Origin of the sequence: Paenibacillus sp. MER TA 81-3, from assembly GCF_023713585.1 — a bacterium.
Lineage (GTDB): Bacteria > Bacillota > Bacilli > Paenibacillales > Paenibacillaceae > Paenibacillus_B > Paenibacillus_B profundus.
In genome coordinates this window covers 230,019-337,233 of the sequence record NZ_JAMAWB010000006.1, presented here as the reverse complement: position 1 = coordinate 337,233, position 107,215 = coordinate 230,019, and the positions used below count along the sequence as shown (strand labels likewise).

The 107,215-nt window shown below is 49.8% G+C and carries 96 protein-coding genes, 1 tRNA gene, 1 rRNA gene, 1 pseudogene, 1 riboswitch and 2 other annotated features (1 of these 102 running past the window's edge); of the genes and pseudogenes, 19 read left to right on the top strand and 80 right to left on the bottom strand.

Annotation, left to right across the window (positions count from 1 at the left end; genetic code table 11):
• From M3650_RS11090 to M3650_RS11055, 8 genes are all read right to left on the bottom strand, one after another.
• A 16S ribosomal RNA gene (locus M3650_RS11090) occupies positions 1-315 on the bottom strand; the annotation flags it as partial.
• Positions 316-681: 366 nt separating this feature from the next.
• On the bottom strand, positions 682-2,199 hold the full coding sequence (locus tag M3650_RS11085; protein WP_251574667.1) for a LysM peptidoglycan-binding domain-containing protein: 1,518 nt from the start codon (positions 2,197-2,199) through the stop codon (positions 682-684).
• Between the two features lie 177 nt (positions 2,200-2,376).
• On the bottom strand, positions 2,377-3,255 hold the full coding sequence (ilvE, locus tag M3650_RS11080; RefSeq protein WP_251574665.1) for a branched-chain-amino-acid transaminase: 879 nt from the start codon (positions 3,253-3,255) through the stop codon (positions 2,377-2,379).
• Positions 3,256-3,280: 25 nt separating this feature from the next.
• The gene (gene pheA / locus M3650_RS11075; protein ID WP_251574662.1) at positions 3,281-4,141 is read right to left on the bottom strand and encodes a prephenate dehydratase; all 861 of its coding nucleotides are present in this window, start codon (positions 4,139-4,141) and stop codon (positions 3,281-3,283) included.
• A 22-nt stretch (positions 4,142-4,163) separates the two neighbouring features.
• Positions 4,164-5,123 (bottom strand): homoserine kinase, encoded by a 960-nt coding sequence (gene thrB, locus M3650_RS11070; RefSeq protein WP_251574660.1) that lies wholly within the window; start codon positions 5,121-5,123, stop codon positions 4,164-4,166.
• Complete coding sequence (gene thrC / locus M3650_RS11065) at positions 5,123-6,190, bottom strand: threonine synthase (RefSeq protein ID WP_019422351.1); 1,068 nt, start codon at positions 6,188-6,190, stop codon at positions 5,123-5,125. The genes thrB and thrC overlap by 1 nt, the downstream gene beginning before the upstream one ends.
• A gap of 64 nt (positions 6,191-6,254) precedes the next feature.
• On the bottom strand, positions 6,255-7,541 hold the full coding sequence (locus M3650_RS11060) for a homoserine dehydrogenase (protein WP_251574653.1): 1,287 nt from the start codon (positions 7,539-7,541) through the stop codon (positions 6,255-6,257).
• 50 nt (positions 7,542-7,591) lie between these two features.
• Positions 7,592-8,029 carry an ACT domain-containing protein gene (locus M3650_RS11055; RefSeq protein ID WP_233697028.1) on the bottom strand — a complete coding sequence of 146 codons (438 nt, stop codon included), beginning with the start codon at positions 8,027-8,029 and terminating at the stop codon, positions 7,592-7,594.
• Between the two features lie 420 nt (positions 8,030-8,449).
• On the opposite strand from M3650_RS11055, the gene M3650_RS11050 reads away from it, so the two are divergent.
• Entirely contained in the window at positions 8,450-9,316 is an 867-nt protein-coding gene (locus tag M3650_RS11050; RefSeq protein ID WP_251574652.1) for an aldo/keto reductase, read from the top strand.
• A 60-nt stretch (positions 9,317-9,376) separates the two neighbouring features.
• On the opposite strand, the gene obgE is transcribed toward M3650_RS11050, so the two are convergent.
• From obgE to M3650_RS10970, 16 genes are all read right to left on the bottom strand, one after another.
• Positions 9,377-10,696 (bottom strand): GTPase ObgE, encoded by a 1,320-nt coding sequence (gene obgE, locus M3650_RS11045; RefSeq protein WP_019422356.1) that lies wholly within the window; start codon positions 10,694-10,696, stop codon positions 9,377-9,379.
• Between the two features lie 12 nt (positions 10,697-10,708).
• Positions 10,709-11,431 carry a Spo0B domain-containing protein gene (locus M3650_RS11040; protein WP_019422357.1) on the bottom strand — a complete coding sequence of 241 codons (723 nt, stop codon included), beginning with the start codon at positions 11,429-11,431 and terminating at the stop codon, positions 10,709-10,711.
• Between the two features lie 227 nt (positions 11,432-11,658).
• Positions 11,659-11,970 carry a 50S ribosomal protein L27 gene (gene rpmA, locus M3650_RS11035; RefSeq protein ID WP_019422358.1) on the bottom strand — a complete coding sequence of 104 codons (312 nt, stop codon included), beginning with the start codon at positions 11,968-11,970 and terminating at the stop codon, positions 11,659-11,661.
• A gap of 5 nt (positions 11,971-11,975) precedes the next feature.
• A complete protein-coding gene (locus tag M3650_RS11030) occupies positions 11,976-12,320 on the bottom strand; it encodes a ribosomal-processing cysteine protease Prp (protein ID WP_019422359.1) in 345 nt (114 codons plus the stop codon).
• An 11-nt stretch (positions 12,321-12,331) separates the two neighbouring features.
• Entirely contained in the window at positions 12,332-12,643 is a 312-nt protein-coding gene (gene rplU, locus M3650_RS11025) for a 50S ribosomal protein L21 (RefSeq protein WP_019422360.1), read from the bottom strand.
• A 12-nt stretch (positions 12,644-12,655) separates the two neighbouring features.
• Positions 12,656-12,743, bottom strand: a sequence feature (ribosomal protein L21 leader region).
• Between the two features lie 56 nt (positions 12,744-12,799).
• On the bottom strand, positions 12,800-14,065 hold the full coding sequence (locus M3650_RS11020) for an Rne/Rng family ribonuclease (protein WP_019422361.1): 1,266 nt from the start codon (positions 14,063-14,065) through the stop codon (positions 12,800-12,802).
• Positions 14,066-14,167: 102 nt separating this feature from the next.
• Positions 14,168-15,043, bottom strand: coding sequence for a M50 family metallopeptidase (locus M3650_RS11015; RefSeq protein WP_019422362.1), 876 nt, complete (start codon positions 15,041-15,043; stop codon positions 14,168-14,170).
• Complete coding sequence (locus M3650_RS11010) at positions 15,036-15,959, bottom strand: M23 family metallopeptidase (RefSeq protein WP_251574650.1); 924 nt, start codon at positions 15,957-15,959, stop codon at positions 15,036-15,038. The genes M3650_RS11015 and M3650_RS11010 overlap by 8 nt, the downstream gene beginning before the upstream one ends.
• Positions 15,960-16,196: 237 nt before the next feature.
• The gene (locus M3650_RS11005) at positions 16,197-17,348 is read right to left on the bottom strand and encodes an FtsW/RodA/SpoVE family cell cycle protein (RefSeq protein ID WP_019422364.1); all 1,152 of its coding nucleotides are present in this window, start codon (positions 17,346-17,348) and stop codon (positions 16,197-16,199) included.
• A 7-nt stretch (positions 17,349-17,355) separates the two neighbouring features.
• Positions 17,356-18,150, bottom strand: coding sequence for a septum site-determining protein MinD (minD, locus tag M3650_RS11000; protein ID WP_019422365.1), 795 nt, complete (start codon positions 18,148-18,150; stop codon positions 17,356-17,358).
• 4 nt (positions 18,151-18,154) lie between these two features.
• Positions 18,155-18,811 (bottom strand): septum site-determining protein MinC, encoded by a 657-nt coding sequence (locus M3650_RS10995; RefSeq protein WP_251574649.1) that lies wholly within the window; start codon positions 18,809-18,811, stop codon positions 18,155-18,157.
• Positions 18,812-18,931: 120 nt separating this feature from the next.
• Positions 18,932-19,459: a rod shape-determining protein MreD gene (mreD, locus tag M3650_RS10990; RefSeq protein ID WP_019422367.1), complete on the bottom strand. Its 528-nt coding sequence runs from the start codon at positions 19,457-19,459 to the stop codon at positions 18,932-18,934.
• Complete coding sequence (gene mreC, locus M3650_RS10985; RefSeq protein ID WP_026011152.1) at positions 19,459-20,358, bottom strand: rod shape-determining protein MreC; 900 nt, start codon at positions 20,356-20,358, stop codon at positions 19,459-19,461. Before mreC ends, mreD begins: the two co-directional genes overlap by 1 nt.
• A 98-nt stretch (positions 20,359-20,456) precedes the next feature.
• Positions 20,457-21,491, bottom strand: a complete 1,035-nt coding sequence (locus tag M3650_RS10980; protein ID WP_251574648.1) for a rod shape-determining protein — start codon at positions 21,489-21,491, stop codon at positions 20,457-20,459.
• Between the two features lie 43 nt (positions 21,492-21,534).
• Positions 21,535-22,221, bottom strand: coding sequence for a RadC family protein (gene radC, locus M3650_RS10975; RefSeq protein WP_019422370.1), 687 nt, complete (start codon positions 22,219-22,221; stop codon positions 21,535-21,537).
• Positions 22,222-22,286: 65 nt separating this feature from the next.
• Positions 22,287-22,901 carry a Maf family protein gene (locus M3650_RS10970; RefSeq protein ID WP_251574647.1) on the bottom strand — a complete coding sequence of 205 codons (615 nt, stop codon included), beginning with the start codon at positions 22,899-22,901 and terminating at the stop codon, positions 22,287-22,289.
• Between the two features lie 335 nt (positions 22,902-23,236).
• Between M3650_RS10970 and M3650_RS10965 the strand changes: the two genes are divergently transcribed.
• Positions 23,237-24,184, top strand: coding sequence for an aldo/keto reductase family protein (locus tag M3650_RS10965; protein ID WP_251574646.1), 948 nt, complete (start codon positions 23,237-23,239; stop codon positions 24,182-24,184).
• Positions 24,185-24,518: 334 nt separating this feature from the next.
• Here the strand turns inward: M3650_RS10965 and M3650_RS10960 are convergent, their stop codons facing one another.
• A complete protein-coding gene (locus M3650_RS10960; protein WP_251574645.1) occupies positions 24,519-25,832 on the bottom strand; it encodes an SPOR domain-containing protein in 1,314 nt (437 codons plus the stop codon).
• A gap of 181 nt (positions 25,833-26,013) precedes the next feature.
• On the opposite strand from M3650_RS10960, the gene M3650_RS10955 reads away from it, so the two are divergent.
• Positions 26,014-26,238, top strand: a complete 225-nt coding sequence (locus M3650_RS10955; RefSeq protein ID WP_251574644.1) for an acetyl-CoA acetyltransferase — start codon at positions 26,014-26,016, stop codon at positions 26,236-26,238.
• A gap of 173 nt (positions 26,239-26,411) precedes the next feature.
• Here the strand turns inward: M3650_RS10955 and murC are convergent, their stop codons facing one another.
• The 3 genes from murC to M3650_RS10940 form a co-directional block, all read right to left on the bottom strand.
• On the bottom strand, positions 26,412-27,791 hold the full coding sequence (gene murC, locus M3650_RS10950; protein WP_251574643.1) for a UDP-N-acetylmuramate--L-alanine ligase: 1,380 nt from the start codon (positions 27,789-27,791) through the stop codon (positions 26,412-26,414).
• A gap of 4 nt (positions 27,792-27,795) precedes the next feature.
• Positions 27,796-29,184, bottom strand: a complete 1,389-nt coding sequence (locus M3650_RS10945) for a bifunctional folylpolyglutamate synthase/dihydrofolate synthase (RefSeq protein ID WP_251574640.1) — start codon at positions 29,182-29,184, stop codon at positions 27,796-27,798.
• Between the two features lie 92 nt (positions 29,185-29,276).
• Positions 29,277-31,919, bottom strand: a complete 2,643-nt coding sequence (locus tag M3650_RS10940; protein ID WP_285848409.1) for a valine--tRNA ligase — start codon at positions 31,917-31,919, stop codon at positions 29,277-29,279.
• Positions 31,920-32,068: 149 nt separating this feature from the next.
• Positions 32,069-32,364: a binding site (T-box leader), on the bottom strand.
• A 215-nt stretch (positions 32,365-32,579) separates the two neighbouring features.
• Here M3650_RS10940 and M3650_RS10935 point away from each other — a divergent pair.
• Positions 32,580-32,744 carry a hypothetical protein gene (locus tag M3650_RS10935; protein ID WP_019422378.1) on the top strand — a complete coding sequence of 55 codons (165 nt, stop codon included), beginning with the start codon at positions 32,580-32,582 and terminating at the stop codon, positions 32,742-32,744.
• Between the two features lie 91 nt (positions 32,745-32,835).
• Here M3650_RS10935 and M3650_RS10930 read toward each other — a convergent pair whose 3' ends face one another.
• The 3 genes from M3650_RS10930 to hemL form a co-directional block, all read right to left on the bottom strand.
• On the bottom strand, positions 32,836-34,401 hold the full coding sequence (locus M3650_RS10930) for a LysM peptidoglycan-binding domain-containing protein (protein WP_251574639.1): 1,566 nt from the start codon (positions 34,399-34,401) through the stop codon (positions 32,836-32,838).
• A gap of 72 nt (positions 34,402-34,473) precedes the next feature.
• A complete protein-coding gene (locus M3650_RS10925) occupies positions 34,474-35,361 on the bottom strand; it encodes an RluA family pseudouridine synthase (RefSeq protein ID WP_251574635.1) in 888 nt (295 codons plus the stop codon).
• A gap of 613 nt (positions 35,362-35,974) precedes the next feature.
• A complete protein-coding gene (gene hemL / locus M3650_RS10920; RefSeq protein WP_251574634.1) occupies positions 35,975-37,276 on the bottom strand; it encodes a glutamate-1-semialdehyde 2,1-aminomutase in 1,302 nt (433 codons plus the stop codon).
• Positions 37,277-37,358: 82 nt separating this feature from the next.
• On the opposite strand from hemL, the gene M3650_RS10915 reads away from it, so the two are divergent.
• Positions 37,359-38,039 carry a Crp/Fnr family transcriptional regulator gene (locus tag M3650_RS10915; RefSeq protein WP_019422382.1) on the top strand — a complete coding sequence of 227 codons (681 nt, stop codon included), beginning with the start codon at positions 37,359-37,361 and terminating at the stop codon, positions 38,037-38,039.
• 73 nt (positions 38,040-38,112) lie between these two features.
• On the opposite strand, the gene hemB is transcribed toward M3650_RS10915, so the two are convergent.
• The 13 genes from hemB to M3650_RS10850 form a co-directional block, all read right to left on the bottom strand.
• A complete protein-coding gene (hemB, locus tag M3650_RS10910; RefSeq protein WP_251574632.1) occupies positions 38,113-39,117 on the bottom strand; it encodes a porphobilinogen synthase in 1,005 nt (334 codons plus the stop codon).
• Between the two features lies 1 nt (position 39,118).
• Entirely contained in the window at positions 39,119-40,696 is a 1,578-nt protein-coding gene (gene cobA, locus M3650_RS10905) for a uroporphyrinogen-III C-methyltransferase (RefSeq protein WP_251574682.1), read from the bottom strand.
• Positions 40,697-40,901: 205 nt separating this feature from the next.
• Positions 40,902-41,825 carry a hydroxymethylbilane synthase gene (gene hemC, locus M3650_RS10900; protein ID WP_251574629.1) on the bottom strand — a complete coding sequence of 308 codons (924 nt, stop codon included), beginning with the start codon at positions 41,823-41,825 and terminating at the stop codon, positions 40,902-40,904.
• A 17-nt stretch (positions 41,826-41,842) separates the two neighbouring features.
• Complete coding sequence (locus M3650_RS10895; RefSeq protein ID WP_251574626.1) at positions 41,843-42,487, bottom strand: precorrin-2 dehydrogenase/sirohydrochlorin ferrochelatase family protein; 645 nt, start codon at positions 42,485-42,487, stop codon at positions 41,843-41,845.
• Positions 42,488-42,490: 3 nt separating this feature from the next.
• The gene (ccsA, locus tag M3650_RS10890) at positions 42,491-43,318 is read right to left on the bottom strand and encodes a cytochrome c biogenesis protein CcsA (RefSeq protein ID WP_251574625.1); all 828 of its coding nucleotides are present in this window, start codon (positions 43,316-43,318) and stop codon (positions 42,491-42,493) included.
• A 30-nt stretch (positions 43,319-43,348) separates the two neighbouring features.
• Positions 43,349-44,740 carry a glutamyl-tRNA reductase gene (hemA, locus tag M3650_RS10885; RefSeq protein ID WP_251574680.1) on the bottom strand — a complete coding sequence of 464 codons (1,392 nt, stop codon included), beginning with the start codon at positions 44,738-44,740 and terminating at the stop codon, positions 43,349-43,351.
• A 200-nt stretch (positions 44,741-44,940) separates the two neighbouring features.
• Positions 44,941-45,477 carry an S-adenosylmethionine decarboxylase gene (locus tag M3650_RS10880; protein WP_251574623.1) on the bottom strand — a complete coding sequence of 179 codons (537 nt, stop codon included), beginning with the start codon at positions 45,475-45,477 and terminating at the stop codon, positions 44,941-44,943.
• 219 nt (positions 45,478-45,696) lie between these two features.
• Positions 45,697-46,095, bottom strand: coding sequence for an adenosylmethionine decarboxylase (gene speD / locus M3650_RS10875; RefSeq protein WP_019422390.1), 399 nt, complete (start codon positions 46,093-46,095; stop codon positions 45,697-45,699).
• 520 nt (positions 46,096-46,615) lie between these two features.
• Positions 46,616-47,203, bottom strand: coding sequence for a hypothetical protein (locus M3650_RS10870; RefSeq protein ID WP_019422391.1), 588 nt, complete (start codon positions 47,201-47,203; stop codon positions 46,616-46,618).
• 236 nt (positions 47,204-47,439) lie between these two features.
• Positions 47,440-48,069 carry a ribosome biogenesis GTP-binding protein YihA/YsxC gene (gene yihA, locus M3650_RS10865; RefSeq protein ID WP_251574622.1) on the bottom strand — a complete coding sequence of 210 codons (630 nt, stop codon included), beginning with the start codon at positions 48,067-48,069 and terminating at the stop codon, positions 47,440-47,442.
• Between the two features lie 603 nt (positions 48,070-48,672).
• The gene (lon, locus tag M3650_RS10860; protein WP_019422394.1) at positions 48,673-51,012 is read right to left on the bottom strand and encodes an endopeptidase La; all 2,340 of its coding nucleotides are present in this window, start codon (positions 51,010-51,012) and stop codon (positions 48,673-48,675) included.
• A gap of 88 nt (positions 51,013-51,100) precedes the next feature.
• Positions 51,101-52,834: an ATP-dependent protease LonB gene (gene lonB, locus M3650_RS10855; RefSeq protein WP_019422395.1), complete on the bottom strand. Its 1,734-nt coding sequence runs from the start codon at positions 52,832-52,834 to the stop codon at positions 51,101-51,103.
• A gap of 99 nt (positions 52,835-52,933) precedes the next feature.
• Positions 52,934-54,352 carry an alanine/glycine:cation symporter family protein gene (locus M3650_RS10850; protein ID WP_019422396.1) on the bottom strand — a complete coding sequence of 473 codons (1,419 nt, stop codon included), beginning with the start codon at positions 54,350-54,352 and terminating at the stop codon, positions 52,934-52,936.
• A 290-nt stretch (positions 54,353-54,642) separates the two neighbouring features.
• On the opposite strand from M3650_RS10850, the gene M3650_RS31935 reads away from it, so the two are divergent.
• Both M3650_RS31935 and M3650_RS10840 read left to right on the top strand, forming a co-directional pair.
• Positions 54,643-55,683 (top strand): M23 family metallopeptidase, encoded by a 1,041-nt coding sequence (locus tag M3650_RS31935; RefSeq protein ID WP_019422397.1) that lies wholly within the window; start codon positions 54,643-54,645, stop codon positions 55,681-55,683.
• 39 nt (positions 55,684-55,722) lie between these two features.
• A complete protein-coding gene (locus M3650_RS10840) occupies positions 55,723-56,148 on the top strand; it encodes a bactofilin family protein (protein ID WP_233697006.1) in 426 nt (141 codons plus the stop codon).
• Between the two features lie 90 nt (positions 56,149-56,238).
• On the opposite strand, the gene ispG is transcribed toward M3650_RS10840, so the two are convergent.
• From ispG to M3650_RS10815, 5 genes are all read right to left on the bottom strand, one after another.
• On the bottom strand, positions 56,239-57,336 hold the full coding sequence (gene ispG, locus M3650_RS10835) for a flavodoxin-dependent (E)-4-hydroxy-3-methylbut-2-enyl-diphosphate synthase (protein WP_019422399.1): 1,098 nt from the start codon (positions 57,334-57,336) through the stop codon (positions 56,239-56,241).
• A 43-nt stretch (positions 57,337-57,379) separates the two neighbouring features.
• Positions 57,380-58,627: an ATP-dependent protease ATP-binding subunit ClpX gene (clpX, locus tag M3650_RS10830; protein WP_019422400.1), complete on the bottom strand. Its 1,248-nt coding sequence runs from the start codon at positions 58,625-58,627 to the stop codon at positions 57,380-57,382.
• Between the two features lie 13 nt (positions 58,628-58,640).
• Positions 58,641-59,237: an ATP-dependent Clp endopeptidase proteolytic subunit ClpP gene (gene clpP / locus M3650_RS10825; protein ID WP_019422401.1), complete on the bottom strand. Its 597-nt coding sequence runs from the start codon at positions 59,235-59,237 to the stop codon at positions 58,641-58,643.
• Positions 59,238-59,569: 332 nt separating this feature from the next.
• Positions 59,570-60,856 carry a trigger factor gene (tig, locus tag M3650_RS10820; RefSeq protein ID WP_233697005.1) on the bottom strand — a complete coding sequence of 429 codons (1,287 nt, stop codon included), beginning with the start codon at positions 60,854-60,856 and terminating at the stop codon, positions 59,570-59,572.
• 181 nt (positions 60,857-61,037) lie between these two features.
• The gene (locus M3650_RS10815) at positions 61,038-61,976 is read right to left on the bottom strand and encodes a hypothetical protein (protein WP_251574620.1); all 939 of its coding nucleotides are present in this window, start codon (positions 61,974-61,976) and stop codon (positions 61,038-61,040) included.
• Between the two features lie 301 nt (positions 61,977-62,277).
• Between M3650_RS10815 and M3650_RS10810 the strand changes: the two genes are divergently transcribed.
• Both M3650_RS10810 and M3650_RS10805 read left to right on the top strand, forming a co-directional pair.
• Positions 62,278-62,354, top strand: a tRNA-Arg gene (locus tag M3650_RS10810).
• 297 nt (positions 62,355-62,651) lie between these two features.
• Entirely contained in the window at positions 62,652-62,954 is a 303-nt protein-coding gene (locus M3650_RS10805) for a magnetosome magnetite crystal formation protein family (protein ID WP_251574619.1), read from the top strand.
• Between the two features lie 92 nt (positions 62,955-63,046).
• On the opposite strand, the gene M3650_RS31930 is transcribed toward M3650_RS10805, so the two are convergent.
• From M3650_RS31930 to M3650_RS10795, 3 genes are read right to left on the bottom strand one after another with little or no spacing between them, the layout of a single operon-like run.
• On the bottom strand, positions 63,047-63,175 hold the full coding sequence (locus tag M3650_RS31930) for a hypothetical protein (RefSeq protein ID WP_019422405.1): 129 nt from the start codon (positions 63,173-63,175) through the stop codon (positions 63,047-63,049).
• A 50-nt stretch (positions 63,176-63,225) separates the two neighbouring features.
• Entirely contained in the window at positions 63,226-63,576 is a 351-nt protein-coding gene (locus tag M3650_RS10800; RefSeq protein ID WP_019422406.1) for a hypothetical protein, read from the bottom strand.
• A 38-nt stretch (positions 63,577-63,614) separates the two neighbouring features.
• Positions 63,615-63,926: a hypothetical protein gene (locus M3650_RS10795; RefSeq protein ID WP_019422407.1), complete on the bottom strand. Its 312-nt coding sequence runs from the start codon at positions 63,924-63,926 to the stop codon at positions 63,615-63,617.
• Between the two features lie 268 nt (positions 63,927-64,194).
• Here M3650_RS10795 and asnB point away from each other — a divergent pair, with 268 nt between their 5' ends.
• Positions 64,195-66,042 (top strand): asparagine synthase (glutamine-hydrolyzing), encoded by a 1,848-nt coding sequence (gene asnB / locus M3650_RS10790; RefSeq protein WP_251574617.1) that lies wholly within the window; start codon positions 64,195-64,197, stop codon positions 66,040-66,042.
• A gap of 227 nt (positions 66,043-66,269) precedes the next feature.
• Here asnB and M3650_RS10785 read toward each other — a convergent pair whose 3' ends face one another.
• From M3650_RS10785 to M3650_RS10770, 4 genes are all read right to left on the bottom strand, one after another.
• Positions 66,270-67,568: a homocysteine synthase gene (locus M3650_RS10785; RefSeq protein WP_251574613.1), complete on the bottom strand. Its 1,299-nt coding sequence runs from the start codon at positions 67,566-67,568 to the stop codon at positions 66,270-66,272.
• A 149-nt stretch (positions 67,569-67,717) separates the two neighbouring features.
• Positions 67,718-68,359, bottom strand: a complete 642-nt coding sequence (locus M3650_RS10780) for an XTP/dITP diphosphatase (protein WP_019422410.1) — start codon at positions 68,357-68,359, stop codon at positions 67,718-67,720.
• Positions 68,343-69,128 (bottom strand): ribonuclease PH, encoded by a 786-nt coding sequence (gene rph, locus M3650_RS10775; protein WP_019422411.1) that lies wholly within the window; start codon positions 69,126-69,128, stop codon positions 68,343-68,345. Before rph ends, M3650_RS10780 begins: the two co-directional genes overlap by 17 nt.
• Positions 69,129-69,204: 76 nt before the next feature.
• Positions 69,205-70,275: a GerMN domain-containing protein gene (locus M3650_RS10770; protein ID WP_251574611.1), complete on the bottom strand. Its 1,071-nt coding sequence runs from the start codon at positions 70,273-70,275 to the stop codon at positions 69,205-69,207.
• Between the two features lie 279 nt (positions 70,276-70,554).
• Between M3650_RS10770 and M3650_RS10765 the strand changes: the two genes are divergently transcribed.
• The 3 genes from M3650_RS10765 (at position 70,555) to M3650_RS10755 (ending at position 77,385) form a co-directional block, all read left to right on the top strand.
• The gene (locus tag M3650_RS10765; RefSeq protein ID WP_251574605.1) at positions 70,555-71,127 is read left to right on the top strand and encodes a phosphatidylglycerophosphatase A family protein; all 573 of its coding nucleotides are present in this window, start codon (positions 70,555-70,557) and stop codon (positions 71,125-71,127) included.
• A 309-nt stretch (positions 71,128-71,436) separates the two neighbouring features.
• On the top strand, positions 71,437-75,816 hold the full coding sequence (locus M3650_RS10760) for an SdrD B-like domain-containing protein (protein ID WP_251574604.1): 4,380 nt from the start codon (positions 71,437-71,439) through the stop codon (positions 75,814-75,816).
• Positions 75,817-75,923: 107 nt separating this feature from the next.
• A riboswitch (cyclic di-GMP riboswitch) is annotated at positions 75,924-76,015 on the top strand.
• Positions 76,016-76,296: 281 nt separating this feature from the next.
• Entirely contained in the window at positions 76,297-77,385 is a 1,089-nt protein-coding gene (locus tag M3650_RS10755; RefSeq protein WP_251574597.1) for a CAP domain-containing protein, read from the top strand.
• Positions 77,386-77,499: 114 nt separating this feature from the next.
• Here the strand turns inward: M3650_RS10755 and M3650_RS10750 are convergent, their stop codons facing one another.
• The 10 genes from M3650_RS10750 to M3650_RS10705 form a co-directional block, all read right to left on the bottom strand.
• Positions 77,500-78,168, bottom strand: coding sequence for a class D sortase (locus M3650_RS10750; protein WP_251574595.1), 669 nt, complete (start codon positions 78,166-78,168; stop codon positions 77,500-77,502).
• Positions 78,169-78,294: 126 nt separating this feature from the next.
• Complete coding sequence (locus M3650_RS10745) at positions 78,295-79,284, bottom strand: MBL fold metallo-hydrolase (protein ID WP_251574594.1); 990 nt, start codon at positions 79,282-79,284, stop codon at positions 78,295-78,297.
• Positions 79,285-79,321: 37 nt separating this feature from the next.
• Positions 79,322-80,056, bottom strand: coding sequence for a class I SAM-dependent methyltransferase (locus tag M3650_RS10740; RefSeq protein ID WP_019422418.1), 735 nt, complete (start codon positions 80,054-80,056; stop codon positions 79,322-79,324).
• A gap of 249 nt (positions 80,057-80,305) precedes the next feature.
• Positions 80,306-81,604: a uracil/xanthine transporter gene (locus M3650_RS10735; protein WP_251574592.1), complete on the bottom strand. Its 1,299-nt coding sequence runs from the start codon at positions 81,602-81,604 to the stop codon at positions 80,306-80,308.
• A gap of 232 nt (positions 81,605-81,836) precedes the next feature.
• Positions 81,837-82,685, bottom strand: a complete 849-nt coding sequence (locus tag M3650_RS10730) for a carbohydrate ABC transporter permease (RefSeq protein ID WP_251574590.1) — start codon at positions 82,683-82,685, stop codon at positions 81,837-81,839.
• A 13-nt stretch (positions 82,686-82,698) separates the two neighbouring features.
• The gene (locus tag M3650_RS10725) at positions 82,699-83,709 is read right to left on the bottom strand and encodes an extracellular solute-binding protein (RefSeq protein WP_251574589.1); all 1,011 of its coding nucleotides are present in this window, start codon (positions 83,707-83,709) and stop codon (positions 82,699-82,701) included.
• A gap of 266 nt (positions 83,710-83,975) precedes the next feature.
• Positions 83,976-84,698, bottom strand: coding sequence for a ThuA domain-containing protein (locus M3650_RS10720; RefSeq protein WP_019422423.1), 723 nt, complete (start codon positions 84,696-84,698; stop codon positions 83,976-83,978).
• Between the two features lie 99 nt (positions 84,699-84,797).
• Complete coding sequence (locus M3650_RS10715) at positions 84,798-85,766, bottom strand: sugar phosphate isomerase/epimerase family protein (RefSeq protein ID WP_251574588.1); 969 nt, start codon at positions 85,764-85,766, stop codon at positions 84,798-84,800.
• Positions 85,767-85,826: 60 nt separating this feature from the next.
• The gene (locus M3650_RS10710) at positions 85,827-86,909 is read right to left on the bottom strand and encodes a Gfo/Idh/MocA family protein (protein ID WP_019422425.1); all 1,083 of its coding nucleotides are present in this window, start codon (positions 86,907-86,909) and stop codon (positions 85,827-85,829) included.
• A 107-nt stretch (positions 86,910-87,016) separates the two neighbouring features.
• Positions 87,017-87,775, bottom strand: a complete 759-nt coding sequence (locus M3650_RS10705; protein ID WP_251574587.1) for a sugar phosphate isomerase/epimerase family protein — start codon at positions 87,773-87,775, stop codon at positions 87,017-87,019.
• A 199-nt stretch (positions 87,776-87,974) separates the two neighbouring features.
• Here M3650_RS10705 and M3650_RS10700 point away from each other — a divergent pair, with 199 nt between their 5' ends.
• The 4 genes from M3650_RS10700 to nagA all read left to right on the top strand — a co-directional run bounded on the left by M3650_RS10700 (position 87,975) and on the right by nagA (position 91,770).
• The gene (locus tag M3650_RS10700; protein ID WP_233696987.1) at positions 87,975-88,826 is read left to right on the top strand and encodes a helix-turn-helix transcriptional regulator; all 852 of its coding nucleotides are present in this window, start codon (positions 87,975-87,977) and stop codon (positions 88,824-88,826) included.
• Between the two features lie 179 nt (positions 88,827-89,005).
• Positions 89,006-89,863, top strand: a complete 858-nt coding sequence (locus tag M3650_RS10695) for a MurR/RpiR family transcriptional regulator (RefSeq protein WP_019422428.1) — start codon at positions 89,006-89,008, stop codon at positions 89,861-89,863.
• Positions 89,864-89,870: 7 nt separating this feature from the next.
• Positions 89,871-90,599: a glucosamine-6-phosphate deaminase gene (gene nagB / locus M3650_RS10690; RefSeq protein WP_251574585.1), complete on the top strand. Its 729-nt coding sequence runs from the start codon at positions 89,871-89,873 to the stop codon at positions 90,597-90,599.
• Positions 90,592-91,770, top strand: coding sequence for an N-acetylglucosamine-6-phosphate deacetylase (gene nagA / locus M3650_RS10685; protein WP_251574583.1), 1,179 nt, complete (start codon positions 90,592-90,594; stop codon positions 91,768-91,770). Before nagB ends, nagA begins: the two co-directional genes overlap by 8 nt.
• A gap of 221 nt (positions 91,771-91,991) precedes the next feature.
• Here the strand turns inward: nagA and M3650_RS10680 are convergent, their stop codons facing one another.
• Both M3650_RS10680 and M3650_RS10675 read right to left on the bottom strand, forming a co-directional pair.
• The gene (locus tag M3650_RS10680) at positions 91,992-92,216 is read right to left on the bottom strand and encodes a helix-turn-helix domain-containing protein (protein WP_019422432.1); all 225 of its coding nucleotides are present in this window, start codon (positions 92,214-92,216) and stop codon (positions 91,992-91,994) included.
• 282 nt (positions 92,217-92,498) lie between these two features.
• Entirely contained in the window at positions 92,499-93,527 is a 1,029-nt protein-coding gene (locus M3650_RS10675) for a YhcN/YlaJ family sporulation lipoprotein (RefSeq protein WP_251574581.1), read from the bottom strand.
• Between the two features lie 267 nt (positions 93,528-93,794).
• Here M3650_RS10675 and M3650_RS10670 point away from each other — a divergent pair, with 267 nt between their 5' ends.
• Both M3650_RS10670 and M3650_RS10665 read left to right on the top strand, forming a co-directional pair.
• Positions 93,795-94,793, top strand: a complete 999-nt coding sequence (locus M3650_RS10670; protein WP_251574579.1) for a ketoacyl-ACP synthase III — start codon at positions 93,795-93,797, stop codon at positions 94,791-94,793.
• Positions 94,794-95,186: 393 nt separating this feature from the next.
• Positions 95,187-95,435 (top strand): annotated as a pseudogene (locus M3650_RS10665) (nuclear transport factor 2 family protein); the annotation flags it as partial.
• Between the two features lie 90 nt (positions 95,436-95,525).
• On the opposite strand, the gene M3650_RS10660 reads toward M3650_RS10665, so the two are convergent.
• The 12 genes from M3650_RS10660 to M3650_RS10605 form a co-directional block, all read right to left on the bottom strand.
• On the bottom strand, positions 95,526-96,569 hold the full coding sequence (locus tag M3650_RS10660) for a DUF4340 domain-containing protein (RefSeq protein ID WP_251574577.1): 1,044 nt from the start codon (positions 96,567-96,569) through the stop codon (positions 95,526-95,528).
• Positions 96,569-97,951, bottom strand: a complete 1,383-nt coding sequence (locus tag M3650_RS10655) for a GldG family protein (protein WP_251574575.1) — start codon at positions 97,949-97,951, stop codon at positions 96,569-96,571. Before M3650_RS10655 ends, M3650_RS10660 begins: the two co-directional genes overlap by 1 nt.
• Positions 97,952-97,957: 6 nt before the next feature.
• On the bottom strand, positions 97,958-98,674 hold the full coding sequence (locus tag M3650_RS10650; RefSeq protein WP_251574573.1) for an ABC transporter permease subunit: 717 nt from the start codon (positions 98,672-98,674) through the stop codon (positions 97,958-97,960).
• Positions 98,667-99,785 carry an ABC transporter ATP-binding protein gene (locus M3650_RS10645; protein WP_251574571.1) on the bottom strand — a complete coding sequence of 373 codons (1,119 nt, stop codon included), beginning with the start codon at positions 99,783-99,785 and terminating at the stop codon, positions 98,667-98,669. The genes M3650_RS10650 and M3650_RS10645 overlap by 8 nt, the downstream gene beginning before the upstream one ends.
• 175 nt (positions 99,786-99,960) lie before the next feature.
• Positions 99,961-100,881 carry an NAD-dependent epimerase/dehydratase family protein gene (locus M3650_RS10640; protein WP_251574569.1) on the bottom strand — a complete coding sequence of 307 codons (921 nt, stop codon included), beginning with the start codon at positions 100,879-100,881 and terminating at the stop codon, positions 99,961-99,963.
• Between the two features lie 59 nt (positions 100,882-100,940).
• Positions 100,941-101,309, bottom strand: a complete 369-nt coding sequence (locus M3650_RS10635) for a hypothetical protein (protein ID WP_251574567.1) — start codon at positions 101,307-101,309, stop codon at positions 100,941-100,943.
• A 178-nt stretch (positions 101,310-101,487) separates the two neighbouring features.
• On the bottom strand, positions 101,488-102,216 hold the full coding sequence (locus M3650_RS10630; RefSeq protein WP_251574565.1) for a glycosyltransferase: 729 nt from the start codon (positions 102,214-102,216) through the stop codon (positions 101,488-101,490).
• A complete protein-coding gene (locus tag M3650_RS10625) occupies positions 102,213-103,127 on the bottom strand; it encodes an NAD-dependent epimerase/dehydratase family protein (protein ID WP_251574563.1) in 915 nt (304 codons plus the stop codon). Before M3650_RS10625 ends, M3650_RS10630 begins: the two co-directional genes overlap by 4 nt.
• Positions 103,124-103,951 carry a dTDP-4-dehydrorhamnose reductase family protein gene (locus tag M3650_RS10620; protein ID WP_251574561.1) on the bottom strand — a complete coding sequence of 276 codons (828 nt, stop codon included), beginning with the start codon at positions 103,949-103,951 and terminating at the stop codon, positions 103,124-103,126. Before M3650_RS10620 ends, M3650_RS10625 begins: the two co-directional genes overlap by 4 nt.
• Positions 103,948-104,934, bottom strand: a complete 987-nt coding sequence (locus M3650_RS10615) for a polysaccharide biosynthesis protein (protein WP_251574559.1) — start codon at positions 104,932-104,934, stop codon at positions 103,948-103,950. The genes M3650_RS10620 and M3650_RS10615 overlap by 4 nt, the downstream gene beginning before the upstream one ends.
• Positions 104,927-106,015 (bottom strand): non-hydrolyzing UDP-N-acetylglucosamine 2-epimerase, encoded by a 1,089-nt coding sequence (wecB, locus tag M3650_RS10610; protein ID WP_251574558.1) that lies wholly within the window; start codon positions 106,013-106,015, stop codon positions 104,927-104,929. Before wecB ends, M3650_RS10615 begins: the two co-directional genes overlap by 8 nt.
• A gap of 63 nt (positions 106,016-106,078) precedes the next feature.
• Positions 106,079-107,215: the 3' portion of a glycosyltransferase family 4 protein gene (locus M3650_RS10605; RefSeq protein ID WP_251574556.1), read on the bottom strand. 432 nt of this gene lie beyond the right edge of the window; the window shows 1,137 of its 1,569 coding nt (coding positions 433-1,569); its start codon lies off the right edge, out of view — the gene reads right to left on this strand; its stop codon occupies positions 106,079-106,081.

The following is a 107,215-nucleotide window of genomic DNA, read 5'->3' as shown; positions in this document are numbered from 1 at the left end:
CACCCTCTCAGGTCGGCTACGCATCGTCGCCTTGGTGAGCCGTTACCCCACCAACTAGCTAATGCGCCGCAGGTCCATCTGCAAGTGACAGATTGCTCCGTCTTTCCCATCTCCCTCAGGCGAGGAAAATGTCTATCCGGTATTAGCTACCGTTTCCGGTAGTTATCCCAGTCTCACAGGCAGGTTACCTACGTGTTACTCACCCGTCCGCCGCTAAGCATCAGGAGTGCAAGCACTCCATCAACTCCGCTCGACTTGCATGTATTAGGCACGCCGCCAGCGTTCGTCCTGAGCCAGGATCAAACTCTCCGTTAAAGTTAGTTTGACTTGCTCATGTATTGCTGACGAGGTTGTTAACCTCTATTACACAAACGTTTCACTCGTTGTTCAGTTTTCAAAGAACAATCTTCATTTTGTTACCGTTGTTGCATTCGACATTACTCAACATCATTTGCAACAGGATTTTATCTTAACACATCTTCCAACTCTATGTCAACATCTTTTTTTCAAAAGCTGATTGACTGTTGTTTCGTTGTGTTCCGCCGTTTCTTGCGGCCGGATTTATAATATAGCATGGCTTGTCCCACTATAGCAACAGGTAATATCAACCATATTCACTCTCTCTATTATATAGAGTGATAGTGTTGATATTACCTTCAGATCCGGATTGCCATTTCTATCTTATCCGTTAATCCATGGCAGGCTTTGCATATGTTCCTTTTTTGGCGGAGCAGCAAGTTTCTTTTTTCGTAGAGTTGCTTTTCTCTCGCTGTTGCTTGAGCTGTGTGCTTCACCGCGAACCGTAGCTTTCTTCTCTTTACTATCATTGCTTTTATTAACGGCCTTGTCTTCTGCATCAGAAGAATCTGTATCGAAAACAGCTTGGAATTCTTCTTCCTGTCTTTCTCCATGACATGCGCAGTCACAAGATTTCGAAGGCATCGATGACTCATATGCGTCCACTGGCATGTTCGACGCCGAAGAATAGGCTGCGGGATTATACCATCCGGCTTCAGGCGAAACGTAGGAGGATGGATATGGATCATTTTCATACCCTTGATAGCCTTGCCGATCATAGCAGTTCGACGGTGCGGTAAACATCTGAGCCTGATGAACGGGCGCAATACTCTCCTCGCAGCCGCATGGCATGGCATGGGTATACGGCATGGCGGCATAAGGCTGAATCATTGGTTCCCATATGCCAGACGGCACTGCCCACGGAATAGAGGAAGGAACAGCAGCTGGCACAGAAGACGGCATCATACTTGGCACACCGGATGACACTGCACCGTACATCGGCGGTACAGGAGGGTACATCACGCTCGGCATAGCCGGAAAAGCGTCGAAACATTCAGCTTGCGGATGATACATCGGCATAGATGCGCATGGAGCACAGTTAGAATAAGCATGTGGCATTGGCATCGGGGCCATCATTTCGGCAGCAGGCATGGCGAATTGCGCGAACAAATGATGATGAGGCTTTTCACAATCGCATGGCTTCATCTCAGGACATGGCGCCATCGGAACATACGGCATAGGTGCAATCGGCATTTCATAGTTTGGTGGTGGAAGAACAGGTATTGACGGCATGTTCGGCTGTTGGACTTGGGTCGCAGGAGCAACGTAAGTCGGCATGGGAGGTGCTGTAGGCGGAGCCGGCACTTCAGGTGTTGGCGGAACATACGATTCTACTGGCTTTACGTTTTCGACCTTTTCAATTTCATAAATGCACTCAGCTTTCTTCTCAGGTACTGTAATCGGCTTAGTAAGCTCAGCTTTGGGCTGGGTGTTTTCCGTTTTCGGTTTTGTAAGCTCAGCTTTGGGCTTTGTCATTTCTGCATTACTATTTGGCTGCGCTGTCTCAGCAGGCATTGCCATTCCGGTGTGAACCTTTGGAATATTGATGACTTGACCGATAGCCAAGACATTCGGATTTTTCAGCTGCGGATTGGCGTTGATCATCGTCTCCAGCGGGATGCCCCAAGCTTTAGACAATTTCCACAGCGTATCCCCCTCCTTAACAACATGCTTATGAATAATTTCATGCCCGCTCGACGGATACTTTGAAGACGGAACCTTGATCTTCATGCCGACATCCAATTGGTTCGGGTCCTTCAATTGTGGATTCATGGCAATCAACTCTTCAAGGGATACATCGTACTTTTTGGACAACGAGTACAACGAATCGCCTTTTTTCACGATGTGAATTTTCACCTGTTGTAACCTCCCAACCGTTCATCATCCTCTTCACCTCGGGACAATCGCCCGGAAATTCAATTAATACATCCTATGCAGGTGTTAGGCATTTGACATCCCTCAACACAAAAAAATCCTCCCTAACTTAGGGAGGACTGGCCATTTGATATGAAACAGCGGCTAATCGTATACTTTAACGCCGTCTTCTGTGACGATTTTACGGAAATTTTCCAACAGGCTCAATGTAACCGGTCCGGCTTGACCAGAACCAATAATACGACCGTCCACTTCGCGTACGGCAATAACCTCTGCTGCCGTGCCTGTAAAGAACACTTCGTCGGCAACATAAATGTCATGCAGCGAAAACGGTTCTTCTTTTAAAGTCAGTCCAAGCTTCTGGCACAGCTCCATAATAGCTCCGCGCGTAATGCCTTCCAGTGCGCCCAAGTAGCACGGAGGCGTGTAGACAACTCCTCTTTTCACAAGAAAAATGTTGTCGCCCGATCCTTCCGTTACATACCCTTGCGCATTCAGCATAATCGCTTCACCGACATCAGCCAAGTTCGCTTTAATTTTGACCAAAATGTTATTCAAATAGTTGAGCGACTTAATCTTCGGATTCAAAGCGTCCGGGATGTTGCGGCGTTCGGCTACCGACACCGTGCGCAATCCATTGCGGTACGCCTCTTCCGAATAGATCGCCAATTGCTCTACAATAATGATGACGCTCGCTTTCGGACAGCGGAGTGGATCCAATCCCAGATTACCGGGACCACGGGAGACAATCAGACGGATATATCCGTCCTGCAGCTCGTTTTTGCGAATGGTTTCGACCAATACGCCCTGCATTTCCTCAATGGGTAATGGAATATTCAGCATAATCGACTTTGCCGAATCATATAGGCGCTCCAAATGCTCTTTACATTTAAAAATGTTGCCGCCGTATATGCGAATCCCCTCAAAAATACCATCACCGTACAAAAAGCCGTGATCATACACCGAAACTTTCGCATTTTCTTTTGTTACAAACTCACCGTCTAAATAAATCCACTGTGTCATCGTGCAGCACCTCCAAATGGTAGCATTATTCTGTCATAGCATGTTGAAAAGTATAACTCGGATAAGAGCCTAATATGCGAACTTGGCAACCGATAGCTTCAATCTCCTCCATTGCGGCGGGAAGTAGCACCGTATCCAGCGCCATTTCGACATCAATGTAAAAATAATAGTTTCCAAGCCGGCGCTTCGTCGGCCGGGATTCGATCCGGGAAAGGTTAATTCGACGCCACGCGAACGCAGAGAGCACCTGATGGAGCGCACCTGGGAAATCTTCCGGCAAGGTGACGAGAATCGTCGTCTTCCTAGCAGACGATTCCGGCAACGACATCGGTTCTTTCCCGATAAGAACAAATCGAGTGAAATTGTTCTGATGATCAGTCACTTGCGGAGCCAATACGTCCAAGCCGTGCGTGCGCGCGCCCAGAGCCGTTCCGATGGCAACCCACCCTTGACCCGGATTCTCCTTTACACGGTGAACAGCCTCGGACGTGCTATTGACATGTTCCAATTCCGCATGTGGAAGCTGGGCCCGAATGAACTGCATGCACTGCGCCATCGCCACAGGATGCGACATCACTTTGCACACCCGGGACCAGTCACCTTGCACTTCTTCACGTCGGCCAATTACATTTTGAATCGATGGGTACACCCATTCCGCCTGAAAAGGGAGATCTACCTCATGGACAATCCAGTCCATATGTAAATTGACAGAGCCTTCGATCGTATTCTCGATCGGAATGACACTATAATCCGTATCCCCGCGTACCGTCGATAAAAACACATCCGAAATCAGCTTATGGTGCATAAAGCAATTCTCTTCACCGACTAAATATACCGCAGCTTCATGTGATACTGAGCCTTCTGGTAATAATGCTATTCGCGCCATAAGCGTTTTACTCCTTCGCTGACTAATAATTTATACGTGCCGCTAGAATGGAGGACATGTTGTCCCACGTACCGCAGCACACAGCACCCTCCCGACTAATTCCCATCTCCATGACTTTCGCTTCCACACCGTGTGCAAGAAACGTTTTTTTCATATAAGAGACAAGCAAAGCGCTCGATTGACGCTTGTCCGTAAACGCAAGCAGTGTAGGTCCGGCACCGCTAAGCGCAACGCCTAGCGCACCATGCTCTGTCGCCTCGTCCAATATACGCGACATTCCGGGAATCAATGGTGCCCGATAGGGCTGATGCAGACGATCACGCATCGCCGTCTCAATCACATGGAATTGCCCGCTGCATAGCGCGGCGACCAGCAAGGAAGAGCGGCTAATATTAAACACTGCATCCGCCACGCTTACTTGCTTGGGCAGAACATTGCGCGCCAGCTTCGTTTCCAATTGGAACTGCGGAATGGCCACAACCGTGCTTAAGTTACAATGAGGCTCAATCCGGATATGTTCCGTTCGTTCTCCATCCCAAGCAGCTGCAATTATGCCGCCGAACAGCGAAGCCCCGACATTGTCCGGGTGACGTTCGATTAAGGTTGCCATGTTGAACAGTTGCTCTTGGGTCAATGGATAGCCGATCAGTGCATTGGCGGCATAGAGTCCGCCGATGATAGCCGATGCGCTGCTGCCGAGACCGCGTGTCAAAGGAATGTCACTATACACATCCATTTCAAGCGGACGACCTTCTACTCCAGCTGCACTGAACACCGAATGAGCAATCCGATAGATTAGATTGCTCTCGTCGGTAGGTATGCCCGCCAACTCGCTGCCATGAAGCCGGATGACCGTTGCCTCTGCCGGCTTCATGGCAATCCATAAATGCAAATTGAGTGCCATGCCAAGCGTGTCAAAGCCTGGACCGAGATTCGCGGTACTGGCCGGCACACGCACGAGCACGCCGTCTTGTTGCCACATTATTGCTCACCCTCTAATTGCCGAATCGCATCCATAACCGCCTCTTCCGAGTCTTTCACAACGAGCGGTTCGGTTGCTGCCGTCTTAATAGCGATGTTCGGGTCCTTCAATCCGTGGCCCGTAAGCACGCATACGACCGATTCACCGCCAGAGAAATAACCTTCCTTATGGAGCTTGATGACGCCTGCAACCGATGCGGCTGAAGCTGGCTCGCAAAATACGCCTTCACGCGCCGCCAATAGTTGGTATGCTTCAAGAATCTGTTCGTCGGTAACATAGTTGATCTGGCCGTTCGATTGATCAGCCGCTTCTACCGCCGTCTTCCAGCTTGCTGGATTGCCGATCCGAATCGCCGTTGCGATCGTTTCGGGTTCGCGAATCGGTTCTCCCTTGACGATAGCCATTGCGCCTTCCGCTTCGAAGCCGATCATCTTCGGCAGCTGGTTGCTCTTGCCTGCAGCATGGTACTCTTTGAAGCCTTTCCAATACGCCGAAATATTCCCTGCGTTGCCGACCGGAATCGCGAGCACATCGGGAGCTTTGCCCAATTGGTCGCATACTTCGAAGGCAGCCGTCTTCTGTCCTTCGATGCGGTACGGATTAACCGAGTTCACAAGCGTAATCGGATGCTTCGCCGTAATTTCTCGCACGATTTCAAGCGCGCGATCGAAGTTGCCTTCGATCGCAATAACTTTTGCACCGTAAATCATCGCCTGCGCAAGCTTGCCAAGCGCAATATTGTTGTTCGGAATCAGCACGATGCAGTTCACCCCGCCGCGTGCAGCATATGCAGCCGCTGCCGCAGACGTATTGCCCGTCGAAGCGCACATTATCGTGCGGCTGCCTTCTTCCATCGCTTTCGCAACAGCCATTACCATCCCCCGGTCCTTGAACGAACCCGTAGGGTTTAAGCCTTCGTATTTCAAATATAAATCCAAACCAAGCTCATTCGACAGACGTTCTGCCCGAACAAGCGGCGTGTTGCCTTCATGCAGTGTGAGCATCGGCGTGTTGTCGTTCACTGGTAAGTATGATTTATAGGTTTCGAGCAGTCCCATGTATCTCATCCACATATCCCCTCTTCAGATGTAAATTATATATTGTTAGCCCAAGCCTTTCTCGTTGCTCGGCCTAGCCTTCCACTCGATAAGCGCTCTTGATCGATTTGATAACGTCAAGATTGTCGAAGTGCTTATACACCTTCTTCATGCTCGCTTGGCTCGCCTGATGCGTAATAATGATAATTTCTGCATCCGGGTTGTGCGGATTCGGCTGCTGAACGACAGAATCCAAGCTCACTTCGTACTCCGCAAATACTTGCGTTATTTGAGCAAGCACACCTGCTTTATCTTCAACATGCAGCAAAATGAAGTTTTTGTACACGATTTGATCGTCGGTTTTCAGCTTTTTCTCTTTATATGGGGTAAGCGCACGCTGGCCGTTAACACCAAGCTTCATATTTTTGATGACAGCGACCAAGTCAGCAACGACTGATGTCGCCGTCGGCATTTCACCGGCGCCTGGTCCGTAGAACATTGTCTCGCCTACAGCCTCTCCGTATACATAAACAGCATTGAACACACCGTTCACCGCAGCGAGCGGATGCGAAGTGCTGACCATTGTCGGCTGTACAACGACACTGATCTGATCATCTTGGCGCTCTGCAATGCCGAGGAGCTTCATTTCGTAGCCGAGACGCTTCGCAAACGCGATGTCCTCCTTCTTAATCTGCGAAATGCCGCGCACATCCACATCTTCCAAAGCGACATCCGAATGAAAGCCGAGCGTAGCCAGAATCGCCATTTTACGTGCTGCGTCAAGACCTTCCACGTCTGAGGTCGGATCAGATTCCGCATAGCCAAGCGCTTGCGCTTCCTTCAATACTTCTTCATAGCCTGCCCCTTCTTGGCTCATCTTGGTCAGTATAAAATTCGTCGTACCATTCACGATACCCATTATTTTCTTAATCCGATCGGAAGAGAAGCCTTCCATCAACGTGCGAATGATAGGGATGCCTCCGGCAACACTTGCTTCATAAAATACATCGCAGCGCTTCTCCTTCGCCTTCGCCATAATCTCGCGTCCATGGAGCGCCATCAAGTCTTTGTTGGCCGTGACCACATGCTTGCCTTGCTCCAAAGCTTCCATAATATATTGCTTGGTAGGTTCAATGCCGCCCATCACTTCAACGACAACATCGATATCCGGGTTATGAATAATGTCACAGGCCTCTTCAGTAAGCATCTCTTCCGGAATAGACACGCTGCGCGCCTTTTGCAAATCCTTGACGAGCACCTTTTCAATTCGAATTGGCGATCCCACCTGGCTCGACAAGTCGTCCTGATGCCCCTCCACAATACGTACGACTCCAGTTCCTACCGTCCCCAACCCTAATAACCCAACTTTAATTGGCTTCATCGCTGTTTCTCCCCTTCTCTTCAACGGAATCTATCTGTAAAGCTCAACCATTATCCTTGTCCAATAACCGCAACCCGCTTCACGCCGGGAATATCGCGCAACGAGTCCAGCATCTCGCCGAACGGCTCCGCAATAAGCGACGTTTCTACGGAAATAACGACATTCGCCATCCCCTGCAGCGGAATCGTCTGATTGATGGTCAACACGTTGCCCTCAAAAGTTGCCACAGCACCAAGCACCTTGGACAAAATTCCTGAACGATGCTCCAAATCCATAGATATCGTTACGATTCGTTCCCGCTCCAGCTGATTCAAAGGAAAAATGCCGTCTTTATACTTATAAAAAGCACTGCGGCTTAATTCGACGCGCTCAGCCGCTTCATGCACTGTCTTCACTTCACCCGTAGCGAGCAATTGCTTCGCCTTCACAGTCTTGACAACCGCTTCCGGTAAAATGTCCTCTCGTACTAAGTAGTATCGTTCTGACATTGGTAGTCCTCCATAAAAAGACTTTTGTTTTCTTATAGAGGACATTATAGCGGATTTGTATGCGTATTGGCAATAGGCAATCCGATAAAAGTGCGTGATTCAAAGCGAGCTTTTTGCACAACCTCTACAAGTAGTTAAATTGGATCTATTATACACGATCGTGAACTTAACTAAAGCATTTTCCTAACAAGTTGCTTAAAAAATACGTGGACCATCCAGCAAGGGAAATTTTAGGTTGCTCCCACAAACCATTGGACAGAGTCCAATGAATGAATGAGTGCCACAAAAACAATAATCAATTCCCAGCAGCTGGAACTTTCACGCTTAGGACGCGTACAATGGAATAACGTCAAGCACAGTATAGGACTGTTCAATACTGGTTGAATTTACTTCATTTTTTTAGAAAGGGATGCTTTTATTATGCAGATGAAACCATTAGGGGGCACTTCGCTACATGTGTCTGCCCTCGGATTCGGTGGAGCTCCGCTATCCGTACAAGGAAGACCAGAACGTCCACAAGCGGAAGCTGCGATCCGGGCCGCTCTGGAGAGCGGCATCACATTCTTCGATACCGCTGATACATACAGTTTGGGCGAGCATGATCTTGGGCATAACGAGCGCTTGTTCTTGGATACAATTCCAGCTGGCCTGGGTTGCGTCCTTGCAACGAAGGGAGGGCTGGCGAGACCGAACGGAGAATGGACCTATTCCGGCCATCCGCAGGCGCTGCGGGCAGCATGTGAACGCAGCTTGACCCTATTGCAGAGAGAAGCCCATCCGCTATATTACCTGCATGCACCCGATCCTGAAGTCCCCTTTGAAGAATCTTTCGGAGAGCTGACGAGACTACAGGCGGAAGGCAAGATTGAACATCTTGGCCTGTCCAACGTCTCGATGGCTCAGTGTGAAAAGGCATTCCGCATGGCGAACGTCGCCGCCATACAGAATCGGTTCCATTTCTTTGACAGACGATCGCTGGATGTGCTGAATTATTGCGCCGAACACCACATCAGCTTTGTCGCATACAGTCCCAACGGCGGTCCTGGTCAAGCGGCCAAGCTGAAGGAGCATCCACTGCTGCAAGAGCTCTCCCAGCAATATGAGGTGAGCGTCCATCAGATCGTACTTGCATGGATGATGGCCCTGTCACCGCAGCTCATTCCGATACCGGGAGCGACAAGGCCAGAGTCAATCCGCGACAGCGCCAAGGCCGCACAACTATCGCTAGCGTCTGACGATCTGGCGAAGCTTAACGCCTGCAGCACCTCAGACGAAGTTCAGACATAACAGACAGAAGACCGCATGTCCATAATAGGACCTGCGGTCTTTCCTTTTGTTGTTTTTATGTCAATAGTAGCTGCTGCCTTCTACGAATTCAAATTCGAACTCCCCAATACGGATAATCGTTCCATCCGTTGCCCCGCGTTTGCGCAGCTCTTCGTCCACACCCATTTTGCGCAACGTGCGCGCAAACTTCAAAATGGCATCGTGCGAGTTCATTTGCAGTCGTTTCAGCATACCCTCAATCGCTTCGCTCTCTACGACAAACATCTCGTTCTCACGGCGAATCGTGAACTCCGACCGCGCCTCTGTCTTTTTGTTATACCGATAAATTTTCCGTTCCTCGACCTCAGCCACTTCTTCGACTTCAGGCGCATCCGGTAGCTGCTCCAGCATATTCATCGCCTTATAGAGCAGCTCTTGCACACCCATTTTCGTCAGGGAAGATATCGGAACGACTTCGATGTCCCGACCGGTCTTGTCGCGCACTTTCTCCTTAAAGATCGCCAACTGCTCTTCCGCCTCCGGCATATCCATCTTGTTCGCCGCCACGATCTGCGGGCGTTCCGCAAGCTTCTCGTTGTACAGTTCCAGCTCTTCGTTAATCTTCATCCAGTCATCGAACGGATCCCGTCCTTCTGTCCCGGCCATGTCCACAACATGGACAATAATCCGGGTGCGTTCCACGTGACGAAGGAATTCATGTCCTAGTCCGATGCCGGTATGAGCGCCTTCGATAAGACCCGGCAGATCAGCCATGACGAAGCTGCGGCCGTCTCCCACATCTACGACACCGAGATTCGGAGTAATCGTCGTGAAGTGGTAGGCGCCAATCTTCGGCTTGGCGGAAGAAACGACAGATAACAGCGTTGATTTACCGACGCTTGGAAAGCCGACAAGCCCGACATCAGCCATCACTTTCAGTTCAAGCACGACCCAGCGCTCTTCGCCTTCTTCCCCATGCTCCGCAAGTTCAGGCGCTGGGTTGGTAGCTGTGGCAAAGCGGATATTGCCGCGCCCTCCCCGGCCCCCCTTCGCAATGATGACTTCTTGATCTTGCCGCGTCAGATCGGCAACGATCTCCTGCGTATCGTCATCCACTACGACCGTCCCCGGCGGCACGCGGACGATCATATCTTCCGCGTTTGCTCCATGGCGGCTCTTGTTGCGGCCTTTTTCTCCTCGAGGAGCCTTAAAGTGCTTCTGATAACGGAAGTCCACCAACGTACGCAAACCTTCGTCAACACGAAAAATGACGTTGCCTCCCCTTCCGCCGTCGCCTCCGGCCGGCCCTCCCATTGGCACATATTTCTCACGGCGAAACGAGACAATACCGTCACCGCCATCGCCGCCTTTTACATAAATCTTCGTTTTATCTACAAACATGCTGTCACCTCATTACGCGCTGCATGGCACGACGATATGAAATGCATCGTGCTCATTATTTTGTTTCGCCGACAACTGCTCCAGCCGCACGCCGCGTTCCGATGCGATCCGACTAAGCTGTGCGGCCACTTCGCCCGGCCGAAGCAGTTTCCCTTCATATCGATAACGGATAACTAGACGGTTCGGTTCTCGCACGAATGCAAGCTGCAGCGGACTGAAGGTGTCCATTTGCGCCTTCGGCGCGAAGCGGAACGTCTGCACCGTCTCCATAATCACATCCGCTAAGCGGCTTGTGTCTACTTCCAAGTTCAATCGGTCGAGTTCTACTGGCTCGGGAATAATCACGTCGAGCGGCATTGTACCACCTGAAGTGCGTTGCTGCATTAGAAACATGACCAGTTCCGGTATGCCCAACTTCGCAATACGGCTTTCCTCTGCCATCCTTGCTTTTATTGTTTCCACACATTCCGGTAATTTATCGTACTTCTTCAAACGGACATAACCGTACAATAGCTGCAGATCATTCATCCAGTCGTGACGCTGATGATTCATCAACTCAATCGCCGACCATTGATATGACCGCAGCATGCGCTGCCGCTGTCTTGACTGCTCCTGCACAAGAATAGCGGCTCCGGAAATGAAGCTGACGGTTAAAAAGATGAGACATACAGCACGCCATACCCAGGTGAGATCCCTGCCGATGATGAACGCGGCGCTACCCAACGCTACTGCCACACAACATCCCAACCCTAAGCGTATCCTCTTCATGGTTTCGCTCCCCGTTAACGTTTCCATGTTTCCAAATTATGTGCAAACACCCCAAAGTTCAGTATATCATGCAGGTGATTCGCACGTCCAAGAAAAGTGAAACGATTCTGGTCTCGTCGAAGCCGTTTTGTCAAAAATCGAGCGTTATAGTTAAAAAAAACCCCCGGCTCAAGCCGAGGGTTCCTCATGTCGTCTTACTTCTCCACAGCTGCTGCAACTGGTGCAACATCAGCCGGGTAGACGCTCACTTTTTTGCGGTCGCGACCCCAACGTTCGAACTTCACGACGCCTTCCACTTTCGCAAACAGCGTGTCATCTTTACCGATGCCAACGTTGTTGCCCGGATGAACTTTCGTGCCGCGTTGACGCACCAGGATGCTGCCAGCCGTTACTGTTTGGCCGTCGGCACGTTTCACACCAAGACGTTTCGAGATACTATCTCGACCGTTCTTTGTGGAACCTACCCCTTTTTTCGATGCGAACAACTGAAGGTTCAGTTTTAACATATGGTCTACCTCCTTTGCTCAATCATTTGTTCTTCTATTTGAAGATACGAACCGTATGAAGCCTCGATCGTACGTAAACTGACGATCATCGACTCCAATAGCAGTTGAACTTTCGTTTCAATGTCTTTCTGCTCAATAAGCGGCACAAATCCGCTTAAGAAGCCATCCTTCATCTTGCACTTCAGTTCAACGCCAGTCAATGCTTCAACGGCGTTCACCGCGCCCACCGACACAGCGGAGACACCAGCACATACGGTGTCTTCCCCGTAGGGAGCGTAATTCGCATGCCCTTCAATCGAGAAGCTCTCAATTGAGCGGTCTGACTTTCGTCGAATGTTAATGCGAATCATCACGGCACCTCTTACGCCTTAATGTTCTCAATCGTCACTTTTGTATATGGTTGACGATGACCTTGTTTACGACGATAGTTCTTTTTCGCTTTGTACTTGTAGACGACAACTTTCTCGCCTTTTCCATGCTTTTCTACTTTCGCCGTTACAGCAGCGCCGGATACGACCGGAGTACCTGTGACCAAACCTTTGTCATTGGATACTGCCAATACACGGTCGAACGTCACGCTTTCGCCTTCAGCAGCGTTCAGCTTCTCGATGTACAATACATCGCCAGCTTGAACTTTGTACTGCTTGCCACCCGTCTCAATAATTGCGTACATTGTGTGCACCTCCTCATGTCTCAGACTCGCCTAAATCAGGTGGTAACGCTCAAAAAGAGCATTACGCTTGCCAACCCGTTCGGTGCGGTTACAGCATGTGTGCAGCAACTAGACTAGACACATACTTGTAGATTCTAACACATCCCTTACAATAAATCAACGCATAAGTTCCGTTTCACGATGTGGGACGACTGCCGACACCAAGCCAGCTCCATTACAAGTGGGACAAGTCTGAAATAGTCGATTCATCACTTGCTCGCGCACTTTTTTGCGTGTCAATTCCAGCAAGCCAAGCTTCGTCCATCCGACGACCAAACATTTTGTTCGATCCTTCTTCATCATTTGCTCTAGCCGCTCGACTACACGCTCACGATGTTCGTCCGTGTCCATGTCAATAAAATCAACAATGATGATGCCTCCGATATCTCGTAGACGGATAAGACGCGCAATTTCTTCCGCCGCTTCCATATTGGTTAAGTATACCGTCTCTTCAAGATCGCTTGTCCCCGTATATTTGCCCGTATTCACATCGATAACCGTCAACGCTTCGGTCTGATCCCAGACTAAATAGCCGCCGCTTTCCAGCCAAGTCTTGCGCTGAATCGCTTTGTCCAAATATTCGTCGATCCGATATCGTTTGAACAACGGTTCGGCATCCTTATAGATGTGAACCCGATGCTCCAAATCCGGTGCGAATGAACGAATAAACGAAAGTACTCGCTTCGCTTGCCGTACATCGTCAATAAGCAGCTGGTCAATATCACGGGAGAACGCATCACGAACCAACCGTTCCACCATGTTCAAATCGTGGTGCAGGAGAGCAGGCGCTTCCACCTGTTCCGCACGGCGTTCAATCTGCTTCCATGCTTCTCGCAAAGATTGAATATCGCCTTCCATCGTATCCAACGTTTCTCCTTGAGCAACTGTACGAATGATCATACCTTCCTCATTCTCGCGAAGCTCATCCGCCAACTGTTTCAAACGGGTGCGTTCCGCTTCCTGCTCAATCTTTTTGGACACTCCGATATAATCGGCAAAAGGCATATACACCGAATATCGACCAGGCAAAGAGTAATGCGTCGTAACGCGAGCTCCTTTGCCGCCTAACGGCTCCTTCATGACTTGCACGATAAGCTCTTGTCCGACGCGAAGCAAACTTGTAATCGGAGGTTTCTGTTTCGGTTGTTTCTCCAAATGCGGGTGCAAACAATCATCGACATAAAGAAATGCGTTCTTCTTCTGACCGATGTCCACAAATGCAGCCTGCATCCCCGGAAGTACATTCACAACACGGCCTTTGTAAAAGCTGCCTACAAGCGTTGTGCCAGTGGCACGTTCGACTGCAAATTCGACGAGCCGACCATGTTCCAATAACGCCATTTGCGTTACTTGTTCCTCACAGTGAACAATCATTTGATTCATGGTATCACCTCTGCTACAGCGCGTCATAGTCCATTGTAACATGAAGCAGGATGCGGTGAACATGTCGGTTTATGGAACGAGCAAAAAAATAACCCCATAGCTCTATTTCCGTCCGATATTCGTGCCGCCGGGCGTCGGAGCATCGAAGAACGCATCGATTAGCTGCTGCTCGGGGATGACGCGTTGAATGCGGCCGCTCTCGCCCATCACATAAATAAAATGATACGAATCCCGCCTAAATAGACGCACAACCATCGATAAAGATCGACCGGATTGAGCGACGATCGGCCGCCCTAGAGACACACGCTGCTCCCATTGCCTTAGCCGGATTGGCCGGTGCATCAGAAAGCGCACGAAGCGATAGGGAAGGTTGCGCTGCTCCACCCAATTGCTCCACAGCAAAAATAGGGAGAGCACAAACAAGTTCAAATTCATTCGTTCTCCTAACAGTAAAGGATAGACACTGAATAATGCCATCAACACGCTGCATCCAATGCTCATCCATGCGCCTAGCAGAAGTGTCCGATGATAGCTGAACCAGAGTGAGCATACTGCTTGCAGCATGCGTCCGCCATCCAGCGGCAAGATAGGCAGTAAATTAAATAAACCGATGAACGCGTTCGCTCGTACGAAGTCCTCCGTCCACTTATCATTCCACCATCCCATATGTTGAAAAAAAAGGGCAGCAGCGATCATGATGCCATTTTGCAGCGGACCCGCTATGGCTACAATCCATTCCTGCCATGCCGGAGCTAGCGATCCATCTTCCGTCTCCGCCACCCCCCCGAACGGGAGGAGCTTCACTTCCGTAATAGACCAGCCGAACATTCGGGCGGCGACCACATGTCCAAGCTCATGAACGAGCACAATTGCGAATAGCGTTAACAACTCGAATATATAACCGGTTAGAGCGGCCATGCCCAGCATGAGGACGAAAAGCGGGTGCAAACTGTAGACGGTGCCCCTCCATTTAATCAAACGAAATCACATCCGACGGATCGATGTACTGACCCTCTTTTTTGATAGAAAAATAAAGGGTATTCGGCTGCGTAGCTGAGGATGAGGATGAGGATGAGAAATCTGCCAGCGAGCCGATTGCTTCTCCCGCCTCTACCCAATCGTTCATCTGAACCGAGCTCGAGCTAAGACCGCCATACACCGTCTCCAAGCCTTCCGCATGCTGGACGATAACGGTTGTCCCTTTTTCAGGATGATGTGTAATATCTATTACCCGGCCGGTCGTTGCGCTGTGCACCTCTGCCACTCCGCCTTCAGACGAGTCGGCTGCGATACGCACCCCCTTCAGACTCATGGCGAACGGCTGCACCACCTGGCCTTTCAACGGGGGAATGAGCGATATTCGGGCCTGTGCCGGCTTCGTCGCATCCACGCCTTGCGCGAACTGCGGAATGAACGATGGCGCGCCGGAGAATGTACGATTATACCACGCAGCAATCGGCTTCATATCCATTTCCTCTGTCAATGCCTGCACGATCCATGCTCGGGCAGGAGCATTCCACTCGGCGGGATATCGCATCACTCCATAGGCAGCTGCTAACAGCAGCACCGACAACATCAGTCTTATGCGGATAGAACGCCACAATCCTCCGCCTGGCTCCTGATCCCAGCCATAGCGATCATGCCATTGCCTGCGTGAGGATTTCCACAACCGTTCCGGATCGCCGGAATATGCCGGAATGGATTCCGTGTCATTCCACGTCACATCTCCTCTAGTATCCGCTGCAAGCGGAAATTCATCTTCGTATGAAATGATGTACTTATCGTCCGTAATATTCTGCGGTTCCATGACAACCATCTTGGCTTCCCGCGGATTCTCCTTGTTTATAATTTCTCGTATGCGCTCCTGCCTACGCCGACGAATGTCCTCTATCATGCTTGCCTCATCCCTTCATCACCGATTTCAACATACAGCCGTGTTGAACTTGTGTATATATCATATGTATGACAAGCCCCAATCGGTTATGAACAAGCTCTCCTTTAGAGGTTGTTCATAAAGCCCATTTTTGAACATGTTCGATTAGTACGCATAAGTCATTCTCCACAAAAAAAGGCTCCGCATCAGATCCTTCTTGAAGAAGGTCAAAATACGGAACCTTTGGCAGCCGGGCAATTAAGGCTCCAGCTGATATTTTTCCTGATAAATACGTATGCTCATGACAAGACCGATACAAACCATATTCAAGATGAGAGACGTGCCGCCGTAACTGATAAACGGCAACGTAATCCCGGTAATCGGCATAAGACCTATCATCATTCCGATATTCTCAAAGATTTGGAATACAAACATGGAGACGATCCCGATTATCATGTACGAACCCCTCAAGTCATAGCATTGGAAGGCGATAAGTATCATCCTGTATATTAACAAGAAGTAGAACAGAAGCAGCAGTGAGGAACCTTGAAACCCGAACTCCTCTCCAATGACAACAAATATAGCATCAGAATAGGTATACGGAATGAAGCTGCGCCGCTTCAATTCCCCCTGCATGTAACCGTCCCCGCTCAAGCCTCCGGAGCCAATGGCGATCATTGCGTAATTCGACTGGTGCTTGGCATCGTTGGTCGCTTCTTCCGGATTAATCAACGTATCGATGCGCGTAAACCAATGCTCCTGCTTAATGACGTCTCTAAAAAAGCCTTGCAAATCGACTCGAAAAGTAGTGAAGGCAAAAAAGACGGCAGCGAACATAACGGCGGCCAGCAGGCTTGCCAGCAGAACATGGCGATATTTCATGCCGCCTATCCATAGCATCCCAATCAAGATCACGATGTAAATAATGGCGTTACCCAAATCGGGTTGCTTGACAACAAGCAAAAATGGAACCAAGGTCACAGCGATAATAGGCAGCAAATCTTTGGTAAAGGTTAACGGATCGCCGTCTCTTCTGCCGATCAGCTGCGCCAGTGCAAAGATAAGCGTAATTTTGGCCAACTCCGCAGGTTGGAATGACATTCCCCCGGGAAGCTTATACCAGCCGATCGCTCCGTTCAGATTTTGCCCAAAATAGAATACGCCTACAAGCAAAACTATCGTAATACCCATCGAGATCGGCCAGCTCTTAAGCAGCCAGCGGTAATCGAATAAAGCGACAGCGAACATCAGCAAAAAGCCGATAATGAAATAAACGACCGTCTTCATTGCTGTTCCTTCAAAAGTCGGATCACCATGCGTCGCACTGAGAATTACAAGCGGGCTGAACACAGAAAAGGCAAGCAAAATTCCAACAATAACCCAATCGATTCTTTTAAATTTGTTCAGCACTGCTCACTCATCCCATTCCCAAAAACTTCTTCATCCGGGTGAACACGCCCTTTTTCTGTTCAAGCGGCATAAGCGGCACCGTGTCTCCTAATATACGGCGAGCAATATTGCGGTAAGCCATTGCTGCGCGTGAATCCGGGTTCATTACCGTCGGCTCGCCTGCATTTGCAGCCTTTATTACCATTTCATCATCAGGAACTAGCCCCAACAAATCAATATTCAGCACCTGTAAAATATCGTCCAAATCAAGCATTTCACCGCTCTTCATCATATTGGCGCGAATGCGGTTCACCACTAACTTAGGCGATCCGATGCTTGCATTCTCGAGCAGTCCGATAATGCGATCCGCATCCCGTACGGCTGCATTTTCCGGTGTCGTAACGACGATGGCGTGATCCGCCCCGGCAATTGCGTTCTTGAAGCCCTGCTCAATGCCTGCCGGACAGTCGATTATGATATATTCGAACTCTTTCTTCAGCTCTAATATAATGTCTTTGACTTGCTCCGGCGACACAGCAAGCTTATCTTTCGTTTGCGCCGCAGGCAGCATGTACAATTCGTCAAATCGCTTGTCCTTGACGAGCGCTTGATTCAATCGGCAACGACCGTCTGCCACATCGCAAATATCATAGATGATGCGATTCTCAAGCCCCATCACGACGTCCAGGTTACGAAGGCCGATATCCGTATCGACCATGCACACTTTTTTGCCGAGTAAAGCAAGCGCTGTACCCAAATTGGCCGACGTCGTCGTCTTGCCAACGCCGCCTTTACCCGAAGTGACGACGATTGCCTCTCCCATTCTTCTACACTCCTTTGAACAAATTGATGTCCTTGCGAACACGATGAAGCTGCGAGATTTTATCGATCTGCATGATGCCGTCATGAACGTAAGCAAACTCCATATGCGCTTGTGTGACACCCCATTCATCCGGAGGACGGCTGATGACGTCCGCAATGCGGAGCTGTGTCGGAGCGAACAATGACGCTGCAATGACGGCGGACGAATCACCGTCCACCCCTGCATGCGCTGTGCCTCGAAGAGCGCCGAGCACAAAAATATCTCCACTGCTTATAATCATTCCGCCCGGATTGACATCGCCTAGAAATAATAAATGCTCGTCATGGCATAATATTTGTCCGGAGCGTATAATTCCAGTCATCGTATGAACGTGGTATCCTTTCGTTTCTGTCTTCGAGTCGGCATCGGATTCCAACGATCGAATGAGCAAATTCCCCCGTTGTCTTAAAATTTCCAGCACTTCTGCCTTCTGCTCGTCCGTGACGGAACGGGCCCCTAACTTGACATCGACATACACAATCGGTCCGTCGAAAAAATTCGGTGTATGGTCAAGCTTGTCACGCAATTCACGCAACAAGTCCTTAAATTCACACTCATCGTCAAGCAGGAACACAAGGCCGTCCTTCATGCCTTTAATGGTTACCAATGGCTTGGCCGTCATGAATGTTCCCTCCCCAAGGTTATCTTTTTCGTGACGGAAGAGGAAAGTTCCTGCATGAAAGTAACGAAACATTTAAAAATGGCATTAGCCGCCTGGAAATAAAAGTTTCCAAGACGGCTGTTAGCCTTGTTCATCTTCGGCAGATGCCTTTCCCGACAGACGGTCAAACCATGTCCGCATCGGAACATAAATCGCTAACGCGAACAATAGCTGCACGAACAAGCTCGGTATCATAAAATCAAACAAAGCATACTCGTACGTCATGCGATTGATGCCGAACAACGAATAAACAGCGAACAGAATCGTCTGGTTCGCAAAGCTTCCAAATACCGCAATCGCCATCATCGAAAATAAAGTGGCGTTGCGCGACGTGAATAGAAGTCCGACCAAATATCCTAATAACCCCATGCTAAAAGCATGCGGACCGATCATATGACCGTAATATACGATATCTTGAAGAAACCCGAATCCCAATCCCATCAGCAGTGAGGTGTGCCGATGCTGATATACAGCGTGGTAAAGTATGACCATGAACACGAACTGCGGGACGATGCGCCCTTGCCACGCATCCGGGATCAATACGGGCAGCACCGTTCCCTCCAGCAGGAAGAGAATGAACATGAATCCGATCATCCAGTTACGGTTCATCACTTGGCCTCTTTTCCCGTCTCGTTCGCATCCGGCGTAATGACGATGAACAGTTCGCGCCAATCGCGGTATGTCGCCGCCGGCTGCACCGTCGCCGTGCGAGTGAGACCGAATTCCCCGACATTGATGGAAATGACCGTCCCGAGAATAAGACCCTTCGGAAAGATGCCGCCTTCTCCTGACGAGACAACCGTATCCCCTTCAGCGATTTCGTCATCCTCTTCGATGCGTGTCATAGAAAAAGTGCCGCTGCTGTGATCGTATGATTCAATCATGCCAAATGATTTTTTCTCTTTGCCCATAATCGTCGCCGAAATGGGCCGGGAGCTCGGATCCTTGTCATCCAGATTGGTCAGCAGCTGTACAGTCGAAGAGAATTCGTACACGCGGCTAATCATGCCGACGACCCCTTCCACCGAGATGACGGGCATTCCTTGACGAACGCCGTTCTTGGAACCAAGATTGACATTGATCGTCTGGTTGAACGGATCAGCCACGTTAATGGACGTCACCTGAGCAATCCGGTATTCATAAGGAAGATTCAGTTTCTTCTGCCGTTCGGTGAACTTCAAGGCATCCATCAGCGATTCATTCTGCGCTTGAATGGCATTATAGTGAGCTTTATCACGCGTGTATTGAGCAACAGCGATCTTGAGGCGCTCGTTCTCTTCATGCACGTCTTTTAGATTGGACACATCTTTAATAAATCCAGAAACGTAGGATGCAGGCTTATAAAAAATCTGCTGCACGAACGTGACGGTATCATGCACAAATTTCTCCGGCCATGACAAATTCAAGCGTCCGCCAAGAGTGAAGCCCATCAGCGCAATAAATAATATAAGTCCGAACAACATAATAAATAATCGCTTGTTCCCCAACAGCTTAAACAGTGTCAACACCTTCTCATCGTAAAGCGATACTTGTTCCCCTACAAATCAGAGCCCGCGCCGTTAGACCGAACCGACGCGGGAATCTGTAACGCCATTATGACGCTCTATTATCGTCTGGAACGAAGAGCAGAGCTGCTGCGTCCCTTAAATAAATGAATATTGTCCAACGCGCGGCCTGTACCGATTGCAACGCAATCGAGCGGATTCTCTGCCACGATGACTGGCATTCCCGTCTCGCGTGCAAGCAGTTTGTCCAGATTACGCAGCAAGGCCCCTCCGCCCGTCAGTACGATACCCCGGTCCATAATGTCTGCCGCAAGCTCCGGTGGACATTTTTCCAACGTCACTTTCACAGCCTCTAAGATGGAGCTTACAGTATCCATCAACGCTTCCGTAATTTCTTGGGAAGAAATCGCAAGCGTCTTCGGAAGACCCGTCAAAAGGTCACGGCCGCGAATCTCCATCTTCTCCACTTCATCCAGCTTCATCGCCGAGCCGACATCCATCTTCAGCTGTTCCGCTGTACGCTCACCAATCATCAGATTGTATTGGCGCTTGATGTACTGAGTGATAGACTCATCCATCTCATCGCCCGCTACGCGGACGGAACGGCACGTTACAATGCCTCCGAGCGAGATGACAGCCACTTCGGTCGTACCGCCGCCAATATCGACGACCATACTGCCTGTCGGCTCCCATACGGGCAGGTCCGCGCCGATCGCAGCCGCGAACGGCTCTTCTATCGTATAGGCATCGCGGGCACCCGCTTGCTTCGTCGCATCCTCGACTGCGCGCTGCTCGACCGCTGTAATGCCGGAAGGCACGCATACCATCACGTTCGGATGGCGCGGGAACAACGAACGCTGCTTCTGCGCTTGTCGAATAAAGTATTTAATCATCGTCGCGGTCGTATCGAAATCTGCGATGACACCATCCTTCATTGGACGGATGGCACGGATGTTGCCCGGCGTGCGGCCAATCATCTTCTTCGCAGCTTCACCCACTGCTTCAATCGTCTTCGTATCTGTGCGAATGGCAACGACCGACGGCTCGCGCACGACAATGCCTTTTCCGCGAATATAAACTAATGTATTTGCAGTTCCCAAATCGATTCCTAAGTCTTTTGTAAAGCCACCTAACATGATGTCAATCTCCTTTTTATAACCTTCAATCTCAATCATTATATTACATGAGCCCGCGTTCCTTCAAACTCACATATTGGTTATCTCCGATAACCAGATGGTCAAGCACTTCGATTCCGACAATTTCCCCTGCTTCCATTAACCGTCTTGTCAGAGCCACATCTTCCGGGCTCGGTGTCGGATCGCCGCTTGGATGGTTGTGAACACAGATGATGGATGCAGTTCCGTGCTTCATTGCTGCACGGAATACTTCGCGTGGGTGGACAAGAGAAGCATCCAAAATGCCTATCGTAATCGTCTCTTGCGCCATAATGCGATTTTTCGTATTCAAAAAGAGGCAAACGAAGTGTTCCTTCTGGTAGTAACGCATCGATTCCATTAACAAATCTGCCGCATCCTGCGGACGTCGAATCGTAACGGCATCTTCTTGGCGCGCACGCGCCATACGCCGTCCTAGCTCTAAGCCTGCTTTCAGCTGAATCGCTTTCGCAAGACCGATCCCGCGGATATTCGTCAGCTCGGTAATCGACAAATCCTGCAGATGCCGCAAATGTCCCACCCGATTCAAGATGCGCTGCGCCAGCATGATCGCGGATTCATCCCGCGTTCCTGTACGCAGCAGAATGGCTAACAATTCAGAATGGCTTAACGCTTCCGCCCCATGCTGCATCATGCGCTCTCTCGGACGTTCATCGTGGGGAAGGTCGCGAAGAAGTGGACTTTTTGCCAATTCACAACCTCCTTAAATAATAAGGAAAATACGGCGTCTGTCAAAACGTTTGATTGCCTTTCCGATTACGGGATGATAATGTCAAACATCTTAAGCATATCCGTCAATAGCGATAACGGCAAGCCTACCACATTGAAGTAGCAACCTTCAATTCCAGTGACTAAGGTAGCGCCTATGCCTTGAATCGCATAGGATCCCGCTTTGTCCATCGGCTCTCCCGTTGCGATATAACGACGGATCTGTTCTTGTGTCCATTCGGTCATATGAACGGTCGTGACCCTATGGGACACTTCTTGGCGACCGTCAGCAGCACGGACGAGGGCAACGCCAGTATACACTTCATGCGATCGCCCTTGCAGCGAGGTTAACATTCGTTCCGCATCCGCTTCATCATGTGGTTTGCCTAATACCTCGCCATCAAGCACCACGATCGTGTCGGAGCCGATGACGATGCCGTCTTCACCGGACACGTGCCATTCCTGAGCTACCGCTTGTGCCTTACGCAGTGCGAGCGCCTCCACAATTCGGGAAGGAGCCCAGTCGGCAGGTACAGTCTCATCTGCATCGCTTGGCTGTACCACATGGGGCAATCCTAATGATGTGATAAGTTCTTGCCTCCGCGGTGAAGAAGACGCCAAGACGATAAGAGAGCGGTCGGATTGTTGAAAGTGCGTGTTCAATGTTCTAAATCGCTCCTCGCCATTTTTTGACACCTTTTTCTATTATACGCGGAATTTTCTTTTGAAACAAACGATTCCTTTCATGATACCGCCAATCAATAGAAGGGAATTAGTGGAAAAATATAAAACTGTTATCCATATTGGTTAGACGTCAGTCCTATGCCTAAAGTTACGGAGGGAAATTATGAAACTTCTCGGAGCCGAATATCTAGATAAAGTGCTTGCAGTCCTTTCCAAATGGCAGGTCGTCTTTTACAATTGAGAAGGGAACCTCATAGCAGCAGCACGTCCAGTGAGCAATGAGTTCAAATTGAACGATTCAGGAGGTAACGAAGATGCAGTATCGGAGATTAGGCAAGAGCGGTGTGAAGGTGAGTGAAATCAGCTTGGGCAGTTGGCTTACATACGGCGGTTATGTTGAACGAGAAAATGCCGTACAAGCGATACGGACCGCCTACGACTTGGGCATTAACTTTTTCGACACGGCCAACGTATACGAAAGAGGAGAAGCAGAGAAAGTGGTCGGTGAAACGCTTAAATCCTACCCTCGCGAGTCGTACGTCTTGGCAACTAAAGTATTCGGTGAAATGGGAGATGGTCCGAATGATCGCGGTCTGTCCCGCAAGCACATCATCGAGCAGTGTAATGCCAGTTTGCATCGATTAGGCCATGATTATATCGATCTTTATTACTGTCATCGCTTTGATGTACAGGTGCGCATGGAAGAAACGCTGCGCGCCTTGGACGATCTCATCCGTCAAGGGAAAGTGCTCTATGTTGGCGTAAGCATGTGGACAGCTTCCCAAATGGCGGATGCCCTTGCGATCGCAGATCGTTATTTGCTGGATCGCATCGTGGTCAACCAACCGGTGTATAATATGTTCCAGCGGCAGATTGAGCAAGAGGTCATTCCTTACGGTGAACAACACGGTATCGGCCAGGTCGTATACTCTCCGCTCGCGCAGGGACTGCTTACAGGAAAGTACAGTTCGGCAACGGACTTCCCGGCAGAGAGCCGCGCGGCGAAGCTCGAGTGGGTGCGCAAAGGCATTACGGAAGAGCGCATCGAACAGGTGAAGCAGTTAACCAGCATCGCGCAAGAGCTTGAGCTATCGGTTGGACAGTTAGCTATTGCATGGATTCTGCGGCAATCCAACGTCTCTAGTGCGCTTGTCGGCGCAAGTCGCCCAGAACAAATCGAGCAAAATGCCAAAGCTTCCGGCGTACAGCTGACCGACGAAGTGGTGGCACGTATCGAGTCCGTGCTGAACGCGGACGCATAAGCATCAACAGATTACAAACACCCCCTCGTACAAGCCTTTCGTTATAGGATTGCCTTGCAGAGGGGGCGTTTGATCAACGCAGCATCTACTTGATAACCACGTCGTTGAACTATGGTGTTAGTTTGTGACATTTCGAGTCTTTCCCCGTTACAGACGAATACTTTCGCTTTGGCTATCCCGTTTCAGATCTGCCGCATCCCATTTCAAGTTCGTCACTTACTCCTACCACAAAAGAAATTTTGCGGCTAAAACTTTGCAACTCTGCATTCCTCCCATGCATCCTAACTTTCTATCGAAAACCGAAGAGCCGCAGGCTCCTCTCGCAACCGCAGTGTTACGCCTTCATCGTGTCGAGCCAGTTGCTCTCCGCCGTACGATAAATCATGACCGCCTCCTGAACGCTCCACAAATGCGAAGCAGCAGGCTGCTTATTGTATTCATTTACCGCGCTTATCGCTGTATTCATCGCCTGAACGAGTTGCGTCCAAGCCTTGAGGGACTGCTCGGGCTGTCCCTTCTGCATCCCGTTCATCTGCTGCGTCCATTTTAAATGCTCCTGCCGCAGCTGCTCGGTTGCATCACCATCGAACCCTTTGACCTCACTCTTCTCCAAATAAGCGATAGATTGGGACATCAGCCAGTCGTTCACCTTATCGCTCTGGGCAATGAACTGCTCCACAGTAGCCGCACCGCCTTGAAAAGCCAGCTTCGCCAATGCGGGACGCGTCATTTCACGGACATATAAATCGACCTGATTGTTCTTCATCAGCTGGCTCAATCCCATGGCATCCTCTTTCGCCTGGGCAATGGCTGCATAGACGCGATGCTGACTCGATTGCTCCTCCATGGCTGCAAGCCCGAGTTCACGCAGCTCCGAAGCTGCCTTCTTCGCGCCTTCTGGCTGATCGAACACGCCATACTGCAGCATGTAGAACACTTTTTCCGGAATATTTACTTCGGTTACATATACTCCGCCTGCCGTTGTCGCTGCATATTGTGCAGCACCTTGGTCAGCTGCAGGCTGATTCGCAGCGGCGACCGTATTTTTCTTCCCTTCACCGCCATCCGCAGATGTAGATCCGGCCTTTACCGCAGCGCCTTGCGTGCTTGTCCCGTTCGATAGCGTCGGAATGGATGCTTCTGGATTAGGCATCGTCACTTCGCCTTTGAACAAAGAGAGAGCCAGAAATCCGAACACTGCTCCGGTCGCCACTGCCCCTGCGACAGAAGCGATCACTTTCCACAAGGAAGGTCTTCTCGTGCGCGTATGCACGCCCTGCCACAGCAGTTCTCCCTGATCGCTCAGCGATTCTCCAGCAGGATCCGCTACAGACGAGCTGAAGGAGTAGGACAGCGGCTTATGATCCGCCTCTCGTATCCATCGTTCAATTTGGTCGGTCTCCGAAATATTCCCGACTTGTGCTGCAATGCCATCATGCGAACATTCTTGTTCCGTATCTTCCGCTTGCAGAGATTCACGCGGCTCCGCCATCGTATTATCGTTAACCAGCGCCGCTTCGACAGAACGGTCAATGTATCGTGTAAAAGGGCTGTCGCTCTCTTCAACCGACTCCGTAGGCTGTATGAGCCCATCGCCTGGTTCAGTCTTCGGAAACCGAAACGTCATTTTTGGATTTAATCCGCTCATCTCTCGCACACCTCACCTTGTCCTCTTCGTTACTATCAGTTATATGATAGATTGCAAGACGATAGAACAAGTCTCCGAGTGATTTTTCGCAAAACATGCGAATGGCTTCATGCAGATGTCGTATCCGAATCTCGCAACTCATCATAGATTGTTGATAGAACGGGGTAAAGGAGGAGACGACATGCGTATCAACAACAATATGAGTGCGCGTGAAGTGCGGCGATTCGTCGAACGGAACATAGGCCGGCGGGTTGATGTAGACTTAATCGGAGGCGTGGATCTGGAAGGAGTCATTTTGTCGGCAGGCGTGACAACGTTCCGCTTGCGCATTCGCCGCAGGGGACGTAACATCGTGCGCCGGATAGCTTATGCCAGCGTCAGAGAAATCAGCCTGGACAGAGACTAACCGTTCAGGATATACCGTAATGCCTTCGCCGTCCTGTCAATAAACGCACCGTTGGGACAGAATGAAAGGGACAAGCAAACAGGTGACAGTTCCTGCTCTAGCATATTTACAAAAAGACCATTCCGGCTTATTTGCTTATTTGCGGAATGGTCTTTTTGCAGTTCTATGGCAGCTTACGCATGTTCTTTCAGTGCTTTCGTCAAACCATATGCCGTCTTCCAGATGTCGCCCGCACCCATCGTAATGACGATGTCTCCCGGCCGTACAAGTAATTTGAGGCGCTCCAGCGCGTCATCCTTGCTCGCGAAGTATTGTGCGTTCTTGTTGCTGTTCTCGCGAATGCACTCGACCAACTTCGAGGAATGCACGCCTTCTATCGGCATTTCACCGGCTGGAGAGTAGATATCGGTAAGAATCAACTCATCGGCATTACGAAACGCACGGCTAAATTGGTCAAACAAAAAGTACGTGCGCGAATATCGCTGTGGCTGAAATACAGCAATGATCCGCCGCTTGGTGGCTCTAGCAGCTACCAAGGTCGCTTCAATCTCTGTCGGATGGTGTGCATAATCATCGACGATAAGCACATCCTGCACTTCGCCAATGACTTGAAAACGGCGCTTGGCTCCGATAAAATCGCGAATGGCCTCTGCCGCCTCGGCAAACGGCACGCCAGCCTGCATGCAGACGATAAGCGTAGCCATCGCGTTCAACACATTGTGTTTCCCCGGAATGGACAAACGAACCGTGCCAAGCGGCTTATCTTGATGCTTCATCGTAAAGGCCATGCCGCGATCTTCGGCTGTAATATCTGCTGCAACGTAATCGGCAGGCGCTTCAATACCATACGTGACCACACCTTCACCTAATTGTGGCACCATGCCGCTTACGATAGGATCATCCGCGCAGAGCACGGCGTATCCGTTCTGATTACGCTGTGACAGAAACTGCACGTAAGCTGCTTTCAAGCGTTCAAAGTTCCCGTCGTAGTTTTCCAAGTGATCGGCTTCAATGTTCGTCACTACGGCGATGTACGGGTGATACGCTAGGAAGGAACCATCGCTCTCATCCGCTTCTGCCACGACGAACTCGCCGCTGCCCGCTTGCGCATTCGTACCCAGGTTCGTTACTTCCCCGCCGATAATATAGGTTGGGTTCACACCGCAGCGTTCTAGCACAAATGCGATCATTGAAGAGGTTGTCGTCTTCCCGTGTGCACCGGCAACTGCGATCCCCTTCTTCGCATTAAGCAGACGCGCCAGCATCTGCGAACGATGCAGCACGGGGACACCGCGTTCCTCAGCAGCAACCCGTTCAACGTTCTCTTTGGGACAAGCTGTAGAATATACGACGATGTCGGCATCCTGCACATACGCCGGATCGTGTCCGATATGCACCGTCGCGCCTTTCGCTCTCAATTTCTCCGTCAAATCCTGTTCGGCCACATCGGACCCCGTGACGGTGTACCCCATTTCCAGCATGACACGAGCGATGGCGCTCATTCCATAGCCCCCGATGCCGATAAAATGAATATGTTCCGTCGTCTTCAACACGAACTCACCAACCTTTTTCAGATTCGGTCCGATGCAGGACGTACGAGCGGACGTCCGCAATCAGATATAATGTGCCAGTGACTACCGCCAAATCGCCCGGTTCAGTCATCGCCTTGAGCCGCTCCAAGGACTCGCGCCAATTCGGCTCTACAATAATCTGTGGTCGGCGCGAGGCTGTTTCCAGCAATTGTTCTGCAATATGACTCAAGCTCTCCGCACTCATCTTCTTGCGGAAATCAGGTTCGGTAAAAATAATGGTATCCGCTAAAGGTAGTATATGACGCAGAACATCCTGATGATGCTTTGTTGACAGCATCCCCATCATGAAATGCAAACGCTCATAACGGTACGTGTCCCGCAATGCTTGTGCCAGCGTCTCTGCTCCTTCCGGATTGTGCGCCCCATCGAGCAGCATGCGCGGCTTCTCGCTTATTATTTCAAGCCGACCTGGCCATGCCGCACGGCGCATACCAGCACGCGTCTCCTCATCATCAAGCATGAAAGCCATATATTGCCGCAACACTTCCAACGCCATCAAAGCAGCGGCAGCGTTCTTCAACTGATGCGCCCCGTTTAACGTCAAGGTCATTTGCTCCATGCTGCGGAACGGCCCAGAGAACGTGAAGATTTGTTCATTTTCAACCGCATGCAGCAGTTCGACTGTGAATTGCTCGTTCATCGCGTACAATGTCGACTTCTGATCACCTGCCGTCTTGCGGATAATTTCGAGCGCCTCAGGCTGATCAACCGTAGTGACGATAGGCACGCCCGGCTTAATGATACCTGCTTTTTCCGCCGCAATCTGCTCGATGGAATCGCCTAAGATGTCCATATGATCGTGACCGATGTTCGTGATGATGGACACGATAGGCGTTACAATGTTCGTGACATCGAGTCTACCGCCTAGGCCGGTCTCCCATACGACGACATCTGGATAAGCCACGTTCGCATAATACAAAATGGCCAGTGCGGTGGACACTTCAAACATCGTCGGCGAACCGAGCGAAGTATTCGCAATGTCATCAACAAGCGGTCTAAGCTCATTCGCGAGGCGCAGCAGCGTCTCTTCCGGTATATCCTCATTGTTATATTTAAAACGGTTCGTAAATTTCTCAATATAAGGCGAAGTAAACGTACCAACATCATATCCGTTCGCAAGCAGTGCGCTCGTCAGCAAAGCACAAGTCGAGCCCTTGCCGTTCGTACCTGCGACGTGGATAAATTTCAAGCGCCGGTGAGGAGAGCCCAGCTTGTCCATTAGCGCTTCAATGCGTTCCAGACCGGGACGTATGCCAAAAGGAATCAATGAATTAATCCAATCAATCGCTTCTTCTACACGTGTAAAGGGAACCTCGGTTATATCCGTTTTGTTCGGATCGTTTATTTCCGACATGGCTACTCATCCTTTGTATGATGTCATCAAACGACCGAACCGTCATGAGAACAGCATCTCATCCGGTTCGGCCGCATATCCACATAAATTGATTAGGCTTCTTTCAGTTCGGCAATGCGGGCGATTACCTTATCGCGCTTCTCGCTGTAATCACGCTGCTTCGCACGTTCTTCTTCGACGACCTTCTCAGGCGCTTTCGCCATAAAGCCCTCGTTAGACAGCTTTTTGTCAACGCGCTCTACTTCTTTGGTCAGATGCTCCACTTCTTTTTCCAAGCGGGCGATTTCCTGACCGATGTCGATAAGACCTGCAAGCGGCAGAAACAGTTCAGCACCGGTTACAACGGCGGACATCGCCTTGTTCGGAGCAGATACCTGCTGGCTCACTTCCAGCTTAGACGTACCGCAGAATCGTTCTACATATTCTAGATTATTCGTAACATTCGTCTCGGTTCCTGCATCTGTCGGCTTCACGAGCAGCTCGATTTTCTTGCTCATCGGCACGTTCACTTCAGCGCGAATATTGCGTACCGCACGAATCATATCCATAAGAAGCGTCATCTCGCGCACCGCATCTGGCGCCTCGAACTGAGCATCGTATGTCGGCCAAGCGGCCAGCGTAATCGTCTCGCCGTCATGCGGCAGATGCTGCCATATTTCTTCCGAAATAAATGGCATGAACGGGTGAATCATGCGCAGCGTGCGGTCCAGCACATATGCCAAGACGGATTGCGTCTTCTTCTTAGCCGCTTCATCAGTGCCATATAGACTGATTTTGGCAAATTCAATATACCAATCGCACAGATCGTCCCAAATGAAGTTATACAGCACGCGTCCGGTTTCGCCGAACTCATACGCGTCCATTAGGCGGGTAATATCGCGCGCCGTTTCATTCAAGCGGTGCAATATCCAGCGATCCGCCGTTCCGAGCTTGCCGGAAATATCGATCTCCTCATAGTTGAAGCCTTCGAGGTTCATGAGGGCAAAGCGCGAAGCATTCCAAATCTTGTTCGCAAAGTTGCGCGCTTGCTCTACCCGCTCCCAACGGAAGCGTAAATCTTGTCCTGGCGTTCCGCTCGTTGAAATCATAAAGCGCATCGCGTCTGCGCCGTATTTTTCAATCACATCAAGCGGATCAACACCGTTGCCAAGCGACTTCGACATCTTTTTGCCTTCGGAGTCGCGTACCAAGCCATGCATAAGCACGTCTTTGAACGGAATATTGTCTGTGAACTCAAGTGCCGTAAAGATCATGCGCGCGACCCAGAAGTATATGATATCATAACCTGTTACGAGCACGCTTGTCGGATAGTACCGCTGCAGGTCATCCGTCTGTTCCGGCCAGCCTAGCGTGGAGAACGGCCACAGTGCGGAGCTGAACCACGTATCCAGCACATCTTCATCCTGCTTCAAGTTTGCGCATCCGCAAGAAGAGCACGCCGTCGCGTCTTCACTGGCAACATGGACATGGCCGCAGTCTTCGCAGTACCAAGCCGGAATGCGATGCCCCCACCAGAGCTGGCGGGAGATGCACCAGTCGCGCACGTTCTCGATCCAATTTAAATATATTTTTTCAAAGCGATCAGGTACGAAGTGAACGCCTTTTCCTGTCTTCTGCGCTTCAATCGCGCGTTCTGCGAGCGGCTTCATCTTGACGAACCACTGTGTCGATAAGTACGGCTCGACGACGGCACCGCTGCGTTCGCTGTGACCAACCTGATGCACGTGATCCTCAATCTGAATGAGCACGCCTTGCTCCTGCAAATCTTTCACAATTTGCTTGCGGCAGTCCGCACGGTCCAAACCTTGATATTGCGCAGCATGTTCGTTCATCTTGCCAGACTCATCCATCACTGTAATTTGCGGCAACTGGTGGCGCAGCCCGACTTCGAAGTCATTCGGATCATGAGCCGGCGTAATCTTAACGGCCCCGCTTCCGAATTCTTTTTCAACATATTCGTCAGCAATGACCGGAATTTCTCGACCGACGATCGGAAGCACCAGCATCTTGCCGATCATATGCTTATAGCGATCGTCTTCTGGATGAACCGCTACCGCTGTATCGCCTAACATCGTCTCTGGACGGGTTGTGGCCACCGTAATGGAGCCGCTGCCGTCTTGCAGAGGGTATTGCAAATGATAAAGATGGCCTTGCACCTCTTTATACTCAACCTCAATGTCGGACAGCGCCGTACGGGCAGCCGGGTCCCAGTTAATAATGTATTTTCCACGGTAAATTAAACCTTGCTCATACAGCTTCACGAATACACGGCGAACAGCCTTGGACAGCCCTTCATCGAGCGTGAACCGCTCACGGGAATAGTCAAGAGAAAGGCCCATCTTCGCCCATTGCTCGCGAATCGTATTCGCATAATACTCTTTCCAATCCCACACCTGCTCCAAGAACTTCTCCCGTCCCAAATCATAGCGGGAAACGCCTTCTTCACGCAGCTTCTGCTCCACCTTCGTCTGCGTCGCAATGCCCGCATGGTCAGAGCCGGGCAGCCACAGCGCATCGAATCCTTGCATCCGCTTCGAGCGGATTATAATATCTTGCAGCGTAAAGTCAAGCGCGTGACCGATATGAAGCATCCCGGTAACGTTCGGCGGCGGAATGACGATGGTGAATGGCTGTGCGTCTTTTTTATTGCCCGCTTTGAAATATCCGCCCTTCAACCAATATTCATACCACTTTTGTTCCGCTGCCTTCGGGTCGTACGTTGTCGGCATGGACATTTGTTCATGATTTTCTGACAATGGAATCCCTCCGTTTATCATCGTGCACGTCATATAGACAATGTGCTCCTTGCACAAGCAGAAACGACTGTCCGTCCGTTCTACAAGGACAATTCGCTTCAATGCGGCAAAATAAAAAACCTTACGCCTCAAAGGACGAAAGGTTTAGCTTCCGTGGTACCACCTTTATTCCGCCATTCAAATAAAGGGCATGTATGGCCCAATCAGCTGTGGCGGCTCTTGAACTGCAAGGTAACGGTTGCGACCGTCCCATCCTAGCGCAGCTGCGGAACATGATGAACGTAATGCTCATACACTACCGTGATGCGTTCAAACGGGCGACTCCCAGATGACTTCAGCGCGGGACTTCCTGCAGGCGTTGCACCTCATCGCTCTGCTCTCTGTAAGGGCCTTGACGCTTACTCCTCCTGATCAATGTCTTTGCTTCACATGTATCCATCGTTTACTGAAACATAAAAGGTTGAAACGTTTACGATATATTTTACCTTCGCGCCTTGCATGAGTCAATAGACGAGTTCCAATTCCTTATAGAGGTTGAAGAAAAAGAATAAAAGGCCTTCTTTTCTAACATCCGCTTATAGATTAGTCATATCCCGAATTTCCATTTTCATAACATGTACTATGGGGGGTGGTCCATGCATGGAACGTTGGTGGGTGCGTATTCGTTATTCGGTGAAAGGTGTCATTTTCCCTCTCATCTGCTTGCAATTCGTTCGAACCTTGCTTCTGCCAAGCGGACTCGATGTATTTTTGCTATTTGCGTTATTTCTGATTTACCTCGGCTTTTTGTTAGACGTATATTAATTCATGCATCACAACAATAGACCCGTCCGCTGGAAAGCCGGACGGGTCTATTGTTGATGAGCAGTTTTTCATTCCTCAGGTCGATATCGAATTATGATGAAATCGGGATATACAAGACCTGGCCTTCTGTTACACTAGGCTCGGCAAGCCGATTATACAGTGCAATTTCACGTGAGTTCATACGGTACCGGTCCGCGATCGTCTCGAGTGTATCCTCCCGCTGTACAATGCATAATCGTACCTTTTTGAATGCAGACTCATGATTGACTCGCTGCAAAAAGAGCGACTGCCACTTCACGTCGTCCCCTGTCGTGTCCTTCTGCGCCTCTACCAAAGCGGCTTCTTCCTCTGCCGCCACTCGTGCTTCCCGCTCCTTCTCCTTCGTCTGATAGCTCGATTGCAGCAGGGAACTGAAGCCGAGCTGCTGAGCCGCTTCCGGATCCGCAGGCTTCGCGCTGCCGATCGCAACCTTCATCGCCTGCTTCGGCTCAACCGTTGCAAGAACGGATTCTTCTTCAACGACGACAGCGTCGACCTGTTCCACCAGTTGCTCGCGGCCTGCATCTTCGTCCTGATTCGCTTCCGCATGATGCGATTCGGCAGGATTTGCTTCCGCATGATGCGATTTGGCTTCTGTCGCAGGAGGTGGATTCGCACCGGAACCGGTAGTTGCTGCCGGTTCGCGCTGCTCTGGCACTGGTGCTCCCGCAACCGTTTCCGCCTTCGCCTCGTCCGAGAGGCTGCCCGCCATTGAAGCATCAAACGCAACATCACTATCCGCTGCTTCATCCTCCGCTTGCCTCATCTGCAGCGCATCCGTGAACGTCTCCGCAGCCGGTTCCTTCTCACCCTGTGCAGTAGAGGACTCCGCGTTAACGGTTGCATTCGCCCAAGGGGATTGGCTCCACGTCCATGACATGGGCTCTTGCTCCACATTTTCAGTTCGTGGTGTCGTGGCAGGTTCATCATCAGCTTCCGGCGGCAACGGATCGGACTCCCTTTCCTCCGCATTTTGTTGAACGGAAGCTTGCCATACTTCACTCTGTCGTTCATTCTCCGCGGAAAAGGAAGATATCTCAGCCTTTTCCTCCGTGGCAGGTGATGTCTGAATAGGCTGGCCGTAATCCCGCAGCCACGAAGGTTCTTCCTCTTCCCGCTCGCCATCCGTCTGATGCACGACCGTGAATTGCTCAGGCTCCCATGCCGGCGGTTCGGCGGACTCCATTGCAATCCCGTTTAAAGATAAAATGCCTGTAATGTTCAACGTTCGAGTCGAGATCAAATCGACATCAAAATGTTCAATGTCTACTGAAATGTCATCCAAGCTTCGGATACGGTTCAGTGGAAGGGTAATCTCAACAGGAATCCAATGCTCCAGTGTCTGACTCGTCTCATCTCCTGACGTTCCTACATACGCACCTGCCAATAGCAAGCTGCCACGCACCGTCACTTGGTCTCCGGCTGGAATGACTTGAATATGCGGTGTCAATTCAACCTCTTCCAATTGGTCAATGCCGACGACATCGTCGGACAAATGTACGCGTTCATAAATATCAAATCTTAAACCATAAGATTCATCATACACAGACTGCTCCTCCTCCCGCAATTCATCTGTCATCCGCCCTTGTTCCCAGCCCTTATACGGTACAATGTGCATATCTTGCTGGCTGTTGCAAAGTCAGACTCGGTTCACTACTACATCTATATGGGAGTAAAGAGAGGAGCATGACTATATTTTTTGCCGCAAGCGACTCATATCTTCGGGCCAAGGCGCATCCACTTGCACCCATTCTCCCGAGAGCGGGTGCAAGAATCGGAGACTTTCTCCGTGTAGGGCTTGTCGCGGGAATCCGCTGTCATCTCCGCCATATAACGTGTCTCCCAGCAGCGGATGCCCTTTATAGCTCATATGAACACGAATTTGATGCGTTCTCCCTGTTTCTAGGGAAAGACGTACCAGCGACAGCTGCGGACCTGATTCCACAACCTCATAATGAGTGATGGCATGATCTCCGCTCGGGCTTACCCGCCTTCTTGACGGGTGGTGTCGATCCTTGCCGATAGGCGCATCAATCACACCACGCTTGGGATTGGGCTGTCCTTGGACAATTGCAGCATAATGGCGCTGAATTTCTTTTCTGCGCATCGCTTCATCCAGCACGGCGTGCGTAAAGGCTTGCTTCGCATACAACACCGGTCCTGACGTATCGACATCCAAACGGTGAATATGCCGAACCCGCACCTCTTGGCCTGTCCAAGCATAATGGCAAGCGACAGCATGAGCCAAGCTGTTCTTCTGTCTCTCCTGCTCGGGAGTCGTTGCATGTACGGGCATTCCGGCCGGTTTGAACGCGACCAGACACGCATCGTCCTCATACAATACGTCTACCGGCGCATCGGCTGCTTCTAACGAATCGGTATCCGGTGTAAATATTTTAAGCCGGAGACGATCGCCCGCCGCACGTATTTCCTCCCGCTGCAGCAACAATCTTAGCATCTTCTGAGGCATGCGGAGTGTGTCTGTAAGCCACGCGCTCATAGCTTGCTCCGATTCAATCACACTGCGCCCCGGCGTAAACTCCACCCACTCGCCCTGCCGTCTCCAATGTCGGTGCACGCTTCATTCCTCCTTATCACCATATCGGCACAAATCCTGCTTCTTTCCTCTTAAGTCACTATGTCGGCATAGGTACACTGCTTCTTCCTCTTCAAGTAACATGTCAGCATAGGTACACTGCTTCTTCCTCTTCAAGTAACTATGTCAGCACAAGGCCTGCATATTCGATAAGAGCCCCTCGTAGGTTCGCGTTGCATTGGAAAAGATCCAGCGGAATTGCCGGTTTCAGCAAAAATTCGCCGTTCTATTGGAAATTGTCCAATCAAATCCTGCACATTTCTGGTCCACAGCCGTTAAAGGGTCGAATCCATTGGACGTTTTCCAACCAAACATCTCGCATCGCCCCTAACCTCCCCAAACCATTGTATAGAATCCAATGGAATGAACAGGTACATTGGCTTTAATTCTTCTGCATAGATCCTTATGTATGGATTCCTACATGAGGCTTCTCTTGTATGGATTCTTCACGCAGCTTCATCATTCCCGTTGCCTGCAATGGAAAGCCCGGCCGCCGCATATCATCCTATGCAGCCCGCCGGGCCAGTCGCCGCCTCACAAACAGATGCGCGTGATTTCCGTTGCTTCTTATCAGTTGCTTTTTAGTAATTGCTTGTTACAGCTTTTTCAACGCTTCATAGTGTGCTTGAATCGTAAATTCCAAATCCTCATCTGTATGTACGGCCGATACGAACATGCCCTCGAATTGAGAAGGTGCAACGCTTACGCCTTCATCAAGCAGATGCTTGAAATAGCTGCGGAAGTGTTCCAAATCCGACGTGCGTGCCGAATCAAAATCGGTAACCTTCTGCTCCGTAAAGAATGGGCAGACCATCGAACCGACACGGTTGATCGTACATGGCACTCCAAGCTCGCGCGCATTGCGTGTAAAGCCTTCTTCAAGCTTCGCTCCCTTGCGTTCAAGCTCCTCATATACATCAGGCGTAAGGAGAGACAAGGTCGTATAGCCTGCTGCCATCGCAAGCGGATTGCCGCTTAGCGTACCCGCTTGGTAGATTGGGCCGCTTGGAGCAATTTGCTCCATGTATTCTCGTTTCCCGCCGTATGCACCGACTGGCAGACCGCCTCCGATCACTTTGCCGAAGCATGTAATATCCGGCGTCACGCCGAACCTGCCCTGCGCACTATTGTAATGCACACGGAACCCTGTCATCACTTCGTCAAAAATAAGCAAGCTGCCGTACTGCTCCGTAACCTCGCGCAGCCCTTCCAGAAATCCTGGCAGTGGAGGCACCACGCCCATGTTGCCTGCAATCGGTTCAACGATGACACAGGCCAGTTCCTCGCCATATCGTTCAAACGCGATTTTAACAGATTCCAAATCATTATAAGGGACCGTAATCGTGTTGCTTGCAACGCCTTCCGGAACCCCTGGGCTGTCCGGGAGACCAAGCGTGGCAACACCGGAACCCGCTTTAATGAGCAAGCTGTCAGCATGCCCGTGATAAGAGCCTTCGAACTTCAAAATTTTGCTGCGTTTCGTAATGCCTCGGGCGAGCCGCAAGGCGCTCATCGTCGCTTCCGTCCCGGAGTTGACCATCCGGACGATATCTACCGATGGCACTCGTTCGCACACCGTCTTCGCCATCAGCGTTTCGATTTCTGTCGGAGCGCCGAAGCTGGTTCCCTTGGCAGCCGTTTCTTGCACGGCCTGAATGACCGCGGGATGCGCATGCCCGAGAATAAGCGGGCCCCATGACCCCACATAATCAATGAACACATTGCCATCGATGTCATAAATTCGCGAACCTTCGCCTCGTTCGACATAGACCGGTGTAAGACCAACAGACTTAAATGCCCGCACCGGGCTATTTACTCCACCAGGTATGTATTTTTTCGCTTCTGCAAACGCTGCTTGGGAACGGCTGTCGCGGCGGATTGTTTTTTTTTCCGTCATGTTTAATCGCTCCTTCTATGTTTAATCATCATATCTATGATAAACTATTAAAAAATTGGAATGGACAAAAGAGGGAAAAGTCATGATTAATTTACTTAAACGTGTACCTTTGTTCGCTGATTTGACCGACGCGCAGCTTGAGATCGTATCTTCCATTACGTCCCGCCGCGAATATGATCCCCATACCATTTTGTTTCAACAAGGAGATCCGGGTCAAACCTTTTGCATCGTCGTTCGCGGCGCAGTGAAAGTGTATACTTCCAATAAGCAGGGCCAGCAGAAAATATTAGCGGTCTTCCAGGCTGGCGACAGCTTCGGCGAACTGGCGCTTATCGACGGCAAGCCGCGGTCCGCAACAGCAGAGACGTTGGAAGAGGATACGGTGCTGCTGACCGTTACATCGGAAAGCTTTCACCTATTGCTCCGCGCGCATTACGATATTGCGAAGCAAGTCATGGTTCAGCTGTGCAGCCGCCTTCGTGCAACGAACGGCCACGTGTACGACTTGACGTTTCTTGACGCGCCTAGCCGAGTCGTGAAATATATTGTTCGCATCGCTCAACAGCAGGGCGAACGGCGCGGTGACAGAATAATTATCCGCTCTGCCTTCGATCCGGACGCCATGTCCGGCCTGGCGGGTGTTCACCGCAACGTGCTCGAGCATGTCATACGTGATTTGGAACATCAACGCATCTTATTCTTGGGAGCGTCCGAATACTCACTCGACATCTCCAAGCTGTTCCAGAGTCCCTACATCAGTTAAAGGCAATCCGCTGAACGCAATTAGACAGCCTTCCTTCCCCAAAGCATCGTTATCGGGACAGGAAGGCTGTTATTTATTGTGTATCTGACAACCAGCGTGCGGCGTCCTTCGCAAAATACGTAATCACGATATCCGCTCCAGCTCGCTTCAATCCGACCAACAGTTCCATCGTTACAGCCTTCTCATCTATCCATCCGAGCTTGCTGGCTGCCTTGACCATGGAGTATTCACCGCTGACGTTGTACGCGACGATAGGAAGATCGAACTGATCCTTCAATACGCGGATGATGTCCATGTACGCCATCGCCGGCTTCACCATCAGCATATCCGCGCCCTCGATTACATCCTCCTCCGCTTCGCGCAGCGCTTCTCTTGCGTTGGCCGGATCCATTTGATATGTCTTGCGATCACCGAATTGCGGTGTCGAGTTCGCCGCGTCCCGGAACGGGCCATAAAATGCGGATGCGTATTTGACCGAATAAGACATAATCGGAATATCCGTGAAGCCCGCCTCGTCAAGCCCTGTACGAATGGCCTGCACAAAGCCGTCCATCATGTTCGAAGGCGCGATGATATCTGCTCCTGCTTGAGCTTGGGATACAGCGGTTTGAACCAAATATTGCAGCGACGCATCGTTGTCTACAACGCCCACCTGCTGACCGTTTACTTCGTGGACGTGAACCATGCCGCAATGGCCGTGATCTGTATACTGGCATAAGCATGTGTCAGCGATGACTAACAAATTAGGGTATTTCGCTTTAATTTGACGTGTCGCCTGCTGCACGATGCCATTCTCATCGAATGCAGAGCTGCCTACGGCGTCTTTCGTTGCCGGCACGCCGAACAGAACGACCGCAGGAATGCCTAGCGCAACGATCTCATCCACTTCGGCATCCAGATGATCGAGCGAGAAGTGGTATACCCCAGGCATCGAAGCGATCTCTTCCTTAATGTCAGTTCCAGTTGTTACGAATATTGGCATAATCAAATCGTGGACGGTTAATATCGTCTCCCGCACCATATTGCGCATTCCCGTCGAATTGCGCAAACGGCGCAAGCGTGTTGTTGGAAATTCCATGTTAGCACCCTCCCTGAACAGCTGTTGGCTCAAGCGCACAAATCGCTTCAACCAAGCCGTCTATCGTAGAATATTTCGCTACCGTATCCACTCGCAAGCCCGCTTCTCGAGCCGTACGCGCGGTCATCTCGCCAATGCAGGCCACTAGAGCATGATTCAGTCGTGCGACCGGATCCTGGACCCCCATATACCGAAGCGCAGCAAGCAGATTGGTTACGGTAGAGGAACTTGTAAACGTAATAATATGAATAGACTTCTCCTCGAGCATTTCCAGCAAATCAGGATCGTCCTGCTCGGGCAGCACCGTGACATACAGGTCGACCTCATCCACATGAAGCCCTTCCTCCTGCAGCGTTTCCTTCAACCAAGAACGTGACAGATCTCCCCGGGCAAGCAGCACGCGCTGTCCTGGATGTACAAGCGGCTTCAGCGCTTCCCATATACCTTCCTGGCTATACTGAGCGGCTGCAACATCCGGTTGAATGCCATATCCCTGCAGCGCCTCGGTCGTCTTCGGACCGACGGACACGATTCGTGTGCGGGCCCATTGCCGGATATCAGCCTGCTGCTCCTGCAAATGCTTGAACCAGTAATGTACGCCGTTCACACTCGTCAACACGAGCCAGTCGTACGTTTCTGCCTCCGCCATCGCACGGCGCAATGCTTGTCGCTGCGCCTCTGTCTCAGGCAGGCACGTCTCGATGACTGGGAACTCGTATGGCTCACCGCCCAAATCTTCGATGCGCCGCACGAGCTCGCTGGCTTGCGAACGGGCGCGTGTCACAAGAATACGGCGGCCGAACAGCGGACGTACTTCCGCCCATTGCAGTTGCTCACGTTCCCGTACAACGTCGCCGACGATGATGACCGCAGGAGCCTTGAAGCCCGCCCGCTCCACCTCATCGGCAATCGTGGCCAGCGTCCCTACTATCGTTGCTTGTTCCGCTCTTGTCCCCCAGCGTACAAGAGCTACCGGCGTATCCGGAGAGCGCCCATAGCGCAACAGTTGTTCCGTAATATAGCGCAGCTTCGCAACCCCCATCAAAAAGAGAAGCGTTCCTGCGGCCAGTGTAAGTTTATCCCATTCGATGAGTTCGTCCAGCTTATTCGGATTTTCATGTCCCGTTACGACGCAGAACGACGAAGCCCAATCCCGATGAGTAACGGGAATGCCCGCATAAGCCGGAACAGCGACAGCTGAAGTGACTCCCGGAACAATCTCGAACGATATGCCATGCGATCGAAGCAGTGCCGCTTCTTCGCCAACCCGCCCGAACACGCACGGGTCCCCGCCTTTCAACCGCGTGACAGTATACCCTTCCAATGCCAAGTCAACGAGCAGTTGATTGATGTCTTCCTGCTTCATCGCATGGCGATCCGGCAGCTTGCCGACGTATATCTTGCGTGCGCCTGCCTTTTTAAATTGCAGCAGGCGCGGTCCTGCGAGGCGATCATACACGATGACATCCGCCTCTTGTAAGCAGCGCATTCCCTTTACGGTAATGAGGCCTGCATCGCCTGGACCTGCGCCTACCAAGTATACTTTTCCCGTCTGACGAGGATGCTGCTCCACGGTCATCAACCTCTCTATAAGTGTGTGTTCAAAAAGTCACTTTTCAGCACCAAGATGTACAAGTTTTCGCAAGAAAACTACATTGGAAGCATCCTCGAAGGAGGTGTGGAGTTAAAAAGTTCGCGAAGCTCTTCGAGAATGAATGCATGATTCGTTGCCGAATCACATCTTGAGACGCTTCAGAATCAAAAGGGTCCTTTTTGAACTTCCTCTATAAGGATAACATCCGGTCTGCGCCCCGAGCGAGCAGCCGTTCCGCAACGGCTGTTCCGATTGCTTCGGGATGGTCGCCCTCCATCGTTTCTTTTATAATCTCGCCATCCTCTGCGGAACCGACCAGCCCTGTCAGCTGTATAGCTCCGCATATGCCTACGTTCGTCGCATAAGCGCCTATCGGCACTTGGCAGCCGCCGTTCAACCGGCCGAGAAATGCCCTTTCCGCACGCACGGTACGGGCAGTGTCCGCATCATGATATCGCTCAAGCAGTGAGCACACCTCTTCGTCGTCTTTGCGGCATTCAATGCCGAGAGCGCCCTGTCCAACCGCCGGGACACTTACTTCCTCGGGCAAATAAGAGCTAATGCGCTCCTGCCACCCCATGCGGTGAAGACCTGCTGCAGCTAGAACAATCGCATCGAATCCTTCCGTCTCCAGCTTCTTCAGTCGTGTATCGATGTTGCCGCGCAGCGGTTCAATCTGCAGATCGGGACGATACGCTTGAAGTTGGCAAGAACGCCGCAAGCTGCTCGTTCCCACCTTTGCTCCCAACGGCAAATCATCCAGCGTCTGGCCAGATTTCATAATTAAGCAATCCCGCGGATCTTCCCGTTTCGGAATCGCTCCTACCATCAAACCTTCCGGCTGTTCCCACGGCATATCTTTCATGCTATGTACGGCCATATCAATTTCTTTATCTAATAAAGCCTGCTCGATTTCCTTGACGAACAAGCCCTTGCCTCCAACTTTGGACAGGGTAACATCCAGAATCCGGTCACCTTTTGTTACAATTTTGCGTATTTCAAATTGGAACGGCAAGTTCGCCGTCTCGCATATGTCTTCCAAAGCCGCTATGACGTGTCCCGTCTGTGTCAAAGCAAGCGCGCTCTGCCTCGTTCCTACGATAATCGTGCGCATCTCCACTTCCTCCTCGCTTACCTATGTGAACTATTGAAATCTTGTATCCAAGTGCTCCACACTGGCAAAGGCTCCCCTAGTTCATGAGCATGCCAGCATCGATCCGCATACTGCCGCAGCACTTGATGGCGGGCTTTGGCATCGATGAAAGACGACTGTGCTTCGTGCCTTGCTTGCAGCAAATGTTCAGCAAGCTCTGCAAGGCCTTCGTCCATCAGAATGGACAGCTTGTGCATCAAAAGTCGGGTTAGCGTAGGACTGGCGCCGCCAGTCGAAACGGCAACCTGCACCGCTCCCTGTTGCAAAACGCCGGGATTGGCAAAATCGCTTAGTTCTGGCGCGTGCGACAAGTTCACAAGCGCGCCATCGCGTCGCGCGTCTGCAGCCACCCGCTCATTCACACCAGCGCAATCGGTAAGCGCAAAGACGAGCAATGCGCCTTCCGTATCCCCGCATGCATACTCCCGCTCCAGATGAACAACATTCCCTTCCTGCACCAAACGCCGAAGCTCGGGAGTCAACGTCGGACTGACTACCGTCACTTCGGCGCCGCTTGCAATTAAATAACGTATTTTCCGTGCTGCCACATTGCCTCCGCCGACGATTACACACCGCCGTCCTGCTAACGTGAGCATCATCGGGTAATAAGGCATATGTGTCATGACTTACACTCCCATCCAACGGTGAAACGTCGATAAGGAATTTAAGCTGAAGTTCAGCACCATAGCGGCATAACATCCTAAATTCCACAACGCAAGCCTAAATCCTGTCGACAATTCGCGCGAACGCGTCACAAAATAAAAACTGTATAATATTAGTGCAAACAGTGTCAGCCATATTTTCAAATCGAAGAGCAGCTCTGTCCGGTTGCCGAGCAGCACAGCGCCTATTGCCACGGACAAAGACATCAGAAACAGCGGAATGCCAATGACAGCTGCGCCGTACGATAACCGCTCCATTTTCTCGAGACTTGGCAGCCGACGGACCGCGTCAGACCATTGCTTCGCCTTCAACTTATGATGCAAAAATAAGTACATGCCCGCAAATACCGCTCCGACCGTCAGCGCGGCGAAGCCGCATGCCGCAAGCGCAATGTGGAACGAGAGCAGATTACGCATCATTTCCCATTCCTTCATGGCCGTCGGCATTGTCGGATCATTCAGCATATTGACGAGAAGCAAAGCGAACCCGATTAAGTTTACGAAAAATACTATGAATTCAATATGAAAAAAACGACTTATAATCAATGAGACCGTTACAAGCAGCCATGAAAACAAGAGCATGAATTCAAAGCTGCTAAATACAGGCACATCCTGATGCCTTACCATGCGCACGGCCATAAAAACCGTTTGCAACACCCAAACAAAAATAAGAAACCCTGTGCCCATCCGCTTCGCTTTCCGATTCATGCCTACGACATCGGAAAAATAAAACAGAAGGCTCAGGGCATATGTGTAAATAATCGCATCGTAAATCCAACTATTCGTCACCATGTGAGCCTGCCGCCTCCCGTCGTCCTCCGCTTACCATGTGACGGCTGCCCAAGATAACGCAGGCTTGGCCCGCTCCGGGTCAGATTCCGTCTCGCGCGATGCTTTGCCGGTAGTATGCTGCACTTTACGTGCCTCTGCGCTGGAAGGAGTACCTTCCGGCTCTTCCAATGCGAATATTTGCGAGAAGAAACGCAGCGCATCTTCCCCGTCCTTCTCTGCGGCCAGCTCTTTAATTTGTAATATCGGATCATGCATCATCTGATTCAGCATGCTCTTGGTCAAGCGGCGTATAAGCTTCTCTTCCCGCTCAGACATATCTGGCAGCTTGTTGAACAAGCTCTCAATCGTTTCTTGATGAATGCGCTCGGCTTTGCTTTGCAGCGCGCGAATGACCGGGGTGATACCTAGCATTTTGAGCCATTGATGGAAAGCTTCCAGTTCATCCGCAATAAGCGCCTCAATCTTAGCCGCTTCCTTGCGCCGGATCGCCAGATTGCTTTCGACAATCCCTTCCAAATCGTCGATGTCGTACAGGAAGACATTCGACACTTCCCCTATACTCGGATCCAGGTCCCGTGGCACCGCAATATCGATAAGAAAGAGCGGGCGTGATTTGCGATTCTTCATGACGTGCTCCACCTCGGCGGCAGATAAAATATATTCCTTGGCCCCGGTAGAACTGATGACGATATCCGCATCACGCAGGAGATGGCCCACGTTGTCGAGCGTTCCGGCTCGTCCGTTGAATTGCTTGGCCAACTGTTCTGCGCGCTCAAGCGTTCGATTCGCAACCATAACTTCAGCCGCTCCGTTGGCGTACAGATGCTTAACCGTCAATTCGCTCATTTTCCCGGCGCCCAAAATGAGCACCTTCTTCCCATGAAATGATCCGAAGATGCGCTTGCCGAGCTCTACGGCAGCATAGCTTACCGACACGGCATTGTCGTTAATGTTCGTCTCCGCATGGGCGCGCTTCGCAAGCGTAATCGCTTGCTTGAACAAGGTATTGAACCATGTTCCTGTAGTCCCTTGCTTCTGTGCGAACAAAAAAGCGCTCCTGATCTGGCCAAGAATTTGCGTTTCTCCAATTACCATGGAATCCAAGCCAGACGTGACTCGGAACAAATGCTCAACGGCCTGATCATTTTCAAATATATAAAGGTAAGGCGTAAATTGCTGTCTAGGAATGTCAAACCATTGTTCCATAAAGCTGCGGATGAAGTAACCGCACATATGCAGCCGATCCACTACGACATAGAGCTCCGTTCGGTTGCATGTAGACACCATGACGCACTCAAGCACGCTCTTCGTCTGTCTCAGTTGTAAAAGCGCCTCTTGCCAATCGCTTTCGGGAAGAGCGAACTTCTCCCGAATCTCCACAGGCGCCGTACGATAGTTCATGCCGACGACGACGATGTGCATTCGTTTCACCTGCTTTATCGAAATTTAGTACATTATCAGTTGATAATCATTATAACATGAATCGACACGATCACACGTTCGTTATTTGAAAATATTATGAAATGCATGTCAAAATTTAGTCTGTGCTTGAACAACGCACCTTATACTACCATTCCCATTCTTTAAAGTCATCTTAATTTTCTAAGATCAACCTATTTGAATTACGGCTTTAAATAACGATCCAAGGCCGAGATAAGCTGCTGCTCCACCGACTGCAGCTCGTCATTTTTCGATGAAATAATTTGTCCGCTTGCATTGAACAGATGGGCATAGCTCTCATACATCGTTGCAATGTGGTCCGCGGCGTTCCCCAATATTTCTTTCTCGGTATCCGTTAGCTGCCGTTCTCCGCTCATTTGCAGCACCGTCACGAATTCGACGAATTGACTCAATCCGGCTAATGACGTCAGCTTCTTCGCACCAACCGCTTTCACCAGCCTCTCATGGGTATACACGGTCGAATAGGCAACCAACTTCACTTTATTCAAAGGAGTGGCTGTATCGTAGCGCTTCGCTTCTTGCATCGATCCGTTCAACAGGTTCATTTGAAAATGGGCAACTTCATACAGCATAATCATCGGATTTTCTGTGCTAGAATGCGGCTGCAGCAGACCATACAACTGGTAGGCAGGCCATATTAGCAAAATAAACAGCAGCACCGGCAGGACTGCACCCGCACGAAATCGCTTCGGTCTCATCATATTCTCCTATCTAGAGATTTTTTAGAGGTAAACTCGCACTTATATATGCTATGGGGGAGCAGATGGACAAATAACCATGGATACGAGTATCCACGGTTATTACACAGTTATTGTACGATTTTGTGTCTACAGTACTGGTTGTATTAAGTTGCTGGATAAATAAAAAAAGCCCGCTCAACTGCTTCTTACAGCAGGTTGAGCGGGCTTGGCTGCCATTTATACCAACTCGGATACTTTCACATCCGGAGTAACTACTTGCAATTCACCTAATCCGCGCACTAATTTCTTAGCGAACGTTCTCTCCGGTTTCAATACAGAGACCAGGTAATCAATGGCCAGTTGCGGGTCTACCGTTTCTCCGCAAGTATAACAATCGATTGCTGCAAATCCACGTTCAGGATATGTGTGGATTGAAAGATGACTTTCAGACAACATGACAAGAACCGTTGCTCCTTGTGGTTCAAACTGTTTGGATTGAACGGACAAGACGGTTGCACCACACGCTTCAGCGGCTTCTACTAATTGCGTTTGAAGAAATTCAGCATTGTTCAACAAATCGAAGTCGACTCCCCACGTGTCAACAGCAACGTGTCTTCCGAAAGTTGAGTATTCCATCTTTCGGTTCCCCCTTCCTAGGAATAAAATGTTGGAAAAAAAATTTCATCCGCTAGGACCTACGTCATTCACTTCTCGAGGGAATAATCTCTCGCAACAGGCTATGTCCTGAGTGAATCCTGGTTCCTATATTGTTTTCAACGAGATTAAAAATAACATCTTATACTCATAAATGCAACCCTTTTTTGAAATTCATTCGTTTAATTAAATGCAGACCTCACTTTTAAACGCACAATACTATATGGCCTATGAGCTTGTTAGGTTCACCATATACAGAAGCCGCTTTGTAATCGATGCTTGCCGCGTCTTTCCCAGCTTAGGATTTCGTTTTGTTTCGGAGACTCATCCGACTGCAACCTCCTCAAATTGGATTCGTGTGCCTCAAGCTGGCTAATGGCAGGCGCTTGGCAGCCCCCATTCCTGACTTTTACCGCAGAGATGACGCCCATGCTGGGCGTACGAAAAAAAGCACCCAAAGCTTAAGCTTTGGGTGCTTTTATCCACGATTATGAATTAACGTTTAGGCTTCCAGCATAAACAATTGGTGAGCCATGCGGCTAAGTTCTGAATCGATATGATGGAGCGTTTCCGGCTTGCGCGACCGATTCCGTTCATCCAGCAGTACGTTGATGTGACTTTGAACGGAAGCAATACGCAGTTCTACGCTATCATTGCTGTACAGCTTCTGCAAGCTGCGAACCGTATCCTTATGTTCGAAAACAACACGAGACTGGCCTTGCTTATGCTCAACAATCTTACGTACAGCCCCGTCTTCATAATAATAAGTCATCGTAAATCCATAAAAAATCCGATTGACTACCGCTTCGCCACGGAAAGTGGCCACAAGTTTATGCATCACTTGCGTCAATTTCGGATGAACCAAGCGGCAAGACGTTACACAGACATACCGATTGCCTTGTTTCTCGAACAGGAAAGTAATCTCATCACCCTGACCGTCCTCAAGAACCACCTCTTGATTACCGTTTTCCAATACTTTTACTCGCCACACCGTACATTGTAGTGCGAGCGACTGCAAAAATCGGGTCAACTGAGCTTCTGTCAACTGTATACTGGCTTTCACATATTCTGTGGCTAACCGCCGAGCCATAAAAAATCTCCTCAATTCTTTTTTCATACCTGAATTCTTACTCATATTATACTACATGCAAAAAATGAATTCCTGTTCACCAGCCGCCAAATTATTGAGGATTTCTTAAAAAAACGGATTGAGGCCGAAGCAAGCGCATATTTTACAACGGATCCTCACTAAATAACCATTACATCCCCATCTCGCGCTAACATCTAACATTTTCTATAAAATTACAAATCACCCGAAATGCATAATTATGCATTTCCATCCGGTTCTTCGTCGATTTCATTGTTCTCATCGAGACGCGTATGCTTCACGATCATGTCCCACAATTCCTCTCTGCCTTGACCCGTCTCTGCCGAGAACAAGACACACGGAATGTCTGGTCTGAGACCAAGTGTGCTTCTCACTTGCTTGATGTGCTTTTGCCAATGATTTTTCGAAATCTTATCAGCCTTCGTCGCGACAACGCACACTGGCACGCCATAGTGCGTCAGCCAGTCATACATCGTACAATCGTCAGCCGTCGGCGGGTGGCGCAGATCAATGACGAGCAGAACAAGACGGAGCGTATCGCGATCTTGGAAATATGCTTCAATCATGCGTCCCCAAGCTGCGCGCTGCTGCTTAGATACACGGGCATACCCGTAACCTGGTACGTCGACAAAATAAATATCTTCATTAATACGATAATAATTGAGCTGCTGCGTTTTTCCTGGCTGCGAACTGGTTCGCGCCAAATTTTTCCGCATAATCATACGGTTGATTAACGATGATTTCCCTACATTGGACCGTCCGGCAAGACCGATCTCTGGAAGTCCGTCATCCGGATATTGAGCAGGACCAACAGCGCTAATAATAAATTCTGCATTCGTAATTTTCATGTTATTATAACCTCACCTTTACCCTCTTAACATCCATTGTACACGAAAACAGCGCCGAGTAGAAACCGGAATGCCATCGCCGACTGCTATGGATGCACTCATATTGGTTGAGCCTTCTGTCATTTTTGCTGGCTGGTATGAATCACTCATCTTGGATGCCTTTGCTCCACTCTCCCCTTGCATCAGAAACACCCTCCATCGTATCCCACTCCCAGCACATCCCCATTTGTCCTCAGCATAATAACCTGATCATGCGCTGATCGAAATTGCTACTCGTATCTGCTTTACATAATCGCTTTTACACAAACGGACCGTCTGAGTGGCTGCCATTGGAAAATGTACAGTCATATTCTATATTTCATACAAAAATCTTTGTTCCATTGGAAATCGTCCATTCAAATCATCGTTTTTCCGGTTCAGCAACCATTTACAACAGATTCTAGTGGAGATTTCCAATGAATCACCATGCTATCAGCTATAACAACGACGGTTCATTGGACAATATCCAATGGGCAGCCCATTTTTAAATTTTGCCGTCAAACCACTGCAAAAAAAAGAAGCGGACGCATTGCAACCGCGCCCGCTTCCGTAACAAACATATGCTTATTGCAGCGGCGGCTGCTCCAAAAGAGCATGCTGCAGCACTTCGTCCATATGAGATACCGGTATAAAGCTCAACTCTTCACGAACGCTTTCCGGTATATCATCCAAATCGCGTTCATTGTCTTGAGGAAAAATGACCGTCTTAATGCCTGCGCGCAGCGCAGCCAGCGACTTCTCCTTCAATCCGCCGATCGGCAGCACACGACCGCGCAGCGTAATCTCTCCGGTCATGGCCACATCCTTCGAGACATAACGGTTCGTCAAAGCAGAGACGAGCGCCGTGGCCATCGTAATGCCCGCGGAAGGACCATCCTTCGGTATTGCGCCTTCCGGTACGTGCACGTGTATGTCCGACTTCTCATGAAAACCCGGCTCCAACTGCCACTGCTCCGCCTTCGAGCGAATATAGCTGAACGCCGCCTGCGCAGACTCCTTCATGACATCACCAAGCTTGCCGGTCAACAGCAGCTTGCCGGAACCAGGCACGACGGTCACTTCGATATTCAGCGTGTCGCCGCCAACCTCCGTCCAGGCGAGACCGGTAACCGTCCCGACTTGATTATCGGTTTCCGCGAGACCATAGCGGTATCTTGCCACACCTAAATATTCGGATAACTCGTCTGAATGAATGATGACTTGTTCCAGCTGTTCGGAGACGATGCGCTTCGCCGCCTTACGGCACAGCGCAGCCAACTGCTGCTCCAGCTGACGGACGCCGGCTTCACGGGTATATTCGCGAATGACGCGCTCAATGCACGCTTCGTCTACCGACACCTGCTCCTCCGTAAGTCCGTGCTCCCGCTTCTGCTTCGGAAGCAAATGACGCTTGGCTATTTCCAGCTTCTCCAGCTCCGTGTACCCTGAAATGGACAACAGCTCCATCCGATCCAGGAGCGGGCGCGGAATGTTATGCACTGCATTGGCAGTCGTCACAAACATGACGCGAGATAGATCGACCGGCAGCTCAACGAAATGATCGCTGAACGTGTTGTTCTGCTCTGGATCCAGCACCTCCAAGAGAGCGGAGGCCGGATCCCCGCGAAAATCAGCTGCCATCTTATCGATTTCATCAAGCAGCATAACCGGATTCATCGTGCCTGCCGTCTTCAATGCTTGAACGATACGTCCCGGTAGTGCACCGACGTACGTGCGGCGATGACCGCGAATTTCCGCTTCGTCCCGCACACCGCCAAGCGAAATACGAACAAATTGGCGCCCCAATGATTTCGCTATAGAACGGGCGAGCGACGTCTTCCCGACACCCGGCGGTCCGACTAAACATAGAATAGGCCCCTTCATCCGCTTAACTAGCTGCTGAACGGCCAAATATTCAAGTACACGTTCCTTCGGCTTATCCAGTCCATAATGGTCCGCTTCCAATATAGACTCCGCCTTATGCAAGTCCAAATCATCTTCCGTCAGCTTGGACCATGGAATCATGAATAGCCAATCGATATAGTTGCGGATGACCGCACCTTCCGCCGATGTAGGCGGCATCTTCTCCAAACGATCGATTTCTTTTTTGATTCTTTCACGTACTTTATCCGAAGCTTCCAGCTCTTTCAGTTGCGCTCGAAGCTCGTCCACTTCACCCGCGCGTCCTTCTTTATCGCCGAGCTCTTTCTGAATTGCCTTCATCTGCTCACGCAAATAGTATTCCTTCTGCGTCTTCTCCATCTGCTTCTTCACACGCTGGTTGATCTGCTTCTCCAGTTCAAGCACTTCGCTCTCATTATTAAGCATTAGAAGAAGCTTATTCAGACGTTCGGCCGTATTGACGGTCTCAAGCAGCTCTTGCTTGTCTTTCATCTTGAGTGGGAGATGGCTTGCAATGACATCTGCAAACCTCCCTGGCTCTGTAATATCGGATACGGAAGCGAGCGTTTCGGGTGTTACCTTTTTGGACATATGCACATAACTCTCAAATTGAGATAACACCGTCCGCATCAACGCTTCTGTCTCCGAAGACGTCATTTCGGCTTCTTCCTCCAACAAGCGTACGTTTACCTCATAAAATTCGTCATTCGGCACATAATCGATAGCCTCTGCCCGGTCCACACCTTCCACCAGCACGCGAATCGTACTGTTCGGCAGACGGAGCATCTGACGAACCTTCGCTACTGTCCCGATGCGAAATATATCCTCTTGAGAAGGCTCCTCAATGCTTACCTCCGATTGCGTACACAAGAGCAGCATTTGGTCTCCCATCATCGCATGTTCGAGCGCTTTTATTGATTTGTCGCGCCCTACATCGAGATGAAGCACCATGCTCGGGTACACGAGCAATCCTCTAAGCGGAAGAAGAGGCAGTCGTCGTCCCTTCGTATGTTTAAGCCCCATCGTTCGGCACCCCCATGGTTTACCTTATCTTATACACATGTAAGCAACATTTTATCAAATGTTCACATAAAACACCAATGTGCTGGACTTAAGCGAAACCATTTGGTTCGGAATGCTTCGTATTGTCTGAGGCTTCCGCATGCATAAGCGGCATCGCTGCGCCCGAAGTCCGTTCGAACGGCTTCGTCATTTGCAGCGGGTCTTCCTGCATGTGGCTGCCAAAGGAATGAGCGAATGCTTCATCCACATGCTCAATAGGAATCACTTGTAGTCCACCCAGGTCTGCGAAGATTTCCTGCCAATTCTCCTTAGGGATAAGTACCCGTGTCGCGCCAGCCTGAAATGCGGCCTCTACCTTAGCCAGCACGCCGCCTACTGGCTTGATGCGACCGTGTATGCTCATTTCTCCAGTCATCGCCAGCTTGTTGTCCACCGGCCACTGATTAAGTGCCGAAGCGATGGCAACCGCCATGGCCATTCCGGCCGACGGCCCATCGACAGGTGAACCGCCCGGGAAATTGATGTGCAGATCGTAATTGGCCGTCTCATAGCCTAAGCTGCGCAGCACTGTAAGGACGTTCTCCACTGAGCCTTTCGCCATGCTCTTCCGGCGCAAGGTTCGGCTTCCGCCGCCTAACTCCTCTTCATCCACCGCACCGGTAACTGTATACTTCCCGTGGCCATTCTTCACCCGGATCGCGCTCACTTCGATTTCAAGCAGGGCCCCCATACTCGGGCCGTATACGGCAAGGCCATTAACAAGACCCACTTGCGGCTCTGCAGGCACTTTACGGTCCGGTCGCGGAGCAATTTGACTGCAGTTCGCTACCCATTCCACATCTGCAGCCTCGATAGCAGATCGTCCTTCTGACATGGCAAGACCTGCGGCCAATTGCACGATATTGACCGCTTCCCGGCCATTCGTAGCATACTTTTTGACCATATCGACCGCTTCTTTCGAGGGCGGGAACCCGATCTTGCGCACTGCATGATCCGCAATGGATTCAATCTCATCCGGCAGGAGCGGACGGAAATAAATCTCCATACAGCGCGAACGAAGCGCCGGAGACAGATCCTGAGGGGACCTCGTTGTTGCTCCAACCAGTCGGAAGTCTGCTGGCAGACCATTTTGAAAAATATCATGAATATACGTCGGAATGTTCGAATCCTCGGAATTGTAATAAGCGCTCTCGAGGAACACCTTCCGATCTTCGAGCACTTTCAGCAGCTTGTTCATCTGTATCGGATGAAGCTCACCGATTTCATCGATGAAGAGCATACCGCCATGCGCCTTGGTCACTGCTCCCGGCTTCGGCTGCGGGATACCGGCGACTCCCATTGCGCCAGCTCCTTGATAAATCGGATCATGCACCGAACCAATTAATGGATCGGCGATGCCCCGTTCATCGAAGCGAGCGGTCGTCGCATCAATTTCCGTAAATTTCGATTCCATCGTAAAAGGGGAGCTCGGATTTTTCTTCGCTTCCTCCAACACAACACGTGCTGCCGCTGTCTTGCCCACCCCCGGTGGACCGTAAACAATGACATGCTGTGGGTTCGAGCTGCATAACGCGGCCTTCAACGCCTTCAGGCCATCACGCTGCCCGACGATATCGTTCATTGTCGTCGGTCTCGTCTTTTCCGCTAGCGGTTTCGTTAATGAAATGGATCGCAGCCTGCGCAATTTGTCCATTTCCTTCTTCGACTCGCGATCAACTGCGGAGCGGTTACCTTTCTGACTGCGGAGCAAATTCCAGAAATAAATGCCGATTACAACGGCAAAAAACGCGTTGATTAGCATCAATATTACACTTAAGTTCATCGTTCCATCCTCCCGTGACGCCTATTTCAGGCACAAAAAATCCGGCAAAGTTTAATACTTGGTAGTATTGCCCTTTGCCGGATGCATTATAAGTTTGTTTTAGTCAGAGTTTAAATTTCGTTCCCAACATTCGGCATGCTTTAATCCAGGAACCGAATCCGCATAAAATACGGGCTCTTCGCCAAGCTTGCGCTGCCGCATATAATCCTTCAATGCCGCAAACGCCACTTTTCCCAGAAGCATGATGACAATCAGGTTGATGAACGCCATGAAACCCATGAACAGGTCGGCCAAGTTCCATACGAACGTAAGCTTGGCGATGGAGCCAAACAACACCATTCCTACGACCCCAAGACGATAAGCGAGCAACCAGCCCTTTTTCTTCGTAATGAACTCGATATTGCTCTGCCCGTAATAATAATTTCCGATAAGCGAAGTGAACGCAAACAAAAAGATAGCTAAGCCAACGAACATGTGCGCCCAATCCCCGACCTGCGAAGCAAGCGCATATTGCGTCAATCTGATTCCATCCAGTTCCCCAGTCGCGGAGACGCCTGAAAACAGAATAATGAATGCCGTCGCCGAACAGACGAGCAGCGTATCGACGAACACGCCGAACGATTGAACCAAGCCTTGCTTAACCGGATGCGTAACATGAGCGGTCGCCGCGGCATTCGGAGCGCTCCCCATCCCGGCCTCGTTCGAGAACAAGCCGCGTTTGATCCCGTTCATAACGGCGGCTCCGATTCCCCCTGCTGCCGCTTCCTGAAATCCGAATGCACTCTTTACAATGGAAGCGAACACACCCGGAATGGCGTCAAAATTGATGACCATGACGAACAATGCGATCGCAATATAAGCAAGCGCCATAATCGGCACGATTGTAGCCGATACTTTCGCGATTCTCTGCACGCCGCCGAATATCGTCGGAACGACAAGCACCGCAAGAATGATCCCCATATAGAGAGGATCCAGGTTGAACATATCCTGAAACGCAGCACTTACGGTATTCGCCTGTACGGAGTTAAACACAAATCCGAAACTGAACGTGATAAGAATGGCGAACACGATGCCAAGCCAGCGCGCATTGAGCGCCTTTTCCATATAGTAAGCCGGACCTCCGCGGAAATGCTTGCCGTCGCGCACCTTGTATACCTGTGCCAGCGTCGATTCTACGAATCCGGAGGCGGCTCCGATGAGCGCAATGGCCCACATCCAGAACACAGCCCCCGGACCCCCGAGCGAGATGGCGAGGGCTACCCCTGCCAAATTGCCCGTACCTACACGGGAAGCCGTGCTCATCGCAAACGCTTGGAAAGAGGATACGCCCTTCTCCTGGCCACTCGTCTTTTTGGTATCGCGTCCCAACATGATGCGGAATGTTTCTTTTATCGCCGAAAGCTGAACGAATCTCGTTCGCAACGAAAAATAAAGTCCTGCGGCAATTAATATAAAAATGAGCATGAAGTACCATAGATCATTAAAGTATCCAATCGAGTCTTGGATTTTTTCAATCATATACCGCACCCTTTCTGATTGTATATCTGCTAGCTGATTTGCGATATGTTAAGTTTACTAACACGCAACAAGAATGATTGTAACTTAAATTAATGCTGATAGCAAAATGTTTTTTATCATAATGTTATTTGTGATAAATTTTTCCTTTTATCAATCGACACCTATTGTTTTATTCCGTCAAATATTGTCTTTTTTCGCTTCCAATTTTCTATACTTCATGTACAATAGGAGTGTTGTATGTAAATATGAACACCTACTCAAACCCGTAGTATTAAAGGGAGGAAGAACCGATGGCCAGGTCTGATGACCGCAGCTGGACATGGATGCTCATTCGGGGCGCCAATCGACCAGCGATTCAATATAGACTGCCTAAGGCTATAGTTATGCTTGTCACCTTTGTTATCATTCTTATTTTTCTGACTCTGCTTATATCGTTCGTTATTCAGCGAGCTACCATTCATTACACCCTCACACAAGTTGAACAGCTTCAGTCTGATCTCACGCAAAAGGAACGCCAGCTTGCCGAAATGAACCGGCAATTATCCGTCATCACTGCCTCCTCCAATCAAATGAAGGAACGGATGGACAAAGTGGCACAGTGGGAACGCCAACTGCGGTCCTATCTTCATGTATCGAGCAAGACGGACACACCATCGACACAGAAGTCACCTCCGCCAGCATCCAATGAGCGGCCTTTTGCACAGCTTCCTGGCTTAATGCCTGTGGGCGGTGAATTTATTGAGTCAGTCTTGCCTCCGCAGCGACTATCATCTACTTCAGGGCGGACGCAGTCCTTGCTTGCCGAACATCCCGCATTAGCGATGTGGTATGACTCACACAGGCAGCTGGAGCAAATGGAGCGAACTTGGAAGGAGTGGGATACACAGATTCCACTCTTGCTTGAACAGGCAGATTCTTTTAAGAAGAAGCTGGATGCTACGCCAACTCTATGGCCTACAGAGAGCACACGCATCACATCAGTATTCGGAGACCGAGACGATCCATTCCACCGCAGCAATGCGTTTCACGCAGGCTTGGATATTGGCGGAAACACCGGCGACAGCATCTATGCCGCCGCCGAAGGTGAAGTAATCGAATCGGATGTTGATGAGCTGAAAGGCAACTTTATTATTATTAAGCATCAAAGCGGGCTCTCCACCCGATATTTGCATATGAACAAACGCGTGGCCCAAAGAGGAGATAAGGTAATAAAAGGACAAATTATCGGAGAAGTAGGTTCCACCGGCAGGAGCACCGGGCCTCACTTGCATTTCGAAATCCGTCAAAGCGATCAAGCTATCGATCCGGAGGGCTACATTAGCCCGCCGTGATCACCTAACAACGTTATTATAAGAAAGAGGGGACTAGGTATGTTTTCCAAAGCATCGAATGCTAAAAAGCCGCCAGGTACCGATACGTTAATTGGGCAGGCGACGAAGCTGGAAGGACAATTGGATTGCGATACTGATTTGCGTATAGAAGGCACCGTCAAAGGAGACGTCACTTGCAGCCGCGATGTCACAATTGGGGAAACCGGCATCGTAGAATCTAATATGCGGGCCGCTAACGTCATCATTGCAGGCACGTTGAACGGAGATGTTGACGTGACGGGAACGCTTATCATCGAACAAACCGGTCGACTGACCGGCAATACAAGCTGCAGCGCTTTTATCATTAAAGAAGGCGGGCATTTCAACGGGACGAGCCGCATGTCAGTCGAAGCCCATGACAAGCAATCAGCCAAGCACGGCAAAGCGGCAAAGCAGCGTGCCGCCGAGGCAGCGATGGAATCCTAATTACATAGAGGTTTTTGAACACGCATATTAGTCACAAAAAAACACACGAACGGTTGCTCGTAACGTTCGTGTGTTTTACGTATATATCTGTTAATGCTTGCGGCCCGGAATCTTGCCGGTGCGTTCATATTCAGTCACGATATAATCGATTTCTTTCTTTAATTCGGAGACAAGCTCCTGCTCAGGCACTTTGCGAATCATTTCTCCGTAACGGAATAGCAGTCCCTCTCCGCGGGCACCGGCAATGCCGATATCTGCCTCACGGGCTTCTCCTGGTCCATTGACGGCACAGCCGAGCACCGATACTTTAATCGGCACTTTCAGCTTCGAGATGTACTCTTCCACCTCGTTCGCAATCGAGAACAGGTCAATATCCAGCCGACCGCAAGTCGGACAAGATACAAGCGTTGCCGCATTCGTAATTAAGCCGAACGACTTCAACAGCTCGCGTGCCACCTTCACCTCTTCGACGGGGTCAGCACTTATGCTTACGCGAACCGTCGAACCAATCCCCATCGCCAAAAGCGCCCCGAGGCCGGCAGCGCTCTTCACCGTACCGGAAAACAGCGTCCCTGCTTCGGTAATACCTAAATGGAGGGGATATGGAATGACCTCGGCTGCTTTTGTATAGGCTGCTATCGCCATTGGCACATCCGATGCCTTCAGTGACACGATAATATCGTGGAAATCGAGTTCCTCCAATATTCCGATATGGAACAAGGCGCTTTCTACCATCGCTTCCGGAGTCGGGTAGCCGTATTTTTCAAGCAAATGATTCTCAAGCGAACCCGCGTTCACTCCGATACGAATCGGAATCCCGCGTTCTTTGCACGCTTTCACCACAGCTTCGACCTTCTCACGGCGTCCAATATTCCCCGGATTAATACGCACTTTGTCAATGCCGTTCTCGATCGCTTTCAGCGCCAAGCGGTAGTCAAAATGAATATCTGCGACGAGAGGTATGGAAATTTGCTCCTTAATGTCCTTAATCGCTTCCGCCGCTTCTTGATTGTTGACAGTGACGCGGACAATCTGACATCCCGCTTCTTCCAGACGATGAATCTCGGCAACGGTAGCTTGCACGTCTGCCGTCTTCGTCGTACACATACTCTGGATGATAACGTCGTTGCTTCCGCCAATCGTTACATTGCCTACTTGAACAGGTCTAGTCTGATGTCGCAAATACATGATTCACTCTCTCCCATGCCGGAAACGAACGGAAAAGCGCCGGTTAGGCGCTCTCCTCTTGCTTCTTATCCGTCGTTAGTTCCGGAATCATTCGTTCACGGACCACTTGTTCCGTTATGACACATGTCGTAATATCGTCACGCGACGGCACTTCATACATTACATCGAGCATGATGCCCTCGATGATCGCCCGCAGTCCGCGCGCACCTGTGCTTCGTTTGATGGCTTCGCGCGCGATAGCCTCCAATGCGCTCGCTTCAAATTCTAGCTTCACATTGTCCATCTCAAGCAGCTTCTGATACTGCTTCGTGAGCGCGTTCTTCGGCTCGCTCAAGATACGGACAAGCGTATGCTCATCAAGCGGCTCCAATGTAGAGATGACCGGCAAGCGGCCTACGAATTCCGGAATCAGGCCGAACTTAAGCAAGTCTTCCGGAAGCGTCATGGACAAATATTCACCCGGTTTCAGGTCCTTCTGTCCGCCATCCGCGTTAAAGCCGATAATTTTCTTCCCGACACGACGCTTAATGAGTTGTTCAAGGCCGTCAAATGCCCCGCCGCAAATAAACAAAATGTTCGTGGTGTCGATCTGAATAAATTCTTGATGCGGGTGCTTGCGTCCGCCTTGCGGTGGAACTGAAGCAACCGTACCCTCCAAAATTTTGAGAAGCGCTTGCTGCACACCTTCGCCCGACACATCGCGCGTAATGGAAGGATTCTCGGATTTGCGCGCCACTTTATCGATTTCGTCAATATAAATAATGCCGCGCTCCGCTTTTTCCACATCATAATCTGCTGCTTGAATCAGCTTGAGCAAAATGTTCTCTACGTCTTCACCGACATAGCCCGCTTCCGTCAAGGAAGTCGCATCCGCAATCGCAAACGGAACATTCAAAATCTTTGCCATCGTCTGCGCCAAGAGCGTCTTACCCGAACCTGTAGGTCCGACTAACAAAATATTACTCTTCTGCAGTTCGACGTCTTCGATCTTGTTCTGCGTATTGATACGCTTGTAGTGATTGTATACGGCTACGGACAGTGATTTCTTTGCTTGCTCCTGACCGATGACGTACTGATCCAAAATCGAGCGAATTTCCTTTGGCTTCGGTATATCCTTCAGATCGATTTCTTCCTCATGACCGAGCTCTTCCTCGACAATCTCGTTGCACAGCTCGATACATTCGTCACATATATACACGCCTGGTCCAGCCACTAATTTACGTACTTGTTCCTGAGACTTGCCGCAGAACGAGCACTTCAATTGGCCTTTCTCATCATTAAATTTAAACACTCGGTATCCCCCCTTACTTCAGCTCTGGACTACCCGGATGCAGAACGTGGTCGACGAGGCCATATGCCTTCGCATCATCCGCGCTCATGAAGTTATCACGGTCTGTGTCGCGTTCAATTTTCTCCAGCGGTTGTCCCGTGCGTTCTACATAAATTTGGTTGAGCTTCTGTCTTGTCTTAATAATCCAGTCCGCATGAATCTTAATGTCGGACGCTTGCCCCCGCACTCCACCAAGCGGTTGGTGAATCATGATCTCGCTGTTCGGCAGTGCGATGCGTTTGCCCGGCGCTCCCGCCGTCAGCAGGAGAGACCCCATGCTGGCCGCCAAGCCGACACAAATCGTGGAGACGTCAGGCTTGATGTGCTGCATCGTATCGAAGATGGCCATACCGGCCGTAACCGAACCACCTGGAGAATTAATGTACAAGTGAATATCCTTTTCCGGATCATCCGCCTGCAAGAACAACAATTGTGCAATGACGCTGTTAGCTACGTCATCATCGATTGCACTGCCTAAGAAAATGATGCGATCCTTAAGCAAGCGCGAGTAAATATCATAAGAGCGTTCGCCGCGATTTGTCTGTTCGATGACCATCGGGATTAAGTTCATGGTACCGACCTCTTTTCTTTACAAAGCTATACATTTGTATTTTATCATTTTCTGTACTCGATGTCATTTTTACACCGATTACCAATAGTGTATGTACGGCAAATGGGCCTATTCCCTTGAAGCGATGAAGATCCTAATTTGAAATGCGTACGTGTATGGTACCCTAACCAGCAGTAGTCTACTTATACATTATGTACACCCTTACTCGGGTGGTGAACCGTTATGTGTGTGAATCGTGATAGGGCTTGGCTTATGAAAAAATAAGGCACGCCTTCGAGAGTAACGTGCCTTATCCTGTTACGCCGCAGTTGATGTCTGCAGCCGATATGCGATTATTTCTTGCTGTTGTCCACGAGGAATTTAATCGTTTTGCGAAGTGCAGCTTCTTCACGCAAGTTGTCAATCGTACCATTGTTTTCCAGAATAGTACGGATTTCGTCAGCCGAACGCTGATAAGATTGCGCCATTTTCTCAAGCTCTTCTTGCAACTCTTCATCCGTAATGGACACTTTTTCTTCTTTAGCGATTTGCTCCAACACGAGGTTGTTCTTCACGCGAGTGTTTGCTTCTTTTTGCATTTGTTCGCGCAAATCAGCAATTGTCTGACCGGACAACGTCAAGAACATGTCAATGTTCATGCCTTGCATACGCAGGCGGTTGTCAAGATCCTTAACCATATGTTGAATTTCGGACTCGATCATCGCGTGTGGAATTTCCACTTCCGCGTTTTCAGCCGCTTTTTCTACCACTGCTGCTTCGCGAGCCGATTCAGCATCGCGCTCTTTGCGATCTTGAAGCTGCTTCTTCAAATCTGCTTTGTATTCGTCCAACGTTTCGAATTCACTTACGTCTTTAGCGAACTCATCATCGAGCTTAGGCAATTGCTTACGCTTAATTTCGTGAACTTTTACTTTGAAGACAGCCGGCTTGCCAGCCAAGTTCTCTGCATGATAATGCTCAGGGAACGTTACTTCAACGTCTTTGAAGTCGCCTGTGCCAAGACCTACCAATTGCTCTTCGAATCCAGGAATGAACGAGTTCGAGCCCAGCTCCAGCGTATAGCGTTCTGCTTTACCGCCTTCAAACGCTTCACCTTCAACGAATCCTTCGAAGTCGATGACGACGCTGTCGCCTGTCGCTGCCGTATCTTCATCAACGATAACAAGCTCAGCATGACGCTCTTGCATACGCACGAGTTCAGCATTCAGCTCTTCTTCCGTAACTTCAACCTCTTGGTTCTCAACTTCGAGGCCTTTGTAATCTCCAAGCTTCACTTCAGGTTTAACCGTAACTTTTGCTTTGAATTTGAAAGACTGGCCTTTGCCAATCTGTTCAACTTCGATTTCCGGTTGGTCTACCGGGTTAACGTCTGTTTCCTTGAGTGCTTGGGAGTATGCCTCTGGAAGCATAATGTCAATAGCTTCTTGGTACAAGCTTTCCACGCCATATTTTGCTTCAAAAATCGGGCGGGGCACTCGTCCTTTACGGAAACCAGGAACGTTCGCACGCTTAGACACTTTTTTAAATGCTTGGTCCAGTGCTTCCGTTACGCGATCCGCATTGACCTCAACTTCCAAAACCCCAACGTTCTTCTCTATTTTTTCCCAGGTTGCTTTCATTTTATGCCTTCCCCTCCAAAAAAAATCACATGGCTAGAGTGTACCATAACACGTCCTGAATAACCATTATAGTATAGCCGACTATGAAAACTTTTTCAAGATGGGCGTATTTACCACTTTAGATCTAATTTTGCCGTCAATTGACTCGCACTTAATTACAGCTGCAACCGCTGCTGACTGATTACTCTCCACTGAGTGAACGTGTAAGTGACCGGAGGGCACGCTCATAGATGATTCGCAAATTATCGGTTATTCCATATATGGTCTTCACTTCGAATTCTTCCTCTTCCAAGTGCAAGAGTCGCGCCACGATGCGATGCAAAGCCGCCGCCCAAGCATCCGCCTCCAGCTCTTCGCCCTCACACAGCCTGCGATAGATTTCCGTACCGTATATGAGCTTCAAATATTGATGCCACATCTCCTGGGCAAAGTAAGCCAGCGATGGTTCACGCACCGAAGCGGCATCGTTCACTCTGTCGATCGGCGCGATGGCAGCTGACGGAAAGGATGAGAGCTCAAGCGGTGTCGCTTCGACTTCGGCTACGATAATCTCTTGCCCGCGCATGAAGCCGACTTCACCTTCAACACCTCTGCGCTTCAACGTTTGCAAGATGCTGAATTGCAATAGCGGATGAAGTTCTCGCTCCTTCAGCAGAAGCATGAGCGCATCGTCTACGCGCGCATCGTCCGCTACTGCAAGCTGCTCCAGAACCAACAGTTTGCGATCATCCATATCGCCTTCCGTAAGTGAAGTCAGCAGACGTTCCATATAATGCTCATCTACGTGTACCTTCTCTTGAAATTGACGCCGAAGCATATCCTGTTCCGTCTCGTCTTCGGCAGATGTTGTCTCACCGGTATGGACGGCTCCGAATTGCCAACCTTCTTCTGGTCGTTCTGCTTCCGGAAACGCCGAAGTCAACCATTGCAGCAAAGCGTGCCATTCTGCGCGAATCTGGGAATCCTCCCCGTCGCACTGCAGCAAAAAGCGGAGCAAAGAAATCGCTTCTCCGTAACGTTCAGTTTCCAACATTCGGGTCAATTCAATTTGGTAGAAGTCATGCGTCTTCGGAAATAGAACGACTTTATTTTTTGTCGATGGGGAATGTTCTTCCGGCATACGAGCACCTTCTTTCTATAACAAGCCAACTGCTTTGAACTCAGACGTATTCTTCTATAATATATCCTATGTATTTGCAACAAACCGTTACGTGGGTGCGGTTACGATTGCATTATAACATACCGTGCTCCCTCCTGTTCAACGGCCCTCCATCGCATCGGTTTGATACGAATGAGAAGTGTGGTGCAATGCGGATTGTGAAGGGTGTAAAAAAATATTAATGTTATTTTTGAATTTCCCTATTGCATGAAGCGGATTCTTTTGATAAAATCATTAATGTTCTAATTTTTCTTCTTTACCTGTCCCAGTAGCTCAGCTGGATAGAGCAACGGCCTTCTAAGCCGTCGGTCGGGGGTTCGAATCCCTCCTGGGACGCCAATTGAGAATACATAATGCCGCCTATGCAGGCGGCTTTTTTGTGTCCAATAACTGCTGAGGCATAAGCACAGAGCGAAAGTGTGCTAAAATACGCCTCGCCCGCCTTCACCCGTCGATGATGAATCCGATGACTTCACCGTGCGGGCAACCGCAGGTATTAATCTGTTCAGCCCGTTATAAATATAATAATACATTTGGTCTTGATACACGCTAAGGCCACTGGTTATTTCCAGTAATAGGTTGCCGAATAATCTGATATACTGTACGTACTGCACATATCGTCGAAAGGAGACTAACATGTCGACTCGATATATATTGTCTTCGCTGAGCTATTTCAGCATTTTCTTCGCAGGGTTTATTTTGCCGCTTGTGATATGGCTCGTGGCGAGTGACCCATACATTAAACATCATGCCGGTCGCGCATTATTTTCCCATATTATTCCTTATGCATTTATCGTTCTGGCAATCATCAGCTTGATTACAGCCCAGTTTTTGTTAAGTATCGGCTTCGTCATTATTATGGGTGTCGCGTCCCTGTTCATCTTCATCTGGAACGTCATTATGGGCGTGCGCGTGTTGCGTGAAGGCGGAGCGTTCTAATGTGGCTGCGAGACGACTGATTCGAAGGCCCCTGCCCTTCACTGGCAGGGGCCTTCGCGTGCTGCTAGGATGCGCATTAGCATCCGACCCCGCTATTTGTTTATGAATTCCCACGGGTTCTTCTCCGCAGGATGCTTATGATTGCCGGCAAGCACCGCATTGGCATGCTTCTTCTGATGAACGTACTTGTTGCCTTTGTTCTGCTTGAATTGTTCTGTCATTTGTATTCACCCCCTTTCCCAAGGAGTGCTGGAATGTCAAATGTGCCGCATTAATCCATCTGGAACAAATCATCGACCGCATAACGGACTTCAGTCGAACCTAGAACAGCATCCAAAAAATGTGACTTGGCATTAAAATTCACTCCATAATCACTTGTTACAAAGGTCTCCGCCGCAACCTCTTCAAACGCATTATGCATATTATTGTCATACCAATCGTTAGCCAAGCTCGCATCATTGTGCACGACACGCACCAATTCGTAACCACCGTTACGGACGGGGGCAATATATGCAAGCAGTGGAATTTCTTTATCATCAGCCGGAATGATGCCGACCTCAGCGCATAATCGCCCGTCAATCTCCACAGGCCGCCGGAACTTGGTTGCTTTGATCTCAATCATGTTTGCTCTCCTCCGATTACAGAATGCCTATCCCGATGCTATGATTGCTGATCGAACATCTGCTCCACGAACCGCTTCGTATCTGCGGCACCAAGCTTATGGATGTACATATATACTGCATGCAATCTTTGCTGATAGGGAATGTTTATTTTTTCATTTGTTTGAATAGTGACCAGCATGAAACAGTCACGAAACGCATCGGTCTCCGCATCCCCCAAATCATCAATCAGCGCCTGCAAATGCTCACGTTCCGCTCCAGTCGCCTCAATAACGAATTCATAGCTCCCGGACGAAGGATCCGTAACGACCGTGCGTCGTTGAACGGACACGTAGTAAGGTTGGCGTTCCATTGCACACCTCCTTTTTTGTACCGCGCAGGCAATGGCGTTCATCAAAAACAACATGAATGCCTTCATCATTTCCAGCAGCATCACAGCGTATGCTAGGCGCGGTCGCTCTTCAGTGATATGACTCCAGAAGGAGTTTTTCTTATCATCTCCCGATGGACATACATCTTATGCTGTTTTTCGCATACCCATGGTATTATCTCAATCTTCCAGCTGCCCGGTTTATTCGGTCTTCCGGGGGACAGATTGATGCGGAGAGGATGAACGTAACATGTGTGGAATAACAGGTTGGATTGACTGGCACCGGGACTTGACGCAATGCTCCGGCATTTTAGAGCAAATGACCGAAACATTATCAGCGCGCGGCCCAGATGCCAAAGGAACGTGGATCTCCGGACCCTGTGCACTAGGGCATCGGAGGTTGTCTGTCATTGACCCGGTAAACGGCGCACAACCGATGATTCGGCAAACAGAACGCGGCGCCTACGCCATCGCCTATAACGGTGAATTGTACAATACAAAGGAATTGAGATCCGATCTGCAAAACCGCGGACATCAATTTCTCACACAATGTGATACCGAAGTGCTGCTTATCGCTTATCTAGAGTGGAAGGATGCTTGTGTAGAGCGGCTGAACGGTATTTTTGCGTTTGCGATCTGGGATGAAGCGGAGCAACGGCTGTTCATGGCACGTGATCGGCTAGGGGTTAAACCGTTGTTCTATGCCCGTGGCGAAGGATGGTTCGTATTCGGTTCGGAGCCAAAGGCGCTCCTTGCCCACCCCGATATTGAGCCAATCATTGGTCTGGAAGGCATGGCGGAGATTTGGATGGTTGGCCCGGCGCGCACACCGGGACATGGAGTTTACGATGCTCTGTCTGAGCTTCGCCCTGGACATACACTTCGCTACGATTATAATGGTCTCGCCATAAGCACATATTGGAAACTGGAAAGCATTCCACACGAAGAAAATGCCGAAGAGACTGCCTCGCATGTACGCATGCTGCTGGAGGATACGGTCGAGCGTCAGCTTGTATCTGATGTGCCTGTGTGTACTTTGCTGTCAGGAGGATTAGACTCTAGCGCCTTAACCGCTTTAACCGTGCGCCATTACGAGCGGCATAGATTGGGCCAAGTGCATACGTACTCCGTTGACTACGTCGATAACGATAAGTACTTTCAAGCGCATGCTTTCCAGCCGAATGCAGATGAGCCTTGGATTCGACGCATGGTTGAGGAGCTTGGCACAGAGCACCACTGGATAAAATTCGATACTCCTGAGCTGGTCGCTTCCTTGGAAGAGGCGGTGCGTGTCCGGGATTTGCCTGGCATGACAGATGTTGATGGATCTCTGCTGCGGTTCTGCCGTGAAATTAAACAAGAAGCCACCGTCGCACTCTCTGGGGAAGCTGCAGATGAGGTGTTCGGCGGCTATCCTTGGTTCCACCGGGAAGAGGCGCTTAGTGCCAACACCTTTCCCTGGGCGCTCGCAACCCCGCTCCGGGCGAGCCTGCTCAAGCCTGAAGTGGCAGAGCACATTCATGCTGAGGAATACGTGGCGGACCGCTACGCGCAAGCGGTAGGCGAAGTTCCTGCCTTACCGGGAGAAGACGCTCAATCGGCTCGCATGCGGGTGATGTCGTATTTGAACATCACTCGCTTCATGCCGACTTTGCTCGATCGCAAAGACCGAATGAGCATGGGCGTCGGCTTGGAGGTGCGCGTGCCATATACCGATCACCGCCTGGTCGAATACGTCTTCAATACTCCATGGGAAATCAAGACTTATGGCGGACGAGAGAAAGGCCTGCTGCGTAAAGCGCTCGAAGGCGTACTCCCCGATGATGTTCTGTACCGTAAGAAGAGCCCCTATCCAAAGACACATAACCCGAATTACTTGAATATCGTACGCCGCAATGCATTGGATCGTCTCGATGATTCAACTTCACCGCTGCATCAATTCGTCAATGCAGAGCGTATTCGCGACATCGCTGCTTCCGAGGAAGCTAGCTCCCATCTGCCGTGGTTCGGCCAATTGATGTCTGGCCCGCAGCTGTTCGCTTATTTGCTGCAGGTCGATGTATGGCTCAGAGAATATAACATACGGGTGGCTTGGTAACGGATAACCTTCTTTTAACTCAGCAAAATGATGACAAGTCCCGTATCGGCATGACGTCCCAACGTCAGCCGGTATGGGGCTCTTCTTTAACTAGCGCAGCATGAAAAAACGCAGCCTTACGGCTGCGCTGTATGACTATGTTGTGATGTGCCATCTTATGTGACCCGCTACCCGAGCAAAGTCCTTCTTCTCGCCAGACTCAACTGATGAGCCTGACAGGCCATTAATTAGCTAGATTGGCTTGCCGCAATGGCTTGCTCCAAATCATACAAAATATCGTCAATCGATTCGGTACCGATGGATAAACGGATAATTCCGGGACCTACGCCTGCCCCAATTTGCTCTTCCTCGCTCAATTGCTGATGCGTTGTGCTTGCCGGGTGAATGATAAGCGACTTCGAGTCGCCGACATTAGCTAAGTGCGAAAATAATTTAACGTGGTTAATAATCTTCCGTCCTGCCTCGATGCCGCCTTTAATTTCAAAGGTTAAAATAGCGCCTTGGCCTTTTGGCATATATTTCTGCACCAGATCGTAGGATCGATGACTTGGCAAGCCGCAATAGCTTACTGATTGTACGGCTTCATGGCTCTCCAGGAACTGAGCGACCTTCAAGGCATTCTCGCTATGCCGCTCCATGCGCAGATGCAGCGTCTCGAGTCCTTGCAGCAGCATGAAGGCATTGAACGGAGACAATGCGGCTCCCATATCGCGCATGAGCTGCACCCGAGCCTTGATAATATAAGCGATTGGTCCGACGGCTTCCGTATAGACCAGTCCGTGATAGCTTGGATCAGGCGTCGTTAATCCAGGGAATTTGTCATTGGATGTCCAATCGAACGTTCCACCGTCTACGATAACGCCCCCGATGGAGGTGCCGTGACCGCCGATGAACTTCGTAGCGGAATGAACGACGATGTCGGCGCCGTGTTCAAGCGGGCGAAGGAGGAACGGACTCGGGAATGTATTATCGACAATGAGCGGAATGCCGTGCTCATGGGCGATCTTGGCGACGGCTTCAATATCCAACACATCGCCTCGAGGATTGCCGATAACCTCTGCGTAGAGCGCCTTGGTCTTATCTGTAATCGCTTCGCGGAAGTTCTCCGGTTCGCTCGAATCAACGAAACGCACCTTAATGCCCAGCTTATTGAGCGTGGTGGAGAAAAGATTGTGCGTTCCACCGTATAAGCTGGTGGCGGATACGATCTCGTCGCCTGCGCCGGCAATGTTCAAGATGGCGTATGTAATCGCCGCTTGTCCCGATGCCGTCGCGAGCGCGCCCGCTCCGCCTTCCAATGCAGCAACCCGTTTCTCGAACACGTCGGTAGTCGGATTCATCAAGCGTGTATAAATGTTGCCAAATTCCTTCAAAGCGAACAAATCCGCCGCATGATCGGTATCTTTAAATGCATAAGACGTTGTCTGATACAATGGAACCGCTCGTGATAAGGTTGTAGGATCCACCTCTTGGCCGGCATGAACCGCCAGCGTTTCAAATCCAAATGTCCGTGTTGCCTCACTCATAATCATCCATCCTCCTTTGCCTTGTTGGAAAATATTCTCTCACATTTTCTCGCGCTTGGGAAGGACTAAATCTGAGTAACCTTATAGAAAAAGACACCTAAACATGCATAATGCGGCTAGGTGTCTCATATAAAGCTAAATTTGCACTTTTAGCGCAGCTTCTGCTGAAGCTGTCGGATGGCATCTCCGCGGTGGCTGATGCTTTGCTTCTCTTCTGGCGACAGCTCTGCCATCGTACGGCCGAAATGAGGCAAGTAGAACAGCGGATCGTAGCCAAAGCCGTTCCTGCCGCGCGCTTCACCGATAATATAACCATCGGCCGTTCCCTGTACTTCCAAAGCTTGACATGAAGCCGGATCATACAGCGCCAGCACGCATACAAATTGTGCCTCGCTCAATACCTGAGCTCCCGCATCGAGCGACAAACCTGCTCCCATGTCCTTCGGTGGCAGCTTCGCCAGTTCTGCCAGAAGCTTCGCATTGTTAGACTGGTCGTTGCCGTGCTCGCCTGCATAGCGCGCGGAATAGACGCCCGGCGCCCCGTCAAGGCGTGCTACGCACAGCCCAGAATCATCGGCCAGCACCGGAAGCGCTACAATTTCCGCCATCGTCTTCGCCTTCTTCAACGCATTCTCTGCAAAGGTCTTGCCGTCTTCTTCGATATCCGGAATATGCGGAAAATCCGCCATGCTCAATACTTGCTTGCCCAAAGGGGAGAAGGCAAGCTGAAATTCCTTCAGCTTGCCTTGGTTCTGTGTCGCAATAATAATCGTATTACTTGCGATTTCCATGTCCGCCAGCCCCCCCTGTCGCAGTCATTGCCTGCACGGCAATTTTATCCGCGATAGGTCCGAGCGCTTCCTTCTGCAGCTCCACGATATTCATAATCCCCTTCTCTGCGCTCGCGAGGAGCTCGTTCAATTCCTCGCGCGAGAACGGACTGTCTTCGCCTGTTCCTTGAACTTCGACGAATTTTCCGTTCCCGGTCATGACTACGTTCATATCTACTTTGGCTGTAGAGTCCTCATTATAGTTTAAGTCAAGCAGCGTTTCACCTTGAATAACCCCGACGCTGACGGAAGCCAAAAAGTCGGTGATCGGGAACTTCGGCAGCGAATGCTGAACTGCAATCTTGTTGATGGCCATGGCCATCGCGACAAACGCACCCGTAATCGAAGTCGTGCGCGTTCCCCCATCCGCCTGCAAAACATCACAATCGAGCGTAATCGTCCGTTCGCCGAGCGCATGCAGATCTACCACAGAACGCAGCGCGCGTCCTATTAGGCGCTGAATTTCCATCGTTCTACCATTGACTTTGCCGCGTGCCGATTCGCGCTGATTGCGAACTTGCGTCGCGCGCGGAAGCATCGAGTATTCCGCCGTTATCCACCCTTTGCCTTGACCTTTCATAAACGGGGGAACTTTCTCATCGACCGAAGCCGTACACATAACGACCGTGTCGCCTACTTCGATCATTACGGATCCTTCCGCATATTTATTCGTGTTCGTCCGAATCGTAATTGGGCGGAGGTCATCCGCCTTTCGTCCGTTGCTTCTCATGTAAGTGCCTCCTACAATTCCACTGTCATCCGTAAAGTAACATCCCCTATTCTACCAAAGACCTTGGCGAAAATCATCAACCTTTCCAAGCCAAGTTTACAACAGGACGTGCCACCGGCTCAGAATAGTCTTTCTTATCCGTACCTTGAATATCCGCTATGCCGTTCATTTTGACCTGCACCTTGGCGATGCCTTTCTGTTCTGTCATGGACAGCACGACGGCTTTTACCAGCTCCGCGGGAATCGGATCACCCTCTGCAAACATGCTGTCTGCCAAGTCCACCGTCAACGTATCGCCTGAACGGACAATTTCGTTAATTTTCGTTTCCTTCGTAATAGTCATGGCCATCGCCTTTTTATCGAGCGGACCTTCAATCATTTGCTCCAGCGCTGCCTGAATAGGATCGTCAGAAGGCTCGATCAGGCGCGTAACCGGAACAAAATATGATTTTCCGTCCTCACTGTAGCTCGAGAAATAGAGCGTGACCGGCATCGAATGCAAATAGTTCACCGTGTCCGGCTTCTCTACGTTAATCCCGAACTGACGGTTAAGCGGCACATCGAGCGGCATGCCATCCACGGGCATTTCATTCAATTTCTGCGAATCCATCCACAGCTGAACATTCTCGATATCTGGCAAAGAGGTCAGCGTCCACGTGATCGACTCCAATATTTTACGCTCCTGTGCCGGTTCATAGCTTGCAAACTGCTTCGACAGCTCGACAATAGCGAGCTTCTGATCCGGCTTGAGCGTCAAGTTCGTTACGGTTGTCCCTTTGGGGAGCGTCGCTGTAAATCCAGAAGGCAGCTTATCCTTATGCATGCCTCCCTCCACAAGCAATTCCATGGACGCTTGCGCCAGCGATTTCGTATTGTCCGCATCCCATTGGTACGAGATTGGAGCCAAATAACCGTGACGGTCCTGTACGAACACCGTCATGTTGGCATTCAATTGCGCTTCATCCTGCAGAGACGGGCTTGTCCCGAGCAAGCTGGTCTTTGCTTCCGTCGAGGCCAACATTTGCGCCTCCACATCAGCTGGCGGCTGATCTATCGCTCCGTCGCTTCCTCCACAAGCGCTAAGCAAAAAAGGCAGTGTCAGCACGACCGCGAGCGCCCCTTGTCGTAATCCTCGTGTCCGCATCATATGCGAAACACCTCCTTAATGACGATTTCGTCAGGGGTGACTATGATGCGTTCCCCTCCCGTTTGTCCTATGTATACGAGATGGCTGTCCAAAACATGACGATTTTAGGGATTTTAGAGAGGTTGTCCAAAAAGTCACCTTTTTGAACACGCTCTTCAAGGAAATTGTTTCCTCCTCTTTTAAGTAGAGGATGAAGGTATTGGGTGTATCTTTGTCGTATACATAAGAGTACCCATCTGAAGAAATAATATGGAAGTGAAAGAAAAAGAGGTGATTGCCATGACTCAACCGATCGAACCAATGGCTCGAGAAGCGACTAAACCGTACAGCTTGGATAGTGAAAAAGTGCAAAACGCTACGCGCGAATGGCTGCTTAAACGGGGCGTGACTGTTGATAAAATCGCGGAACTCGTTATGTTTCTGCAACAGCAGTATTTTCCGGAACTGACAATGGAGTATTGTATATACAATATAGAGCAGGTGCTGGAGAAGCGTGAAGTTCAGAACGCTGTATTGACGGGTATCCAGCTCGATATTATGGCTGAAGAAGGCAAGCTGTTTCCCGCCCTTCAGGAAATGGTTGAGAATGACGAAGGCTTATACGGCGTAGATGAAGTGCTGGCGTTCTCGATTGTCAATGTATACGGAAGCATCGGATTTACGAACTTCGGCTATGTGGATAAAGTAAAGCCGGGCATTCTGGAGAAGCTGAACGACAAACGCGACGGTGAAATTCACACGTTCCTCGATGATATCGTCGGTGCCATCGCGGCTGCGGCCAGCAGCAGAATCGCCCACAGGAAGCAGGCCGAACGCGAAGAGGAAATGGGGCAATTGCGGCAAAATGAATAGGCACGATAAATAGAGCTGATGAAAACCGGTTGCGGTGATCATCAGCTTTTTTTGTGCGGATGCCTAACAATACGCAATTTCAATCCACCTTTCAGATTTTGTATAGATGGATCATTTAATATACCGTAGGAAAGCGCCTTGGGATACGGGTGAAACCAATCGTTTTCATGGACAAGAAGCGAAAGCCATGATGCAGGCGCGACTTGTCCCTATTTCAAGGAGGTGTGCTGCAATTATTGGCCTTAGTTTCGAGATTCAGCGCGTTACCAAGTTCAGAAATGAAAATCGAGGAAAGGAGGAACCATCCGTATGAAGAGAATCAAGAAGTTTCAGGCCATTGTATGGGCGTTAGTGCTTATATTGAATGTCGTGCTGTCCCCTGCAGCGGCACATGCCAATGATGCATCAGGCGATGGCAGCATCATCAGGTTGAGCGTGAACGAACAAGAGGTGCTGACTGGAAAGACGTTTACTTATACGATCGATTACAGTCTTTCCAGTACAACGGGAGATTTCTCGAGTGCTGTTATCGAACTCCCCCTGCCCGAAGGTGTCGAACTCGTTAATGATGATGGGAAAGGCATTAAAGGCGACGAATTCGCACTAGGAGAGTATGACGATCAGGAGCGCAAGGTCACGTTTACCTTTAAAGCTGACACAGCGTCCGGCAAGACAGGAACATTGCAGGTCAACGCTCGTTTCCCTAACTATACAATGCCTAACGGGACGACTGCTTCAACAAATGTCGCTTTTAAACGCAGCCCTGACAGCACGCCTGTCGAGTTCAATACCGCTGCCGTCACGGCAGTCGCTTCCGCAGAATGGGCGCTCGTAAAGGAGCGGGTCGTTCCCGTTGAGGGAATTCAACCTCGGCCCGGAACTAATGTCACCTATCAAATAACGCTCAAAGATATAAAGGGAAAAAACAATTCAGAAAAATACGGAAATCTTAACGTAAGCCATGTGACCATTACCGACATTTTGCCGGACGCAGCTGCGTTCATTAAGGCTGAACCTGCGCCATCTTCCCAGAAGGGTCAAACACTGACATGGGACATCGACGCCGATAAGCTGAACAACAAACCAAAAGATCGTTCCGCAACTATTCTCGTCACCGTGTCTTATCCAGAAAATGTGCTTGAACTTGTTGAAGACGACCCGCCAGTCGAAATAATTGATGAACATGGCAAAGTCGTATATAAAGGTTCCGGGGTAACAAATAAAGCTGCGGCTTCTTTGCAGCCATTGGGCGAAAATCCGCTTGATAATCTCAAAGCTGAGGCTAAACACGGATTTATAAAAGAACCTAATGGCGGCATGTGGATCTACAAACAGATCTGGGACGGCGCGGAAAAAGAACTATCAGAAGGACAGGGAGTCACCTATTCGATCGGAGGTCTCAGCAACTCGGCCAACGTGCCGTTGGACAATGTGAAGATAACCGACATGACACCCATGGGCATGACCTTGGAGTTTATCGATCTCCCTAGATTTGCCGGAGAGCAGCTTGGCTCATACAGCTTGGAATATACGACAAATCCTGAACCCGATGAAGGAGATTGGAAAATTTGGAGAAGCGCCCTATCCTTCCTTTCTGAGTATAGAGTAGACGCCAAAGATCTCCCTTCGGTAAAGCCTGAGGAAATTAAAGGTATTCGGCTCGTATTCGGCAATGTTCCGCTTCATTTCCAGCAACAAAATGCACTGCAATTGCGTTATACGTTCACGTCTTACAAGGACGTGGAACAAGACGGGTACAAATATGGAAGTTTCCCGCTCTTAAATCAAAAATTTCCCGACAACAAATATGGATATTTAGACGAGGAAAATGGTCTGCCATCCGATGAAGAGGCTCGTTTCCACAACAAGCAATGGAAGCAGATCATTAACTATGCCAAGTTGGAATACGGATATGGTACGGAACGGAAAGAGCATTGGGATGCAATCAAGGCTCTCGCCGTTGCCGAACGTCCGTTCATTCAAGTGGAGAAATATGCTAATGGCTCCTCATTCAAGCCAGGCGACAAAGTCACGTATACACTCAAAGTGACGAATAAAAGCCCGAACGGCGTACCTTTTAAAGATCCGATCGTATCTGACTTGCTGCCGCGAGAGCTGGAGTATGTAGAAAGTTCTTGGAAGTTGGATATGGAAAAAAGCGCTGTGCCAACTCCAGATTTCAAACGAGAAGATCTCAACAGCCAAGGAAGCAAGCTCATTTGGACGTGGGGTCCAGACACCTTTACTCTGGAGCCGAACAAGACGCTCATCATTACATTCGACGCCAATGTGAGCACAGGCGTAACGACAGGCGCGATCGATAATGAAGTGGAAGTTACATCGGCAACGCAAACTTATGTGAACAGCTTCCCTAAAAACTTTGACAACCAAAAGTTCAAAGATGGCAAATGGTACGTCTATAGCAATGTAACAATCAACGTTAATTCGGCTACCAATCTTGAAGCGGTGAAGTATGTGCAAGGCGATCTGGACAACGGACAATGGTCCAAATATCCGGCTATAGGAACCGTCTCATCCGGTGGCAAAATCAACTACAAGCTGGAAGTAAAAAACTCCGGTACTGTTGACGTAAAAAAGGTAACGATCGTTGATGTTCTTCCGCGTAAAGGCGATATCGGCGTAATTGACAGATCACCGCGTGACAGCAAGTGGAGCCCTATTTTAACAGAGGCGATTAAGTACGAGAATGTGGACGTCTACTACAGTACAAGTAACAATGTATCCATGACGACGGGCTCGTGGAGCACCGAACCGCCGCAAGATCTGACGACGGTAAAAGCTCTGAAATTCGTGTTTGCGCAGCAAACTGCTTTAAAACCTGGGGAAACGAAAGTGCTGGAATGGACGATGCGGTCGCCTGTTGGGGCACCGGTCGGAGATGAGGAGATCGCATGGAATTCTTTCGGCTTTACGGCTTCACGGACCGACACAAATACCGACCTGTTGCCAGCCGAACCGCTCAAGGTAGGAATTAAAATCAAGAATAGTCCGAAGGCTGAGATCGGCAATTATGTTTGGTTTGACAAAGACGGCACCGGAATTCAGACGAATGATTCCCATTTAGGCGTCAACGGCGTCAAAGTAGAATTATATGACGCCGTCAGTAAGGAACTTCTGGAAGCCACGTTGACAGGTGACGATCATAAAGGGAACCCAGGCTACTATCTGTTTACAGGACTAGATAAAGGTAAATATTTCGTTAAATTCCATCTTCCAGAAGAGTATACGGGGTTCACTAAACAAGGTGCAGGCGATGACAGGAACCTTGATTCCGACGCCAAGCCAGAAGGCACGACGGACATCATTGAGCTCAATAGAGGCGATAAACGCCATGACATCGATGCCGGATTAGTAAAGAGAAAACTCCCGCCTAACCCTGAACCGAAAAAGGGAGCAATCGGAAAATATGTCTGGTTTGATACGAACGGCAATGGAATTCAGGACGATGGGGATACTGGCATCAACGGTGTTACCGTGGAGTTGTACAACAATGAAGGCAACAAGAAGCTCACTTCCACAGTGACCCGCTCCGTATACTACAGTACAGTCACGAATTCGGTGTATGATCCTACAGTAACGGGTTCTGTGTATGATCCGACTGTGACAGACTATGTATACAGACCAGGATATTATCTCTTCGACAATTTGGATGCAGGCGATTATAAGGTCAAATTCATTGCACCGGACAGTTATACCTTCACTTTGAAAGGCGAAGGCAAAGATCGGGTACGCGATTCCAATGCTGATGCCAACGGTTGGACAGATGTCATAGCTCTTGCACAAGGTGAGCATAACATGACAATCGATGCGGGACTGGTTCGCGACCCGGTAGACCCTGTAGATCCGGTAGATCCAGTTGAACCTAATAAAGGTTCCATCGGTAATTACGTCTGGTTCGATACGAACCGCAATGGGATTCAGGACGACGAGGATACTGGCATGAACGGCATTACCATACAACTGTACGATACTAACGGCACATGGTTAAGATCAACGGTGACAGAAACGGTATATAAAGACACAGTTACCGGCGCAGTGTACGAATCAGGCAAACCTGGATACTATCTCTTCGATAACTTGGATGCAGGCGTGTATAAACTTAGATTCATTGCACCGGGCGGTTACAACTTCACTGTGAAAGGCGCGGGCAACGATAGAGCGCTTGATTCCGACGCTTATATGGACGGGTGGACTGATGTCGTCACTCTCGCCCAAGGTGAGCATAACATGACAATCGATGCGGGACTCGTTCGCAAACCGTCGGAACCAGGCCCAGATCCCGATCCTGATCGGTCAGGCGGGTCAGATAGTTCAGGCAATTCCGGAGGAGGTTCATCTTCAACGAATCCAACGACGGAGCCTGATAGACCGTCTGAGCCATCTAATCCGGATTCAGAACGAGATGAACCTTCCGATGTCAATTATCCAGGAGACAACACTGAAGGAGAACAAGATGAAAATAACGATGACGCTAATGATACCGAGATAGATGGCGATACCGACTCCAAGCCAATAACGGATGAACAGCCAAAATCCAAACCAAAAAATATGGATACGCTGCCTCAAACAGGCGAAGAATCCCCTGTTACACCTGTCATCGGTGTCATCTTATGCACGTTAGCTCTCGTCGCATGGTTAGCACGAAAAAAATTGTTCGCGCAAAGCTAACCAAATAGCCGTCAAGGAAAGATGCCTCACGGCTTGTAACTGCCCAAAATAGTATGTACAACCTTTTCTGATTCATATATAGTGTAAATAGTTACATTGATATTCGAAATGGATAACGGCAAACTCTAGCGAAAGCAGAGGACGCAAAGCCACGGGTCTAATGCATGTGTATACATGCGATGACAGCCGGGTTGCCCTAATTGCGACATTTGTCGTCGCGCTTATTTGAGCGCCGCCGTTAGGGCGGCGCTTTTTGTCGTCGCCCTAACATACCGTTATTCATCTCATTCAAGCATAAATCTTAAAAGTGCGTGTTCAAAAAGGCCGGTTGTCAGCACCGAGAAGGTTGCAGGAACTCGAAGCGTATGCTTCCGAAGCGAGTTTTGCTCCGCAAAATTTGTAAGGAGCAGCGCAGTGTAGGCGAGACTACATGAGCAGCGGACTTTTTGAACAACCTCTAAAAGAATGGGAGATGGTATTATGTCGAAACGTGTTGTTTCAATATTAGGCACTAATAACGCTGTGGTATACAGACGACAGCATTATACACAACGAGGAAAGTGGTATGTACCCTTATTCGTCACCATTATGATTGCGGCCTTGTTCTGTTCCTCTCAATCAGCACATGCAGCCAATGAACATCCCGCGACTGCATCAAGCGGCTCATCTGACCATTATACCCAGATGATTGTGAAGTCAAGTTCGAAGAACCAAACTGATTTCATTGTGCAAGGCGTATCCATCGGCATGAGCGAACAAGCTTTGATTGATGTGTTAGGAGAACCAGCCCGCAAAGATGTAAGCGAATACGGCTTTGAATGGTTTATCTACAATCACAATTATAAGCGGTACTTGCAAGTCGGCGTAAATAACAGCAAAGTAGTAGCTCTCTACACGAACGCCCAAGATTGGACATCCGCGAGCGGCATTCAATTTGGTTCGACGAAATCAGAGGTGGAAGCTGCACTCGGCCCCGCACTCACCAAGATAAAAAAAGGGAACACCAATTATAATTACAAAGACAACGGCGGCAAGCTGAGCATTCATCGAGTTGGCGACCTGTATGCAACCGTATTTTACGATTTGAACCAGCAGGGCACGGTTACGGCGATTCAGCTTATCGCTGCGGAAACGGAATTAGCGTTTAAAGGATACTACGGTACGCCTAGTGAACGCTTGCGTGAAAGCTTTGAACGGGAAGTGTTCGATCTGACCAATGCTATCCGCGTGCGCTACGGCAAGGAACCATACGAGTGGAACGATGTTATTGCGGATACAGCACGCAAACATAGCACAGATATGAAGAGCAGAAATTTTTTCAACCATAACGACCCTGACGGAAAAACACCTTTCGATCGGATCAAAAAGGACGGCATCACTTACAAAGTGGCTGGAGAAAACATTGCAGCCGGCCAGACAAGTGCCATCTTTGTCCACGAGGACTGGATGAACTCTAGCAAGCACCGCAAAAATATAATGGGGGAATATGAACAACTGGGCGTCGGGATATCCTTCGGGGGCAAATCAAATGTATTCTACACGCAAAACTTTTATACTCCAAATCTTTGACGCCACGCTCCGGACAAGCATGTTACGGACAAGCACGCACAGCCGCCGCATGAATAAGATGTGGCGGCTTTCATTGCAGCTTTCCGCCCAACTTTAAGTGCGTAATCAAAAGGGTCACTTTTCAGCACCGAGAAGGGCCTTAATAATGAGCCGATGTGTCGGATTATCCATCGGTTCGCAAGTAATCAGCGTCAATTGCTTGTCATCCTTGTTCTGATCAAGCACGGACAAGTCTTCCGGTTCGACTATAAACTTCTTATTCACCTTGTATACATAAGTGTTGTTCGTCGTTTCGATCTTAATTTCATCGCCGGCTTCGAGTTCGTCAAGCCGATTGAAGTGCCGTCCGAATGTTTGGCTGCGGTGACTCGCTAGAACGAAGTTCCCCGTTGTGCCCGGCGTGCGATTCGGCACTACGACCCCACTTCCATGCTTCAACGACTGTGCTGTGGCTCCCGCAAGCATCGGCTCCCGCAAATCGATTTTCTCAATCGAGATGGCGCCGTATAAAGGTATGCCGTCTATCATCACTTCAGGATCTGGATCCGATTCTGCAGTTCGTACATCAGATGTAGGGAGGGATGCTTTAGAGAGTAGAGGCTGTGCCAAGTTATCCGCGTAAGAGCTTTCCTTCGGAATAGCGTCCCATTCGGTCAGCAAATGCAACTCTCGCTGTTGTTCCACATACTGCACCCACTTGGGATAAAAGATTAATATTAAACCGACAAGCAGCAACGTGAGTGCAGCTACGTTCCATATTTTCATTTTGACGCGTGTGTTCATGGCAAGGATTGCACTCCTTTTCCCCATTAAAGTGCGTGATCACAAGTGGACTTTTTGAACAAACTCTTAAAGTATGATCTTATTATGTTTACGCAATTGGCGCTATTCTGATTCGGATGCAACACGCTATCTGTCGGATGTTGTTGTCCATTGCCATGTATGCAGCGGTTGCAGCTTCTGCGCCAGCCCCCGACGCTCCAACTCCAGCAGATGAGCGAGCATCTCCCCCATAGCGAACCGGAACTGATGCACCGTCAATCGCTCCAACGAGCCGAACCAAGTGCAGCACAGTTCATAGGCTGTGCGGGGCTCTGTCAAGGAAGCGGCGATCCCGGCGAGACGCTCTTCGTGATGGCGCAGCAGTTCCTCGATGCGAGAGGAATAGTGACTGAACGGATGGCGATGACCCGGCAGCGCCAGATTGACTTTCAGTTGCAACAGCCGCTTAAGTCCCGTCATGTAAGAATAAAGCGGCTCTGGATCGCTTCCTGGCATAAAGCTTACATTCGGAGAAATTTGCGGCAGCACATGATCCCCGGCGACCAGAATACCGCTTGCTTTGTCATAGAAGCTCATATGCCCGGGAGCGTGGCCGTGAGTCTCAATCGTGTTCCAACTACGGCCGCCAAAGGCAACTTTTTGATCGTCTCGAATAAAGCTGACTTGCGGAAGCGGAGACACAAGCGGAATGAAGCTGTCCATATGTTCGCCTATGGCCTGCACGACCTCATCAGGCGCGCCGTGCTCTTCAAATAACAGCTGCATGGCGGACGCCATCGTCTGGGAAGAATCCCACAGCATCTGCGCATGACGCCACCCCGTCTCCGACAGCCATACCGGCGCGCCGAATTGCCGCTGCAGTTCGCCCGCTATGCCTAGATGATCGGGATGATAATGGGTAAGAACGATTTGCGCCACATCGTCGCTGTTGATGTGCAGCTGGGCAAATACCTCTTCCCATGTCCGTTCCGCCTGCTCCGTCCGCAAACCCGGATCGACGATCGTCCACCCTTCCTCCCCTTCCAGCAAATAAGCGTTGACCCATCGCAGGGAGAACGGCAGCGGAACTTTGACTTGAATGATATGCTCGGCGGCGTAATCCAACTTCACCGTCATTTCTCGGCCTCCGTCCGTTTATTTATGTACCGGCCGGTCAGGGTCTATGCCCGACCATAATCATCCGCGCCGCCTGCTGTTCAGCGTAAGGCGTGCCGTCATAGCCTCCGTATACGGCATCCAATTGAAGCCCTGCTTCCCTCATCATGGCTTCGAAATCCGGAAGCTCATACAGACGGACGCGCTCTTCATATTGCCGCTCGTCGTTCGTCACCATATCGGTTAACGTAATGTCCTTCTTCACGAATCCGGCTTCAATCCGGCGGCGTTCCTGAATGAGGGTTCCTTCGGCTTCACGCTTCGACTGCGGCACCAAATGGTGCTTAACGTAGGACGGATTCAGGAAATCTACAATATATCGTCCCTGCGGCTTCAATACGCGGAATATTTGTTGAAATACCCGTGCATTGTCATCGTTATCTGTAAAATATCCGAATGAAGTAAATAAGTTCACCACTGCATCATAAGGACCATCCACCGGAAGTTCACGCATATCACCGCGTATGAATGTAACCTTTCCTTCTGCATCATGTTCCACGGCCTCGTGCAGCAGCACCTCCGATAAGTCTATGCCTGTCACCTGATAGCCGGCATCGGCGAGCGCAAGCGCGTGTCTGCCCATTCCGCAGCATAAATCCAATACGGTCGCAGAGGACGGCAGCATAAGCCAATCCATCATGCGGTGGACTTCCTCGGTTGCCCCTTGAAAATCCCGATGCTTATATACAAGTAAATAGTCACGACCGAAGCTCCGTTCGTACCATTCTGCCATTGTTATCACCTCAAATTGTCTATTATTACATTGTAACGTTTGCACTCAGGTTTGCATAGCGAAAAGCTGACCTCAGTTGTTTACACTAAGTCAGCTTTTGCTATCAATGAGCGGATACTCATGGATTCCATCCGAGGCATAGACATGAACCTGGGCAGTAGCATATAACTCCAATCTGCCCACCGGCGTATATATTTCCTCAAGGCTCTGACCGCTGTAGCGATATTTCAGCAATAAATACAGAACAAGTCATACATCCAATCGTTCCCAGGGAACGAGCCATTCCAATAGTAAAGTTAGCAAAATGCCCATCAGCAATCCGTTCGATACGAGCGGCCGCACTAACGCAGGGATTTGCACCCATGCCTCATTCGGAATCGTCATCCAAGCAAGCCCGACAAAAATAGGCAGAGCCACCCGATAAATGGTACGGGCACTGAATCGTATTCCTTCCAAATGGCGCAGCGCAGAGCCAAACATGCTCAAGTAGGCAACAAAAAGCACGGCATTGCCTACCGTCAGCGGCATAGAAGCAAACCATTGCGCCACTGGAGGAAACACACCGAACAGTGCAAATGCACAAGCTCCTATCATAAATGGGCGTCGTTCAGTAATGCGCGTCGACTGGAGAAATCCGATAGAAGACGCATACGTAGCAAAAGGGACCAAGCTAAATATGCCGCTCAAAATATACATAAAGCCCGTTACGGTAAAAGAACCCTTATATTGGCATACGGTCGTCGGCCGGCCGTACAATTCTTCCGCCGCTTTCAGCGTAGCCACAGTATTGGACAGACTGAGCAGCCCGGTTATGAAGGACATGAGTATGATGCCTGCATTCAACTGATGGAGATCGGGCTCCCCCCAGACGAAGGGGCGCCATGCAAATCCGGAAGCAGCCGGCACCGTTTCCGCTGCAGGAAAGAGCACGACGTAAGCGGCCCATCCTACGACAATGCCGATAAGAATCGAGAAATTGCGTGCGAATCCTCGGCCCCGAATATTGAGCCATAACGTAAGCGCGACAATCGCAATGGACAAACCTGCAACGGCAGGGTCAATGGTCCCGCTGTCATTCAGCCCGAGCATCCCTTTAGCAAAAATGAACACTAATTGGGCACCTAACAGCGTAAGCACGACGAACATGACGAATGAATTGAACCAACGCTGCAGTATGCTTCCGAAGCCGAGCAATCCCAGGACAATGACCGCAGCCCCGGACAACATGACGCCGACAGCAAGTGAGCCGCCCAGTTCCGGCAAGGATAGACCCATCGATGGCGCCGAAGCGCACAGACTGATGATGACGCCCCACCATAAGCCAGCCTGTCCTTCCATGAGCGCCAAGCGGTGCCCCAACCAGCCTTGCAGCAAGCAAGCCGCTCCCGTCAAAAGAAACGCTCGCTGCATCGTATATGCAATCTCCTCCGGCGGAAGCTGGAACGCATGGCCAATCGTCAAAGGAATGACGATCGTGTTCGTAAACATAAAAAAGAGCCACTGCACAGCGGCCAATCCCGTGCGCGCTCCTTTCAATGAAGATGTCATATCTGTTCATCCCCCTGATGAAATTCAACTTATCATCTATCCTAGTGTTGTCCGCTGCAATGATCAATCTTTAATTTTCTGAATGATGGGGAGAGTGGAGCAATGGATGAAACAGACATACCTTCTTCGGGAAAAGAAACGTGATGAGGTTCAGAGCAATAAAAAACCGACACACGTCATCGCTGACGCATATCGGTCCATGTGATTGATGCTTCAAAACGCGCCTTTGCGCCTAGCCTTTTAACCCGCCCATGCTGATGCCAGCCGTCATTTGACGCTGCAGGAGCGAGTAAGCGGCGATTGTCGGCACCATGACGATGACGAGGCCTGCGAAGAGCGCCCCCCAATCGGTGGAGAACCGCTGTACTTCCATCAAATAGACAAGGCCTAGCTGTAGCGTACGTTTCGTCTCCGTCGTAATGAACGACAACGCCATAATATATTCGTTCCAGGCCGCCATAAAGTTAAAAATGATAACCGTGATAAGGGATGACTTGGCCATCGGTCCGATAATTTGGAACAAAATCTTCGTGTTCGAGCAACCGTCAATCGAGGCCGCTTCTTCATATTCTTTTGGAATGCTGGACATAAATCCGATTAATAGAAATATCGTGTACGGAATGTTCACAGACGCGTATACGATAATCAATCCCCACAAGCTGTCCAGCAAGTGGATTTTGCCGAGCAGCAGAAATAACGGCACAATCATAAAGGCAGAAGGAATAAATAATGCCGACATATAGGCGTTGCGCAGCCAGTGCATCGCTCTCGACTTAGAGCGTGCAATAGCGTAAGCAGCCATGAAGGATACGAACACACACAGTGTGACCGATATAACCGTCACGAATACGGAGTTCATGAAGTAATGGCCAATGCTCGCCTTCTCAAACGCATTCACATAGTTCGCAAATGAAATGCTGCTAGGCAGCGACCACGGATTTTCATAAAATTCTTCTGTCGTCTTAAACGAGGTGGTGACCGTCCAGAACAATGGATAGAGCACCGCTAAACTGTACAAGAGCAATAGGATACGGACGGGAAGGTTGCCCATAAATTTCCCGAATGAGAACTTGTTCCGCATCGTAGCACCCCTCCTAATATTCCACTGCGTCCCGCCCCATCAGCCTGTCGCTGATGAAGGATAACGTCAGGGAAATGAATAACATAAACACGCCGACCGCCATTGCATAACCGAAGTTCCCGTTCTGGAACGCCTGCTTGTACATATAGGTCATCAAGATCTCCGATGATCCGTCCGGCCCGCCGTCAGTCATGACTTGAATGTAGACAAAGCTCTGGTTGAACACTTGAATAAAGAAGAAAATAATCGTAATCCGCAAAATGCCCCAAATAAGCGGGACCGTCATATGGGTAAACTGCTTCCACTCGCTGGCGCCGTCGATAACGGCCGCTTCATATATATCGTTCGGAATCCCTTGGATAGCCGCGATATAAATGATCATATAGTAACCGATTGCCTGCCACACCATAGGAAAAATAAGTGCCCACAGAACGGTAGATTTCTCACCTAACCAAGCATGTATCCATGAATTCAGGCCGGCTGCTTCCAGGAAGGAATTAAGGATGCCGAATGTCGGATGATAAATGAACGATTTGCCATCGCTGTGCGGCGCCGCGTAATTTAATATGCCGTCTACCATTTTATCCTTGAGTGGCGCCGACTCTCCTGCAAGTGTGGAGTCGAACACGTCGTTCAATTCCAGCAATGCTTTCTCTTTAATCATCGTCTGGACAGTGCCTGTGTTGTCAGTCATCGGTGCATAAATAAAATCCGGTGGATTGCCTGCAACGATTTGCGGCTTAATGATATCCATAATTTTCGGGTTGGACGTCATATTTACTTTAACCCCTTGATATTCTTGTTCGAAGCGGCTGATCACTTCTTCCCAATAAGCTCGGCCGAAGCCGCCTTCAAATACGGCAATATTCAGCTCTTTGTTTTCAAAATCCGGTTTACCTTCTTCGTCTTTCGATGTTTGCGTCGTGGTTTCGCCGCCTTTTGTCGTCTCTTCGGCTGCCGGCTTGGAGTTGCGCACCCGGCAAACATCGTGGCTACCAACGTGAGTATGCATAACATTATCCATGTTCGCTTCATGTTGTATGACCTCCACTTTTTAAAATGTAATTGCTTACATTTCTATCGTAACGGAAACAGCTGAGCTGCAACATAGAGCAAATTTGGAACTACCTAGATTATTTTTACTTTTTGAACTCGCACTTGTGGACCGATAAACGCAAAAAAAGTTCGTTTGCCATAACAAACGAACTAATCATCAAATGCTACACATTCTCTAGAACCTCTTTAAAATAGTAAAAGGCGCCCTTGCAGGCGCCCCATTTGTTCCCGATACTAGTTTAATTTTTCAAGCGGCTTCGCGTTGCCATACGCAGGATAAGAACGTGTTGAAGGCTTAGCCCAATTCACCGCATTATAAATGACGCGGCGAACCTGTTCATTGTAATACGTCGGATACGTTTCATGACCTGGACGGAAATAGAAGACTTTGCCCATCCCTCGATGGTAGCAGCATCCGCTGCGGAATACTTCTCCACCGGTGAACCAGCTTACGAACACTAGCTCGTCCGGCTCAGGAATATCAAAGTGTTCTCCGTACATCTCTTCTTGTTCCAGCTCAATATACTCCCCAATGCCTTCTGCTATTGGATGCCCCGGAGAGACGACCCATAAACGCTCTTTGTCGTTTGCTTCGCGCCATTTCAAGTCACAGCCCGTACCCATGAGCTTCTTGAATATTTTGGAGAAGTGACCAGAGTGCAGAACGATAAGTCCCATTCCTTGCAGCACACGTTGATATACGCGTTCTACAATCGTCTCTTCAACCTCGTTATGCGCCATATGGCCCCACCAGAGCAGGACATCCGTTGCGTTCAACACCTCTTCGGTTAAGCCATGCTCCGGCATATCCAATGTGGCGTAACGTACGTGAAATTCTGATTCCAAACCTTCTCCAATGGCACCGTGAATTCCATTCGGATAGATTTCAGCGACCTTCGGGTTCTTATGTTCATGGCGGTGTTCGTTCCAAATCGTGACATTGAGTTGTTTAGTCATCGGTGTCTGTCTCCTCTCACATTCCCCGTTTTCTCTTCAGCAATTATATGGCGTGAAGAGAAGCGGGGGCGTTGCCTCTATATGAACCTGTGTGGGATATTACACCCACCACATCTCGCCGAGCGGCTCTTTCATCAAAATCGGTTGCAAGTTCTGCACTGCTTTCGTGAAGCCTTCGTCGATCGACATCAAACCGTCTTCATGCTCAATGCTTACGACATAATCGTAACCTACCAGGCGAAGTGCGCTAATAATATCAGCCCACGTCTTCATATCATGTCCATAGCCGACCGTGCGGAACTGCCATGCGCGATCCAACATCATCGAGTACGACTGCATATCCGTAATGCCGTGCTTGTTCACATTGATCGGATCAATCGTCGTATCCTTAGCATGGAAGTGATAGATCGCGTTCTCTTGTCCGAGAATACGAACCGCCTGCACCGGATCGATACCTTGCCACCACATATGGCTCGGATCGAGGTTGGCGCCGACGGCTTCCCCAACCGCCTCGCGCAAGCGAAGCATCGTGCCAGGGGAATGAACGGAGAATCCACCGTGCAGCTCAAGGCCAATCTTGAGTCCGCGCTCAGTGGCATACGCACCAACTTCTGTCCAATATGGAATTACCTTTTCTTTCCATTGCCAATCCAATATTTCTTGATACTCGTTTGGCCAAGGCGCAACTGGCCAGTTCGGATATTTCGCTCCCTCATGATCCCCTGGACAGCCAGAGAATCCATTTACGATAGGAACTTCCAGCTTCGCCGCCAAGTCTAGCGTCGCCATGAAGTCCTCATGGAATTGCTTGGCAATCTCTTTCTGCGGATGAAGTGGATTGCCGTGGCAGCTCAATGCGCTGATCATCAAGCCACGGGATTCCACAGCTTGCTTGAACGCCTTTATTTTGCTGTCGTCAGCGAGCAGTTCGTGCGGGTTGCAATGATTGTTGCCGGGATAGCCTCCAGTACCGATCTCGACTGCCTCCACGCCTTTGGCTGCAATCGTATCCAATGCTTCTTCTAGCGGTAATTGTCCATACAATACTGTAAATACACCTAATTTCATTGCTAGACCTCCTTCGGTAGATCAGCCCTATCCGGGATGAATGCATACTGTCTGTCTCTTTTATTCGAAATAAATCGCTTTGCCCGTGCGAGCCGACTCATAAATCGCTTCTAAAATTTCAGAGACGACGCATGCTTGCTCTGCTGTCACAACCGGTGTCTTATCTTGCTCAATCGCGTCGATCCATAGGCGCATTTCCAAATCTGGAGCGTTTTCTGTTTCACCGTCATAAAAATCAACGCCGCCTGAGTCGAGTTCGATCTTCTGCTGATACAGACGACTATGCTTTTCACCATTAATGTTCAGCCCGTTCACCATATCCGCTCCGCCTTCGGTTCCGCATAGCGTGCACTTCGCTTCGCCGACCTGCGTCGTGTTGAGCGCCCAGCTGGATTCCAGCATAATGGTCGCGCCGTTCTTCATTACGACCATGCCGAACGCCGAATCCTCGACCGTAAATTTCTCTGGATCCCATGGACCCCATGCATTGGCTGCTTGCTCACGGCTGCTGAGCTTATGATAGGCTGTGCCAAGAACGACCTTCGGCTCGTAATTGTCCATCATCCACAGCGTCAGATCAAGCGCGTGCGTTCCGATATCGATGAGCGGGCCTCCGCCTTGCTTCTCTTCATCCAAGAACACGCCCCAAGTCGGAACGGCACGGCGGCGAATCGCGTGAGCCTTCGCATAGTAGATATCTCCGAATGTTTCGTCTTCGCACAGCTGCTTCAAATACTGACTATCGGAGCGGAAGCGGTTGTTGTAGCCGACGGTCAACTTCTTGCCTGAACGCTTCGCAGCTTCCACCATGCGACGCGCGTCTACCGCCGTCTTCGCCATCGGCTTCTCGCACATGACGTGCTTATCGCTTTCCAACGCTGCAATCGAGATTTCCGCGTGGGAATCGTTCGGCGTACATACGTGTACAATATCAATGCTGCTGTCTTGCAGCAATTCTTTATAATCACTATATACTTTGGAATTTTCATTACCGTATTTGGCTTTCGCTTCTTCAGCGCGTTCTACCACGATATCGCAAAATGCAACCATTTCGATGTTATTCAATTTGGACAAGCTAGGCAAATGCTTGCCGTTGGCGATGCCGCCGCATCCGATAATCGCAATTTTATAAACGTTAGACATTATTAGTTTCCTCCTCAAAATCGACAATATTATTGTGGGTTCATCGTTTTACGTTATGGTCATGACTTGATGGACATGACCATAACGAAGATGTGCAAATGTGCCAATTACTTGCCCAAGTTGCTCTTAATCCATTGACGGCTGTTCTCAACGCTTGCCAAGCTGGGGCGTTGGCATTCATCCTGTTCAACGATAAGCCATTCAGCTCCGGCATCCTTCGACGCTTGCGCGATGGCCATCAAATCCAATTCACCAAGACCCAGCTCTACGGTCAACGGCTTGCCCTCTTCTGTACGCTTCAAATCCTTGAAGTGCACGAGCGGGATACGTCCTTTATATTGGGCGATTACGCTGAGCGGGTCATATCCGCCATACTGTACCCAGCATACGTCAAGCTCTGTAAAGAGCTTCTCCACAGGGAGCTGCTGGAGCAGCGTGTCGAACATCGTCTCCTCACCCAGCTTGGTCGTAAATTCGAAATCGTGGTTGTGGTAGCCCAGCTTAATGTTATGCTCCGCAAGACGCTCTGCCGCACGTGCGAAATGTGCTGCTGTCTCTTGAAGAGCCGGCAGCGTATTGTAGCGTGACTCGCCCAATCCGGGGCAAATGACGTGACGGTTGCCGATTGCCACGTTCATCTCGATCTGTTCATCCAAATGATCGATCAGCTGCTCGATGCTGACGTGGGATCCGGCGGCTTGCAAATTCAACCGTTCCAGCGTCGCAGCCAGTTCCTGCGGCTGCAATCCGCCGTAACCAGCGAATTCAACTCCGTCATAGCCCATTGCCGCTACTTTTTCCAGAGTGCCGACGAAATCCTTAGCAGTCTCGTCCCTTACGGTGTATAACTGTAATCCAATCTTCATCTGTTCCACCTCTTTTTTATATGAAAAATAACGAATAAACAACATTTTTTCGCCTGATTGAAAAGGTTTTCAATGAACTGCCTTCATTGTGCCACAATGCCTCCCTAGTGTGAATGAAGGATATCCTTTTAAGATGAACTATCTTGCTATATTTGCTATAATTATTGTAAATCAAAACCGATTGCGACAGGAGGAAACAATGTCCCCATCGATTGAAACAGATAAAGACTTCACTTTGATGTTCTCAGGATACGCCCGGCACAGCAAACCCATGAGCATGGTTATTCCAGAGCTGAAGCACTATCTTGTACGAATCCAGCTTGAAGGCAGCGCCCACGTATGGCTTGAAGATCGCTTCGAAGCGTTCAAACCCGGAGATATGCTGCTGCTCGCGCCCGGACAATACTACGATTTGCAGATAGGCTACCGCAATCCGGGCACATTGGATCCGCTCCCTAAGGTGCACAGCCTTGACTATTATTTCATTATCAATGGTCCTTGGATCGCTTCCTGGTGGAACAAGCGGGAGCGTCCCGGCAAAGCAGTGCTTGGCATCGATGACCGGCTGTTATCGCTATGGCGGGATATTATGCAAGAGCAGCGTCTGTTCGGCAGCAACAACATGAACGATATTGTCAGACATCTGACCTTCGCCTTCTACCATATGCTGGACCGCACGCTGACGGAGCGCTCCCATCCTTCGTTCCAAAATATGAAACGAAGCACACAGCTGGCGCATCAGATGAAGCATTATATCGAAATGAACGCAACTGAGGCATTCACGCTGAATGAAGTGGCGGAAGCAGTGCAGCTAAGCATATCGCGCGCGTCTCATATATTTAAAGAGACGTTTCATCAATCCGTAATGGATTATGCGATACATGTCCGGTTGACTATGGCTTGTGAACGGATACTGCATGGCTATATGCCGCTGGAGCAAATTGCAGAAATGTGCGGCTTTCAAAGCTATTCTTATTTTCATCGCACATTCAAAAACCGCTTGGGCCTATCCCCGCGTCAATTCCGCGAGCAGCGTCAATTAGGGCAATAGTAATCGCATCGTTGAGCGGGCGTTGCAGCAAGTGTGATAATTTGTGGTGTTTTTCACTTTCAGCTTGTAATACGGCCGCTTATTTACTATGATTAAAGTGCATTGAAATAATTTTCATCAATATGGTTAAAATAATTAAAATTATTTTCATCAAATCCAACCGTAAGAGGATGATTTTATTGTCCAGTATATTGCATGCGATTCGGCAGCAAGCGCACGACTTTCATCCCCAGGAACGCAAGGTAGCCGATTACATTTTGCAATTTCCGGGCAATGTAGTGTCGATGGGCATCACGGAGCTTGCCGAACAATCGGGAACGTCCGCCGCTACGGTGACCAGATTTTGCAAATCGCTTCATTTTCGCGGATACCCCGATTTCAAGACAAAGCTTGCAGCGGATTTGGCTCAACAGACAACACCGTTATCCTACCAAGATATTATTGCAGGTAATCCCCTGCGAGATATTATTTCAGCTATTGAGTCCAATCACATCCGTTCTATATCGGATACGACACGGCTACTGGATATTGTCACCTTGGAACGTACGCTGCTTGCATTCCAGCAAGCGCGGCAAATCGATCTATATGGCATGGCGACTTCAGGCATCGTAGCGATGGATTTCTATCAAAAGCTCATTCGCATTGGGAAGCGGGCCACTTGTTTCCCCGACCCTCATATGCAAATCACTTCTGCTGCGAACCTTACCGAAGAAGACGTTGCCTTTGCCATTTCCTATTCCGGGGAAACGCCGGAGACGATTGAAGCTCTGCAGTGTGCGAAGGAACGCGGCGCTACGACCATTTCCTTAACGAAGGTCGGCGTCAATCGGCTCGCCTCACTAGCAGACATCTCTATTTGCGCTTCTTCCTTAGAAGAAGGCATTCGACGCGGCGACATGGCATCGCGCATCGCGCAGCTTCACATTATCGACATTTTGTTTGCGGGCATGGTCAGCGAGCAATTCGACGAGCACATCCCCAAGCTGGAGCAATCGTATCGTATGGTACGCAAGTACCGTAAAGATAAAGGGAGGTAACAATCACATGAATCTGTTAACTTTTCAAACGAATGAAGAATTGAATCAAATCGGGGCAAGCATTATCGCAAGCCTTGTCCAGACGAAGCAGAATACGGTTCTAGGTCTCGCTACCGGCAGCAGCCCGATTGGTATTTATCAAGAATTAATCCGCTTAAATGAAAAAGGCTACGTGAGCTTCAAAAACGTTCGTTCTTTCAACCTGGATGAATATGTCGGTCTTCCTGCAGGTCATCCGGAAACGTACTTATCCTTTATGAATAAGCAGTTATTCGATCATATCGATATTAATAAAGAAAATACGCGCGTACCGAATGGCAACGCGGAGAACCTAGAGCAAGAATGCAAGCTATACGATGAAATGCTGGCTGACGCTTCAATTGATTTGCAAGTGTTAGGCATCGGGCATAACGGTCATATCGGGTTCAACGAGCCCGATCAGAACTTGCACGGCGGTACCCATATTGTTACCCTAAAAGAAGAGACTCGCCAAGCGAACGCGCGTTTCTTCGATTCCATTGACGAAGTGCCCAAGCAAGCGGTCACGATGGGTGTCGGATCTATTTTGAAAGCTAAAATGATTATGCTCGTCGTTCGTGGCGCAGATAAAGCAGACATCGTACACCGTGCATTAACGGGCCCGATTACAACGGAAGTTCCGGCATCGCTCTTGCAAACGCACCCGAACGTCGTCGTATTGCTCGACAAGGAGGCGGCTAAATATTTCCATGGCTAATTCAACATTTACCCTCACCAATGCGCGTGTCGTTACACCGAACGGCACACTGTGCGACGGTGTTGTCCGTGTCGAAGACGGAAACATCGCCTTTATCGGCAAGTGGACCGAGTTAACGGAAGCTCAGCAGCAGGATTGGGCTCCTGAAGCGATCGACGCTCAAGGCGGCTGGGTGCTTCCAGGATTTATTGATTTGCACGTGCACGGCGGCTTCGGATCGGACTTTATGGAGGCGACTAGCGAAGCGTACGATGCCATTACGAAATATCATATGGAGCACGGCACGACTGCTATGCTCGCGACGTCGATGACGCAATCCCGCGATGCGCTTGACCGGGTCATGGTTGCAGTAGATGGCTATATGAAGCAAGGCATGAACTATACGCAACTGGCTGGCATTCATTTGGAAGGACCGTTCGTGAACCCGAAATATAAAGGGGCTCAGAACGCTGATTTCATGATTGACCCGCAAATCGACTGGTTCGAAGATTGGCATACGCGCTTCCCAGGTCTTATGAAGCAAGTCAGTCTGGCGCCTGAGCGCAACAATGCGCTCGCAGCCATCCGCTGGCTGCGAGCACACGCCGTGAACGCAGCGGCTGCACATACTGCTGCCACATACGATGAAGTGACTCGCGCGGCGAACGCGGGGTTGAATCAGGCAGTGCACACGTTCAACGCGATGACGCCGATTCACCATCGCGATCCGGGTGTAGCCGGCGCGGTGCTGACCGATGATCGCATTACAGCAGAGATCATTGCCGATGGTATCCACGTGCATCCGGCCTGCATCAAGATGCTGGCGCGTACCAAGGCACCGGGCAAGCTCGTCATCATTACTGATGCGATGTCTGCTGCAGGCATGCCAGACGGCCAGTACGATTTGGGCGGCTTGGCTGTTACCATGCGGAATGGCGTATGCCGTCTGACCGAGGGCGATTCGCTAGCAGGCAGCACACTGACAATGATTCAGGCTGTTAAAAATATGGTGAGCTTTGTAGGACTGACTATCCCTGAAGTATCCCAACTCGCGAGCACGAACCCTGCCAAGCAGATTGGCATCGATCACGTAACCGGCAGCATTGAAGTCGGCAAGCAGGCGGATCTCGTCTGGACCGACGTGGACTTGAACATTCAACGCGTATGGGTTAAAGGCAGCACTCATATGTAACGATTGCAGATAGGCAGAAGCGCTTCTCCGAGAGAGGCGCTTTTCTTTTTATACAGTTAAAAAAATAAAGCGTAATTCCAACAACGTTACGCTGTTAGTCCTACGCTTGAATTTATTCGGTTCAAGTCGTCCGAACTTGCTCATCAAAGAACCTCCTATCACATGATCCGTTGTAGGATATGGTCAAGAAGGCTAAAATTGTCAGGGCGATGGGCTAATTGTTAGATTTTTAACTCCCCAAGCTTGATTAGCTCGACTACCGCTTGCGAACGACCCTTTACGTTCAATTTTTGCATTACATTCGAAATGTGATTTCGGACCGTTTTTTCGCTAATAAATAATTGTTGTGCAATATCACGGGTCGTTTTGTCCTGAACAAGTAATTCAAAGACTTCGCGTTCACGATTAGTCAGCAGGAACTTGCTTTTGTGATCGCTACCCTTCAAGTGTCACCCCTCCTTGCCCAAATTTTTGTAATATAACAAGGTTAAGGGATACAGTCAAAGTTATACTATGAAGGGCGATTACACTTGGTGCGGTGCTTCGTAAAAATGGGCTTCGCCTTCCCCAAAAACAAGGCAGCATACATAAAACAATCCCGGTTGAATCACGTTAACGACAGACTTCTTCTTTTCTTTTATGTAAATGCAGGGCTTGTCTCTCTGCTGCACGCATAACGCATACTTGTTGCGGAGAGATCAAGTGTCCTGCATCGTAGCCTTGACGTATTATCTTCCTGGAGCCATGTTGTTCAACCGAGTCGGCTGTCCTGTAGGGTTAGCGCCGGCATTCGTCGGGAAGATGCGGTAAATCATTTCTTGGAATTCATTAGCAAACCCGGTAAGCGGCTGTCCGTTTGCTGCATAATTATTATAATAATTCATCCGATCAACGAAATCCGGATTGGAAGAAACATACACATTGTTACAATTTGGCGCTTCTTTTTTTACCATATTGCCGATTTTTTCTTTCAAATCAGTAGGGACATCGCTAGCGCTCGTCGAACGTGTCCCATAAGAGCCAGCATGAGAACCATGCTTGCTTGTCCCATGAGTACCCATTTGAGATCCGTGCTTGCTTGTTCCATGAGTACCCATTTGAGATCCGTGCTTGCTTGTTCCATAAGTACGGCCATCTTGGCGATGAGTACTCATTCCAGAGATTTTGCCTTTCGGTGCCTTTGTTGTATGTTCCGTTGTAACCGCAACGTAAGCATTGTTATTCGTCACCACTACGTTTGCCGATTTCACGCCTTTAATTGTTGCAATCTTATTGGCGATCTTTTGGCTCATTTCCAATTTGCTGTTCGCGGAATGCATACCATAGCGTCCGCCACTCATGTCGTAATTACGACCATGCATGCCATCATAATTACGGCTATGCATGCCATCATAGTTACGACCGTGCATGCCATCATAGCTACGACCGTGCATGCCGTCATAGCTACGACCGTGCATGCCGTCATAGCTACGACCGTGACCGTACATGCCGTCGTAATTACCGTGCGTTCCGTACGTTCCGCTTAAATTGTTATCTAGAGTGTTCGTACGGTAACCGTTTCCGGTAAAATTCGTATTATAGCGGTTGGCATTAAAGCGGTAATCCCCGTCAAGCGGTCGAACACCATCCGTGGAACGGTACATGTTATTCGGGCGGGCACTCTTGGTGGTTACATTATCCCGAGTCGTACAACCTGTCATACCCATCGTCATCACGAGCGCAGCCGTCATCGTCAGCAAAGCCACCTTCAATCGCATCGAATTTCCTCCTTGTATAGTTGAATGGGGGGTGTCACAACACATAGCATGCGCTGACGAGAGGATGTTATGCCGATATGTTTTTCCCGCTCTTCCACTCCTTGCAGTGGAATGGGTTGGAAATTGCCGCCTCTGCACAATCCTTTGTTGACAATTTTTAGCTGCCACTATAATATTAGAGCATCGCACTTTAGTACCAGGTGCTAATTGAAATGCTGCATTTACTCATACACTTTTTGATACTTATTAAAGGAGGATTTTATCATCTTGCAAACCGTGAAGCTGCATACTAAAGCACGAATTACAGCATTCGGCACCTACGTACCGGAGCATCGTTTGACCAATGAAGATCTATCTGCGATGGTCGATACGAATCATGAATGGATCGTTCAGCGTACAGGTATGATTGAGCGGAGAATTGTTGGTCCTGATACGTATGCCAGCGATTTAGCATATCATGCAGTGCTTAATTTGGCAGAGCGTCATGGTGTGGATGTGCAGACTATAGATGCGCTGCTTGTTGCGACCTCAACTCCAGATGCATTCTTCCCGAGCACAGCGGCTCTTGTTCAAGCCCGACTAGGCATTTCCAATGCGATGGCGTTAGATATTTCCAACGCATGCGCAGGCTTTGTCAGTGCGATGCAAGTAGCCATCGGTCTGATTGATTCCGGCATGCACCGCAAGGTGCTTGTTATCGGCTCTGAAGTATTAACGCGGGCGGTGGATTACCAAGATCGCAGCACCTGCATATTATTTGGCGACGGAGCCGGGGCTATCCTCCTTGAAGCCGGGACGGAACAAAGTTGCTTTATTGCTTCCGGTTCGTTAACGATGGGAGATACAGGGGGCGTATTGCATCGTCGCGCGATAGCTGAGCGCATCGGAGACATTGAGATGAGGGCTGACGGTACATTGTTCCAAAACGGAAGAGAAGTATACAAATGGGCGCTGCAGCAAATACCAGCCGGAGTGAAACGGATATTGCAAGAAGCAGGATACTCAGCGGATCAAGTGGATCAGTTTGTTCCCCATAGTGCCAATCTGCGCATGATTGAATCGATATGCGAACGCTCTGGCATCCCAATAGAGCACACGCTGACAAGCGTACAATATTATGGCAATACTTCGGCTGCGAGCATCCCATTGGCCATTGCCGAGGGGTTGAAGGACGGAAGATTACAGCCGGGGCATCTCACGCTTCTTTATGGCTTCGGCGGCGGCTTCTCGCAAGCGATACTGCTTCTTCGATGGCCCTCTTTTTGACATATAAGCCCTCTGTGGCTTTTTCTTTTTCTTGTTTACTCTACTCTTATCCGGCAACAGGCATACTTCACCCATAAATCTTCAGACAGACTTCTCCCTTGTATCCATAGCAGTGGTTTTCCATTTTCCGTGCTTCTTCATCCCGCCCATCGTTATCAGCGCATGGGCAATCCCTGCTTCTTCGTCCATGTAATCTTAAGCAGATTCTAAGAAAAAAGACGCTCCTATAGCCCTGCATTGCTCGTAAATACAACGTGTCCATGATTCGCTTGGAATACATCTTCGCATACCAAAGTTTGAATCCGTTACAGTTGAATGATTGTCTGTTTCATGTTTTGCGGGCAAATGTCTAGTTACATGCATATTATTACTTAGGTCTTTACACCCCCTACCGGACGAAAAGCATTTATGGATACTTTTAGGGATCTTTTTAAAAAGTACCCTGGCTATCATGCATCGATCAAGCGGATCATTGCCGAAGGCGACTACGTTGTAGTGCATAATCATACGGTTACGGGTCCAAATGACCGTGGAAATGCTATCGTGGATATTTTTCGAATTGAGGATGGGAAAATCGCCGAGCATTGGGATGTCATTCAACCTGTACCAGAGCATTCAGCCAACCAGAACACCATGTTCTAGGAAGAAGACGGGCCCGGAGGACAACGCCGGATTATACGCCTCCGGCGTCCTCTTGAAAACTCCAGGTTTTTCTCCTTTAGGCCTTCTCTCTCATTTCTTAGTGGCTTGTTTATCTTCGTTATCGCTCATCTTCTCGTGCCAGAGCGTCTGAACATCCAGAAGCTCCTGCTTAGGAATGGCATATGCCCACTCACTATTTGGCGGAACAATCCACAGCTCTTCGCCTTGCATATATCCCTTATACTGTCGCGTCTCTGCTGTTCCTTTCTCCTCTTGTCCCGTCACCTCTTGATCCGGCTTCAGCGAAAGGTCCAACGACCAATCCGGTTCATTATTCGCAATATGTGACAAAGATGCAGTCCGTGACGGCTCCTGCTCCGTCATCCAATACCTCATCTTGTTCATCAGCGTCGTGGCGTCATTTTCGGTTATAGACTTACCGTTAAGCAGCCAATTCTTTATTTCACTTTCTTCCTTATTGGCCTCTTGGCTGCGGCCGTCGTCAGAATTGGCTTCCATTGGTGTCTCCGCTTTATCCACATGCTGCAAACGATAGGACTGCCCCGACCAGTTCCATTCGAACTGCTCCACCCGTTCAAGTGGAAAGGTCATAGGCTCCTTCGCAGCAAAGTCGAAGGCTGTTCGCGCCAGGCTCGACAGCGCGGATTGTGATACTTGATACACCGTCCGTTCATCATCTGCCGTTGCATAGAAGAAGCCGGAGACGGGAGACTCGGCACCGACATTGATGCGGTGAATCTTGCCGTCACGCACGGACACGGTGAATGTCTGAGACGGCTTCGCCAATCCATACTTGTCCATGTCAGCAGCATGCTCCTCCACCGTCGACTCCACGCTCACGTTTGATATCGTCGACAACCAATCGTCTACTGGATAGGTATTTATAGGATAGGAAGCCGGCTTGGTCATCGCCCACTGCCCCTTAGTGTTCACCAGCTCCACCTGTTCTTCCTGAATCTGAATCGTCAGGGCGGTAATTTGCTGTGGATCCACTTGCAGGAGCGTATCCTTGGCTTCCTCCTGATTGGTGCGGAAGAAATTGTTGGCTGATGCATACCATAATCCGACTGCGAATACAAGCAGCAGAATGACCGTCGGCAGCGCCTTCTTCATTATCCATGTCTCCTTCTCCACCATAGTCCGGCCCCGACGAGGAGCAGCAAGAGCGGGAAGCCAATAACAGTCGTCCATAAAATGGCCTGCGCTTGACCTGGAGTGAGATATGTTATCTGGTATGCTTCATGCTCCCGCGGTCTAATCGTGACTTGATCATCGTTGCCTTGTAACCAGTTCACACTGTTCAATGCAAAATCGCGATTTCCTTGCGTATAAATGTTATCGTCATCCAAAAAACTGGAACCGCCGATGACAACAGCCTTTGGCTTGCCGTCCAACGTCGTTACCGCCAACCCGAGCGTCAACGGACCATTGATATCTTGATCTCCGCGTTCGCTTCCCTCTTTTATAAGCCGCGCAAGATCTGTTTCTCCATACGATTCGGCTGACGTACGAAGGATCGGTTCCGCTTCCAGCGTATCTGTCGCCTTTGCCTCAAGCGGTAGCCCCAGGCTGAGCATCGTAAGCAAGTTGTATTGCGACAGCTTGGCCGTCAATTCATGCGTACCATACTCGGGTATGATTGTGAATGGATCGTAAAGAATGCTCTCTTTCGCTTCTACCGCTACCGCATGCTTGTTCTCCACCCCTAGCTGCTGCAACAGTCCATCGAGATTGCTCCATGACCGTTCCATCTCAGGATTGAATCCGAGCGCAATGTACAGCTTCCCGTCTCCCTCCGCGTACTTCTTCAGCAGCTGCGCTTCCTTATCGGTCAGGTCCTTGCTGCCACCGAGCAGCATCACGAAGTCTGCATCCTTCGGAATCTCACCTTCGCGGTACAGATTCAATTCCTGTAATTCAATATTATCTTCGCCAAGACTAGAAGCCAACGCCGTCATTTGAGACAGCGGAAGTTCCTGATGACCGGACAGCACATAGGCCTTAGACTTCTTATCAGTTGTCAAGCTGCGCAGCGCCTGCGTCATTTTCTCCTCGCCGCTGAACTTGTAAGCCCCATATCCGTCACCAGCGCTGAACATTTCATACAGTCCAACCGTCTTGCGTTTTGATCCCTGCTCGAACACAATCGAGCTTCCTGCCAGCCCATATTGCTGCGCCAATGACGGCTCCTTCAGCAGGTCATACTGCTGAAACACAATATGACTGTTATGCTTCGCGAGCTCCTGCCCCATATCCGCAACCTGCCGCGTTAGCAGTGGATCATCGTTCGGAGTTAAGAACAGCTTCATATCAACTTTATCTTGTATCGACGTCAAGGTCGTGGTCGTCTGTTCCGACAATGTAAATGATTTGTTTTGCGTCAAGTCCCACTGAAATCCCGTTAACGACTGTAAAAAATACGTCAACAACACAAAGATGCCGATAACGGCGGCCGACAGCAGAGCAGCGTTCGTTCCTCGCAGCCATTTTTTCATAATTCGTTACCTCCACCGTTTTCTTTCAAGCACCTGAATACTCAACACGACGAATACGGCCGTCAATGTAATGAAAAAGAGGACGTCCGCGCCATTTAGCACCCCTTTCATGAACGAGTCCAGCCGCGTGTTCATTGCAAACGGCGACAGCCATTCTCCGAGCGTGCCAGAGGATGATGCGGCCCAATCCAACATCGTCCAGAACGTGAGCAGCATGACAAAAGAGGCGATCGCCGTCACCATCTGATGCTGCGACAAGGTGGACGCGAACAACCCCACCGCCGCCATGGCAGCCGTCAGCAGCAGCATGCCGATAATGGATGTAATCATCATCTTCATATCCAATGTGCCGTAAAATGACATAACGATGGGATAAATGAGAGTAAAGCCGACCAGAACTACCATTAATACGAGGGCTGCGGCATATTTGCCGAGCACAATTTCAGTCATTCGTGCCGGGGAAGTAAGCAGCAGCTCATCCGTTCCCTGTCGGAATTCATCCGAGAAGAGCCTCATTGTCAATAAAGGAATAACAAATACGTACATAAAGGTCGCGTTGCCCGACACGAGCCGGAAATCGATGATGCTAGGCTGAAACATAACAAAGTTCATATAAAATAAAATGCTGGAAATGAGTACATACACCGCAAAAGCAACATAAGATGTCGGCGACGTAAAATAAGCATGCATCTCCTTGCGAAAAATGGCATTGAACCTACGCATCACCTGATTCCTCCTCCGTTGTCAAGCGAGTGAACACATCCTCAAGGCTCGTCATTTCCCGCTTCATTTCAAGCAGAGGGTACCCTGCGTCTGCCAATGCGTAGAATAGCGCTTCGCGCACATCGGAATGATCCTGTGATACGACGCGCAGCTTTATTGTCTCTCCTGATTCCGGCGAAGGAACGCCTGGTTGTGAGGTGGACAGCTCATAATTGTCGACGCATACCTGCACTGTTAAGTCCGCCTCCTGTCCAGCCCCTTCTAGACCCGTGTCGGTATGATCCATAGTTGTAATCGGAGCCTCATCAACTTCTTCCTTCCGGTAGGCCTCTTGAAATCCATCGCCGACAATTTGGACTTCCGTCACAAGCGGCAAGGCAGACACCACTTGAATAATAGACTCAGTCGGTCCTTTCACTTCCAAATGCAAACTAACCTCTTGCCCCATGGCCGTGCCTAATCTGTCCGGACGTTCGTCCAGCACGATTTGTCCTTGATGAATAATAAGCACACGGTTGCACAACATATTCACTTCGGGGAGTATATGGGTGCTGAGCAGCACCGTATGCTGCTCCCCAAGCTCACGGATCAGTTGACGAATCTCAATAATTTGATTCGGGTCGAGTCCCGATGTCGGCTCATCAAGCACAAGCAGATCAGGCTCGTGGATTATGGCCTGTGCCAATCCCAGCCTTTGCTTGAACCCTTTCGATAGACTTCGAATCATTTGTTGCTCTCTGCCGTGCAATCCAAGCTTGTCCAGCATTTCATTGATACGCTTCTTCTGCTCCCGAACCGGAACGTTCCGCAAATCGGCCACAAAACGCAAATACGACATCACGGTCATCTCCGGATAAAGCGGTGGTGTCTCAGGCAAGTAGCCTATTTTGCTGCGAGCTTTAGCACCGTGTTCCGACATGGATAGCCCGTCAATGGTTATGCTCCCGCCGGTCGGGTTCAGATAGCCCGTAATCATGCGCATCGTCGTCGTCTTACCCGCGCCATTCGGACCCAAGAAGCCGACGATTTCGCCGCGCTCCATCGTGAAGTCAATGTGCTGTACGCCACGACGTTCGTCGAACATCTTACTGACGTCCTTCACTTCTAACATAATGACCCTCCTTGTCCTAACCTTCCGTGGACGGCACCCGCAAGCCACATGCGGCGTGCCCTCACAGAATGCTCCAACAAGCATCATACCCAATGAACTCTAATGTGAGATTAAATGAAACTGAAAGCATACTTAAAAGTTTGTGTCTGAATTGTGAACGATATCAATCCGCAATTCAGCTTTCTTTAGAGGTATATGCATGATAAGTACGTTCCAATCCTTCAAGAAGAGAGACTTTCGGAGACCATCCCATATCCTGCCGAAGACGCTCGTAACTGAGACAGCTGTGACGTATATCCCCTAATCTCTGTGGAAGCTTTTCCAGCTGTGCAGGCTTTCCGCAAATGTGCAGCAAATGATGAACAAGCTCATTGATGGAAGTTGTCTTCCCCGTTCCAACTTGCCATAAGCCGTCCTTGCGGCATTGGGCTGCACGCAGGCATGCATCCACAACATCCCCGACGAAGATGAAGTCCCTCGTCTGTTCTCCGTCCCCATGAATAGTAAGAGGAGCATTGGCATGCAGGCGGTCTATGAACAAGGCGATAACACCACCTTCACCTTTTGGCGTCTGTCTCGGTCCGTACACATTCGCAAAGCGCAATATCGTTCCATTCAGACCATGTAAGCGGGCAAATAATTGAAGATAGCGTTCAGCCGTTAGCTTGGATAATCCATAACAGGAGAGCGGCGCTGGGGGCTGATGCTCCTCATACGTATCAAGGGCAATGTCTCCATATACGGCTGAGGTTGAAGCGAGCACCACATGCCGCACCTTCGCTTTCAAGCATGCGGCAAGCGTAACCAAGGTGCCTTGAATATTGGTTCGCATATCTATTACCGGCTGCGCAATGGAACGCTTAACATCCGCTTGCGCGGCAAGATGAAACACAATTTCCGGCTGGATGAGCTCTATCTCCCGCCCCGCTGCTTCTTCCGCGATATCCAGTTCATGAAGCACCGCTTGCGGTGTAACATACGATTTCCCTCCTGTACTGAGGTTGTCAAGGATATGCACCTCATGTCCTTGACTGATTAGAGCATCCACGAGATGTGACCCAATGAAGCCCGCTCCACCCGTTACAACGATTCGCATTTTATTTACCTCGTCTCCCACTCAATCTACTGTTCCGTTTCTAGTCATAGGATCGGACCCTATTTCAACACGTCAACCTCCGTGAACGTCTCCATTCCAAGCGTACGAACAATGGATTGCTCGTTGTTTTTCATTTGCACAGACACCTGCAATGGATGATGCCCTATAATGGTTGTAAACACTTGAAATCCATACGGTCCAGGTGAAAGCCGCACGTCCGATATTTTAAGCACGTCACCTGGATTTCCCTGCTGCGTTATTCTATGAATATGCTCCGATACGATGACCCTGTTGCAAATAAGGCGTACCAATACGTTCGCCCCTTGAGAATGTTGGTTTTCAATTCGAATATCTGCATATTTCACCATCAGTTCATCATTAACGAGCGGATTATCTAATAATTCGGAATAGTACACTCCCAAATTCACGCTGCTCCTTCCTTTGGCTGCTGCCGATGTTCATCGCTAACAACATATGCACAATACTCCATCACGGCAAGGGTATGCGCCTAGCAAGATGCGCCTATAGCATCCCCTCACTTCAGAGGGGAGCACCCAAATGTTCAGCAGCCGAACCATTGGATGCTCCGTCTTATTCCTCTCGGCGTTACACTGACATCCGCTGCAAAAACTTAGCAAGAAGCGGTTGGTACCGGCTGTTCGTCTCTGCAGCCTCTTTGATTATTGCGGCTCCATGCTTCATCGTACCCATGCCACCGTGCCAACGGTAAGCCGTGAATGGCTCATCGACGAAATGAAAGTCAAAGCCGTTCAATATGGCCCGGTACCAAAGATCCAAATCGTGCGTAAACGGGAGATCCTCGTTAAAGTTACCGATATATTGCAATAATTCGCGCTTCATCATTACCGTACATCCGTTCACCGGATTGAATTTGAAGAAGCTCTGATAAAATTCGCCCATAGACGGGAATGTTACGGCCGCACGATGCTGCGTCACTTGGCTGTATCCATTGATGTTATCGAAATTCGTGTGGCAGATGTAGGCGTTCCACGTCATCATATACTCCAACTGCTTAACTAGTTTGTCAGGATAAAACAAATCGTCGGAGCTCAGCCAAGCAATGTATTCTCCTGAAGCATACTTGATGCCATGATTAAGCGCGGATGCCGTCCCGCCGTTCGCTTTGCCCAAGTAATGAACGCGATCCATATAAGGACGAATGCGCTCCGCATACTGAGTGGAACCGTCATCAACGACGATAATCTCGAATTGGGGATACGTTTGCTGAAGCGCACTGTGAAGGGCCTGACCCACAAACAGATCGTTATAAAACGGGATGATAATCGTTACTAATGGGAACGTAAAATCCTTCAATGGAGTTCCCCCTCCTTCCGATAATAATGCAGAATATCAGCCACGGATTGTTCAAATGCGCGCAGCGGTGCCCAGCCCCACCGCTCAGGAAAAGAGATGTCATTGGGTTTAACGCTGGAGTATGGCTCAGTCTCATCGCCATATTGGAATTCGACTGGTACTAGCGAACAGCGAGCGAATGTATTCGCCACACTCCCCAAACTGCGATACCGGCCGCTTTCAACGGGATAAATGTGTCCTTGCTTGCCATGCTTGAGAATGAGTTCGTACGCTGCTGCCGCATCCCGCACATCGAGGAAATCTCGCTGTTCATGTCGATTGGATATGTTGAAGCGCGGCGGCCCTTCTCCTTTTTCCGTCTGCACAATATAGCGTCCCAGCAAGCCGCAAATGCCTGAAGAGGAACCAGGGCCGATCAGATTGGACGGCTCTGCCAGCAGAACGTCCTGTGCAAACAGATGAGCCCATCCGAGGGCGGCTAATTCTTGCAATGTCTTGCTTAAGGAGTAGGGATGAGACGGCGAAAAGACAGGCGCATAAGATGCTTTCAGCTTCGATGTAACGATCAGAATACGGCTGTTCGGAGTCAGGCGGAGCGCGTTCAACAAATGCAGCGTGGACATTACATTCACATCCAGCATGTGAAGTGGATCGGACCAAGAATCCTGTACGGAATTCATGCCGGCCAGATGAAGCGTATAATCCGGATGCACCTGCTTCACCACTTCTGAGACCCGCTCACGATCTTGCAAATCACACATGACCACTTCCGCTCCCATCGCTGACACATCAGCATCCGCACGCCGCGTAAGGGCAACGACCCGCATCCCGGAATTCAGAAAATGACGACACGCATGACGACCGGTAAATCCGGAAGCTCCGGTGACGAGCAGTGTCCCGCCCCCGTTCATCGCCAATGCATCCTTACCGCTAATTCTGTCACCATGGCGATATACGAAGGGAGTGGATAATCAGCATCGGCACGTGTATTGGCCAATGTACGATTAGAAGCAGGCTCATCGGTTGGCACAATGTCTACATTGACTTTCAGAAATACATCTTTGAACAACGTCAGTAGATCATACTTATGAATCGGTTGCGGATGCCCCAAATGGACTAAGCCGCTTATTCCGCGCTGAAGGTAATGATGAATAGCACGCGCCAGTTCCCATGTCGTGACTCCATTCCACCACACTTGACGATAGCCCTGGATTGTTCCTTCTTGACGGAGAAACCAATGCAGCAGTCCGATGCCTTGCGGTCGGATTTCAGGTCCGATAATCGAGGTGCGTATGGTGAGGTGTGGTGCAACGGTTAACTCACCCAGCTTTTTGGTTACCGCGTATAGAGAGGATCCATCTGTTTTATCGTCTTCCCGGTACTGCCCTTTAAGCCCGGAAAACACACAGTCAGTGCTAATATGAATGACACGCGCTCCCATTCGGTCAGCAATCTGCCGCAGACGATGCGGCAGCAGTCCGTTCACTTGATAGGCTTCGATCGGCCTTTGTGCCGCCGCTTCATTCAACATGCCGACGGCATTGATGATGACATGAGGACGCACGGCAGTTACGAGTCGTTCCACTTGCTCCGTATCGGTCACATCCAATATTAGAGCGTGTTCATCTGTTGCATCACGGCACGTATAGAACAAGGCGACGTTCCTTTGTTCCCGGAAGTAGCGGACCAGAATATGGCCCGCCATTCCGTTGCCCCCGATGACGAGAATTTTCATTTCAAGAAGCCTCCCCGCTTCAGCAGCGCTGCGATAGCGTCTTTATTCATCAGATCGTGCTCTGAGCTGAAGCTGGAGAAATCGACCGGAGAGTATCGGCTGTATTTCTCTTTTAACCTAGGTAAATCAAGGGTCGGCAAAATAACTAAGTAGGCGTCGTCATACACGATAGTCGTCAAACTTTCATATTCGCTCATCAATATTTCATGAATTTTCTCACCGGGACGAATGCCTGTCTCGACAATGCGCACATTATCTTGACCCGAATGATCGATCAGCACTTCTGCCAAGTCGATAATGCGGCAGGTCGGCATCATCATGACGAAAACTTCACCGCCGAAGCTCTCTTTTGTCGCTTTAAACAAAAGCGTGACCGCATCTTGCAAAGTGAGAAAAAAACGTGTCATTTTTTTATCGGTAATTCCAATTTGGCACTTCGTCTTGATTTGATTCATGAACAGGTGGATAACGCTGCCGTTGGTGCCGAGCACATTGCCGCCGCGCACACAGACGAATTTGGTAGAGGAACGCAGCAGATTTGCGTATACAATCAACTTTTCTCCGATCGCTTTGGTCATGCCATAGAAATTCGACGGGTTAGCTGCTTTATCTGTGGAGATGTAAATGACCTTCTTCACTTTATTTTCAACTGCTGCCTCAATGACGTTCTGTGTTCCAATGACGTTAGTCTTTAATGCCTCATACGGCTGTTCTTCACATACAGGCACGTGCTTGAGTGCAGCGAGATGAAAGATGTAGTCCACTTCCTGGCACGCGTGCATGAGCGCATCCTTGTCCCGTATGTCACCGACGCAGAAGCTTAACCTATCATCTTCAAACGCACGGCTCATCGCCACCTGACTTGATTCATTGCGAGAGAATATCGTCACTTTTTTCGGATTTTGCGGTAACAGCTGCCGAACTAGCTCATGTCCCCATGAACCGGTGCCGCCAGTCACAAGAATGCGCGTGTCATTAAACATGGATGTTCCCTCCAAGCAAAAATTTAACTACTTTATCCGATACATCCTTCGTTACGTATCCGTCCGGACAGCTCCAGCCGGTAGGCAAAGCCGTCATAATGGATACCGCATCAACGATGTTGTCGGCTTGCAATCCGGATACGACGTTGCTTCCACAATCAATGGTTTCGGGACGCTCGGTCGAATTGCGGATGGTTACGGTCGGCACCTGAAAGATGCAGCACTCCTCCTGTACGGTGCCGCTATCTGTAATGGCACAGCGCGCATGCTGCTCCAGCCGGACGAAGTCAAAAAAACCGAACGGCTCATAACTCTCGACTAGCGGATGCAGCTTGATACGATGCTGGGTCAATTTAGATCTGGTTCGTGGGTGAATGCTGAAGATTAAACGGAGCTGTTGTGTCTCGGCAATGGTATTCAAGCTTTGCACAATTTGAATCAAATGCTCGGGGTCGTCTACGTTCTCTGCGCGATGGGCTGTCACGATGAAATATTGCTGCGGCTGTAATTGGAGCTGTTCGAGAATGGGGCTTGCATTAATTTGCGCCTGATAATGGAGAAGAACTTCGTAAATCGGGTTCCCCGTCACCACGATCCGCTGGCTGGGAATGCCTTCGCGAATCAAATTCTGCTTGCTCTGTTCGGTGTACGGCATGTTAATGGAAGAAATCGCGTCGATGACGCGGCGATTCTTCTCTTCCGGCACCGCCAAATCAAAGCAGCGGTTGCCCGCTTCCATATGCATGACGGGAATGCCTATACGTTCAGCAATGATGGCAGATAAGGCGCTGTTCGTGTCCCCGAGCAGCAGCACTTTGTCTGGCCGCTCTTTCTCCAAAATGATTTCGACATGCTCAAACATGGAAGCAAGCTGTCCGCCGAAGCTTTGCTGCTTATGGTTTATCACATAATCAGGCTGCCTTAATTGCATCTCTTCAAAAAAGATGTCGCTCAATGTATGGGTAAAGTTCTGTCCCGTATGCACGATGACATGACGCCCGGCCAGTCGGTCTAGCTTCTTCATCGTGACACTGAGACGAATGATTTCGGGACGTGTTCCGAGAATCGTCATGACACGCATCGCACTTATCCCCTCGTTTCAAAAAATATTTAGTCTGCTTCCTGAATGTAAGCAGGAAATAGTTCAAGAACGTTTGCGGCGCTGCGCGCGCTTGCGCCCTTGCCGCACTCTCCTGTTCCCGCTTCTGCGAATGGCCCGGATGCGCCGCTTCGGTGAAATGCGCAATCGCCTCAGTACACGCCGACTTCTTCTCACCGTGCGGGCTCGGCGCTTGCGTTTTCTACAGCGCGGCCGTTCTTTCCGCGTACCTTCTACCGGAGCGGGCGGCGCTGTCCCGGGCATTTCCACGGCTGCTCCTTTCGGCAGAGCAGCAAGCACAGCATCTGGCAGGCGGCGGACATGTGCCGGATCCGCATACTTGAACCGATGAGCTGCGGGAATAGGACGATACGCACCATGGTCCTCCAAGTAAACGATAGGCGGTGAGCCTTGAATGAGACGATAGATAGCGGGATTATGGATGACGTGCTGAACAAGTATGTGAGCTAACCGATCTCGGTATGTTCCTGCGCCGAACTCCCGCTCCGCCGCTTCCCGATTGCGTCTGCCAAGCGCTTCGGCTTTATCCGGATGCAGCGCCAAATTTAACACCTTCTGCGTTAATTGGTTCACGTTGCCCGGTTCGGCCATGGATTCCCTATTTCCGGTAGCCCGCATAATTTCCGCTAATCCCCCCGAACCGTAAGCGACCACCGGTTTGCCGAACACGAGACCCTCCAGCGCAGTTAAGCCGAAGCCTTCCGGGGCAAGGCTTGGTATGACCACAATGTCCATTGCAGGGTAAATGGACTGGACGGAAGACACAAAATGAATAAAATGAAAGCGATTGGCGGGCGCTGATTTCACCATGTCCTTGCATGTTTTAAAGTACGTTTCATCCGCCGGGGCGCCAACCACCACGAAACGCGCATCCTTGACACGTTCGCTTACTTCAAGGGCCATGAGCAGAAAGTGTTCCAAACCTTTGTTGGCGTATATGGCGGAGGATATATAACCGATGAGATGGTGAGCGGGAGAAAGATCAAGCTCATACCGCTTCCTTGCCCTGAGCTCGGGCCATCGTTCCGGTTCCAATGAATCCATGTGCCAAGAGGGAGGCAGCACGTATACAGGAACATGCGGCTCCGCAACATAACGGCGAAACGGCGCAAGGGTAGTCTCCGAGACTCCGATGATTCCATCGCTGAACATTCGAATGAG

Coding starts and splice junctions, on each gene's coding strand:
- M3650_RS10850 (WP_019422396.1), bottom strand. CDS start 54,352: ATGATTGAAAAAATCCAAGACTCGATTGGATACTTTAATGATCTATGG.
- M3650_RS10710 (WP_019422425.1), bottom strand. CDS start 86,909: ATGTCTAACGTTTATAAAATTGCGATTATCGGATGCGGCGGCATCGCC.
- nagA (WP_251574583.1), top strand. CDS start 90,592: ATGGCTAATTCAACATTTACCCTCACCAATGCGCGTGTCGTTACACCG.
- M3650_RS10740 (WP_019422418.1), bottom strand. CDS start 80,056: ATGGCAGAATGGTACGAACGGAGCTTCGGTCGTGACTATTTACTTGTA.
- tig (WP_233697005.1), bottom strand. CDS start 60,856: ATGAAAGCAACCTGGGAAAAAATAGAGAAGAACGTTGGGGTTTTGGAA.
- M3650_RS10725 (WP_251574589.1), bottom strand. CDS start 83,709: ATGGATAATGTTATGCATACTCACGTTGGTAGCCACGATGTTTGCCGG.
- thrB (WP_251574660.1), bottom strand. CDS start 5,123: ATGTGGCAACAAGACGGCGTGCTCGTGCGTGTGCCGGCCAGTACCGCG.
- M3650_RS31930 (WP_019422405.1), bottom strand. CDS start 63,175: ATGACAGAACAATTCAAGCAGAACAAAGGCAACAAGTACGTTCATCAG.
- M3650_RS10955 (WP_251574644.1), top strand. CDS start 26,014: ATGCGTATCAACAACAATATGAGTGCGCGTGAAGTGCGGCGATTCGTC.
- M3650_RS10715 (WP_251574588.1), bottom strand. CDS start 85,766: ATGAAATTAGGTGTATTTACAGTATTGTATGGACAATTACCGCTAGAA.
- ilvE (WP_251574665.1), bottom strand. CDS start 3,255: ATGACACAGTGGATTTATTTAGACGGTGAGTTTGTAACAAAAGAAAAT.
- M3650_RS10650 (WP_251574573.1), bottom strand. CDS start 98,674: ATGCGTAGGTTCAATGCCATTTTTCGCAAGGAGATGCATGCTTATTTT.
- M3650_RS10805 (WP_251574619.1), top strand. CDS start 62,652: ATGTCGACTCGATATATATTGTCTTCGCTGAGCTATTTCAGCATTTTC.
- M3650_RS10785 (WP_251574613.1), bottom strand. CDS start 67,568: ATGAGTGAGGCAACACGGACATTTGGATTTGAAACGCTGGCGGTTCAT.
- M3650_RS10960 (WP_251574645.1), bottom strand. CDS start 25,832: ATGAGCGGATTAAATCCAAAAATGACGTTTCGGTTTCCGAAGACTGAA.
- M3650_RS10705 (WP_251574587.1), bottom strand. CDS start 87,775: ATGAAGATTGGATTACAGTTATACACCGTAAGGGACGAGACTGCTAAG.
- hemC (WP_251574629.1), bottom strand. CDS start 41,825: ATGCGCACGATTATCGTAGGAACGAGGCAGAGCGCGCTTGCTTTGACA.
- M3650_RS10745 (WP_251574594.1), bottom strand. CDS start 79,284: ATGACGGTGAAGTTGGATTACGCCGCCGAGCATATCATTCAAGTCAAA.
- lonB (WP_019422395.1), bottom strand. CDS start 52,834: ATGAACTTAAGTGTAATATTGATGCTAATCAACGCGTTTTTTGCCGTT.
- M3650_RS11020 (WP_019422361.1), bottom strand. CDS start 14,065: ATGAATCAAATGATTGTTCACTGTGAGGAACAAGTAACGCAAATGGCG.
- wecB (WP_251574558.1), bottom strand. CDS start 106,015: ATGCGTGTCATGACGATTCTCGGAACACGTCCCGAAATCATTCGTCTC.
- ispG (WP_019422399.1), bottom strand. CDS start 57,336: ATGTATTTGCGACATCAGACTAGACCTGTTCAAGTAGGCAATGTAACG.
- obgE (WP_019422356.1), bottom strand. CDS start 10,696: ATGTTTGTAGATAAAACGAAGATTTATGTAAAAGGCGGCGATGGCGGT.
- M3650_RS10965 (WP_251574646.1), top strand. CDS start 23,237: ATGCAGTATCGGAGATTAGGCAAGAGCGGTGTGAAGGTGAGTGAAATC.
- M3650_RS10700 (WP_233696987.1), top strand. CDS start 87,975: ATGTCCCCATCGATTGAAACAGATAAAGACTTCACTTTGATGTTCTCA.
- speD (WP_019422390.1), bottom strand. CDS start 46,095: ATGGAATACTCAACTTTCGGAAGACACGTTGCTGTTGACACGTGGGGA.
- M3650_RS10780 (WP_019422410.1), bottom strand. CDS start 68,359: ATGGAAATCGCAAGTAATACGATTATTATTGCGACACAGAACCAAGGC.
- M3650_RS10870 (WP_019422391.1), bottom strand. CDS start 47,203: ATGGCTCGGCGGTTAGCCACAGAATATGTGAAAGCCAGTATACAGTTG.
- rph (WP_019422411.1), bottom strand. CDS start 69,128: ATGAGAAGCAACGGACGAAAGGCGGATGACCTCCGCCCAATTACGATT.
- M3650_RS10730 (WP_251574590.1), bottom strand. CDS start 82,685: ATGCGGAACAAGTTCTCATTCGGGAAATTTATGGGCAACCTTCCCGTC.
- M3650_RS10645 (WP_251574571.1), bottom strand. CDS start 99,785: ATGTTAGAAGTGAAGGACGTCAGTAAGATGTTCGACGAACGTCGTGGC.
- M3650_RS10940 (WP_285848409.1), bottom strand. CDS start 31,919: ATGTCCATGCCGACAACGTACGACCCGAAGGCAGCGGAACAAAAGTGG.
- thrC (WP_019422351.1), bottom strand. CDS start 6,190: ATGAGATACATGGGACTGCTCGAAACCTATAAATCATACTTACCAGTG.
- M3650_RS10770 (WP_251574611.1), bottom strand. CDS start 70,275: ATGATGCGGACACGAGGATTACGACAAGGGGCGCTCGCGGTCGTGCTG.
- rplU (WP_019422360.1), bottom strand. CDS start 12,643: ATGTACGCAATTATTGAGACGGGTGGCAAGCAGTACAAAGTTCAAGCT.
- M3650_RS10735 (WP_251574592.1), bottom strand. CDS start 81,604: ATGACATCTTCATTGAAAGGAGCGCGCACGGGATTGGCCGCTGTGCAG.
- M3650_RS10675 (WP_251574581.1), bottom strand. CDS start 93,527: ATGCGATTGAAGGTGGCTTTGCTGACGATGACGGCTGCGCTCGTGATG.
- rpmA (WP_019422358.1), bottom strand. CDS start 11,970: ATGTTAAAACTGAACCTTCAGTTGTTCGCATCGAAAAAAGGGGTAGGT.
- M3650_RS10640 (WP_251574569.1), bottom strand. CDS start 100,881: ATGCGAATCGTTGTAACGGGTGGAGCGGGCTTCATTGGGTCACATCTC.
- cobA (WP_251574682.1), bottom strand. CDS start 40,696: ATGACCGTGGAGCAGCATCCTCGTCAGACGGGAAAAGTATACTTGGTA.
- M3650_RS10800 (WP_019422406.1), bottom strand. CDS start 63,576: ATGATTGAGATCAAAGCAACCAAGTTCCGGCGGCCTGTGGAGATTGAC.
- M3650_RS10765 (WP_251574605.1), top strand. CDS start 70,555: ATGACTCAACCGATCGAACCAATGGCTCGAGAAGCGACTAAACCGTAC.
- M3650_RS10625 (WP_251574563.1), bottom strand. CDS start 103,127: ATGAACGGGGGCGGGACACTGCTCGTCACCGGAGCTTCCGGATTTACC.
- M3650_RS11060 (WP_251574653.1), bottom strand. CDS start 7,541: ATGAAGCCAATTAAAGTTGGGTTATTAGGGTTGGGGACGGTAGGAACT.
- hemA (WP_251574680.1), bottom strand. CDS start 44,740: ATGCACATCGTCGTCGTCGGCATGAACTATCGTACGGCGCCTGTGGAG.
- M3650_RS10995 (WP_251574649.1), bottom strand. CDS start 18,811: ATGACGGCCAAGCCATTGGTAACCATTAAAGGCATGAAGGACGGCCTT.
- M3650_RS10795 (WP_019422407.1), bottom strand. CDS start 63,926: ATGGAACGCCAACCTTACTACGTGTCCGTTCAACGACGCACGGTCGTT.
- hemB (WP_251574632.1), bottom strand. CDS start 39,117: ATGGAATTTCCAACAACACGCTTGCGCCGTTTGCGCAATTCGACGGGA.
- M3650_RS10815 (WP_251574620.1), bottom strand. CDS start 61,976: ATGCCGGAAGAACATTCCCCATCGACAAAAAATAAAGTCGTTCTATTT.
- M3650_RS10655 (WP_251574575.1), bottom strand. CDS start 97,951: ATGAAAAAATGGCTGCGAGGAACGAACGCTGCTCTGCTGTCGGCCGCC.
- M3650_RS10915 (WP_019422382.1), top strand. CDS start 37,359: ATGATTAATTTACTTAAACGTGTACCTTTGTTCGCTGATTTGACCGAC.
- hemL (WP_251574634.1), bottom strand. CDS start 37,276: ATGACGGAAAAAAAAACAATCCGCCGCGACAGCCGTTCCCAAGCAGCG.
- M3650_RS10750 (WP_251574595.1), bottom strand. CDS start 78,168: ATGAACACACGCGTCAAAATGAAAATATGGAACGTAGCTGCACTCACG.
- M3650_RS31935 (WP_019422397.1), top strand. CDS start 54,643: ATGGCCAGGTCTGATGACCGCAGCTGGACATGGATGCTCATTCGGGGC.
- pheA (WP_251574662.1), bottom strand. CDS start 4,141: ATGGCGCGAATAGCATTATTACCAGAAGGCTCAGTATCACATGAAGCT.
- M3650_RS11055 (WP_233697028.1), bottom strand. CDS start 8,029: ATGTCAGAACGATACTACTTAGTACGAGAGGACATTTTACCGGAAGCG.
- M3650_RS11010 (WP_251574650.1), bottom strand. CDS start 15,959: ATGATAGAGGACATTCGTCGGCGTAGGCAGGAGCGCATACGAGAAATT.
- M3650_RS10880 (WP_251574623.1), bottom strand. CDS start 45,477: ATGAGACCGAAGCGATTTCGTGCGGGTGCAGTCCTGCCGGTGCTGCTG.
- nagB (WP_251574585.1), top strand. CDS start 89,871: ATGAATCTGTTAACTTTTCAAACGAATGAAGAATTGAATCAAATCGGG.
- M3650_RS10755 (WP_251574597.1), top strand. CDS start 76,297: ATGTCGAAACGTGTTGTTTCAATATTAGGCACTAATAACGCTGTGGTA.
- M3650_RS10660 (WP_251574577.1), bottom strand. CDS start 96,569: ATGAAGAAGGCGCTGCCGACGGTCATTCTGCTGCTTGTATTCGCAGTC.
- M3650_RS10930 (WP_251574639.1), bottom strand. CDS start 34,401: ATGCACATTGTACCGTATAAGGGCTGGGAACAAGGGCGGATGACAGAT.
- yihA (WP_251574622.1), bottom strand. CDS start 48,069: ATGAAAATTACGAATGCAGAATTTATTATTAGCGCTGTTGGTCCTGCT.
- M3650_RS10980 (WP_251574648.1), bottom strand. CDS start 21,491: ATGTTAGGTGGCTTTACAAAAGACTTAGGAATCGATTTGGGAACTGCA.
- M3650_RS10935 (WP_019422378.1), top strand. CDS start 32,580: ATGGAACGTTGGTGGGTGCGTATTCGTTATTCGGTGAAAGGTGTCATT.
- clpP (WP_019422401.1), bottom strand. CDS start 59,237: ATGAACTTAATCCCGATGGTCATCGAACAGACAAATCGCGGCGAACGC.
- M3650_RS10720 (WP_019422423.1), bottom strand. CDS start 84,698: ATGACTAAACAACTCAATGTCACGATTTGGAACGAACACCGCCATGAA.
- M3650_RS10760 (WP_251574604.1), top strand. CDS start 71,437: ATGAAGAGAATCAAGAAGTTTCAGGCCATTGTATGGGCGTTAGTGCTT.
- M3650_RS11030 (WP_019422359.1), bottom strand. CDS start 12,320: ATGATTCGCATTAACATTCGACGAAAGTCAGACCGCTCAATTGAGAGC.
- M3650_RS10620 (WP_251574561.1), bottom strand. CDS start 103,951: ATGAAAATTCTCGTCATCGGGGGCAACGGAATGGCGGGCCATATTCTG.
- M3650_RS10945 (WP_251574640.1), bottom strand. CDS start 29,184: ATGTCGGAAATAAACGATCCGAACAAAACGGATATAACCGAGGTTCCC.
- M3650_RS10615 (WP_251574559.1), bottom strand. CDS start 104,934: ATGTTTAATGACACGCGCATTCTTGTGACTGGCGGCACCGGTTCATGG.
- ccsA (WP_251574625.1), bottom strand. CDS start 43,318: ATGGTGACGAATAGTTGGATTTACGATGCGATTATTTACACATATGCC.
- mreD (WP_019422367.1), bottom strand. CDS start 19,459: ATGAACCGTAACTGGATGATCGGATTCATGTTCATTCTCTTCCTGCTG.
- M3650_RS11050 (WP_251574652.1), top strand. CDS start 8,450: ATGCAGATGAAACCATTAGGGGGCACTTCGCTACATGTGTCTGCCCTC.
- lon (WP_019422394.1), bottom strand. CDS start 51,012: ATGGGGCTTAAACATACGAAGGGACGACGACTGCCTCTTCTTCCGCTT.
- minD (WP_019422365.1), bottom strand. CDS start 18,150: ATGGGAGAGGCAATCGTCGTCACTTCGGGTAAAGGCGGCGTTGGCAAG.
- M3650_RS10895 (WP_251574626.1), bottom strand. CDS start 42,487: ATGACACATATGCCTTATTACCCGATGATGCTCACGTTAGCAGGACGG.
- asnB (WP_251574617.1), top strand. CDS start 64,195: ATGTGTGGAATAACAGGTTGGATTGACTGGCACCGGGACTTGACGCAA.
- M3650_RS10840 (WP_233697006.1), top strand. CDS start 55,723: ATGTTTTCCAAAGCATCGAATGCTAAAAAGCCGCCAGGTACCGATACG.